This is a genomic window from Rhodopseudomonas palustris (assembly GCF_013415845.1).
Lineage (GTDB): Bacteria > Pseudomonadota > Alphaproteobacteria > Rhizobiales > Xanthobacteraceae > Rhodopseudomonas > Rhodopseudomonas palustris_F.
Map to the genome: position 1 here is coordinate 2,958,773 of NZ_CP058907.1, position 112,667 is coordinate 3,071,439.

At 62.5% G+C, this 112,667-nt stretch carries 110 protein-coding genes, 1 tRNA gene and 3 pseudogenes (2 of these 114 running past the window's edge); 66 read left to right on the forward strand and 48 right to left on the reverse strand.

Annotated elements, in window-relative coordinates; translation table 11 throughout:
• Positions 1-692, forward strand: partial view of an Nramp family divalent metal transporter gene (locus HZF03_RS13465; protein ID WP_011158256.1) — the 3' portion only. Its footprint begins 682 nt before the window's first position; the window shows 692 of its 1,374 coding nt (coding positions 683-1,374); the start codon falls outside the window, past its left edge; the stop codon is at positions 690-692.
• A gap of 59 nt (positions 693-751) precedes the next feature.
• Here HZF03_RS13465 and HZF03_RS13470 read toward each other — a convergent pair whose 3' ends face one another.
• A complete protein-coding gene (locus HZF03_RS13470) occupies positions 752-1,573 on the reverse strand; it encodes an AraC family transcriptional regulator (protein ID WP_119017716.1) in 822 nt (273 codons plus the stop codon).
• A gap of 106 nt (positions 1,574-1,679) precedes the next feature.
• Between HZF03_RS13470 and HZF03_RS13475 the strand changes: the two genes are divergently transcribed.
• The 3 genes from HZF03_RS13475 to HZF03_RS13485 are packed head-to-tail and all read left to right on the forward strand — an operon-like array spanning position 1,680 to position 4,877.
• Positions 1,680-3,773, forward strand: coding sequence for an FUSC family protein (locus tag HZF03_RS13475; protein WP_119017717.1), 2,094 nt, complete (start codon positions 1,680-1,682; stop codon positions 3,771-3,773).
• On the forward strand, positions 3,763-3,978 hold the full coding sequence (locus HZF03_RS13480) for a DUF1656 domain-containing protein (RefSeq protein ID WP_012496131.1): 216 nt from the start codon (positions 3,763-3,765) through the stop codon (positions 3,976-3,978). The genes HZF03_RS13475 and HZF03_RS13480 overlap by 11 nt, the downstream gene beginning before the upstream one ends.
• Entirely contained in the window at positions 3,975-4,877 is a 903-nt protein-coding gene (locus tag HZF03_RS13485; protein WP_119017718.1) for an efflux RND transporter periplasmic adaptor subunit, read from the forward strand. Before HZF03_RS13480 ends, HZF03_RS13485 begins: the two co-directional genes overlap by 4 nt.
• Before the next feature lie 92 nt (positions 4,878-4,969).
• Here the strand turns inward: HZF03_RS13485 and HZF03_RS13490 are convergent, their stop codons facing one another.
• From HZF03_RS13490 to hemB, 3 genes are all read right to left on the reverse strand, one after another.
• Positions 4,970-5,746: an arginyltransferase gene (locus HZF03_RS13490; RefSeq protein WP_012496133.1), complete on the reverse strand. Its 777-nt coding sequence runs from the start codon at positions 5,744-5,746 to the stop codon at positions 4,970-4,972.
• Between the two features lie 68 nt (positions 5,747-5,814).
• Complete coding sequence (locus tag HZF03_RS13495) at positions 5,815-6,342, reverse strand: RDD family protein (RefSeq protein WP_119017719.1); 528 nt, start codon at positions 6,340-6,342, stop codon at positions 5,815-5,817.
• A gap of 157 nt (positions 6,343-6,499) precedes the next feature.
• A complete protein-coding gene (gene hemB, locus HZF03_RS13500; RefSeq protein ID WP_011158263.1) occupies positions 6,500-7,552 on the reverse strand; it encodes a porphobilinogen synthase in 1,053 nt (350 codons plus the stop codon).
• A gap of 193 nt (positions 7,553-7,745) precedes the next feature.
• Here hemB and HZF03_RS13505 point away from each other — a divergent pair, with 193 nt between their 5' ends.
• The 7 genes from HZF03_RS13505 (at position 7,746) to HZF03_RS13535 (ending at position 12,436) form a co-directional block, all read left to right on the forward strand.
• Entirely contained in the window at positions 7,746-8,210 is a 465-nt protein-coding gene (locus HZF03_RS13505; protein WP_011158264.1) for a DUF6163 family protein, read from the forward strand.
• Between the two features lie 77 nt (positions 8,211-8,287).
• Positions 8,288-9,853 carry an AMP-binding protein gene (locus HZF03_RS13510; protein WP_119017720.1) on the forward strand — a complete coding sequence of 522 codons (1,566 nt, stop codon included), beginning with the start codon at positions 8,288-8,290 and terminating at the stop codon, positions 9,851-9,853.
• A gap of 352 nt (positions 9,854-10,205) precedes the next feature.
• Positions 10,206-10,724: a transcriptional regulator LdtR gene (ldtR, locus tag HZF03_RS13515; protein WP_012496137.1), complete on the forward strand. Its 519-nt coding sequence runs from the start codon at positions 10,206-10,208 to the stop codon at positions 10,722-10,724.
• 214 nt (positions 10,725-10,938) lie between these two features.
• A complete protein-coding gene (locus HZF03_RS13520; protein ID WP_011158267.1) occupies positions 10,939-11,166 on the forward strand; it encodes a hypothetical protein in 228 nt (75 codons plus the stop codon).
• Positions 11,167-11,182: 16 nt separating this feature from the next.
• Complete coding sequence (locus HZF03_RS13525; RefSeq protein ID WP_011158268.1) at positions 11,183-11,398, forward strand: hypothetical protein; 216 nt, start codon at positions 11,183-11,185, stop codon at positions 11,396-11,398.
• A gap of 14 nt (positions 11,399-11,412) precedes the next feature.
• Positions 11,413-11,979, forward strand: coding sequence for a DUF4142 domain-containing protein (locus tag HZF03_RS13530; RefSeq protein WP_012496138.1), 567 nt, complete (start codon positions 11,413-11,415; stop codon positions 11,977-11,979).
• Positions 11,980-12,034: 55 nt separating this feature from the next.
• Entirely contained in the window at positions 12,035-12,436 is a 402-nt protein-coding gene (locus tag HZF03_RS13535; protein ID WP_012496139.1) for a group III truncated hemoglobin, read from the forward strand.
• A 149-nt stretch (positions 12,437-12,585) separates the two neighbouring features.
• Here HZF03_RS13535 and yghU read toward each other — a convergent pair whose 3' ends face one another.
• Positions 12,586-13,458, reverse strand: a complete 873-nt coding sequence (gene yghU, locus HZF03_RS13540) for a glutathione-dependent disulfide-bond oxidoreductase (protein WP_119017721.1) — start codon at positions 13,456-13,458, stop codon at positions 12,586-12,588.
• Between the two features lie 266 nt (positions 13,459-13,724).
• Between yghU and HZF03_RS13545 the strand changes: the two genes are divergently transcribed.
• A complete protein-coding gene (locus tag HZF03_RS13545) occupies positions 13,725-13,931 on the forward strand; it encodes a hypothetical protein (protein WP_012496141.1) in 207 nt (68 codons plus the stop codon).
• A 40-nt stretch (positions 13,932-13,971) separates the two neighbouring features.
• Entirely contained in the window at positions 13,972-14,373 is a 402-nt protein-coding gene (locus tag HZF03_RS13550; protein WP_119017722.1) for a nucleotidyltransferase family protein, read from the forward strand.
• A gap of 16 nt (positions 14,374-14,389) precedes the next feature.
• Here the strand turns inward: HZF03_RS13550 and HZF03_RS13555 are convergent, their stop codons facing one another.
• The 5 genes from HZF03_RS13555 to HZF03_RS13575 all read right to left on the reverse strand — a co-directional run bounded on the left by HZF03_RS13555 (position 14,390) and on the right by HZF03_RS13575 (position 17,273).
• Positions 14,390-15,259 carry a DUF6602 domain-containing protein gene (locus HZF03_RS13555; RefSeq protein ID WP_165858098.1) on the reverse strand — a complete coding sequence of 290 codons (870 nt, stop codon included), beginning with the start codon at positions 15,257-15,259 and terminating at the stop codon, positions 14,390-14,392.
• A complete protein-coding gene (locus HZF03_RS13560; RefSeq protein ID WP_179906166.1) occupies positions 15,211-15,630 on the reverse strand; it encodes a cupin domain-containing protein in 420 nt (139 codons plus the stop codon). The genes HZF03_RS13555 and HZF03_RS13560 overlap by 49 nt, the downstream gene beginning before the upstream one ends.
• Before the next feature lie 239 nt (positions 15,631-15,869).
• On the reverse strand, positions 15,870-16,439 hold the full coding sequence (locus HZF03_RS13565; protein WP_119017724.1) for a hypothetical protein: 570 nt from the start codon (positions 16,437-16,439) through the stop codon (positions 15,870-15,872).
• A gap of 309 nt (positions 16,440-16,748) precedes the next feature.
• Positions 16,749-16,949 (reverse strand): type II toxin-antitoxin system RelE/ParE family toxin, encoded by a 201-nt coding sequence (locus tag HZF03_RS13570; RefSeq protein WP_119017725.1) that lies wholly within the window; start codon positions 16,947-16,949, stop codon positions 16,749-16,751.
• A 36-nt stretch (positions 16,950-16,985) separates the two neighbouring features.
• Positions 16,986-17,273: a hypothetical protein gene (locus HZF03_RS13575; protein WP_119017726.1), complete on the reverse strand. Its 288-nt coding sequence runs from the start codon at positions 17,271-17,273 to the stop codon at positions 16,986-16,988.
• Positions 17,274-17,620: 347 nt separating this feature from the next.
• On the opposite strand from HZF03_RS13575, the gene glyA reads away from it, so the two are divergent.
• The 9 genes from glyA (at position 17,621) to HZF03_RS13620 (ending at position 26,750) form a co-directional block, all read left to right on the forward strand.
• Positions 17,621-18,919 carry a serine hydroxymethyltransferase gene (gene glyA, locus HZF03_RS13580; RefSeq protein WP_011158275.1) on the forward strand — a complete coding sequence of 433 codons (1,299 nt, stop codon included), beginning with the start codon at positions 17,621-17,623 and terminating at the stop codon, positions 18,917-18,919.
• A gap of 102 nt (positions 18,920-19,021) precedes the next feature.
• Entirely contained in the window at positions 19,022-19,504 is a 483-nt protein-coding gene (nrdR, locus tag HZF03_RS13585) for a transcriptional regulator NrdR (protein ID WP_011158276.1), read from the forward strand.
• Positions 19,501-20,670, forward strand: a complete 1,170-nt coding sequence (gene ribD / locus HZF03_RS13590; RefSeq protein WP_119017727.1) for a bifunctional diaminohydroxyphosphoribosylaminopyrimidine deaminase/5-amino-6-(5-phosphoribosylamino)uracil reductase RibD — start codon at positions 19,501-19,503, stop codon at positions 20,668-20,670. Before nrdR ends, ribD begins: the two co-directional genes overlap by 4 nt.
• A 10-nt stretch (positions 20,671-20,680) precedes the next feature.
• On the forward strand, positions 20,681-21,289 hold the full coding sequence (locus HZF03_RS13595; RefSeq protein ID WP_012496147.1) for a riboflavin synthase: 609 nt from the start codon (positions 20,681-20,683) through the stop codon (positions 21,287-21,289).
• A gap of 130 nt (positions 21,290-21,419) precedes the next feature.
• On the forward strand, positions 21,420-21,911 hold the full coding sequence (gene ribH / locus HZF03_RS13600; protein ID WP_119017728.1) for a 6,7-dimethyl-8-ribityllumazine synthase: 492 nt from the start codon (positions 21,420-21,422) through the stop codon (positions 21,909-21,911).
• 5 nt (positions 21,912-21,916) lie between these two features.
• Complete coding sequence (nusB, locus tag HZF03_RS13605; protein ID WP_011158280.1) at positions 21,917-22,441, forward strand: transcription antitermination factor NusB; 525 nt, start codon at positions 21,917-21,919, stop codon at positions 22,439-22,441.
• A 202-nt stretch (positions 22,442-22,643) separates the two neighbouring features.
• A complete protein-coding gene (thiL, locus tag HZF03_RS13610; RefSeq protein WP_119017734.1) occupies positions 22,644-23,615 on the forward strand; it encodes a thiamine-phosphate kinase in 972 nt (323 codons plus the stop codon).
• Positions 23,616-23,845: 230 nt separating this feature from the next.
• On the forward strand, positions 23,846-25,966 hold the full coding sequence (locus HZF03_RS13615; protein ID WP_119017729.1) for a sodium-translocating pyrophosphatase: 2,121 nt from the start codon (positions 23,846-23,848) through the stop codon (positions 25,964-25,966).
• A gap of 79 nt (positions 25,967-26,045) precedes the next feature.
• On the forward strand, positions 26,046-26,750 hold the full coding sequence (locus HZF03_RS13620; protein WP_207804864.1) for an HNH endonuclease: 705 nt from the start codon (positions 26,046-26,048) through the stop codon (positions 26,748-26,750).
• A gap of 24 nt (positions 26,751-26,774) precedes the next feature.
• Here HZF03_RS13620 and HZF03_RS13625 read toward each other — a convergent pair whose 3' ends face one another.
• Positions 26,775-27,842, reverse strand: coding sequence for an IS481 family transposase (locus HZF03_RS13625; protein WP_179906168.1), 1,068 nt, complete (start codon positions 27,840-27,842; stop codon positions 26,775-26,777).
• Positions 27,843-28,015: 173 nt separating this feature from the next.
• Between HZF03_RS13625 and HZF03_RS13630 the strand changes: the two are divergent.
• The 4 genes and pseudogenes from HZF03_RS13630 to HZF03_RS13645 form a co-directional block, all read left to right on the forward strand.
• Positions 28,016-28,207, forward strand: a pseudogene (locus HZF03_RS13630) (sodium/proton-translocating pyrophosphatase); the annotation flags it as partial.
• A gap of 161 nt (positions 28,208-28,368) precedes the next feature.
• Positions 28,369-28,611 carry a DUF2171 domain-containing protein gene (locus tag HZF03_RS13635; RefSeq protein WP_119018684.1) on the forward strand — a complete coding sequence of 81 codons (243 nt, stop codon included), beginning with the start codon at positions 28,369-28,371 and terminating at the stop codon, positions 28,609-28,611.
• Between the two features lie 271 nt (positions 28,612-28,882).
• Positions 28,883-29,041 (forward strand): hypothetical protein, encoded by a 159-nt coding sequence (locus tag HZF03_RS13640; protein ID WP_165858132.1) that lies wholly within the window; start codon positions 28,883-28,885, stop codon positions 29,039-29,041.
• Between the two features lie 34 nt (positions 29,042-29,075).
• Positions 29,076-29,939, forward strand: coding sequence for an alpha/beta fold hydrolase (locus HZF03_RS13645; RefSeq protein ID WP_119018685.1), 864 nt, complete (start codon positions 29,076-29,078; stop codon positions 29,937-29,939).
• A 70-nt stretch (positions 29,940-30,009) separates the two neighbouring features.
• Here the strand turns inward: HZF03_RS13645 and HZF03_RS13650 are convergent, their stop codons facing one another.
• On the reverse strand, positions 30,010-30,495 hold the full coding sequence (locus HZF03_RS13650) for an outer membrane protein assembly factor BamE (RefSeq protein ID WP_012496156.1): 486 nt from the start codon (positions 30,493-30,495) through the stop codon (positions 30,010-30,012).
• A 108-nt stretch (positions 30,496-30,603) separates the two neighbouring features.
• On the opposite strand from HZF03_RS13650, the gene HZF03_RS13655 reads away from it, so the two are divergent.
• The 10 genes from HZF03_RS13655 to HZF03_RS13700 all read left to right on the forward strand — a co-directional run bounded on the left by HZF03_RS13655 (position 30,604) and on the right by HZF03_RS13700 (position 39,234).
• A complete protein-coding gene (locus HZF03_RS13655; RefSeq protein WP_011158289.1) occupies positions 30,604-31,140 on the forward strand; it encodes a ubiquinol-cytochrome C chaperone family protein in 537 nt (178 codons plus the stop codon).
• A 17-nt stretch (positions 31,141-31,157) separates the two neighbouring features.
• Positions 31,158-31,724 (forward strand): YceD family protein, encoded by a 567-nt coding sequence (locus HZF03_RS13660; protein ID WP_119018686.1) that lies wholly within the window; start codon positions 31,158-31,160, stop codon positions 31,722-31,724.
• A gap of 240 nt (positions 31,725-31,964) precedes the next feature.
• Positions 31,965-33,026 (forward strand): phosphate acyltransferase PlsX, encoded by a 1,062-nt coding sequence (gene plsX / locus HZF03_RS13665; RefSeq protein ID WP_011158291.1) that lies wholly within the window; start codon positions 31,965-31,967, stop codon positions 33,024-33,026.
• Entirely contained in the window at positions 33,023-34,000 is a 978-nt protein-coding gene (locus HZF03_RS13670) for a beta-ketoacyl-ACP synthase III (RefSeq protein WP_119018687.1), read from the forward strand. Before plsX ends, HZF03_RS13670 begins: the two co-directional genes overlap by 4 nt.
• A gap of 133 nt (positions 34,001-34,133) precedes the next feature.
• Entirely contained in the window at positions 34,134-34,490 is a 357-nt protein-coding gene (locus tag HZF03_RS13675; RefSeq protein ID WP_011158293.1) for an integration host factor subunit alpha, read from the forward strand.
• Between the two features lie 14 nt (positions 34,491-34,504).
• Positions 34,505-35,245 (forward strand): MerR family transcriptional regulator, encoded by a 741-nt coding sequence (locus tag HZF03_RS13680; protein WP_119018688.1) that lies wholly within the window; start codon positions 34,505-34,507, stop codon positions 35,243-35,245.
• 318 nt (positions 35,246-35,563) lie between these two features.
• A tRNA-Pro gene (locus tag HZF03_RS13685) sits at positions 35,564-35,641 on the forward strand.
• Between the two features lie 157 nt (positions 35,642-35,798).
• Positions 35,799-36,026 (forward strand): hypothetical protein, encoded by a 228-nt coding sequence (locus tag HZF03_RS13690; protein WP_011158295.1) that lies wholly within the window; start codon positions 35,799-35,801, stop codon positions 36,024-36,026.
• Positions 36,027-36,342: 316 nt separating this feature from the next.
• On the forward strand, positions 36,343-38,637 hold the full coding sequence (locus HZF03_RS13695) for a TonB-dependent receptor (protein ID WP_119018689.1): 2,295 nt from the start codon (positions 36,343-36,345) through the stop codon (positions 38,635-38,637).
• 159 nt (positions 38,638-38,796) lie between these two features.
• Complete coding sequence (locus tag HZF03_RS13700; RefSeq protein WP_011158297.1) at positions 38,797-39,234, forward strand: hypothetical protein; 438 nt, start codon at positions 38,797-38,799, stop codon at positions 39,232-39,234.
• A gap of 114 nt (positions 39,235-39,348) precedes the next feature.
• Here HZF03_RS13700 and HZF03_RS13705 read toward each other — a convergent pair whose 3' ends face one another.
• The gene (locus HZF03_RS13705; protein ID WP_012496220.1) at positions 39,349-39,666 is read right to left on the reverse strand and encodes a hypothetical protein; all 318 of its coding nucleotides are present in this window, start codon (positions 39,664-39,666) and stop codon (positions 39,349-39,351) included.
• 223 nt (positions 39,667-39,889) lie between these two features.
• Here HZF03_RS13705 and HZF03_RS13710 point away from each other — a divergent pair, with 223 nt between their 5' ends.
• Together HZF03_RS13710 and HZF03_RS13715 are read left to right on the forward strand one after the other, a co-directional pair.
• Entirely contained in the window at positions 39,890-40,858 is a 969-nt protein-coding gene (locus tag HZF03_RS13710; RefSeq protein ID WP_119018690.1) for an SDR family NAD(P)-dependent oxidoreductase, read from the forward strand.
• A 38-nt stretch (positions 40,859-40,896) separates the two neighbouring features.
• Positions 40,897-41,682 (forward strand): DUF169 domain-containing protein, encoded by a 786-nt coding sequence (locus HZF03_RS13715; protein WP_119018691.1) that lies wholly within the window; start codon positions 40,897-40,899, stop codon positions 41,680-41,682.
• A 158-nt stretch (positions 41,683-41,840) separates the two neighbouring features.
• Here HZF03_RS13715 and HZF03_RS13720 read toward each other — a convergent pair whose 3' ends face one another.
• A complete protein-coding gene (locus HZF03_RS13720) occupies positions 41,841-43,397 on the reverse strand; it encodes an undecaprenyl-phosphate glucose phosphotransferase (RefSeq protein ID WP_011158301.1) in 1,557 nt (518 codons plus the stop codon).
• 110 nt (positions 43,398-43,507) lie between these two features.
• Entirely contained in the window at positions 43,508-44,650 is a 1,143-nt protein-coding gene (locus HZF03_RS13725) for a glycosyltransferase family 4 protein (protein WP_119018763.1), read from the reverse strand.
• Positions 44,651-44,918: 268 nt separating this feature from the next.
• Between HZF03_RS13725 and HZF03_RS13730 the strand changes: the two genes are divergently transcribed.
• Complete coding sequence (locus tag HZF03_RS13730) at positions 44,919-47,273, forward strand: GumC family protein (RefSeq protein WP_119018692.1); 2,355 nt, start codon at positions 44,919-44,921, stop codon at positions 47,271-47,273.
• A 94-nt stretch (positions 47,274-47,367) separates the two neighbouring features.
• On the opposite strand, the gene HZF03_RS13735 is transcribed toward HZF03_RS13730, so the two are convergent.
• Complete coding sequence (locus tag HZF03_RS13735) at positions 47,368-48,561, reverse strand: GNAT family N-acetyltransferase (protein WP_119018693.1); 1,194 nt, start codon at positions 48,559-48,561, stop codon at positions 47,368-47,370.
• 130 nt (positions 48,562-48,691) lie between these two features.
• On the opposite strand from HZF03_RS13735, the gene HZF03_RS13740 reads away from it, so the two are divergent.
• The gene (locus tag HZF03_RS13740) at positions 48,692-49,744 is read left to right on the forward strand and encodes a polysaccharide deacetylase family protein (RefSeq protein WP_119018694.1); all 1,053 of its coding nucleotides are present in this window, start codon (positions 48,692-48,694) and stop codon (positions 49,742-49,744) included.
• 65 nt (positions 49,745-49,809) lie between these two features.
• Here HZF03_RS13740 and HZF03_RS13745 read toward each other — a convergent pair whose 3' ends face one another.
• Positions 49,810-50,292 (reverse strand): Dps family protein, encoded by a 483-nt coding sequence (locus tag HZF03_RS13745; RefSeq protein WP_011158306.1) that lies wholly within the window; start codon positions 50,290-50,292, stop codon positions 49,810-49,812.
• Positions 50,293-50,647: 355 nt separating this feature from the next.
• On the opposite strand from HZF03_RS13745, the gene HZF03_RS13750 reads away from it, so the two are divergent.
• A complete protein-coding gene (locus HZF03_RS13750) occupies positions 50,648-51,580 on the forward strand; it encodes a hypothetical protein (RefSeq protein WP_119018695.1) in 933 nt (310 codons plus the stop codon).
• Positions 51,581-51,666: 86 nt separating this feature from the next.
• Here HZF03_RS13750 and HZF03_RS13755 read toward each other — a convergent pair whose 3' ends face one another.
• Positions 51,667-51,879, reverse strand: coding sequence for a DUF2842 domain-containing protein (locus HZF03_RS13755; protein WP_011158308.1), 213 nt, complete (start codon positions 51,877-51,879; stop codon positions 51,667-51,669).
• Positions 51,880-51,975: 96 nt separating this feature from the next.
• Between HZF03_RS13755 and HZF03_RS13760 the strand changes: the two genes are divergently transcribed.
• Entirely contained in the window at positions 51,976-53,088 is a 1,113-nt protein-coding gene (locus HZF03_RS13760) for a COX15/CtaA family protein (RefSeq protein WP_119018696.1), read from the forward strand.
• A 13-nt stretch (positions 53,089-53,101) separates the two neighbouring features.
• Here the strand turns inward: HZF03_RS13760 and HZF03_RS13765 are convergent, their stop codons facing one another.
• Together HZF03_RS13765 and HZF03_RS13770 are read right to left on the reverse strand one after the other, a co-directional pair.
• Entirely contained in the window at positions 53,102-53,671 is a 570-nt protein-coding gene (locus HZF03_RS13765; RefSeq protein WP_234832245.1) for a TetR/AcrR family transcriptional regulator, read from the reverse strand.
• A 97-nt stretch (positions 53,672-53,768) separates the two neighbouring features.
• The gene (locus HZF03_RS13770) at positions 53,769-55,508 is read right to left on the reverse strand and encodes a thiamine pyrophosphate-binding protein (protein WP_119018698.1); all 1,740 of its coding nucleotides are present in this window, start codon (positions 55,506-55,508) and stop codon (positions 53,769-53,771) included.
• Positions 55,509-55,737: 229 nt separating this feature from the next.
• Here HZF03_RS13770 and HZF03_RS24485 point away from each other — a divergent pair, with 229 nt between their 5' ends.
• Positions 55,738-55,962: a hypothetical protein gene (locus HZF03_RS24485; RefSeq protein WP_179906170.1), complete on the forward strand. Its 225-nt coding sequence runs from the start codon at positions 55,738-55,740 to the stop codon at positions 55,960-55,962.
• A gap of 145 nt (positions 55,963-56,107) precedes the next feature.
• On the opposite strand, the gene HZF03_RS13780 is transcribed toward HZF03_RS24485, so the two are convergent.
• The 4 genes from HZF03_RS13780 to HZF03_RS13795 form a co-directional block, all read right to left on the reverse strand.
• Positions 56,108-56,680, reverse strand: a complete 573-nt coding sequence (locus tag HZF03_RS13780) for a TMEM175 family protein (protein ID WP_011158313.1) — start codon at positions 56,678-56,680, stop codon at positions 56,108-56,110.
• Positions 56,681-56,707: 27 nt separating this feature from the next.
• Positions 56,708-57,988, reverse strand: coding sequence for an O-acetylhomoserine aminocarboxypropyltransferase (locus HZF03_RS13785; RefSeq protein ID WP_119018699.1), 1,281 nt, complete (start codon positions 57,986-57,988; stop codon positions 56,708-56,710).
• A gap of 94 nt (positions 57,989-58,082) precedes the next feature.
• A complete protein-coding gene (locus HZF03_RS13790; protein WP_119018700.1) occupies positions 58,083-58,667 on the reverse strand; it encodes a CoA-binding protein in 585 nt (194 codons plus the stop codon).
• Between the two features lie 148 nt (positions 58,668-58,815).
• Positions 58,816-59,643 carry an enoyl-CoA hydratase gene (locus tag HZF03_RS13795; protein WP_119018701.1) on the reverse strand — a complete coding sequence of 276 codons (828 nt, stop codon included), beginning with the start codon at positions 59,641-59,643 and terminating at the stop codon, positions 58,816-58,818.
• A 90-nt stretch (positions 59,644-59,733) separates the two neighbouring features.
• Between HZF03_RS13795 and HZF03_RS13800 the strand changes: the two genes are divergently transcribed.
• The 5 genes from HZF03_RS13800 (at position 59,734) to HZF03_RS13820 (ending at position 63,157) form a co-directional block, all read left to right on the forward strand.
• Positions 59,734-60,162: a PaaI family thioesterase gene (locus HZF03_RS13800; protein WP_011158317.1), complete on the forward strand. Its 429-nt coding sequence runs from the start codon at positions 59,734-59,736 to the stop codon at positions 60,160-60,162.
• A 155-nt stretch (positions 60,163-60,317) separates the two neighbouring features.
• Complete coding sequence (gene rplM / locus HZF03_RS13805; protein ID WP_011158318.1) at positions 60,318-60,782, forward strand: 50S ribosomal protein L13; 465 nt, start codon at positions 60,318-60,320, stop codon at positions 60,780-60,782.
• Between the two features lies 1 nt (position 60,783).
• Positions 60,784-61,266, forward strand: a complete 483-nt coding sequence (rpsI, locus tag HZF03_RS13810; protein WP_011158319.1) for a 30S ribosomal protein S9 — start codon at positions 60,784-60,786, stop codon at positions 61,264-61,266.
• Positions 61,267-61,540: 274 nt separating this feature from the next.
• A complete protein-coding gene (locus tag HZF03_RS13815; RefSeq protein WP_011158320.1) occupies positions 61,541-62,776 on the forward strand; it encodes a GGDEF domain-containing protein in 1,236 nt (411 codons plus the stop codon).
• Positions 62,777-62,854: 78 nt separating this feature from the next.
• Positions 62,855-63,157, forward strand: coding sequence for an antibiotic biosynthesis monooxygenase family protein (locus tag HZF03_RS13820; protein WP_011158321.1), 303 nt, complete (start codon positions 62,855-62,857; stop codon positions 63,155-63,157).
• Here HZF03_RS13820 and HZF03_RS13825 read toward each other — a convergent pair.
• A complete protein-coding gene (locus HZF03_RS13825; RefSeq protein ID WP_119018702.1) occupies positions 63,141-64,292 on the reverse strand; it encodes an AI-2E family transporter in 1,152 nt (383 codons plus the stop codon). The genes HZF03_RS13820 and HZF03_RS13825 overlap by 17 nt on opposite strands.
• A gap of 261 nt (positions 64,293-64,553) precedes the next feature.
• On the opposite strand from HZF03_RS13825, the gene HZF03_RS13830 reads away from it, so the two are divergent.
• Positions 64,554-65,501, forward strand: coding sequence for a septal ring lytic transglycosylase RlpA family protein (locus HZF03_RS13830; RefSeq protein ID WP_119018703.1), 948 nt, complete (start codon positions 64,554-64,556; stop codon positions 65,499-65,501).
• 28 nt (positions 65,502-65,529) lie between these two features.
• Here HZF03_RS13830 and HZF03_RS13835 read toward each other — a convergent pair whose 3' ends face one another.
• On the reverse strand, positions 65,530-66,477 hold the full coding sequence (locus HZF03_RS13835) for an alpha/beta fold hydrolase (RefSeq protein WP_119018704.1): 948 nt from the start codon (positions 66,475-66,477) through the stop codon (positions 65,530-65,532).
• Between the two features lie 144 nt (positions 66,478-66,621).
• On the opposite strand from HZF03_RS13835, the gene HZF03_RS13840 reads away from it, so the two are divergent.
• From HZF03_RS13840 to HZF03_RS13865, 6 genes are all read left to right on the forward strand, one after another.
• Positions 66,622-67,863 (forward strand): D-alanyl-D-alanine carboxypeptidase family protein, encoded by a 1,242-nt coding sequence (locus tag HZF03_RS13840; protein WP_119018705.1) that lies wholly within the window; start codon positions 66,622-66,624, stop codon positions 67,861-67,863.
• Between the two features lie 2 nt (positions 67,864-67,865).
• Positions 67,866-68,558, forward strand: coding sequence for a dTMP kinase (gene tmk / locus HZF03_RS13845; RefSeq protein WP_012496241.1), 693 nt, complete (start codon positions 67,866-67,868; stop codon positions 68,556-68,558).
• A complete protein-coding gene (locus HZF03_RS13850) occupies positions 68,555-69,610 on the forward strand; it encodes a DNA polymerase III subunit delta' (RefSeq protein WP_119018706.1) in 1,056 nt (351 codons plus the stop codon). Before tmk ends, HZF03_RS13850 begins: the two co-directional genes overlap by 4 nt.
• Positions 69,611-69,690: 80 nt before the next feature.
• Positions 69,691-71,235: a methionine--tRNA ligase gene (gene metG, locus HZF03_RS13855; protein WP_119018707.1), complete on the forward strand. Its 1,545-nt coding sequence runs from the start codon at positions 69,691-69,693 to the stop codon at positions 71,233-71,235.
• Between the two features lie 3 nt (positions 71,236-71,238).
• Positions 71,239-72,027 carry a TatD family hydrolase gene (locus HZF03_RS13860; RefSeq protein ID WP_119018708.1) on the forward strand — a complete coding sequence of 263 codons (789 nt, stop codon included), beginning with the start codon at positions 71,239-71,241 and terminating at the stop codon, positions 72,025-72,027.
• 25 nt (positions 72,028-72,052) lie between these two features.
• Positions 72,053-72,853, forward strand: coding sequence for an MBL fold metallo-hydrolase (locus HZF03_RS13865; RefSeq protein WP_119018709.1), 801 nt, complete (start codon positions 72,053-72,055; stop codon positions 72,851-72,853).
• Between the two features lie 191 nt (positions 72,854-73,044).
• Here the strand turns inward: HZF03_RS13865 and HZF03_RS13870 are convergent, their stop codons facing one another.
• From HZF03_RS13870 to HZF03_RS13910, 9 genes are all read right to left on the reverse strand, one after another.
• Positions 73,045-74,694 carry an acyl-CoA synthetase gene (locus HZF03_RS13870; protein WP_119018710.1) on the reverse strand — a complete coding sequence of 550 codons (1,650 nt, stop codon included), beginning with the start codon at positions 74,692-74,694 and terminating at the stop codon, positions 73,045-73,047.
• Positions 74,695-74,748: 54 nt separating this feature from the next.
• Positions 74,749-76,632: a TRAP transporter large permease gene (locus HZF03_RS13875; RefSeq protein ID WP_119018711.1), complete on the reverse strand. Its 1,884-nt coding sequence runs from the start codon at positions 76,630-76,632 to the stop codon at positions 74,749-74,751.
• A 12-nt stretch (positions 76,633-76,644) separates the two neighbouring features.
• A complete protein-coding gene (locus HZF03_RS13880) occupies positions 76,645-77,664 on the reverse strand; it encodes a TRAP transporter substrate-binding protein (RefSeq protein ID WP_011158333.1) in 1,020 nt (339 codons plus the stop codon).
• Positions 77,665-78,670: 1,006 nt separating this feature from the next.
• Positions 78,671-81,067: a tetratricopeptide repeat protein gene (locus HZF03_RS13885; protein ID WP_119018764.1), complete on the reverse strand. Its 2,397-nt coding sequence runs from the start codon at positions 81,065-81,067 to the stop codon at positions 78,671-78,673.
• Between the two features lie 238 nt (positions 81,068-81,305).
• The gene (locus HZF03_RS13890; protein WP_234832246.1) at positions 81,306-82,316 is read right to left on the reverse strand and encodes a SphA family protein; all 1,011 of its coding nucleotides are present in this window, start codon (positions 82,314-82,316) and stop codon (positions 81,306-81,308) included.
• 210 nt (positions 82,317-82,526) lie between these two features.
• Positions 82,527-84,968, reverse strand: a complete 2,442-nt coding sequence (locus tag HZF03_RS13895) for an arylsulfatase (RefSeq protein WP_179906172.1) — start codon at positions 84,966-84,968, stop codon at positions 82,527-82,529.
• A gap of 181 nt (positions 84,969-85,149) precedes the next feature.
• Positions 85,150-86,646 carry a DUF1254 domain-containing protein gene (locus tag HZF03_RS13900; RefSeq protein ID WP_119018714.1) on the reverse strand — a complete coding sequence of 499 codons (1,497 nt, stop codon included), beginning with the start codon at positions 86,644-86,646 and terminating at the stop codon, positions 85,150-85,152.
• Between the two features lie 97 nt (positions 86,647-86,743).
• On the reverse strand, positions 86,744-87,001 hold the full coding sequence (locus HZF03_RS13905; protein WP_119018715.1) for a hypothetical protein: 258 nt from the start codon (positions 86,999-87,001) through the stop codon (positions 86,744-86,746).
• 369 nt (positions 87,002-87,370) lie between these two features.
• On the reverse strand, positions 87,371-88,162 hold the full coding sequence (locus HZF03_RS13910) for a DUF2092 domain-containing protein (RefSeq protein ID WP_234832247.1): 792 nt from the start codon (positions 88,160-88,162) through the stop codon (positions 87,371-87,373).
• A 202-nt stretch (positions 88,163-88,364) separates the two neighbouring features.
• On the opposite strand from HZF03_RS13910, the gene HZF03_RS13915 reads away from it, so the two are divergent.
• Complete coding sequence (locus HZF03_RS13915; RefSeq protein ID WP_165858133.1) at positions 88,365-89,324, forward strand: helix-turn-helix domain-containing protein; 960 nt, start codon at positions 88,365-88,367, stop codon at positions 89,322-89,324.
• 140 nt (positions 89,325-89,464) lie between these two features.
• Here HZF03_RS13915 and HZF03_RS13920 read toward each other — a convergent pair whose 3' ends face one another.
• Positions 89,465-90,160: a VIT1/CCC1 transporter family protein gene (locus HZF03_RS13920; RefSeq protein ID WP_119018719.1), complete on the reverse strand. Its 696-nt coding sequence runs from the start codon at positions 90,158-90,160 to the stop codon at positions 89,465-89,467.
• Positions 90,161-90,293: 133 nt separating this feature from the next.
• The gene (locus tag HZF03_RS13925; RefSeq protein WP_119018720.1) at positions 90,294-90,884 is read right to left on the reverse strand and encodes a cytochrome b; all 591 of its coding nucleotides are present in this window, start codon (positions 90,882-90,884) and stop codon (positions 90,294-90,296) included.
• Between the two features lie 221 nt (positions 90,885-91,105).
• Here HZF03_RS13925 and HZF03_RS13930 point away from each other — a divergent pair, with 221 nt between their 5' ends.
• A complete protein-coding gene (locus HZF03_RS13930) occupies positions 91,106-92,329 on the forward strand; it encodes an MgtC/SapB family protein (protein ID WP_276510785.1) in 1,224 nt (407 codons plus the stop codon).
• 32 nt (positions 92,330-92,361) lie between these two features.
• On the opposite strand, the gene HZF03_RS13935 is transcribed toward HZF03_RS13930, so the two are convergent.
• The 7 genes and pseudogenes from HZF03_RS13935 to HZF03_RS13965 form a co-directional block, all read right to left on the reverse strand.
• Positions 92,362-93,594 (reverse strand): APC family permease, encoded by a 1,233-nt coding sequence (locus tag HZF03_RS13935; protein ID WP_119018722.1) that lies wholly within the window; start codon positions 93,592-93,594, stop codon positions 92,362-92,364.
• Between the two features lie 99 nt (positions 93,595-93,693).
• Positions 93,694-94,971, reverse strand: a complete 1,278-nt coding sequence (locus tag HZF03_RS13940) for a ferredoxin reductase family protein (protein ID WP_234832248.1) — start codon at positions 94,969-94,971, stop codon at positions 93,694-93,696.
• 152 nt (positions 94,972-95,123) lie between these two features.
• Entirely contained in the window at positions 95,124-95,546 is a 423-nt protein-coding gene (locus tag HZF03_RS13945; RefSeq protein WP_234832257.1) for a Spy/CpxP family protein refolding chaperone, read from the reverse strand.
• Positions 95,547-95,619: 73 nt separating this feature from the next.
• Positions 95,620-95,777: pseudogene (locus HZF03_RS13950) on the reverse strand (DUF3309 family protein); the annotation flags it as partial.
• Positions 95,778-96,131: 354 nt separating this feature from the next.
• Entirely contained in the window at positions 96,132-96,506 is a 375-nt protein-coding gene (locus HZF03_RS13955) for a response regulator (RefSeq protein ID WP_119018724.1), read from the reverse strand.
• Positions 96,507-96,564: 58 nt separating this feature from the next.
• Positions 96,565-97,599, reverse strand: a pseudogene (locus tag HZF03_RS13960) (sensor histidine kinase).
• Positions 97,600-97,891: 292 nt separating this feature from the next.
• Positions 97,892-98,608, reverse strand: a complete 717-nt coding sequence (locus tag HZF03_RS13965) for a hypothetical protein (RefSeq protein ID WP_165858130.1) — start codon at positions 98,606-98,608, stop codon at positions 97,892-97,894.
• Here HZF03_RS13965 and HZF03_RS13970 point away from each other — a divergent pair.
• Positions 98,569-99,207 (forward strand): transposase, encoded by a 639-nt coding sequence (locus HZF03_RS13970; protein ID WP_119018726.1) that lies wholly within the window; start codon positions 98,569-98,571, stop codon positions 99,205-99,207. The genes HZF03_RS13965 and HZF03_RS13970 overlap by 40 nt on opposite strands.
• On the opposite strand, the gene HZF03_RS13975 is transcribed toward HZF03_RS13970, so the two are convergent.
• The gene (locus HZF03_RS13975) at positions 99,204-99,584 is read right to left on the reverse strand and encodes a hypothetical protein (RefSeq protein ID WP_165858131.1); all 381 of its coding nucleotides are present in this window, start codon (positions 99,582-99,584) and stop codon (positions 99,204-99,206) included. The two genes, HZF03_RS13970 and HZF03_RS13975, sit on opposite strands and share 4 nt — an antisense overlap.
• Here HZF03_RS13975 and HZF03_RS13980 point away from each other — a divergent pair.
• From HZF03_RS13980 to HZF03_RS14010, 7 genes are all read left to right on the forward strand, one after another.
• Positions 99,504-100,112 (forward strand): FtsH/Yme1/Tma family ATP-dependent metallopeptidase, encoded by a 609-nt coding sequence (locus HZF03_RS13980; protein WP_119018727.1) that lies wholly within the window; start codon positions 99,504-99,506, stop codon positions 100,110-100,112. The genes HZF03_RS13975 and HZF03_RS13980 overlap by 81 nt on opposite strands.
• 772 nt (positions 100,113-100,884) lie before the next feature.
• Positions 100,885-101,538: a hypothetical protein gene (locus HZF03_RS13985; protein ID WP_133303240.1), complete on the forward strand. Its 654-nt coding sequence runs from the start codon at positions 100,885-100,887 to the stop codon at positions 101,536-101,538.
• Positions 101,539-101,564: 26 nt separating this feature from the next.
• Positions 101,565-103,757: a DDE-type integrase/transposase/recombinase gene (locus tag HZF03_RS13990; protein ID WP_165858134.1), complete on the forward strand. Its 2,193-nt coding sequence runs from the start codon at positions 101,565-101,567 to the stop codon at positions 103,755-103,757.
• A gap of 15 nt (positions 103,758-103,772) precedes the next feature.
• Positions 103,773-104,870 carry a TniB family NTP-binding protein gene (locus tag HZF03_RS13995; RefSeq protein ID WP_133303241.1) on the forward strand — a complete coding sequence of 366 codons (1,098 nt, stop codon included), beginning with the start codon at positions 103,773-103,775 and terminating at the stop codon, positions 104,868-104,870.
• On the forward strand, positions 104,867-105,901 hold the full coding sequence (locus tag HZF03_RS14000; protein WP_119018733.1) for a TniQ family protein: 1,035 nt from the start codon (positions 104,867-104,869) through the stop codon (positions 105,899-105,901). Before HZF03_RS13995 ends, HZF03_RS14000 begins: the two co-directional genes overlap by 4 nt.
• Positions 105,882-106,775 (forward strand): TniQ family protein, encoded by an 894-nt coding sequence (locus HZF03_RS14005; protein ID WP_234832250.1) that lies wholly within the window; start codon positions 105,882-105,884, stop codon positions 106,773-106,775. Before HZF03_RS14000 ends, HZF03_RS14005 begins: the two co-directional genes overlap by 20 nt.
• A gap of 432 nt (positions 106,776-107,207) precedes the next feature.
• Positions 107,208-108,182, forward strand: coding sequence for a hypothetical protein (locus HZF03_RS14010; protein WP_133303242.1), 975 nt, complete (start codon positions 107,208-107,210; stop codon positions 108,180-108,182).
• Positions 108,183-108,254: 72 nt separating this feature from the next.
• Here the strand turns inward: HZF03_RS14010 and HZF03_RS14015 are convergent, their stop codons facing one another.
• The 3 genes from HZF03_RS14015 to HZF03_RS14025 form a co-directional block, all read right to left on the reverse strand.
• On the reverse strand, positions 108,255-109,154 hold the full coding sequence (locus tag HZF03_RS14015) for a hypothetical protein (RefSeq protein WP_133303243.1): 900 nt from the start codon (positions 109,152-109,154) through the stop codon (positions 108,255-108,257).
• A 36-nt stretch (positions 109,155-109,190) separates the two neighbouring features.
• Positions 109,191-109,547 carry a hypothetical protein gene (locus HZF03_RS14020; RefSeq protein ID WP_133303244.1) on the reverse strand — a complete coding sequence of 119 codons (357 nt, stop codon included), beginning with the start codon at positions 109,545-109,547 and terminating at the stop codon, positions 109,191-109,193.
• Between the two features lie 172 nt (positions 109,548-109,719).
• Complete coding sequence (locus HZF03_RS14025; protein WP_119018736.1) at positions 109,720-111,363, reverse strand: PIN domain-containing protein; 1,644 nt, start codon at positions 111,361-111,363, stop codon at positions 109,720-109,722.
• A 922-nt stretch (positions 111,364-112,285) separates the two neighbouring features.
• On the opposite strand from HZF03_RS14025, the gene HZF03_RS14030 reads away from it, so the two are divergent.
• Positions 112,286-112,667 carry the 5' portion of a VIT1/CCC1 transporter family protein gene (locus HZF03_RS14030; RefSeq protein WP_119018737.1) on the forward strand. 314 nt of this gene lie beyond the right edge of the window, so 382 of the gene's 696 nt are visible here — the first part of the coding sequence; its start codon is at positions 112,286-112,288; the stop codon falls past the right edge of the window.

The following is a 112,667-nucleotide window of genomic DNA, read 5'->3' on the forward strand; positions in this document are numbered from 1 at the left end:
CCGGCATGTTGTATCTGGCGCTCGGTATCCTCGGCGCCACGGTGATGCCGCACAATCTCTACCTGCATTCCGGCCTGGTGCAGACGCGTGGCTTCGGCCACAGCCCAGCCGAGAAGCACGAAGCGATCAAACTGGCGACCTTCGACTCGACGATCGCACTCACCTTCGCGCTGACCATCAACGCGTCGATCCTGATCCTCGCCGCGGCGACCTTCCACCATGCCGGCAAGACCGATATTGCCGAACTCGACCAGGCGCATGCCTTCCTGGCGCCGCTGCTCGGCTCGACGCTGGCGCCGACGCTGTTCGGCATCGCTCTGCTGGCCTGCGGCCTGAACTCGACCATCACCGCCACGCTCGCCGGCCAGATCGTGATGGAAGGCTTCATCCAGATCAGGATCAAACCGTGGCTGCGGCGGATGGTGACGCGGCTGATCGCGATCGTCCCGGCGGTCGCAGTCACGATCATCGCCGGCGAAAAGGGCACCGGGCAGCTCCTGATCCTCAGTCAGGTGGTGCTCAGCCTGCAGCTACCGTTCGCCGTGGTGCCTCTGGTGGTGTTCACCGCCAGCCGCGCGAAGATGGGCGAGTTCGTTGCGCCGCGCTGGCTCACCGCCATCGCATCGCTGATCGCTGCGATCATCGTCGCGCTGAATATCAAACTGGTGTTCGACTACGCGACCGGCGGGTAGTGCACAGACGCGGAAAACCCGAGCGCCGGGTCTGCCTGTCGAACAAAACCAACGCCTGCTCAAACACGCTTCTGCTCATCCGATCCCGCTTTCGTGGGGGCGTGACGCTGCGCGAAGTACTGAGCGGGAGTGCTTCCAAGCGCCTTCTTGAACATGGTGATGAAGGCGTTGACCGACTCGTAGCCAAGTCCGGCCGCAACATTCTGCACCGCTTCGCCGCTGGCGAGTTCCCGGAGGGCAACCACGAGGTGGAGTTGCTGTCGCCAGCGTCCGAACGTCAGACCCGTCTCGCGGATCAGCAGCCGCGCCAATGATCTTTCACTCATCGCGACTTGCTTTGCCCAATCGCTCAAGGTCCTGCGGTCGGATGGCTCGGCTGTCAGGGCGTCGGCGATCGCCCGGATCTTGGGATGGCTGGAAATTGGCAGGTTGAACCGCTCTCGCGGCATGTCAGCGAGTTCGTCCAGCAGCACCCGCGCAATTCGGGCCGCATGGCTGTCTGCGAGATAATCCGCACGCTCCTCTGCTAGACGCTCGACCATTTCTCGTATCAGCGGAGAAATCGCCAGCGTGCAACTGGAGCCGGGCAGGTTCGCCGCCTCCGGCTCGACGAACAGGTAGTTGAGCTGGGCATTGGCAGTGGCACGCGCGCTGTGAGGCACGCCGCCAGGAATCCATACCCCGCAGTTGGGCGGCACAATCCAGATCTCATTGCCGGCCGTGCAGGTGACGGCTCCGTGCAGGGCGAGGATCAGCTGCCCCTTCCGATGCACGTGCAACGGCACCTCAGACTCATGGTCCGAGAAATGCAGCCTGTGGGCGACGGCCGGCAGATGCGTCAGGTCGGGGTCAAAAACGGAAACGACAGATTGCACGGGCATGCGAATGGCCGTTTTCAGGGATTTCTTGTCGTAATACCGAATTTATTCGCTTCTGCAAATTGGTCACAACTGGCGTCATGAACAACATGCCGTCTGGACGCCCCCTGTGACTCGGACCTGCCCAGCAGCGCGCCAGGCGCTGACGAACTTCCTCCGTTACCCCGCCAGGAAGGAAGATGCCGATGCGATCCTGTTTTCGGCAAAGAGTTTCGCCGCGGCGATGCTCGCCTATTACGTTTCACTGCGGATCGGATTGCCCAAGCCGTTTTGGGCCATCGTGACGGTCTATATCGTCTCCCAGCCATCGGCGGGAGCCTCACTCAGTCGCGGCGTGTATCGCTTCGCCGGGACGTTCGTGGGCGCAATAGCGACCGTCGCGATCGTTCCGAATTTCGTCAACGATCCGATCGTGTGCTGCATGATCCTCGCCGGCTGGATCGGCCGTTGCCTGTTTCTATCGCTGCTTGATCGCACGCCGCGAGCTTATGCGTTTGTACTTGCAGGCTACACGACGAGCCTGATCGGCTTTCCGAGCGTGCTTGAACCCGGCGCGGTCTTCGACACCGCATCCTTGCGCGTCCAGGAGATCTGCATCGGCATTCTCTGTGCAGTTCTGATCCATCGATATGTTTGGCCGAAGCCGATGACGGGCCTGTTCAACGGCAAGCTATCGGCGATGCTGCAGGACGCTCGCCGGCTTGCGAGTGTCGCGCTGACAGGATCGTCAAAAGAGAACTGCCAACGGCGCGAACAGCTTGCCGTCGACCTTCTCATGCTGAAGGGGCTGGCGACACATCTTCCATACGATTCCGCATCTGCAAGGCCCCGCCGCGAGACACTGCAGCTCATCCATGACCGGCTCGCTCGGCTTCTTCCACTCACGGCCGAAATCGAGGAGCGAGTACGTTCTCTCAACATCGAGCGCGTCGCTACGGTCGACGAACTGACCGCATTGATCGCTGATGTGGGAAGCTGGATCGCAGTCGATCAGCCGGATGATCAGCATGCGGAAGCTGGTCGGCTGATCGGGCGTGCCCGATCGATTCAGAAACGTTTGGGCCCGAATGCAACGATGGTTGCCGACAGGGTAGGTGCCAACCTGGCCGGCCATCTGGCGGAAATGATTGGCCTGCTGAACGACTGCGACAAACTCGGCCAGAGCATGACCGCCAGCGGGCGCGTACGAAAAGCAGCGGCGCTTCACGGACCCGAGCTTGCAAAGGGGTACGTCTATCACCGTGATCCATGGATGGCGGCGCGCGCAGCGCTCGGTGCGATGGTCAGCATCCTCGGCGGCTGCGCCTTCTGGATATGGTCGGCGTGGCCCGACGGCGGAACGGCGGTCTCCATTCTCGGCGTCTGCTGCACCTTGTTCGGAAACGTCGACACACCTGTGCCGTTTGTCGTGAAATATATCGTCGGCTCGATCTTCGGCGTGCTGATCAGCCTCGTCTACAGCTTCGTCATCCTTCCCCATGTGACGAACTTCGCGGTGCTCGTTGCGGTCCTTGCACCGGCATTCCTATTTGCCGGTTCTCTCCAAGCGCGAGCGCCGACGGCCTTCATGGCGATGGGCATCACTCTGACAATTCCAATCCTTTCGGGGCTGGGCACCAGCTACACTGGCGATTTCGCGGCCTCCCTTAATATGGCGATCGCACTCTTTGTGGCCGTTGGGTTCGCCGCGGTCAGCATGTCGATATTCCAGACCGTACCGGTCGACGTTTCGATCAATCGGCTGCTTCACCTCAGTCGGCGTGACGTCGGCCGCCGTGCTCTGGGCGGCGCTCCGAACGAGGCACGTTGGACAAGTCTGATGATTGACCGAACGGCGCTGCTGCTGCCGAGGCTGAGAGCGGCAAGGAAGGCTTATGCAGACGTGGTCGACGATACGCTCCGCCTTCTTCGTATCGGCCACGTCGCGGGTCAGCTTCGCAAGATGGTCCCGCAGGTCAAGGGCGAGGCCCGCGCTGCAATAGAAGGTCTTCTTACCGAGATTGGCGCGCACTTCCGTGGCAGGAGACCTACAACGCCAGCCGTCCTCATCGATTTCGATCAGCGCATTGAGCGGCTGACGGCGATGATGGAGTACTACTCACCGAAAAGCCGGTTGCGGATATTCGATCTGCTGATCGACCTGCGCTTCGCCCTCGGCGCGAGTGGAGCAGCAGAGAAGGGAGCTCTACCTCATGATCGCTGATCTGAATATCGGAGGCGTCTTAATCCCCGGCCTCGTCGTGGTTGCGTTCATCGGGTTGATCATCACGATCGCGACGATGCGCGTCTGCACCGAGATCGGCGTCTCCCGCCTGTTCGCCTATCGGCCGCTCGCCGAAATCGCCATTTTTGTCATCGTTTGCGGACTGCTCATGCAGTACCTGCCTGTGATCGGACTGTCATTGTGAAACCGCTTCTATCGTTGCTCGGCCACTATGCTCTGACTCTCTGCGTCTTCGTTGCTTCCGGATTCGTCGCCCTGCAGGCTTGGAGCCATTACGAGCGAACGCCCTGGACTCGCGACGGCAGGGTGAGTGTGGATGTGGTCCAGATCGCGCCGGAGGTCTCCGGAACGATCCGCACCGTGCCGATCGCCGATAATCAGTATGTGAAACGTGGCGACGTTCTTTACGAGATCGACCCGGAGCGGCTTCGGCTCGCCGTGGCGCTGGCGGAGGCTGACGTCGAGGCGAAATATCAGGATATGCTGGTACGGCAAGCCACTGCTCAGCGGAAGCAGCAACTCAAACTGAATGACGTGGTCTCACAGGAAGCGCTCCAGCAATCGAGCGGGGCAGCGGCGATGGCCTCTGCGGCCTATCAGGCGGCGCTGGCGACGCGCGATCTGGCCAAACTCAATCTTGCGCGTTCCGTCATTCGCTCCCCAGTCGACGGGTATGTCACCAATTTGAAGCTACGGCCCGGCGACTATGCGACCGCCGGCGTGACAAATGTCGCTATCCTGGACGGGGCGAGTTTCTGGATCACCGGCTATTTCGAAGAGACGAAACTGCAGCAAATCCGTGTAGGAGCTCCGGCGCGGGTCAAGCTGATGGGCTTCGATCAGCCGGCGGCTGGCCATGTCGAGAGCATCGGTCGGGGCATCGAGAACAGCAACGAAACACCTGGTCGTTTCGGGCTGCCGAATGTGGCGGCGACGTTCTCCTGGGTGCGTCTTGCCCAGCGCATACCGGTCCGCATTCATCTCGATCGGGTGCCTTCCGGCGTCGAGCTGGCCGCGGGCATGACAGCAACGGTCGAGATCATTCCCCCGGAGGTCGACGCGAATGCGGGGCGGAGGTCGTGATGCGGGCGGCCGTTTCTGCCGTCCCGTTTGCTCGCCTTGGTGCACCAGAAACCGACTGATGTAGCGGACGCCAGCGTGTCGGGAGGCCTCAGCTAATCCTGCGGCTCGGGCTGCATTTCGCCGGAGGCATCGATGCGCAGCCAGCCGCTTGGCGCCAGCCGTTGCTGCGGCAGGTAGCGGCCTTTGTAGTCCATCTTCTTCGAGCCTTCGATCCAGTAGCCGAGATAGACGTAAGGCAGGCCGAGTCGCCGCGCCCGGGCAATGTGATCGAGGATCATGAAGGTGCCGAGCGAACGGTGCTGTTCGTTCGGCTCGTAGAATGAATACACCATCGACAGACCGTCGCCGAGCACGTCGGTCAACGCCGCCGCGATCAGCTCGCCGCCGCGGCCGGTGATGCCGGTGTCGGGGGTGCGCTTGCGGTACTCGATCATCCGGGTCTGGACGTGGCTGTCCTCGACCATCATCGCGTAGTCGAGCACCGTCATGTCGGCCATGCCACCGTGGCGATGGCGCTGGTCAAGATAGGCGCGGAACACCGAATACTGCTCGGAGGTCGGTACCGGATTGCGCTGCTCGCCGACGATGTCGGCATTGCGGGCCAGCAGCTTGCGCTGGTTGCGCGACGGCTTGAACTCGTTGGCGATCACCCGCACCGATACGCAGGCCCGGCACTGGTCGCAGGCCGGGCGGTAGGCGATCGACTGGCTGCGGCGGAAGCCGCCGTGGGTGAGAAGGTCGTTGAGCTCGCCGGCCTTGTTGCCGACGAGGTGGGTGAACACCTTGCGCTCGTGCCGGCCCGGCAGATACGGGCACGGCGAGGGAGCCGTCAGATAGAACTGCGGGGTGTCGCGCGAGTGCTGGGTCACGTCGGGTCGTCGGCCTCCAACGTGACCAGCATCGCCTTACGTCCGCCTCCGGTCAATCGCTTTCGCCCTTAGTAGGATCGCGCCGGCTGAGAGGCGGGCACGGTGCTGTTGATAATCACAGTTCCGAGCACGATGTCGTGGAGCAGCCGGCGGCGGGCGTTAAACAGCCCGACCAGCAGCACCAGCGGCGTCAGCATCGACAGCGACAGCCAGAACAGGAAGGCATGCGTTGCGCCCAGCACGAAGTAGCCGGGTTCGCCGGTCCAGGTCGTGAGTTCGAGGCCCATGGTGCGCATGCCGATCGTCGCCGAGTGCGGGCCGCCGAGCGAGGCGCCGTAATACACCAGCGCCCAGATCACCGACAGCGGCGACACCAGCCAGAACAGCGTCCAGCCGATGCCGAGCGTCACCAGGCCGAACATTGCGATGAACACGGTGACCATCAGCACCGGGACGGTGAGCACGACCAGGTCGATCAGGAACGCGAAGACGCGCTTGGTCAGCACGCCCTGAAACAGTTCCGGATTGAGCCAGGGATCGAACGCCGCCTCGCGCACCTCGCCGCCGCGCCAGCCACTCCCGCCATAGTCAGCCATCAGCCTGCTCTCCGTTGTCCGCCCGAACCGGAACGATCCGGTTCGACATGGCGACGGCAGCGGCGCCTTGCAAGGCTGGCACGACATTACAAACCCTCCATTGATCCGCCGGAGACCGGCGAATCGATGGAGGGTTGAAAGAAGCGAGGAGGGAGATTTAGCCCTGCTGCCGCAGCTTTTCGGCCGCCGCCGGGGCGAAGTAGGTCAGCACGCCGTTGGCGCCGGCGCGCTTGAAGGCGAGCAGGCTCTCCATCATCGCCCGGTCGCCGTCCAGCCAGCCATTGTTGGCTGCCGCGGCGATCATCGCGTACTCGCCCGACACCTGATAGGCGAAGGTCGGCACGCCGAAGGTCTCCTTCACGCGGCGGACGATGTCGAGATACGGCATGCCCGGCTTGACCATGACCATGTCGGCGCCCTCGGCGAGATCGAGCTCGACCTCGCGGATCGCCTCGTCGGTGTTGGCCGGATCCATCTGGTAGGTGCGCTTGTCGCCGGTGAGCGCCTTGGCCGAGCCGATCGCATCGCGGAACGGGCCATAGAAGGCGGACGCATACTTGGCCGCATAGGCCATGATCTGAACGTCGAGGTAGCCGGCGGCATCGAGCGCTTCGCGGATCGCGCCGATGCGGCCATCCATCATGTCCGACGGTGCGATCACGTCGCAGCCGGCCTGCGCCTGCACCAGCGACTGCTGCACCAGCACCGCGACGGTCTCGTCGTTGAGGATGCGGCCATCCTCGATCAGGCCGTCATGGCCGTGGCTGGTGTAGGGGTCGAGCGCGACGTCGCACAGCACGCCGATCTGCGGGAATTCCTTCTTGATCGCGCGGACGGTCTTGCAGATCAGGTTTTCGGGGTTGGCGGCTTCGGTGCCGTGCTCGTCGCGCAGCGACGGCTCGGTGAACGGGAACAGCGCGATGCACGGGATGTCGAGCTTGGCGGCGCGTTCGGCGTCGCGAACGATCTGGTCGACGCTGAGTCGTTCGACGCCCGGCATCGAGGCGACCTGAACCCGCTGGTTGGTGCCGTCGACCACGAACATCGGCCAGATCAGGTCGTCGGTGGTGAGGACATTCTCGCGCACCAGACGGCGAGCCCACTCAGTCTTGCGGTTGCGGCGCGGACGGATGGTGAGATCGAGCGGCGGAGCGGCGGGCCGGGTCGAGGGGTCACGAATCTCGATGGGACGGCCGAATTTGATCGCCATGGTGCCAACTCTCCCTGCAGGCTCTGCTGTGTTCATGGAAAGTAGCATTTTGGCACCCCCGCGTCACCGCACTGTTGATTTGGCGCAATCAGAGTGTTCCGCGGCGATCACAGCCGATTGATTTTGCTGGCCCGGCGGGCCAAGACTCGGGCCAGACCGCACCGCACCACCACCGATCCGGTAACCGAGCCGCATGTCCGAACTTCCACCACGCGAACAACCGCCGAGAGACCAGGCGATTTCGGTCGCGGCGATCTCGCCGGAGCGGCCCGACAATCATGAGAACGACTGGACGCGGCGCCTGGTGCTGTTCCTGCGGGTGATGGCGGTGCTGTCGGTCGCCAAGGGCCTCTACCATTGGGCGCAGATCACCGGCTTCGTCGGCGGCGAAGACGACGCGTTCGAAGTCCAGACTATGGCCTGGCAGACCGCCACGATCTATTTCGCGGTGATCGAGCTGGTCGCCGCCGTCGGGCTGTGGCTCGCGACGCCATGGGGCGCCGTGGTGTGGCTGACGACCGTGGTGTCGATGGCGGTGATCGAACTGATGTTCCCGGCCATCTATGGCGGCAGCCTGCTGGTGGTGCTCGGCGAAGCGCTACTGCTCGCCGCCTATCTGGCGCTCGCCTGGATGGCGGCGCGCGAACGGCCGCCATAGCGGCAGCTCTTGCGAGCGCTGCCGCATCACGCAAGGCGGCGCCGTATCAACAACAACCAAAACATAAGGGGGAAACCATGGACCAGCTTCATTCCGGCGGCACCGGCGGCAGCCTGATCGTCAATGCGATCGCGCGTTACGGCGATCGTCCGGCGATCGCCGATGGCAGCATCCGCTGGAGCTATCGCGAACTCGGCGAGGCGATCGGCCGCTTCATCACACTGTTTCGCGACTGCGGCCTCGCCAAGGGCAGCGCGCTGTCGATCCTGTCGTCGAACCGCGCCGAATCCTGGGCCGCGATCTGCGCCGCCACCGTGATGGGGATGCGCTATACGCCGCTGCATCCGATGGCGGCCGAAGACGACCACGCCTTCATCATCGAGGATGCCGAGATCGACGCGCTGATCGTCGAAGGCGGCAAGTTCGCCGCGCGCGGCGAAGCGATCCGCGCCCGCGTGCCCGGCCTGAAACATCTGTTGTCGTTCGGGGCGGTGAACGGCGCCCGCGATCTGCTCGAAGGCTTCGCGGCGGTGCAGCCGGCGCCGCTGGTCGACGACAGCACGACCTCCGACATCGCGTGGCTGGCTTACACCGGCGGCACCACGGGCCGCTCCAAGGGCGTGATGATCCCGCATCGCGCGCTGACCACGATGGCGGTGATCCTGTATTCGGACTGGGACTGGCCCGCCGACATCCGCTATCTCGCCGCGACGCCGATCAGCCACGCCGCCGGCGTCACCGTCTATCCGGTGATGATGCGCGGCGGCTTCACGCGGCTGGTGCAGGGCTTCGAGGTCGAGTCGTATTGCCGCGTCATCGCCGAGGACAAGATCACCGCGGTGTTCCTGGTGCCGACGCTGATCTACGCGCTGATCGATGCTGCGGAGGTGAGGGCGCGTCACGATCTGTCGTCGCTCGACATGATCGTGTACGGCGCCGCGCCGATGTCGCCGGATCGCCTGCGCGAAGGCATCAAGATCTTCGGCAACGTGTTCGTGCAGCTCTACGGCCAGACCGAAGCGCCGCAATGCATCACCACGATGCGCAAGGTCGATCATGACGACACCAAGCCCGGCCGTCTCGGTTCGTGCGGTCGGCCGAGCCCGCTGCTCGACGTCAAACTGTTCGACTCCGAGATGCGTGAAGTCGGCACCGGCGAGCCGGGCGAGATCTGCGTGCGCGGCACGCTGGTGATGGACGGCTATTGGAAGCGGCCTGAAGCGACGGCGGAGGCGTTCCGCGGCGGTTGGCTGCACACCGGCGACGTCGCCGTGAAAGACGCCGACGGCTATCTCTATATCGTCGACCGCACCAAGGACATGATCATCTCCGGCGGATTCAACATCTATCCGCGCGAGGTCGAGGATGCGTTGATGGCGCACCATGCGGTTGCGTCCGCTGCGGTGATCGGCGTGCCCGACGACAAATGGGGCGAGGCGGTGAAGGCGTTCGTGGTGCTGAAGCCCGGCGCCAACAACGACGCCGCCGAACTGCAGGCGCATGTCAAAGACAAACGCGGCGCGCCGTGGTCACCGAAGTCGATCGACTTCGTCGAGGCGATTCCGGTCACCGGCCTCGGCAAGATCGATCGCAAGGTGCTGCGTGCCCCATATTGGGAAGGCCGCAACCGCGGCGTCGCGTAAACGAGCTCGCGGCATTTTACGAAACGCGGTCCGGATAGGGTTGTGAAGACCTTAACCGGATCGCGGACGGTCCGGCGGATCCGTTACGCAGATCTTTCAAATTCGAACGAAGCTGTCTTCAAATGCGACAAGGCGATCCGGAAAACCCTTGAATCGCCGTCGATCCGTGAATCAAACGTTGCAAAAAGCCCTTGATTTGCAGGCTTAATGCACGGTTCACTGTCTTAAATTCATGATCTCTTTATCGTCTTATTTAAGCTGATGTTCAAAGCGGCCCCTTAAGGTGGACCTATCAGACGAGACAGAAGTTTCGTCGAATAAGTCGATCAAAAAAGACGACAGGGGAAGTGTCATGATCAAAGCAGTCGCCACGGCGGCGGAAACCTCCGCACCCGCAGTAGCAGCCAACACGCCGGTCCAGCCGCTCTATCTCGAGGCGCTCACCTTGGTAGAGCGACTGCACCGCCGGTTGCTCGACGTCATCAAGGACGAGTTCGACCGTCGCGGTCGCGCCGATATCAACTCGGTTCAGGCGCTGCTGCTGTACAACATCGGTGACAAGGAACTGACCGCGGGCGAACTACGCACGCGCGGTTACTACCTTGGCTCCAACGTTTCCTACAATCTGAAGAAGCTGGTCGAGCTCGGTTTCCTCGATCATCAGCGGTCGCGTGTCGATCGCCGCTCGGTGCGGATCCGTCTGACCCCGCAGGGCCAGGAAGTCCGCCACATCGTCGACGCGCTGTATCAGAAGCACGTCAAGACGGTGGAGCAGGTCGGCGGCATCTCCAGCGAGGAGTTCGCCACGCTCAACAAGTCGCTGCACCGCCTCGAGCGGTTCTGGACCGACCAGATCCTGTATCGGCTGTAAGCCGTCCAAACATACGCGCCAACGTCGGCCGGCGATCCGCCGAGCCGCTGCTCATCAAGAAGCAGGCCCGCGCGCTGTCAGTCTCCAGACCTGTCGTCCTTCGGCCTCCCCACAAGGGAGGCCGATTTGTTTTGCGCCGCCAAATTTCCCCGGAACCAAAGGGAACCTTCGCCGCCGCCCGTACTTATCCCTGCGCCAGCCGTTGGAGAGGACGATGCTGATCGAGCGAGGGCTTCGGGTGATGAACGTCGATACGATCGGAAAGGCCTACGATATCGCGGCGAACTATCTGCGCCGCACCGGCTCGATTCCCGACACCACAGCGACCCACGACGCGCTGCTGGAGTCGATCGTGCGGATGTTCCAGCGCGGCGAGACCCATCCGATCCGGCTCGCCAACAAGGCCATCTCCATTTTCGAGTCCGCGAAGATCGCGGCCTGACAGCAAAGGGGACGATATGCAACGCGCCATCGACCGCGTGATCCAGACCTATGGGCTGCTGACCAACCAGGAAGCGGCGGAGAACGCCAAAGCCAAAGTCGAGACCTACATTCGCACGCTGTTCGAAGCCGGCGAGACCGACGACAACCGCCTGACGGTGTGCGGTCTGGTCTATCTGCGCGAGCTTGACGGCAGCAATGATCCGGTGAAAGCTGGCTACACGGGGATGTAGCACGGCGGTGAACCATGATGATGCGGCTGATCGCAGGACTGGTTGCGATCCTTCCCGCCATCGTCATCGTTACCGGCGTGATCGCGGGACAGGAAACGCCCCGCAAGCACGCTCTGATTGAAGGCCTTGGGATCAAGCAGGTGTTCGGCTGGCCGCCGAACGCCGCCGACGTGCTGCGCTATCTGCACCAGTTCAACATGTTTCAGGCCCAGGCCGCGGCTCTGGCGGATTCACGCGGGGACGACGCGCTGCGGCAATTCGCGATCACGCAGGCGCGCCAGGCGCGCGAGCGCGACCAGCAGGTGTTCCGCCTCAACACCTTCACGCTGCTGTCGATCGACTTCCCGGACCACCCCAACGTGATCCTCAGCAACGAGCTGGCGGGCCTGCGCGGCGCGGTCGGCGAGCGGTTCATGACCGACTTCCATGCCAAGCAGATCAAGGAATTCCGCCGCATGATTGCGCTGATGCGGCGGTTTATGCTGCATCCGGACAACGACCTGATCCGCCGCTTCGCGATCGAGCAGCTGCCGCTCTTGGAACGCGATCTGGCGGTTCTGGAAGGGCAGGCGACGAGCTGACGACCGCCAGGGGCGCCGCCTTGAGCCGGGCCCCCGGGTGGCCTACATCGTTGCCATGAGCCTTGCCCATTCGGACATTCTGAACGACGACCAGATCGCCCAGCTGGTGCGGACCTTCTATGGCCGCGCCCGGGAAGACGAGGTGATCGGGCCGATTTTCGCCTCCGCCGTGCACGATTGGGATCACCACATCGCCCAGATCACCGATTTCTGGTCGTCGATGCTGCTGAAGACCGGGCGATATGGCGGCCGGCCGATGCGGCCGCATCTGATGCTCAACCTGGCGCCGGAGCATTTCGACCGCTGGCTGAAGCTGTTCGAAGCGACCGCGACCGAGCTGTTCACCCCGGAGGTGGCAGCCGAGTTCATCATCCGCGCCCGCCGCATCGCCGACAGCTTCGAGATGGGCATCGCGACCACCCAGGGCAAAGTCGCGACTCCCAGGCATAGCGTGTAGTTCGGCGCGGCCTTCCAGGCCGTCATTCCGGGGCGCTCACGTCAGTGAGCGAACCCGGCATCTGGAGCTTGGGGAAACGCAGTGCGCGATGACCTCGGGATTCCGGGTTCGCGCTGCGCGCGCCCCGGAATGACGAGGTGCGGGAGAGATTACTTCGCCTCGAGCTTGTCCTGCGTCTTGGTCTCGAAGTCGCCGGCGTCGTGGCGTTCGTGGAGCTGGGTGGAGAGGTCGCCGCTGATGCGGTTGACGATGCGGCCGCGCTTCACCGCGGGACGGGCCCCAATCGCCTTGGTCCAGCGCTGCACGTTCTTGTAGCTGGCCACATCCAGGAAGGTGGCGCTGTCGCCATACAACACGCCGTTGGCGAGCCCGCCGTACCACGGCCACACCGCGATGTCGGCGATCGAGTATTCGGCGCCGGCCAGATACTCGGTCTCGGCCAGCCGGTGGTCGAGCACGTCCATCTGCCGCTTCACCTCCATGGCGAAGCGGTTGATCGGGTATTCCCACTTCTCCGGCGCATAGGCATAGAAATGGCCGAAGCCGCCGCCGAGATACGGGGCCGAGCCCATCTGCCAGAACAGCCAGTTCAGGCACTCGGTGCGGCCGGCCGGATCCTTCGGGATGAATTCGCCGAACTTCTCGGCGAGGTAGAGCAGGATCGAGCCGGATTCGAACACGCGCTGCGGCGGGTTCACCGAACGATCGAGCAGCGCCGGGATCTTCGAATTCGGATTGACCTGCACGAAGCCCGACGAGAACTGGTCGCCGTCGCCGATCTTGATCAGCCAGGCGTCGTATTCGGCGCCGGTGTGGCCGCGCGCCAGCAGTTCTTCGAGCAGGATCGTCACCTTCTGGCCGTTCGGCGTCGCCAGCGAATACAGCTGCAGCGGATGCTTGCCGACCGGCAGCTCCTTGTCATGGGTGGGGCCGGCAATCGGGCGGTTGATCGACGCGAATTTGCCGCCGTTCTCCTTGTCCCAGGTCCAGACTTTGGGCGGCGTGTAGGGGGCGTCGGTCATCGATGGGCTCCGGATTGAGTTCGGATTGTGGTTGGGGAACAGCAGAGATTGGCGAGCCGCGCGCGCATTGCAAGGGGCATCGCGGCAGCTTGGTCATGCCCTGCAGGCGGTTGCAGCGTCCGCAGGGCGGCGGACGAGCGCTGAGGCGAGGGCGGTTATGCAGCGCCGCTGTCAACCGATTTTCGCCGGGTGCTGCGGATTTGATGCGGCCGCCGTCATCGCGCTGCGCTACAACGCGGGCGACGACACAACGAACGATGGACGACATGGACAAGAAGGCGATGCGCGAAGAGGCCGAACGGCTGATGCGCGAGGCGATGGCGAACCGCAACGTCACAGTGAAGCAGGGCGACACCGTGATCAACACCACCTGCGGCAAATGCGGCGCGCCGAACAAGGTCAAGGCGCCGAAGGGCGTCACCCGCGTGGCCTACGTCTGCAAGGAATGCGGGGCGAAGCAGGAGACGCTGTGAGTCCAGCGGTAGCCCGGATGAGCACCACGACATCCGGGATATGCCGGCGATCCAGTCGCCGAGCTCAGGTCGCAAATTCACCCCGGCGTTGCGACCCCGATCTGTTACCGTAAGTTATGGTGAGAGAGCGATCGAACTCGCAAGACCTTCCGAAGCCATCGCGGAGCACTGCGGTCGGCTGGGCGAGATCCTGAGCGAGTTCGTCAAGACCAATCCGCGCCTGTTCGGCTCGGTCGCCTGCGGCGAAGGTATTCGCCGGAGCGATCTCGACATTCTGGTCGATGCCGCCCCGACGACCTCGCTCTACGACCTCGCCCGTACCGAGCAGGCGCTCGAAGCGCTGCTCAGTTGCCGCGTCGAGATCGTCACCGCCAGCCTGCTCACTCCGGACCTTGCCGCCCGCATCCAGACCAATCTTGTGCCGTCGCACTGTGATCTATAGCGACACTCTTGAAGATCTATTGATCCGCTTTTGCGTAAGCGACTAACCCGAGTTCTGGTGAATCCGCGAAGGTGCGTTTCCGAAAGGAGACAAATCCCGGGCGCTGCTTCCCTGAACCGCGAGTTTCGTCATAATATACGGAGAGCAAGCTCTGAAGTAAGCGTTGAAGTGCGATGTGTGGCTCTTGACGACAATCGACGGCCACGTATTTGGCGCTGTTATCGCGGCCATGTTCGATTCGATTTTTGAAGATGCACGTCCGAGCCAGTACCGATGCCTCGTTGAGCATTGCATCAAAAGATTGCCCCGAGTGCGTTCTATGTATTGCCTCGAAGATCCGCCGGTTGAGCGTGTCGTCGTTGTCATCGTCAGATGAGAATGCGAATAGTCCGGTGTAAGGACCACGTCGCTTTCTTTGAAAACAAAGATCTGCGACCTGCTTCAAAGTCCCTATCTCGCCTTCGATGTCCTTTCTATAGAGTGTCTTTTTCACCGAAACGAGTCCAATCACTCCCTCCGGGGGGACGATGCAGAACTCTTCGAACTGCTCAAAAATTGGATAGGCATCAAAGTCATATACTATAATATCGATCTGACGACTGTGGCGATCATGATGCTCAGTTACTCGCTCAAGATTCTGTATGCCTGTCTTAGTGGCAGGGCACAACACAAAGCCTGAGACTGCGCGGAGATTCCTGGGTAGGTGCTTGTTGAGAAAAGACCGCAGCAGACTTTCTATGTATCGGCCTTCCTCGCCGGGGTGCGCAGCGCCTCTTGCGGACGGGCGGGGCAACAAAGTTTCGATAATTCGGTAGCGTTCGAGAAGGGTGCTCGCCTCTATTTGAAAGAAGTTGCGAACTCGCAATCCCTTTTGTGAGTCCTCCATAGTTCTACGCTCCGCAGAAAATGAGGCCTGCCATCGTTTGAAATGATGTCGCGGTTCCAATTTGTTGCCAAGCTATTTCGTTTCAAAGGTTCTGATTTGTTCTTAGTCATCACCACTCCCTGCGGCGCCGTGAAGGTGTCGTCCACGACATTACCGGCGTTGCGAACTTCGGCGGGCTCAAAGATCGTCACTTCGACTTCGTCGTCGACCGCGGTGCAGTGCTCGATGCCGCGCGGGACCACGGTGTAGTCGCCAGGCCCATATCGACGACGTGGTCGCCAAACTCGACACGGAAGCGGCTTCCAGACCAGAAACATCTCGTCGCAATCCTCGTGCAGGTGCCACGGAAACACGCCCTGGATCTTCACCACTTCAGCTCCTAGCCGTTGAGGCAGGCGATCACCTTCGGACGCCAGTGCTCTGAGAATGACGAGAACTTCGTGGCGATCGTGCCTTGCTGAATCACTCGGCGGCTCCTTGTTGCTGAGGGATCGATGGCGTCAGCTCTAGCATCGCGCCGGACGCGATTTTCACTTGCTCCGGCCAGTTGTGGCTCAACAAAGCGGGAGGAGAACTAGCGATCAAGCCCGCATAGATTCGTGGATCTGGGCTACGCTGGTGCGGTCGCGCCCGCAGTCTCACTGCGGCGCTTCAGGCCGGCGAGGATGCGGCGGCGGATCAGGCCGCTGAACGGGCGGACGGCGTACCAATACGGCAGCAGCTTCAGGCGAGCGCTACGATCGGGGCAGAAGGCGCGGGTCTCGGTCGTCAGGCGAATGCGGCCGTCGCTTTGCGCATCGGTCGCGAAGTTGAGCGCGAGCTTGACGTAGCCGGCGCGCTGAAACGCGGCGAAAGCAGCGCCGTCAGGAATGCGGGCGAGGCCGAAGTCGGGACGCCAGAATTGGCCGACCAGTCCGAACACCACTTCGCGGTCGTCGTGCTCCAGCAGGGTGAAGTCGTCGATGCCGAAAACCTTGGGCGAGACTTGCCCGCCGCCGCCGAACACGCGCGCGGCGCGCATCGGCAGTTCGCGCAAGGTGATCATCAGGCGGAAGAACGGATCATCTTCCGGCCGGAAGCCGAGAATTGCGGCCAGCACCTTGTCGCCCGGCGCGTCGACCAGGACGGCGTGACGCTCGTTGAAGCTGAACGCCGGCACGTATTTGTCGATCAGCGCCATTGAACGGCTCGGGGTCTTTTTGCGGTCAGCATGGGCGATCTCCGATCCGAGCGGCGAGGGGATGGCGCGGGTGCGTCCTGGTCTGGACACATCGCCGTTGATCGTAGCCGGTTGCGCTCCTGTCGAGATCCCGTCAAACGCTAAGTTCGGCGATCAGCTTTGCCGAGTGGCAGGCTTTCGACTCGCGGCCCCCACCCCCGACCCCTCCCTGCAAGGGGGAGGGGAGTTGGACAGGTCATGCCGGTTTGTTTGTCAGTAAGCCGAGCCAGCGATGCCACGATCAACTCTGCGTCACGCTAACGCCACGGCTCACGTCCGCGCCTCGCGACCGTGCCAAACCCGCAGGACGTAACAGGCCGATCCGAACGGAACGACTCTTTGACGAATACTGTCGTCGCCGGTCGGACGATCGAGATTCGGAAAGTCTTCGAGGCGCTGAAGGGCAGCAAAGAGCGTGGAGATAGCGCGCTCGGCAGCGTCAGGGCTGTTCACCTCAAGAAAGTCACGCACGCGCTAAATCGTCGACGGCTTCCGGTGCGAACCGGATCATCCCACCAGTCGCGCCGATGGTCGTGGCAACTCTCTATCGGTGCCCCAGCTTTCGACCCAGGCCCGGACTTCGGCAATCGGCACCGCTTCACCGGTTTCCCGAAACCGGTCGAGACGCCGACGATCTTCAGCAACATCGGGAATTTCGATCTCGCCCACTGAGTCGAGCAGCGCGAGTGCTTTGGCGAGCACCGCTGCTTCGTCTTGACCACGCTCGGCCGCAAGCGCCCTCAAGCGCTCGTCGGTCGCCAAGTCGAGATCGAAGGTGCGGCGGATCAGGTTCATGGCGAAAAGCTAAGTCCGATGGGTGGCGCTGTCGAGGGCAGGGCGGGCCTGACCTGACATGAGACCTGGCTGGTCGACGGCCACGGCCCCCTCCGCAAAGGGAAAAGGGAGCTGGCAGAACCGCCGGTCGGCACAAAACCAGGAGTTTCGAGGCAGTTTGACTCCCCCTTCTGCAACTCTGTCGCAGCCACCATATCTGGGCGGGGCTGAGGCCGGATGCCGCAATGCATGGTTCAGATCCTTGGCCGGCGGGGGCGGATGTGCTATGGCCCAGCCGCCGCTTCCGAACCGCTATCCCGTAACCGCTCGCACCCGATGAACCGGCTGCGACGGTGGAGACTTTTCCCATGAGCACAGCCAATCCCGCGTCCGCGCCCGACAGCTTCTTCTCCGCCTCGCTGGAGCAGGCCGATCCCGAGATCGCCGCTGCGATCCGCGGCGAACTCGGCCGCCAGCGCCACGAGGTCGAGCTGATCGCCTCCGAGAACATCGTCAGCCGCGCGGTGCTGGAAGCGCAGGGCTCGGTGATGACCAACAAGTATGCGGAAGGCTATCCGGGCAACCGCTATTACGGCGGCTGCGAATTCGTCGACGTTGCTGAGAATCTGGCGATCGACCGCGCCAAGAAGCTGTTCGGCGCCAATTTCGCCAACGTCCAGCCGAACTCCGGCAGCCAGATGAACCAGGCGGTGTTCCTGGCGCTGCTGCAGCCCGGCGATACCTTCATGGGCCTCGATCTCGCTGCCGGCGGCCATCTCACCCACGGCGCCCCCGTCAACATGAGCGGCAAGTGGTTCAAGCCGGTGCACTATACGGTGCGCCGCGAAGACCAGATGATCGATATGGATGCGGTCGCCAAGCTCGCCGAGGAAGCCAAGCCGAAGCTGATCATCGCCGGCGGCTCGGCCTATCCGCGCGCCTGGGACTTCAAGCGCTTCCGCGAGATCGCCGACAGCGTCGGGGCTTATTTCATGGTCGACATGGCGCACTTCGCCGGCCTCGTGGCGGGCGGCGTCCATGCTTCGCCGGTGCCCCATGCCCACGTCACCACGACGACGACTCACAAGTCGCTGCGTGGCCCGCGCGGCGGCCTGATCCTCACCAACGATGAAGCGCTGGCCAAGAAGTTCAATTCGGCGATCTTCCCCGGCCTGCAGGGTGGCCCGCTGATGCACGTGATCGCCGCCAAGGCAGTGGCGTTCAAGGAAGCGCTGCAGCCCGACTTCAAGGTTTACACGAAGAACGTCGTCGAAAACGCCAAGGCGCTTGCGGAAACGCTGCGCTCGGCCGGCTTCGATCTGGTTTCGGGCGGCACCGACAACCATCTGATGCTGGTCGACCTGCGGCCGAAGGGGCTGAAGGGTAACGTCTCGGAGAAGGCGCTGGTCCGCGCCGGCATCACCTGCAACAAGAACGGTATCCCGTTCGACCCGGAGAAGCCGTTCGTGACTTCGGGCCTGCGCCTCGGCACCCCGGCGGCGACGACCCGCGGTTTCGGCGTTGCCGAGTTCCAGCAGGTTGGTCACTTGATCGCCGAAGTGCTGAACGCGATTGCACAATCGTCCGACGGCGCGGCGCCGCTGGTGGAAGCTTCGGTGAAGCAGCGGGTGAAGGAATTGACCGACCGCTTCCCGATTTATCAGTAACGATCAACGGCCCGTCATGCCCGGGCTTGACCCGGGCATCCATCTTCTTCGCAAGATGATGGATTGCCGGGTCAAGCCCGGCAATGACGTAGGGAACGAGCGATGCGCTGCCCGAACTGCAACAGCCTCGATACCCAGGTGAAGGATAGCCGGCCGACCGAGGATTCCTCGGTGATCCGGCGTCGGCGGGTGTGCATCGCCTGCAATTTCCGCTTCACCACCTTCGAGCGGGTGCAGCTCCGCGAGCTGATCGTGATCAAGCGCAACGGCCGCCGGGTGCCGTTCGATCGCGACAAGCTGATGCGCTCGGTGCAGATCAGTTTGCGCAAACGCCCGGTCGATCCGGAGCGGGTCGAGCAAATGGTGTCGGCGATCGTGCGCGAGCTGGAAAGCGGCGGCGAGGCCGAGATCTCGTCGGAGACGATCGGCGAGAGCGTGATGGATCATCTGCGCAAACTCGACGACGTCGCCTATGTCCGCTTCGCCTCGGTGTATCGTAACTTCCGCGAGGCCAAGGATTTCGAGGCCGTGCTCGGCGAACTCTCCCACGAAGACGAGGCGAGGGCGGCGCTGGTCCGCAAATGATCTTCCGCATCCTGGAGGAGCAGATCGGCCAGAAGCTCGCCGCCGAAAAGGCGGCCAAAGCCGGCGATTCCGCCGATCGCCGCTACATGCAATTGGCGCTGGCGCTCGGCCGGCGCGGGCAGGGGCGCACCGCGCCCAATCCCGCGGTCGGCGCGGTGCTGGTCAAGGACGGCGTGATCGTCGGCCGCGGCTGGACCCAGGATGGCGGCCGGCCGCATGCCGAGGTCGAAGCGCTGCGCCGTGCCGGCGATGCCGCCCGCGGCGCCACGCTATACGTCACGCTGGAGCCGTGCTCGCATCACGGCCGCACGCCGCCTTGCGCTGATGCGGTGATTGCCGCTGGAATCGCGCGGGTGGTGTCGGCGGTCGAAGACCCCAATCCGCTGGTCGCAGGCCAGGGCCACGCGCGGCTGCGCGCCGCCGGCATCGCGGTCGAGATCGGCGTCTGCGCCGAGGAGGCCGCGCGCGACCATGCCGGCCACATCCGCCGCATCCGCGACCGCCGCCCGCAGGTGACGCTGAAGCTTGCGGTGTCCGCTGACGGTAAGATCGCCGTCGCCGGCCGCAAGCCGGTCGCGATCACCGGCGAGGCCGCCAACGCCCGCACCCACCTGCTGCGCGCCCGCTCCGATGCGGTGCTGGTCGGGATCGGCACCGTGCTGTCCGATGATCCGGAGCTGACCTGCCGGCTCCCCGGGATGGCGGCTCAGTCGCCGATCCGGGTGGTGCTCGATCGGAGTTTGCGCATTCCCGCCGCCAGCAAACTGCTGCATTCGGCGCGCACCTCGCCGCTGTGGCTGATGGCCTCCGAGATCGCCGAAGCCGCCACGGCTGCTCGGCTCGGTGCGGCCGGCGCCGAAGTAATTCATGTCGCCGACTGCGCGGACACGCCGGGTCTCGATCTGCCGGCGGTGCTGCACGCGCTGGCCGACAAGGGTGTGACACGCCTGTTGGTCGAAGGCGGCGCCCGTGTTGCTGCCTCGCTGGTCGCCGGCGAACTTGCTGACGAGATCTGGCTGTGGCGCAGCGACAACGCGATCGGTGCCGATGGCATCGACGCGCTGCACGACCTGCCGCTGACGGCAATGACCGAATCACCGCACTGGCGCGTCCGCACTACCGAGCGCGTCGGCGCGGATACGCTCACCATTTACGACCCGAACTAAAAGGCACTCCATGTTCACCGGCATCGTCACCGACATCGGCGAGATCGAGACCGTCAAGCCGGTCGCGCAGGGCCAATTGCACCGGCTGCGGATCCGCTGCGCCTACGACCAGACGACCATCGCCGACGGCGCTTCGATTGCCTCGAACGGCATCTGCATGACAGTGGTCGGCTCCGGCACCGCAGGCGGCAAGACCTGGTACGAGGTCGATGCCGGCGCCGAGACACTGGCCAAGACCACGGCGAAAGCCTGGACCGCCGGCACCCGGCTCAACCTCGAGCGCGCGCTGAAGATCGGCGACGAGCTCGGCGGCCACATCGTCACCGGCCATGTCGACGGCATCGCCAAGGTGGTGGCGCGCGAGGAACTGCCCGACATGGCGCGGTTCACGCTGGAGACCAGCCGCGAGCTGGCGCGGTTCATCGCGCCGAAGGGCTCGGTGACGCTCGACGGCACCTCGCTGACGGTGAACACCGTCGAGGACACCAAATTCTCGGTGCTGATCATCCCGCACACGCTGTCGGCGACCATTTTGGGCGGCTGGCAGGTCGGCAGCGAGGTCAATATCGAGGTCGACCTGATGGCGCGCTATGCGGCGCGCCTCAGCGAGATGAAATAGCAACGCTCCCGTCATGCGCGGGCTTGACCCGCGCATCCATCCTCTTAACAAGAACGCGTCCGTCTATTCGCGAAGCAAGATGGATTGCCGGGTCGAGCCCGGCAATGACGGCAAACACCGGGACCTAAGAATGGCAGACGCGCGGCGCGCACCCCTGAAAGACCAGACCGACGTTTCGGGCGCGCGCGTCCTGATCGTCGAGGCGCGGTTCTATGACGACATCCAGGACGCGCTGTTGGAAGGCGCCGTCGCCGAGCTGAAGACCGCCGGCGCCACTCACGACGTCCTGACCGTGCCGGGCGCGCTGGAGATCCCGGCCGCGGTCGCGATTGCGATCGATTCCGCTGAAGCCGCCGGCAAGCCGTATGACGCGGCGATCGCGCTCGGGTGCGTGGTGCGCGGTGAAACCATCCATTTCGAGATCGTGTCGATGGAATCCGCGCGCGCCTTGATGGACCTCAGCGTCGCGCGAAAGTTTCCGCTCGGCAACGGCATCATCACGGTCAACACCGACGAGCAGGCCTGGGCGCGAGCGAAGCCCGGCGACCTCAACAAGGGCGGCGACGCCGCGCGCGCCGCATTGGCGATGCTGCGGATCAAACGCCGGCTGGCGAAGGCGTGATGCCGATGGCCGAGATCAACAAACCCGCGTTCAAAAAACCCGATCTTAAAAAGATGACGCCGAAAGGCGAGCGCAAGGCTAACCGGCGCGGCGCGGCGCGGCTCGCCGCTGTGCAGGCGCTGTACCAGATGGACATCGGTGGCGCCGGGATCAACGAAACCTTCGCCGAGTTCGAGAGCTTCTGGATCGGCAACGAGGTCGAGGGCGAGCAGTATCTGCCGGCCGAAGCCGCGTTCTTCCGCGATATCGTCGCCGGCGTGGTGCGCGAGCAGAAGCAGATCGATCCGTTGATCGACGATCTGCTCGCCCGCGGCTGGCCGCTGGCGCGGATCGACGCCATCCTGCGTGCGGTGATGCGGGCAGGGGCCTATGAGCTCGAACACCGCAAGGACATCCCGGCGCGCGTCGTCGTCTCCGAATATGTCGACGTCGCCCACGCCTTCGTCGAAAAGGACGAGACCGGCATGGTCAACGCCGTGCTCGACCAGATCGCGCGGCGGTTCCGCGAGGATGAGTTTACGCGTAGCTAGGCCAACCTCCACGGCCTAACCTCTCCCCGCGAGCGGGGAGAGGTCGACCGGCGCAGCCGGGCGGGTGAGGGGGCGCCTCCCAGGAGCCGATCCTTCGTGCCCGCATCGCCCCTCACCCCAACCCTCTCGCCGCAAGAGCGGGGCGAGGGAGCGCACGGGGCCGTGTTGATAGCTCGCCTGACCAAACGCATGGATGCCGCGCATGCCCTCCGGTGAAGACGATCTGATCGCGCGGTATTTCAAGCCTCTGGCGACCGATCCGGGCGCGCGGGGGCTGGTGGATGACGCTGCCGTCTTGGCGGCCACGGGCAGCGACCTGGTGCTGACCACCGACGCGATCGTCGAGGGCGTGCATTATCTTCCCGACGACCCGCCGGCGGCGATCGCCCGCAAGGCACTCCGGGTCAATCTCTCCGATCTGGCCGCCAAGGGCGCCGAGCCGGCCGGCTTTCTGCTGACGCTGGCGCTGCGCCAGGCCGATGAGGGCTTTTTGGCCCCGTTCGCCGCCGCGCTCGGCGAAGACGCCGTGGCGTTTCGCTGCCCGCTGCTCGGCGGCGATACGGTGTCGACTCCAGGCCCGATGATGATCTCGGTGACTGCACTCGGCCGGGTGCCCCCGGGCCGGATGGTGGCGCGCGACGCGCTGCGGCCCGGCGACGCGATCGTCGTCACCGGCACCATCGGCGATGCCGCGCTCGGGCTCGACCTGCTGCTGGGCCGGGCGACGGCGGCGACCGAGGCTGGCCGAGCGTTCCTGATCGATCGCTACCGGGTGCCGCAGCCGCGCTCGGCGCTGGCGCAAGCGGTGCGCGACTTTGCCGGCGCGGCGATGGACATCTCCGACGGGCTCGCCGGCGATCTCGCCAAGATGTGCGCCGCCTCCGGCGTCACGGCGACTCTCGACGCTACCGCAGTGCCGTTGTCGGATGCTGCACGTGCGATCGCGGGAACCGATGAGTCGAAGCTGGCGCGATTACTCAGCGGCGGCGATGACTACGAACTGCTTTGCGGCGTTGCACAAAGCAAATTGGATCAGTTCCTTGCTGCGGCGCAGCGGAGCCATGTGCAGGTGACAGTCATCGGCGTTGCCGAAGAGGGAACCAGATCGCCGCGTTGGCTCGGCACCAGCGGTGCTGAAATCCCGCTGCAGACGCTGTCTTTCAGTCACTTCTGACGCTTAGTCACTGGTATTCCGGCGCGAGAGAGGTCGCTGGAATAGACCGAAGGTAAGCGGAAAAGCCCAGCTTAGTCCCTTCGCAGCGATTGCGGAGCACCCGTGATTTTGGCAAGGTCCGCCGCGATTTGAGGCTGCCCCGCAAAAGAGGGCACGCCGTCTTGTTGCGCGCCCGCGTCGCTCCCGCAGCGCGGGCACGGGGGTGAAACTCGGGACTGAGGCAATCAGGTATGACAGCTCTATGGGTGATCGTGCTCTGCGGAGCGCTATCGATCGTATACGCCATCTGGGCGACCTCGTCGGTGCTCGCTGCCGACCAGGGCAACGCGCGGATGCAGGAAATCGCGGGCGCGGTGCGTGAAGGCGCGCAGGCCTATCTGAAGCGCCAGTACATGACCATCGCCATCGTCGGCGTGGTGATCTTCGCGCTGCTCGCTTACTTCCTCGGCATCCTCGTGGCGATCGGCTTCGCGATCGGCGCGATCCTGTCGGGCGCGGCGGGCTTCATCGGCATGAACGTGTCGGTGCGTGCCAACGTCCGCACCGCACAGGCAGCCACCACCTCGCTCGCCGGCGGCCTCGAGCTCGCCTTCAAGGCCGGCGCGATCACCGGCCTCCTGGTCGCCGGTCTCGCGCTGCTCGGCGTCACCCTCTACTTCATCTACCTGATCCACTTCGCTGGGCTGCAGGCCAACAGCCGCACCGTGGTCGATGCGCTGGTCGCGCTCGGGTTCGGCGCCTCGCTGATCTCGATCTTCGCCCGTCTCGGCGGCGGCATCTTCACCAAGGGTGCGGACGTCGGCGGCGACCTCGTCGGCAAGGTCGAAGCCGGCATTCCGGAAGACGATCCGCGCAACCCGGCAACGATCGCCGACAACGTCGGTGACAACGTCGGCGACTGCGCCGGCATGGCCGCCGACCTGTTCGAGACCTATGCGGTGACCGCGGTCGCCACCATGGTGCTCGCGGCGATCTTCTTCGGTTCGGCCACGCCCGACCAGCTGCAGAGCGTGATGACGCTGCCGCTCGCCATTGGCGGCATCTGCATCCTGACCTCGATCGCCGGCACCTTCTTCGTCAAACTCGGCGCCTCGCAGTCGATCATGGGCGCCCTGTACAAGGGCCTGATCGCCACCGGCGTGCTGTCGCTGATCGGCGTCGGCGTCGTCATCCACCAGTTGATCGGCTTCGGCCCGCTGCCCGGCGTGTCCTACACCGGTCTGGCGCTGTTCGAATGCGGCATCGTCGGCCTCGCGGTCACCGGCCTGATCATCTGGATCACCGAATACTACACCGGCACCGACTTCCGCCCGGTGAAGTCGATCGCCCAGGCCTCGGTCACCGGCCACGGCACCAACGTGATCCAGGGCCTCGCCATCTCGATGGAAGCGACCGCGCTGCCCGCGATCGTGATCATCGCCGGCATCCTGATCACCTACAGCCTTGCCGGCCTGTTCGGCATCGCGATCGCCACCACCACCATGCTGGCGCTGGCCGGCATGATCGTCGCGCTCGACGCCTTCGGCCCGGTCACCGACAACGCCGGCGGCATCGCCGAAATGGCCGGCCTGCCGAAGGAAGTGCGCAAGTCGACCGACGCGCTCGACGCCGTCGGCAACACCACCAAGGCGGTCACCAAGGGCTACGCGATCGGCTCCGCCGGTCTCGGTGCGCTGGTGCTGTTCGCAGCCTACAATGAAGACCTCAAGTTCTTCATTGCGCAGAAGTCGCCGTACTTCGTCGGCGTCGCCCCGGACTTCTCGCTGAACAACCCCTACGTCGTGGTCGGCCTCTTGTTCGGCGGCCTGCTGCCGTACCTGTTCGGCGCGATGGGCATGACCGCGGTCGGCCGCGCCGCCGGCGCGATCGTCGAGGAAGTGCGTCGCCAGTTCCGCGAAAAGCCCGGCATCATGAAGGGCACCGACAAGCCGGACTACGGCAAGGCCGTCGACCTTTTGACCAAGGCGGCGATCAAGGAAATGATCATCCCGTCGCTGCTGCCGGTGCTGTCGCCGATCTTCGTCTACTTCGCGATCTACGCGATCGCGGGCGGCGGCGCGGCCGGCAAGTCGGCGGCGTTCTCGGCGGTCGGCGCGATGCTGCTCGGCGTGATCGTCACCGGCCTGTTCGTCGCGATCTCGATGACCTCGGGCGGCGGTGCCTGGGACAACGCCAAGAAGTACATCGAGGACGGCCACCACGGCGGCAAGGGCTCCGACGCCCATAAGGCCGCGGTGACCGGCGACACCGTCGGCGATCCCTACAAGGACACCGCGGGCCCCGCCGTGAACCCGATGATCAAGATCACCAACATCGTGGCGCTCTTGCTGCTGGCGATCCTGGCGCACTGAGGCTTCGGGCGATCGTTGAATGCAAAACCCCGCGGTGCGAGCCGCGGGGTTTTTTTCATTTAGTTTTGGAGGATTTTTGATGGCGAAGTACGGAAATGCCCGTCGAGTCGTGGATTTTGTGGGGCGAAGCATCCCCGTTCGAGGAAATGGTTTATTCGCCGACCTGCTTGTGCATCGTGTGCTGTCGTTGCTGAAGAAACTAGACGAAGTTCAGCACAACAATCCCCTCGTTACGCTGTCGTTCGGGACAGGCGGAGGGGTTTGGGTACTTCACGAGGGGCAGCGAATATTTTTGATATGGCCAACAAAATCGGGATTTGTTCGAGTTATACTTAAATATGAAAATCGTCGGAACATTAAAGATCTGATTTCAAATTTGAAGAAAGGCGCTAAACTCGGTGCAATCGAAGTATCCGATGATATTGGCCTTCATCATTGGCGAACTTGGCGCGTTCAACCGCAAGCATTTAGTGTCCTAGAGTCGTTTGTTGAAAGATTGCCAAAACCTGCCAAGGTGAACATCGACGATGCTTCGCATCCACGTTATTTTCCGGGGAACTTGCGTGAAGAAGCGCTCACGAGATTTGAACGCGAAGGCTCAATGTGTCCCGGCGTCGACGGCAAGATGAAGCGTCACAAAGTCACAACAGAGCGAATTGAATTCGATCACATCGTGCCTTATTCGAGGCGAGGAGCGAGTTCTGTTTCTAACATCCAAGTGCTTTGTAGTGCCTGTAATAACCTGAAGCGAGACAAAGCGTGTACAGAGAGGGTAATCGGCTGACAGTGCCGCGGTGAGCGGGCGGCGTCAGGCGGCTACTTTGGTGGCTTGTTTTCCGGCTTTCTTTCCCTCCTTCCTTTGCTGTGACGTGGGCAGCCCTTCGACGAAGGCGGTGGCCGGTGTGCGGCCGTTCATGCCGCGGCCCTGGTGCGGCCGGCGCTGATTGTAGCCGACCAGGTAGTCGTCGAGAACGGTCTGCATCTCGTCGATGGTTTCGAACCAGGTGCGGCGACCCTCGACCCGGAAGTGCTCGTCGAGCAGGGTGCGGTGCAGCCGCTCGACGATGCCGTTGGACTGCGGCCGCTTCACCCGTGTGGTGCGGTGGTCGATGTCCTCGAGCTGCAGGAACAGCTCGTAGGGATGCTGGTCGGGCCGGCCGCAGAACTCCCGGCCGTTGTCGGACAGCACGGTCTCGATTTTGGCGTCGTGCGCCTCGAAGGTCGGCAGCACGTCGTTGTTCATCAAATGCACGGCGGTGACCGGCAGCTTGCTGGAGTAGAGCCGGGCGAAGGCGTAGCGGCTATGGCAGTCGATCGCGGTCTGCAGATAGACCTTGCCGACACCCTTGAGCGTGCCGACGAAGAAAGTGTCGACGGCGACGAGGCTGCCGGTGTGCGGGGCCTCGATGTGGCGCTCCCGGAACTCGGGCGAGAACCGTTCGAGCAGCCTTGTCTGTTCGTCCGAGAGCTCGATGGTGCGCTCGGCGGTGGTCTTCTCCAGCCGCAGCAGCCGCTCGTGCTTGGTCAGCAGGCCATGGCGCTGCCACACCCCGCGGATGCCGCCGGCGGAGACCTGCAGGCCTTTCAGCCGCAGCTCCTGCTCGACACGCACCGCGCCGTGGCACGGGTGCACCAGGGCGTGGTCGAGCACGGCTGCCTCGATCTCGGCCGAGACGCGGTTGGGATGCGGCCCCCTGGCGCCGGGCAGCCGGTCGATCAGGCCTTCGGCGCCGAAGGTCTGGAAGTTGCGGCGGATCTCGTAGAACTGCTGCCGGGAATAACCCATCACCTTGCAGGCGCGGCTGACGTTCTGAAGATCCGTGGCCAGCTCCAGCAACGAGAGCTTGCGCCGTGCTATCTTGTCCTTGGAGGTCATGATCGTTTGTCCTTGAGGTTCGATTGGTCGTTTGGCGACACCATCAAACCCGCTCGGACGCGGCGTGACCACCGGAACCGGGCGCTCGGACTCTTGCGGTCCGCGCCCGGTTCTTTCGGGGCCAAACTGTCAGGTGATTACGATCTCAGGACACAAAGCGTACTAGAGATCGAGCCTGGGACAGCGCCGACAGGTACATTGAGCACGGCCATTTCGGCGGCAAGGGCTCCGACGCCCATAAGGCCGCGGTGACCGGCGACACCGTCGGCGATCCCTACAAGGACACCGCGGGTCCGGCCGTGAACCCGATGATCAAGATCACCAACATCGTCGCGCTGCTGCTGCTGGCGATCCTGGCGCACTAAGCGTCAGACCGGTTGGTCGAACACAAAGCCCCGCGGCGTAAGCCGCGGGGCTTTTGCTTTGAGGCCCTCGATCGCAGAGCGCTCTGGACTCGCCGGTCTTTCGATTGAACCTATCGGAACCCGCCGCGTTATCTGTTCCCATCTTTCGGAAGGATCACGACATGAGCGGTGTGAGCGGTATCAAGGAACATATGGAAGTCATCGGGGCCGACGGCACCCATGTCGGCACCGTCGATCGGGTCGACGGCAACCGCATCAAGCTGACCAAGAAGGACAGCGGCGAAGGCCATCACAGGGGGCATCATCATTTCATCGACAGCGGCCTGGTCGCCGAGATCGAGGGCGACAAGGTGAGGCTGTCGGCCAATGCCGATGTTGCCGTGACCATGGAAGAAGAGAAATAAGTAGCTACGGTCTTCGCATTGACCGCCAAAAAGCCCGCGGCAGGCCGCGGGCTTTTTGCAGCAAGCAAAGACCTCGTGGTGAGGAGCATAGCGCGCGATCTGTCTCGAACTATGAAGCTAGGGGCGCGGCGCCTGCGCCTGTGGCCATCTTTCGAGACGGTCCGCTGCGCCGGGCCTCTCAGGGGATGGTAGGTATATTCTGGGTGCTGCTTTTTCCTTCAGCGTGATAGGTGACGAGACACGTCCCAACGCGCTCCAAAGGAATAATCCCATGTCGCTGTCATCCGCCAAGAACTACGCGCTGCGCGCGGCCAAGTCGCAGGATCAGAAAGAAGCGATCGAACTGCTGTCGAAGGCGATCCTGGAGCTGGCGAGTTCGATCGAGACGACCGACGCCAAGATCAAGAAGATCAACAAAGACAAATCCTAGTGTAGGATCGGCCATCGCAGGGCTGGGACTGAGGATGGCGATCGAGACGGCAACGCTGGAAGCCAACGGCCTGACGTTCGCGGTCGACACCGCCGGGCAGGGCGACACCGTTGCGCTCTTGCTGCACGGATTTCCCGAGGCGCGGCAGTCCTGGCACCGCCAGATCCCGTTCCTGGCAGAGCTCGGCTGGCGGGTGGCGGCGCCGGATCTGCGCGGCTACGGCGGCACGTCGCGTCCGAAAGGCAAAGCCGCGTACTCGATCGAGCATCTGACCGACGACGTCGCGGCGCTGTTCGCCGCGCTCGGCGGCAAACGGCGCATCCTGATCGGCCACGATTGGGGCGGCGTGATCGCCTGGCAGACGGCGCTACGCGGCAAGGTGCATCTCGATGGGCTGATCATCCTGAACGCACCGCATCCGGATGCGTTTGCGCGCGAACTGGCCCGCGGTTGGGCGCAGCGCCGACGCTCCTGGTACGTCGCGTTCTTCCAATTGCCGTGGCTTCCGGAATGGCTGCTGACCCGCAAGGACGGCGCGCCGCTGGTGAAGATGTTCAAGAGCCACAGCCACAAGATCCCGGCCGAGCAGCTCGAAATCTATCGCCGCAACATTCTACAGCCGGGTGCGGCGACGGCGATGCTGAATTACTATCGGGCCAACTTCTCCGGTCTTGCCGGCGGCGCCGGCAGCAATCCGGTGATCACCGTGCCGACGCTGATGATCTGGGGCAAGAACGATCTCGCGCTCGACATCGCGCTGACCGAAGGCAACGAGCAGTTCGTCGAGGACTTCACCCTGCACAAGCTGCCGCGCGCGTCCCATTGGGTGCAGCAGGACGCGCCCGATGAAGTGAACGCGACGATTGCGGAGTGGGCGAAGAGGAAGGGGCTGGCGTAACCGGCTCCAGTGTCTCTGATGGGTTTTGCCTTCGGCTCAACCCATCAGATCATCACGCGGCAGCCTCGCCTTAGCGGAAGCTGATCAGCCGGAACAGCGGCGCCAGATAGCTCATCTCCTGGCCGGAGGTCGGCGTGGTGCGGCTGATGAAGTCGAAGATCTTGCCGTCCTGCAGGCCGTAATTGGCAATGCGGCGGACCTGGCGGTTCTTGTCGAAATAGATCGCGATCACCCGCTGGTCGATCACCTTCTGCGGCATGAACGCGACCGCACGCTCGGTGCGCTGGGAGATGTAGTAGAACACCTCGCCGTCCAGCGTCGCCACCGTCGACGGCGTGCCCATCACCAGCAGCACCTGATCCTGGCTGGCGCCGATCGGAATCTGCTCCAGCGCACCATTGGGCAGAATGTAGCCCTTCTGGAATTGCTCTGACGTGCAGCCACCCATGCCGGCGCCGACCAGCGTCAGCGCCACGGCCAGGCCGAAGCTGCGCGGCAGCGAAAAACGGCTTCGCAGCGCGTTGGCGCGCCCGCGTCGGTCGATCGAAATACTCATCCGGGAGTTGGCCTCATCCCCTTGCATCGCGCAGGGCGTTGACGTACCGGGCAGGAACTCGGAAAGCAATCCCGAAAGGCCCGCACGGGCCCGGACCTGGAACCCGCAATGATTTGGCCGTTCAATCTGCTCCGTCCGCCCCGGACGCCGCCGCGCGGCACCATTGAAGCGATCTATGGCACGATCGTGGCACAGTCGCGCCTGCCGGCCTTTTACCAGGAATTCGGCGTCGCCGACACCGTCAACGGCCGATTCGAGATGCTGGTGGTCCATCTGTGGCTGGTGCTGCGGCGGATTCGCAGCATCCAGGACGCATCGACCTTCGCCCAGGCGCTGTTCGACTATTTCTGCAGCGACCTCGACGCCAATTTGCGCGAGCTCGGCGTCGGCGACCTGTCGGTGCCGAAGCGGATGCAGGCGTTCGGCGAAGCGTTCTACGGCCGCTCGGCGGCCTATGATCTGGCGCTGACGGAAGGCCGCGAGGACCTCGAGCTGGCGCTGAACCGGAACGTTCTCGACGGCGCCGACATTGAGAACGCGCGCAAGCTGGCGGTCTATGTCGGGCAGGTGATCGCGGCGCTCGACGCGGTGCCGCCGGCCAAGCTGCGCAGCGGCGAGCTGCCGTTTCCGCAGCCGACCGCCTAGACGAAGGACTTTGGACGATGGCGAGCGAGAACAATCCGTGGAGCGTGCCGGTCGTGGTGATGCAGATTCCGGAGACCGGGCTGCACCGCGACATCACGGCGAGCACTGCGGAGTGCGAGGCGATCAGCGCGCTCGGCGACCTGCGCGGCGTATCCGAGGCGACCGCGTCGTTTGATCTGAAGCCGTTCTCGGACGGCCGCGTCCATCTCACCGGCCGTGTCCGCGCCAAGGTGACGCAGACCTGTGTGGTGACGCTCGATCCGGTCGACAATGTCATAGACGAGCAGGTCGATCTCACCTTCCTGCCGCCGGAGCAGATTCGCGAGCTCGCCGATTCGGTCGACGATGATGGCGAGCCCGATCCCAGCGATCCGCCGGAGGCGATCGAGCGCGGCATCATCGATATCGGCCGCGTCGCGACCGATGCGCTGTATCTCGGGCTCGACCCTTATCCGCGCAAACCCGACGCGGTGTTCGAGCCGATGGTCGATCGCGCCGACCCCGATATGAACCCGTTCGCGGCGTTGAAAGCGCTGCAACAGCCGGCGGACTCCGCACGCTCGCGGAAGCCGAAGAAAGGCTGAGCGGACAGCGTCCGCCCAACCGCCGCGGACGCGGCCTGGTCGCAGCCGAAAATCATGCGCACACGCTACGAAATGCGACTTAAATCTGCCCGATCAAGATGTTGTATCGGGGCGGAGAATGGCTATTGTCCGGCCAAATCGGTGTGCAGCGCTGCACGCTTTTCACCGCCCCGACGGGGCTTTTTTTGAGTCCACGGCCAAGCGCACAAGGTCGCAGGCGATCAGGCTTCCGGAACGCCCATGCCTCAAAAAGTTCGAATCGCGCTCGACGCAATGGGGGGCGATTTCGGCCCCTCCGTCGTGATACCCGGCGCGGCGATCTCACTCGGCCGGCATCCGGACGTTGAATTCCTGCTCTACGGCGATGCCAAGCTGATCGAGAAAGAGCTGGCCGCGCATCCGGCGCTGCGCAAGGCGTCGCGTGTCGTTCACACCGACGTCGCGGTGGCGATGCACGACAAGCCGAGCGTGGCGCTGCGCCGCGGTCGCTACAAATCGTCGATGTGGCAGGCGATCGACGCGGTGAAGAAGACTGAGGCTGATGTCACGGTCTCGGCCGGCAATACCGGCGCGCTGATGGCGATGGCGCGCTTCTGCCTGCGCACGCTGCCCGGCATCGACCGCCCGGCGATCGCCGCCACCTGGCCGACGATGCGCGGCGATTCGGTGGTGCTCGATCTCGGCGCCTCGATCGGCGGCGACGCACAGCACCTCAAGGCGCTCGCGATCATGGGCGCGGCGATGGCGAGCGTGCTGTTCGACCTGGAGCGGCCGACCGTCGGCCTGCTCAACATCGGCGTGGAGGAGATCAAAGGCGGCGAGGAGATTCGCGAGGCGGCCGAGTTGCTGCGCGCGATGAATTCGCAGCGCTTCGATTTCATAGGCTTCGTCGAGGGCGACGGCATCGGCAAGGGCGCCGCCGACGTCATCGTGTCGGAAGGCTTCGCCGGCAATATCGCGCTGAAGGCCGCGGAGGGCACCGCCCGCCAGCTCGCCGAATATCTGCGCGCTGCGATGTCCCGGACCTGGCGGTCGAAGATCGGCTATCTGTTCGCGCGCGACGCCTTCAAGGCGCTCAAGGACAAGATGGACCCCAACAAGTCCAATGGCGGGGTTTTCCTCGGGCTTAACGGAATCGTGGTCAAGAGCCACGGCGGAACCAATGCCGAGGGCTTTGCCTACGCCGTCGATGTTGGCTATGACATGGTCCGCTACGATCTCCTGACCAAGATCAATCAAACGCTCAATCGTGATGCCGGCGCGTTGGTCGCGACGCCGAGCGCTCAGGAGGTTGTCTCGTGACGGTGATTCGTTCGGTCGTACTGGGCTGCGGCGCTTATCTGCCGGAGCGGGTCCTCACCAACGAAGAACTGGCCCGGACGGTCGACACCTCGGACGAATGGATCGTCCAGCGCACCGGAATCCGCGAACGTCACATCGCCGCCGACGGCGAATTCACCTCGCATCTGGCCACCAAGGCCGCACAGGCGGCGCTCGACAATGCGGGCCTGACTGCCGATCAGATCGACCTGATCGTGCTGGCGACCTCGACCCCCGACCACACCTTTCCGGCGACCGCAGTGCAGGTTCAGGCCGCGCTCGGCATGACCCACGGCGTCGCCTTCGACCTGCAGGCGGTGTGCTCCGGCTTCGTGTTCGCGGTCGCCACTGCGGACAATTACCTGCGCGCGGGCTCGGCCAAGCGGGCGCTGGTGATCGGCGCCGAGACCTTCTCCCGCATCCTCGACTGGAATGATCGCGGCACCTGCGTGCTGTTCGGCGACGGTGCCGGCGCGATCGTGCTCGAGGCGCAGGAAGGCTGGAGCACGTCCGCCGACCGCGGCGTGCTGACCACGCATCTGCGCTCGGACGGTCGTCACAAACACAAGCTGTATGTCGACGGCGGCCCGTCGAGCACCCAGACCGTCGGCCATCTGCGGATGGAAGGGCGCGAGGTGTTCAAGCACGCGGTCGGCATGATCACCGGGGTGATCGTCGACGCTTTCAACGCCTCCGGCACCAGCGCCGACAATGTCGACTGGTTCGTGCCGCATCAGGCCAACAAGCGGATCATCGACGCCTCGGCGCAGAAGCTGCACATCGCGCCCGAGAAGGTGGTGATGACGGTCGACCGCCACGGCAATACCTCCGCGGCCTCGATTCCGCTGGCGTTGTGCACTGCGGTCGCTGACGGCCGCATCCAAAAGGGCCACCTGGTTCTGCTCGAAGCGATGGGCGGTGGCTTCACCTGGGGCGCCGCGCTGCTCCGCTGGTAGTTGTGCGCGTAAAATTTTAGCAGCATTTCCATGGCGTTCGGTGCTAGTTTTGAGACGCGGCGGAGTTGACCGCCGGTAGTTAACCTCTTAATTTCAGCGCGGATTTTTATTTCGCCGTGAGGTGGGGCAGGCGATGGCCGGACGAACAGTCACACGTGTCGATCTATGCGAGGCGGTCTACCAGAAGGTTGGGCTGTCGCGCACCGAGTCGTCGGCATTCGTCGAACTGGTGCTGAAAGAGATCACCGACTGCCTGGAGCGGGGCGAGACGGTGAAGCTGTCGTCGTTCGGCTCGTTCCTGGTGCGGCAGAAGGGGCAGCGCATCGGGCGCAACCCGAAGACCGGCACCGAGGTGCCGATCTCGCCGCGGCGGGTGATGGTGTTCAAGCCGTCGGCGATCTTAAAGCAGCGCATCAACGCCAATGGCGCGATGCCGATGTCGACAGAAGAATCTGACGAAAACACCGCGCAATCCGCCTCCGGCGGCTGACGGGGAGCTGGCCTTTGGACAAGGCACCCGACGCATTCCGCACCATCAGCGAGGTCGCTGCCGAGCTCGACATTCCTCAGCACGTGCTGCGCTTCTGGGAGACACGCTTCACCCAGATCAAGCCGATGAAGCGGTCCGGCGGGCGGCGCTACTACCGGCCGGATGACGTCGACCTTCTCAAGGGAATCCGCCGGCTGCTGTACGGCGAGGGCTACACCATCCGCGGTGTGCAGCGAATCCTGAAAGAGCACGGCATCAAATCGGTGCAGCGGCTGGCCGACGCCGAGGTCCACGCCAGCTTCGGCGCAGTCGAGGCGGCAATCACCCGTAGCGTCACCGAGGAAGAAGAGTTCGAGCCGGTCCCCGGCGGCATCGACGCCGATGACGACGACTACGATGGCGAGGACGAAGGGCTCGATCTGCACGCAGCGATGGCAGAGCCGGAGCATCGCGGCGCGCCGGCTGCCGCGCCCCGACGCAACATCACGGCCGAGCCGCGCCACGCTCCGCATTTCGACGATCACGAGGACGACGGTCACGACGACGACTTCGCCGTCGAGCCGGCTCCTGTCATCGCAGCTCCCGGCCGCGCCCCGCGGTTCGATCTGCCGCCGCTGGAGTTCCCAGCCGCCAAGGCGCCGCCAGTCGATCTCGGACCGCTTCGCGCCGTGCTGACCGACCTGATCGCCTGCCGCGAATTGCTCGACGCCGCGATCAAGGATGGCCGAGGGCAGGCGGAAAGTCCTGAGCAATAGTCTCAAGAACCGCCTTTAAGCGTAGGCAAAGGTGGTGTTTTCGCCGTAACCGGGCGAGTCCCGGCCATCCACGATCGGACTTCTCGGCGAACACCGGAGCCATTTCGTTTTCAGCCCAGACGCGGCTTCCCGAGACATGTCATGGCATCAGGCTGTGAGACTGCTGGCGGCCAACGCGGCCGGCGGTGCCTGGGCCGTGGACGGGATCGGTTCGACAGGGCCCACCCCCGCATTCTAGGCCAAACACGCCCCGAATTGATCCTCCGCAGCTTGCGCGAACGCGCGATCGCCGCTACAGCATCAGGGCCGAAACGGCATCGGAGCGTGGCGCAGCCCGGTTAGCGCACTAGTCTGGGAGACTAGGGGTCGAAGGTTCAAATCCTTTCGCTCCGACCATTCATCGGCCTTCGGTATTTTGTTCATGACAGGCGCGCGAGTTCGCTGCGCGTTTTTTTTTGCTGCATCAGACCCAGACATCGAATTTCGGCAAGTCCCGGTCGCGGCTGCCAGATCAAACTGTCCTTATCGAGACGAGCTTTAGAGGGCGCACGACATGTCGTCGTTCTGGCAATCGGTCAAGAATGCCTTCATCCCTTGGCGGCTGTTGGAGCGGGACGGCGACGACGGCGGCGCCGGCATGCGCACGATCGAGTTCGGGCAGACCATGATCGATGGGACGGCTGGTGATGGCATCACCGACGTCGCAGCCGCGGTCCATCACCACACCCACGACGTGCAGCCCACTCAGCCGTCGCCGGGCAAGAGCGCTGCGACCAGCTAGTTCGGCGCAATCGCTGGACGACGCAGCAAGTAGTGCTCGACCCGAAGTAACAGTTCTCAGAATTGATCAAAAGACAGGCCTTCACGACAGTTTGTCGCATCGTGCACTTGCGTCGGCGCCTTCGTTTGCAAGCGCTTTTCCCAGCTAATTGCTGGCAGCCGTTGAAGAACAGTCCCACAACTAATCACTGGCCGATTGCCTCCGTTCGTCCACGTCGCGCGACGAAATGGAGGTATTCTAGGCTGCAGCCTCGTGTCCGGACGGACATGCTCGATTACAGCGGCGATGGCGTTGGGCCTCCCAGCAACATCGGGGCATGGGCATGTTTCAAACAACAACAAAAGCGACAGCGCGAACTCTCCTGCTGTGCACGGTCGGCGCGGTCGCGCTGACGATTCAATTTCCGCAAGGCGCACAAGCACAATCCAATCTGCCTGCCGTCACTGTCGATGCGCCGCGCGCCGAACGGGCGCGGACCGCGCGTCCGGTCGCCAGCACGCGCGCAGGCACGACCCGACGTGTCGCGGCACGCCGTGATGCACGGCCGCCTGCGCCGGTGGCGCCGGTGCCTTATGTGACGCCGTCGACCGGCACGCTCGGCGCGCTGCCGGCGAGCTATGCGGGCGGCCAGGTCGCCAATGGCGGGCAGGTCGGATTCCTCGGCAATCGCAGCATTCTCGATACGCCGTTCAGCCAGACCAGCTACACATCGAAGCTGATGCAGGATCAGCAGGCACGCACCATTCGCGACGTTGTCGCCAACGATCCGTCGGTCCGGGCGGTGACGTCGGCCGGCGGCGGACAGGACGGCTATTTCATTCGCGGCTTCTACTACGACGTCGGCGATCTGGCGCTCAACGGCATGTACGGCATGGCGCCGTTCTGGAGCGTCGGCGCCAATTTCATCGAACGGGTCGAGATCCTGAAAGGCCCGACCGCACTGCTCACCGGCATCTCGCCGCTCGGCGCGGTCGGCGGCAGCATCAATCTCGTCACCAAGAAGGCGCCGGATTACGACATCACCCAGCTCACCGCCACCTACGCGTCGCGCTCGCAATTCGGCCTGCAGGCCGATGTGGCGCGGCGCTATGGCGAGCACAAGGAGTGGGGCGTCCGCTTCAACGGCAGCTACAGCGACGGCAAGACGCCGTTCGACCGGCAGAGCAGCGAATTCGGCAACGCCGTGCTGGGCCTGGATTATCGCGGCGAGAACGTCCGGGTCTCGGCTGATGTCGGTTATCAGGCCAACAATCTGAATCCGCCGATCCGGTTCTTCAGTTTCCAGTCGAGCGTTGTGCCGCTGCCGCCCGCGCCCGCGGCCAACTCCAACGCGATTCCCGACTGGGCCTACTGGAAGCCGAAGGACACCTTCGCCACGGTGAAGGCCGAGGTCGACGTTACGCCCGGGCTGACGGTGTACGGCGCGGCTGGCTATCATCAGGCCAAGATCGATTTCAAGTTCCTGTCGCCGACCATCATCAACCAGGCGGGCGACTATGGCTCGCGCCCGTTCGCCGGCGAGCAGACCTTCACGGCCAAAACCGGCGAGGTCGGGTTGCGCGGCGAAACCGATACCGGGCCGATCAACCACAAATTCGTTGTGAACTACGGCGTGTTCGATCGGCCGAACGAGAACTCCTATCTGGCCTCGCCAGGCCTCGTCGGCTCGAACGTCTACAATTACAAGGCCATCCCGGAGCCGCTGTTTTCGATTCCGAGCAGCAGCTCGGTCAGCCTGAAGCAGTGGAGCGTCGGTGCCGCGGATACGATGTCGATTCTGAACGGCGGCGTGCAGGCCGTCGTCGGTGTCCGTCGCCAGCACGTCAGCAACAGCTCGACCGATCTGCTCACCGGCGTCACCACCGGGCAGGACGGCGCAGCCTGGAGCCCGGCCTATGCGCTGCTGATCCGGCCGCTATCGAATGTCACGCTGTACGCCAACTACATCGAAGGACTGCAGCCGGGCACGACCGTGGGTATCGGCTATGACAATGTCGGCCAGGTGTTTCCGCCGTTCCAGACCAAGCAGGTCGAGACCGGCGTGAAGGTCGATTTCGGCAAGATCAGCGTCACCGGCAGCCTGTTCGAGATCAAGCAGCCGAGCGCGATCGCGTCGAGTGCGAACGGCGTGTTGACGCTGTCGGCCAACGGGGAGCAGCGCAACCGTGGCGCCGAGCTCAACGTGTTCGGTGAACTGGCGCCGGGCCTGCGGCTGCTCGGCGGCGCCACGTTCATGGACGGGGTGCTGGAAAAGACCGACAGAGGTCTCAACGACGGCAATCGCGCGCCCGGCGTGGCACGGGTCAACGTCAATCTCGGCGCAGAGGTCGACGTGCCTGGCATCAATGGCTTCACCCTGACGGGCCGTGTGGTCCACACCGGCTGGACCTACGCCAACGCTGCCAACACCCAGGTGCTGCCGGCGTGGACACGGTTCGATCTTGGGGCGCGCTACACCTTCCTGTCGCCATGGAACGGCAAGCCGATCGTAGTGCGGGCTGCGATCGAGAACGTGGAGAACGTTGCCTACTACGCGTCGTCCTATAGCGGCAGTGCGATCGGTCTCGGCGCGCCGCGCACCTATCTGCTGTCGACGACGTTCAACTTCTGACCGGCGGTGCCGTCCCGTGTTGCTTCGGCTGCGCGGGACGGCAGCGGCTCGCCGCGACGATCTGACCGCGACTGCCTCTGGTTACCGGCTGCCCGCATCCTTCCGCGCTTCATTGAAATGTCATAACCTCGTTGCATCGCGACAAGCGAGGATTCGACGATGCGACTGCGTGTGCGGAAGGCCGCCCATTTTCTCGAACGGACCGGGCTGGCGCTGGCCGGCGCGGCGTGCGGCACGTTCGTCGGCGCTCATGTCGGCACCAGCTTCGCAGCGCTGACCACGATCGGCTTCCTGCTTGGCATGATCGCGCTCGGCGCGATCGGGTTCTATCTCGGCATCGACATTCCGCCGCTGCCGTTCCAAGGCGCCGACGAGGACAGCAACGCCAGCGGCAAGATCGACGCGGCCGAGTTTCTCAGCGCGTTCGGGACGTTTCTGGCGACGCTCGCGGCGTTTGCCTCGGTCAGTGCCGTAGTGCTGCGGCTCAACCTGCATTCGGTCTGGAGCTGGCTGATCCTGATCGGCTGGCTCGCCGGCGTGACAATGCAGATCACCGCCGGGACCATCGCCCGGCTTCGCCGCGCCCACGCTCACTAAGTCTCTCGTCTTCCCACACAAACGAAAACCGCCCCGAAGGGCGGTTTTCCAGCATCGTGGCGAGCTCTGCTTGGCCTGGCCCGCCGCGCGGCGCGGGCAGGCTCCGCAGCGGGATTACTTGCGTCCGAGAAATCCGGCGACCGGCTCCGGCAGCGGGATCTTGGCGACGAGCTGCGGGGCGAACACCACCGCGGCGATCGCCAGCGCGATCAACACCGGCAACAGTTCGAACGACGACACCTCGGCCACGATCCAGATCGCCACGATCAACGCGGCGAGCTCGGCGGCGAAATACATCAGCACCGTGGTGAAGCCGGGCTTCGGCGACTTGGTCAGCGCCGGCGCCGTGAAGGCGACGAACACCGAAAACACCAGAAGCGCGACCAGCAGCAGGAACAGAAACGCCGCGGTCTGAAGGGTGGCGGCCAGCATGATCGGGACTCCATAAGGATCGACTGAATCTGCCTGCAAGACTAGGGCAATTCGCCGAATCGCAAAAGCGTGGCGCTGTCCGGGACGCGCCTGACGACGAATGCAGGCCGGCTGCAATGCACTGCGACGGACTCGCGCAAGCTGTGGCCTGCAGCTAAGCTCGCTCATGCAGCTCCGGCTCGAACCGGGGCGCATCAAGAACCGGGGAAGGAACGACGCGACCATGAAGGATTTCGCCGGCAGGATTGCCGTGATCACCGGCGGCGGCGCGGGAATGGGCCGCGAACTCGCCCGCCAGCTCGTCGCCGAAGGCTGCCACGTCGCGATCTGCGATGTTTCTCAAGCCGCCATGGATGAAACGCGGCGGCTGTGCGAGGCCGACGGCCTGCCGCAGGGCGTGCGGATCACCACCCACGTCGTCGACGTCTCCGACGAAGCCCAGATGCAGCGGTTTCGCGACGAGGTCACCGCGCAGCATGCCACCGGCTGCATCCATCTGTTGTTCAACAACGCCGGCATCGGCGGCGGCGGCAGCATGATCGCCAATTCCCGCGAACAGTGGGAGCGCACCTTCGGCATCTGCTGGGGCGGCGTGTATCTCGGCACCCGCATTTTCCTGCCGATGCTGATCGCGGCCGACCATGGCCACATCGTCAACACCTCCAGCGTCAACGGCTTCTGGGCCTCGCTTGGACCCACGGTGCCGCACACCGCCTACAGCGCGGCGAAGTTTGCCGTGAAAGGATTTTCTGAAGCACTGATCGGCGATCTCCGGCTGAATGCGCCGCATGTGCGCTGCTCGGTGGTGATGCCGGGCCACATCGGCACGTCGATCCTGACCAATTCCCGGCGGATCCAGCTGGGCGACGGCTCCGACGAACTCAGCGCCGAGGAAGTCGCCGGCATGCGCCAACGGCTGTCGGCGGCCGGAATCGATCTGTCGCAGATGTCGGACGACGACCTCCGCGCAATGGCGAAGGAGCGAGCGCGAAGCTTTCAGGAAGATGCGCCGACCAGCGCCGCCGCGGCGGCCCGCAGCATCCTCGACGGCGTGCGCCGCGGTGACTGGCGGATCCTGGTCGGCGACGATGCTCATGCGCTCGACGCCCGCGTTCGCGCGATGCCGGAGCGCGCCTACGAGGTCGAGTTCTATCAGAGCTTCGCGGCCGAAGTCGGCTGGCGGCTCGGCTGACCGCGACCAAAAGCAACAACAACCAAAGGGAGCCCGCCATGGATGCCGCCGCCGCGCCGGAGCGCATTGATCTCGCCGGACTGGTCGCCGATCTCAACGCGCTGTTGCGGCTGAAGACCACGGTGATCGGGATGAAGCTGTTCCGAACCGTCGCCGAGATGGAAGCGGTGCCGAAGATCCGCCGGCCGAATGCGATCCACACCACCGACCAGATCGTGTCGATGGCCTCGCGGCTCGGCTGGACCGTCGGCATCACCGCCGCCGATCTGGTCGGCGAACAGTGCCGCGCCGTGATCGGCCTTGCGCCGCAGGACGAGCAATGGCTCACCGGCCGTTCCTATGTCGGCGTGTGGCACGCAACGCCGGAAGACGCCACTGCGCGTCAGCACGCGCTCGACGTGGTTCCGTTCGGCCATCACCAGGCGATGGCGGTGTCGCCGCTGGCGAGCGGCCGGCTCGATCCGCCGGATATCTGCCTCGTCTATGCGACGCCCGGGCAGATGATCATCCTGATCAACGGTCTGCAGTATGCCGGCTACAAGAAATTCGAATGGAGCGTGGTCGGCGAGACCGCGTGTGCCGATTCCTGGGGCAGGGCGCTGAAGATCGGCGAGCCGAGCCTGTCGCTGCCGTGCTTCGCGGAGCGCCGCTATGGCGGCGTGCCGGACGAAGAGATGCTAATGGCGCTCAGCCCCGCGCATCTCGCCAAGGCGATCGACGGCATGAAGCAGCTCGCCAAGAACGGCCTGCGCTACCCGATCGCACCGTACGGCATCCAGGCCGACGTCCGGGCCGGGATGGGCGTTTCGTACGCGAACAAGTAATTCTCGTGGTCCCGTCATTCCGGGGCGCGAGCGAAAGCTCGCGAACCCGGAATCTCGATGTGGTGAGGCACGGCGTTTCCACAATCGCGGGATTCCGGGTTCGCCGCTGCGCGGCGCCCCGGAATGACGGTGCGGGGGGAGTGCTTAAAACGAACGCCTCAGTACGCGTTCTCGCCCTTGAGCAGCGCCCACGGAGTTCTCAGCAGGATGTAGAGGTCGAACAGCACCGACCAGTTCTCGATGTAGTACAGGTCGAACTCGACGCGCTTCTGGATCTTCTCTTCGTTGTCGATCTCTCCGCGCCAGCCGTTGATCTGGGCCCAGCCGGTGATACCCGGCTTGACGCGGTGGCGGGCGAAGTAGCCATCGACGGCTTCGTCGAACAGCTGGCTCTGCAGCTTGCCTTGCACCGCATGCGGGCGCGGGCCGACCAGCGACAGATTGCCCTTGAACACCACGTTGAACAGTTGCGGCAGCTCGTCGAGGCTGGTGCGGCGGATGAAGCGGCCGACCCGGGTGACGCGCGGGTCGTTGCGGGTGACGACCTTTGACGCCGTGGGATCGGCCTGGTCGTGATACATCGAGCGAAACTTGAGCACGTCGATGCGCTCGTTGTTGAAACCGAACCGCTTCTGCCGGAACAGCACCGGACCCGGGCTGTCGAGCTTGATCGCCAGCGCCACCAGCGCCATCACCGGCGCGGCGAGCAGCAGGATGAAACCGCCGACGACGCGGTCGAACACCTGCTTGATCACCTGATCCCAATCGGTGATCGGCGCTTCGAACACGTCGAGCGTCGGCACCTTGCCGACATAGGAATAGGCGCGCGGCCGGAACCGCAGCTTGTTGGTGTGCGCCGACAGCCGGATGTCGACCGGCAGCACCCACAGCTTCTTCAGCATGTCGAGGATGCGGGTCTCGGCCGAGATCGGCAGCGCGAACAGGACGAGATCGACGCGGGTGCGACGGGCGAATTCGGGAATGTCATCGACTTTGCCCAGCTTGGGCACGCCCGCGCAAGTGGACTGCGAGCGGGCGTCGTTGCGGTCGTCGAACACGCCGAGGATACGGATGTCGGAGGCGTCGGCGTGCTCGGCCTTCAGCGCTTCGATCAGCTTGGCGCCATTAGCGTCGGCACCGACGATCACGGTGCGGCGATCGAGCCGGCCCTGCGACGCCCAGCGCCGCACCAGCGCGCGCACCGACAATCGCTCGATGATCAGCAAGGCGAGGCCGGCGAAAAAGAACGAACCCAGCCATAGCCGCGACACCTCGCCGCCGAGCTTGGCGAAGAACGATGCGCCGATGAACAGCAGGAACACGATCGACCACGTCGATATGATCCGGGTCATCTGTTTCAAGGTGCCGCGGAACAGTTGCACCTCGTAAAGATCGGCAGCCTGGAACGCGACGACCGCAGTCGCCGTGGTGCCGAGGATTGCCGCGATGTACTCCCAGGCAAAACCGTCGCGGCGGACCACCAGCGCGAAATACAGCGCGATGCCGACGGCGGCGATCACCAGGAAATCGGCGAGGCGGACGGAGCCGGCGATCACGATCGGCGAAAACGCCGGCGGCACCTTCTGATTGGCGACGGCGAGGGCGGCCGGCGACAACCGCTTGCGGCGTTCCACCCGCGGCGCACCGTCGCCGCTGGCGACCACGGCTTCCGTCGCAGCAGCACTGATCATCGAACGTGCGCTGATCGGCTCCATCTGTTCATGTCCGTCTGTTGCGCCGGCACGACTTTGTCGTCCGGCGAACTCCCCCAGTCCGGGCCTTAACGGAAAAGTTGCAAGAAACGGTTAGCGGCGACCGCCGACGTTCAGCGCTGCTGCGCCAAGGCCTCGCGGTAGCCGGCAAGCACGCCTTCGACCATCGCCTTTTGCGAGAAGTGCAGAAAGATCCGCTCGCGCAGCTGCCTGGCCCGGTCGCGGGCGGCGTTCAGGTCGTCGAGCGCGGCGGCGATCGCCTTGGCCATCGCGGCGGGATCGCTGGGGGCGAACAACGCATCGCGATGATCCGGGCCGAAGATCTCCGGGATGCCGCCGACATTGGCGGCGACCATCGGCACACCGGCAGCGGCGGCTTCGATCACCACATAGGGCATGGAATCGCCGCGCGACGGCACCACCAGCAGGCGGCCTTGCGCAAAACCATGGCGGGCTTTGACGTGGCCGATGAAGCGCACCGCGCCGCCGAGATCGAGCCGCGCGACCTGCGCTTTCAACGCGGCGGTCTCTTCGCCGTCCCCCCCGAGCGTCAGCGTCACCGAACGGCCCTCGGCCCGCAGCCGCGCGATCGCGTCGACCAGCAGGTCGGCGCCCTTGATATGGCGGAACTCGCCGACATAGCAGACGTCGCTGGCTTCAGAGGCCAGCGAAACCGGATCGAATTCCCCGGCGGTGACGCCGTTGAACACGCAGCGGACTAGGCCCCCGGGCTTACCGATCATACGCTCATAGGTTGAGCGCGCGAACTCACTCTCGAACAGGAACAGTTCGGTTCTGTTCATCGAGAGCCGCTCGAGCCGGCTGTAGAGCTGCCCTTTGAACGTCGTGGTCGGGTAGTGCAGCGAGCCGCCATGCGGCGTGTAGACCCGGATCGATCCGGTCGGCCGCGGTACGACGCGCATGAAGATGCCGGCCTTGGCGCCGTGGCCGTGCAGCACGTCCGGCGTCAGCGTCGCGATCAAACGGACGAAGCGGCCCCAGACGAACAGATCGGTGATGCTTGGCTCGCGCCGGATCGGCAGGCGATAGACGCCGAGCTTCATCTTCGGGGCGATCTCGTCGAGCGCCGCTACGGCGCGGTCGCCGCCGGTGAGGCTGTCAGTGATCAGCGCGACGTGATGGCCCCGGTCGGCCTGACCGTTGGCGAGATCGAGGATGTGGCGGATGATGCCGCCGACCGGAGCGCGCACCGCATGAACGATCCGCAGCGGCTGATCCTGCGTGGCTGGAGTCATCGGATCGCCAGTGCGCACGGCACGCTGCGCCAACCGCCGCGACAGCGCGCAGCGGGACAGAAGCCAGTCAAAATGGCGGCGCGGGGCATGGATTGATCCGGAAAAGTCGATTCCGATTAACGACTTTCGTGGTTAACAAAACGTATTCGCGCAGGTGCGGGTACCATGAATTGGTTGCTCGCTTACGTCGAGATTAACCGCGCGGCAACCTTAATGGTTTGTAGTCGAGGCCGAACTGACGGTTGGTCGCGTCACGTAGGAGTAGGCAATGCGGATCGCGTTCTGGCGCCGGAACACCGACGATACGGCAAAGGCATCAGCCCCATCACGCGAATCCTCAACCGCTTCAACTTCAGCGGTCGCAGTTAAATCCGTCGCGGCTCCCGCACAGAAGCCCGCGATTCGTCAGGCAATCTTCAAGCGCACTCCGACGCGCACCGTTCCGATCGAAAAGCCGGCACCGCTGCCGCCGGACGGCGATATCGACGTGCGGCTGATCGGGCAGGCACTCGCCCGCAAGAAGCATTTGATCATCGCGCCGACCCTGCTCGCGCTCGTCGTCTCGCTGGCGATCGTCAATTTGATTACGCCGCGCTACAAGTCCGAAGCCCGCATCCTGATCGATGGCCGCGAAAACACCTTCCTGCGCCCGAGCGGTGACCGGGACGATCAGCGCAGCGGCCCCGATCCTGAGGCGGTGACCAGCCAGGTTCAACTCCTGCTGTCGCGCCAGCTCGCCCTTGAGGTCATCAAGAAGAACAAGCTCGCCGAACGGCCGGAATTCGATCCGGTGCTGAAAGGTATCAATCCGATCAAGTCGTTGTTGGCGCTGATCGGTATCGGCCGCGATCCGTTTGCGATGACGCCGGAAGAGCGCGTGCTCAACGCTTACTACGAGCGCCTGACCGCATACGCGGTCGACAAGTCGCGCGTGATGGTGATCGAATTCCAGTCCGAAGACCCTGAGCTTGCAGCCCGCGTCTCCAATTCGATCGCGGACGGCTATCTGGTGCTGCTGCAGAACGCGCGTCAGGCACAGGCCAAGTCGGCCGGGCAGTGGCTGTCCGGAGAAATCGAGTCGCTGCGCAAGAAGGTTTCGGAGGCCGAAGACAAGGTTGAGGATTTCCGCTCCAAGTCGAGCCTGTTCATCGGCAACAACAACACCACGCTGTCGAACCAGCAGCTCGGCGACATTAACGCCCAGCTCGCCAACGCTCGCGCTCTGAAGTCCGATGCCGAAGCTAAGGCGCGGCTGATCAAGGAGATGCTGAAGAGTGGCGGCCCGATCGAAGCTTCTGAAGTGCTCAACTCCGAACTGATCCGTCGGCTGTCGGAGCAGCGGGTGACGCTCCGCGCGCAACTCGCCGAGCAGAGCTCGACGCTGCTCGGCGGTCATCCGCGGATCAAGGAATTGAAGGCGCAGCTGTCCGATCTCGATCAGCAGCTCCGCGACGAGGCGGTGAAGCTGTCGCGCTCGTTCGAGAACGATGCACGGATCGCCAGCAGCCGGGTGGAGAACCTGTCGGCCAGCCTCGATCAGTTGAAGAAACAAGCTTCGGCCACCAACGGCCAGGACGTGCAGCTCCGTGCCCTGGAGCGCGAGGCCAAGGCGCAGCGCGACCTGCTGGAATCCTATCTGGCGAAGTATCGTGAAGCGACGACGCGCGAGACGATCGACCAATCGCCGTCGGACGGCCGCATCATCTCACGTGCGATCGTCTCCAACACGCCGGACTATCCGAAAAAGCTGCCGATCGTGCTGATCGCCACGCTGGCGACGCTGCTGCTGACCTCGGGCAGCATTGCAACCGGCGAATTGCTGCGGATGACGCAGCCGCGCGGCCGCGAGGTCGCTACGCCTGCAATCGTCGAACCCGACCTGGTGCCCGTTGCGGCTGCTGCTCCCGTGGTGCAGCCGGCACCGGCGGCTCCGCCGACCTTTGCGGCGCAGCCCGCGCCAGCGCCGATCGTCGAGCCGGCTCCGATCGAGATTGCACCGGTTGCTGCGCCTGCCGCAGCTCCGGTGGGCGAAATCGAAGCGCTGGCACACCGTCTGCGCACGGCCGGTGAGGGCGGGCGGAAACTCACCGTGCTGGGGACGGGGGACACCGACTCGGTCACGACCACGGCGCTGGTGCTGGCTCGCCGGCTCGCCCAGGATACCAAGGTGGTGCTGATCGACCTGTCGGAATCCTCCGCGATGCTGAAGGCCGCGTCGATCGATCCGTCGGCTCCCGGCCTTGCTGAACTGATGCTGGGTGAGGCGGCGTTCGGCCAGATCATCACCCGGGACCGCTCGTCGTCGCTGCAATTGGTCAGCGCCGGCAAGCCCGGCTTCGACCGGATGCTGCTGCATTCGCCGCGGCTGTCGCTGGCGATCGACGCGCTGATGCGGGTGTATGACCACGTGCTGCTCGACGCCGGCACTGCATCCGACCTGCCGGCAGAGTTGCTGACATCACAGGCTCAGGCTGCTGTCGTGCCGGCGCCGACGATGACCAGCGAAGCGCGTGCCAAGATGGCCGAGCAACTCGTCGCGGTCGGCTTCTCCGAGGTGACGATGCTACGCGCTGCCGAACCGATCGATCCGATCGTTCCGGGACAACGCTCCGCAGCGGCGTAGGTTCGAAGAACACATCAAACAGAAACGCCCGGGCTGGCCCCGGGCGTTGTCCGTTGGGTAATCGGAGGTCACTCCGATCTCAGTCACTCCGATCTCAGCGTGGCAGCATGCCGCGCAGGCGTTGCACCGCCTGCATCATCGCCGGACTCTGCTTGACCGCGCGTTTGCCACGGCCGATCGCCGACATCGCGGCCGCCGCGATCTGTCCGCGCGGGGTCAGCGGAACGAAGCTGTCGAAGATCGGCTCGAGATCCTTGCAGAATATCTTCTTGTAGTCGTCCGAGCCGATGCCGAGGTCGATCCAGCGATAGCCGAGGCCGGCGTAGTGATCGATGATATGGCGCATCAGGATCAGGCCGGGGCTGTAGCGCGCCGCGTCCGACAGCGTGTAGGTGTTGAACATCATCGAATAGCGGCTGCCGTCGGCGACGCCGGCATACATCGCGATCATCTCGTCGTCGCATTCCAGCGCGTGGATTTCGATCGCGTGGCCGCCGCCGCTCAGCTCCGTGGAGCAGGCCTGGCGGATGAAATCGGCGACGCCGGGTTCGGCGAATACGTTTGGCAGATTCTGCGCCGCCATCCGCACCGGCTTGATCCGGAAGAACGCTTCGAGCAGACGGTCGACATCCGCTTGGGTGCGAGCCTGGCCGTAGCGATAGCCGGATAGCTCCTGCAGCTTGCGTTCCTTGCCCTTGAGCCGGCGGCGCATCGAGTTGCTGATCAGGTCGTTCAGCGCCGCGCCCGGCGGCAACACCAGCACCGGGCAATCGTTGACCGAGGGCTGATGGGGAAGGCGGGCCAACGGATTGGCAAGATCGTTCCAGCGTGCCGGCTGCTGTTCGAATGCGAGCAGATCGGCTCCGCCGATGTTCCGCAATCGCATGATCAACTCGGCGATGTCGGCGTCGCCCGCGTTCGCAGCGAAATCACGCCGCCATAACGGCATGTTGAAGGTCGCGTGTTTGCCGCCGAGGAACCCCGCCACGCGAACGCCGAATTTACGTTCGAGACCCAGCGGCAACAGCAATAACGGCCGACGCTCGACGTCGCGCGCAACCACAATGAACGGCTGTCGCCCCTCGGCGCGGCCGACATGGCGCTGCCAGGCACTGAGGAAATCGAACCGCTGATAGGGCGAAGAATGCTGGCCGGTCTGCTCGAGCGCGCGCCAGACCGGTTCGGCGGCGTCGATGTCGGTGATGATCTCGACGTGGGCGATCCGGCTCTGCGCGGCCGCCATGCGATCGGCGGTCCGGGCCTCGATCAGCTCGGCCATCATCGTCATCCGGCGATCCAATGAGAACAAATAAGGCGCGAGTGGCGCAACGTTGCGGACCTTTACAAACAAATCTCAACAAAGCGTAATGATGACCCGCGAAACCGCTGCCGGTCCCGGCGCCGCAAAGGACTGAACCTTGTCGACGAACGGCTGGTGGACGGCGGCACGGCTGCAGCTTGCTTATGCGAGTGGCGCCGCGCGCATTTCGGAATGGAAAGGCGGCGGCTGCGGGGTCATTCTGCGGTTCGATCGGGTGCGGCCGGCGCGCCGCGACCGGTTTCAGCCGCTTCGGTCTCGCGAAATTACACCGCAGCTTCTCGATGGCCTGCTGCGCGCGCTGAAGCGCTGGAATTGTTCGGTCATCTCAGCCGCCGAAGTCTGCGCCCGGATCGCGCGAGGCGGCTCACCGGGGCGGTTCGTCTGCCTGACTTTCGACGGCGGCTCGCGGGACATCACCACCTTCGCTTATCCGATCCTGGCGCGACACGGCGTGCCATTCGCGGTGTATCTGCCGACGGCGTTTCCCGACGGCATCGGCGAAGCGTGGTGGCTGGCACTGGAGCAGGTGATCGCGCGCACCGAGCGGATCGCGCTGCTGATCGACCACAACGAACGCCGGTTCGACACGGCCACGCCCGCCGACAAGACACAAGTGTTCCACTTCCTCGTGAGCTGGCTGCGCACGATGCCGCCCGCGGCACTTACGGCAGCTATTCAGGATCTGTGCAAGCGCTATGCGGTCGATCTCGCCGTGGTGACACGCGAGGCAGTGATGGACTGGGACGAGATCGGCCGGCTCGCTGCCGATCCCAAAGTGACGATCGGAAGTGCCACGGTGAACTACCCGGTGTTGGCCAATCTGCCGGACACGGCGGCGCGGAAGGAGATCGCGATGGGGCGGGCAGTGCTGCAAGCCGCGCTCGGCCGCGACGCCGCGCAATTCGCGTTTCCGTTCGGCGAAAGTGGCAGCTTCGGTCCGCAGCATGTCGCGATGGCCAAGGAGGCGGGCTTCGCCGGGGCGATGACGTCGATCCCTGGCGTGATCGGGGCCGGCCCGACCGATCCGCTGGCGCTGCCCCGGATCGCCTGGGACGGCCGGCAGCGCTCGCTGCGAGACCTGAGAGTGATCCTGTCCGGCCTGATGCCGGGCGCGGCGCGGGGCATGGGGCGGAGCACTGGCCCGAGATAGCGGGACTCGCAAGAGCGGCCCGAAGACGGAGTCTCCGGGCCGCGCGTATCAGCAAACTCTGGCGATCAGTCTTCCAGCAGGCTGCGCAGCATCCAGGCGGTCTTCTCATGGACGTCGAGGCGCTGCGTCAACAGGTCGGCCGTCGGCTGGTCGTTGGCGTCCTCGACCAGCGGGAACAGCTCGCGCGCGGTGCGGGCAGTGGCTTCCTGCGCAGTCACCAGATGCCGCACCATCTCCATTGCCTTGGGCTGGCCTTCGACTTCGGCGATCGAGGCGAGCTTGACGAACTCCTTGTAGGTGCCGGGCGCCGGGAAGCCGAGCGCGCGGATCCGTTCCGCGATCTGGTCGAGCGCGGTCCACTGCTCGGTGTATTGCGTCATGAACATCGCATGCAGGGTGTTGAACATCGGCCCGGTGACGTTCCAATGGAAATTGTGCGTCATCAGATACAGCGTGTAGGAATCAGCGAGCAGCCGGGACAGGCCGTCGGCGATCTTCTCACGCTTGTCTTCGGGGATACCGATGTTGATCTTGGCAGGCTTGGTCATGTCCGGTCCTTTGCAGCGTGCCGGCACGGATGCCGGCGGTCGTAGATGAGTACCGCTTCGGCAACATCGCACCTGTCGCGCAAGCAAAGGCGCTGATAGTCAATCGATATGGCGTCCGTTGCGGATCGGCGCCATCCTGCCGCGGTACGCAACTACTAATCATTGTCATCGATCAATTTTCAGACGCTTCGCATTTACAGGGCCTGTAAACAAAAGGCTTTGACCGAGAGGCATTCGCAATTGCAATTGGTGGACCGATGGAATTCATCGGGGGCGACTAATGATTGCGCGTATTTCGAGGGGGCGAGGCCGTTGCGGCCGAATTTGCGGATTTGACGGGTCACTGGCGGCAGCGATGGCGATGCTGATGACCGCGGCGCTGGTGGCACCGGCGGCGGCCGCGGAGGAGCTGCCGGGTTGGCTGTCCTATCAAGCCGAACCATCCGCAAGCGCGACGGCGCGGGCGCTGGAGCAGGGGCCTGCCACCAAGACGGACCACGACGATGTCGATACCGAGCACATCTTCGGCTTCAGCATGGGTTCGGACATCGGGAAGAAGGGCGAGATCGAACTCGAGATCGAGAATGTCGGCCGGTTCGGACGGCGGTTCGGGTCCTATACGGGCGTCGGCGTGCTGTCGCAGTTCAAGTTCACGCTCACGGACAATTTTCGCGTCGCTCCCGGCGTCAGCTTCGCCTCGACCCAGATCAGCGGCGTGCCCGGCATGATCGACAATCGGCGCAACGCAATCGCCGGCGCGTCGATGGAGTTCCGCTACAAAGTGCTCGATCGCGACGAGATGCCGTTCGGGCTGACGCTGCATGCGGCGCCGGGTTGGAACCGGGTCGACGAACTCACCGGCTTCGACGCGCAGATCTACGGCACCGAATTCGCCGCGCTGATGGACAAGGAGCTGATCCACGGCAAGCTGTTCGCAGCATTCAACCTCTGGTACTCAGGCGGTGCCTCGCGCGATCTCGCCAATGCCTGGTCGCACGATTCCGAATTCGCCGTGCAGGGCGCGCTGTCCTACAAGCTCAATCCGACGCTGATCCTCGGCGTCGAGGCGCGCTATGTGCGGGCCTATGAAGGCCTCGGGCTAGACCGGTTCTCCGGTGGCGCGGTGTATGTCGGCCCGACGTTCTCGGCGCATCTGACCGAAAAGATCGGCCTGTCGGGCACCTGGAGCACGCAGGTCGCTGGCCAGGCCTGCAACGATCCGCGCCACCTCGATCTCGATGATTTCGAGCGTCATCAGGCGATGCTGAGGTTCAACTACCTGTTCTAAGCGTTACACTCGTCGTCGCCGAAACAACAAACGCCGCCACCGTAATCCCGGTGGCGGCGTTCCTGTTTTAGATTGCAGCAGGTCGCTTATTCGGTCGGATCGGGACGAGACATCCAGGTGACCAGCGGCATCGCCGGCAACACCCAGCCGAGGCCGGCAACCACGTAGTACACCGCCTGCAGCCATTTCGATTCAGCGATCACCGGCGCCTGCGCGAACGCCATCGCGGTCAGCGACCACACGATCGCCAGCAGCAGCAGGCCGACGGTTCCAATCAATTTGCGGGTTCGAATATTCATGCCCAGCTCACACGCCGTTGATGCGTTCTCGCAACGCCTTGCGTGTAAGAACGGCCGGACTATAGAGTGCGGAAAAATCCGTTCAAGGGATGCTTTATGACCATCGCCGCGGCGCCGCCATCGTCCCGATTTCGCGGCGTACGGATCTGGCTGACCCTGGTGGCGGCCCTGATCGCCGTGATGGTCCTGGTCGGCGGCGCGACCCGGCTGACCGAATCCGGGCTGTCGATCGTCGAATGGAAGCCGGTCACCGGCACGCTGCCGCCGCTCACCGAGACGCAGTGGCACGCGGCATTCGACGGCTACAAGCAGATCCCGCAATATCGCGAACTGAACGCCGGCATGACGCTCGATCAGTTCAAGACGATCTTCTGGTGGGAATGGAGCCACCGGCTACTCGGCCGGGTGATCGGTATCGTCTATCTGCTGCCGTTTCTCTGGTTCCTGTGGCGCGGCGCGATCGGACCAGAGTGGAAGCGGGCGCTGTGGATCATCTTCGCGCTCGGCGCACTACAGGGCGCGGTCGGCTGGTGGATGGTGGCGTCCGGCCTGTCGCAGCGGACCGAAGTGTCACAGGTGCGGCTCGCCACCCATCTGTCGCTGGCGCTGATCATCTACGCCGCGATCGTCTGGACGCTGCGCCGAATGGCCGACCGGGCCCGCGTCGCTGCGCCGGCGCGACTGAGGGTGACCGCGCTGGCGCTGCTGGGGCTGACCTTCGTGCAGCTCTATGCGGGTGCGCTGGTGGCGGGCCTGCGCGCCGGGCGGCTGTACAACACCTGGCCCATGATCGACGGCGCGCTGATCCCGGACGCGGCGCGGCTGTGGTTCGAGAGCCCGTGGTGGAAGAACCTGTTCGACAATCATCTCACCGTGCAGTTCGATCACCGTATGCTGGCCTATGCGCTGTGGACGCTGGCGGCGCTGCACATGATCGACGCGCTGCGGACGCGGGCAGGGGCGGCGGCACGCAGCGCGGTGCTGCTGTTCCTGGCGCTGACCGCTCAGGCTACGCTCGGCATCTTCACCGTGCTGTACGCCGCGCCGATCGACCTTGCCCTGGCGCATCAGGCGATGGCGCTGGTGGTGCTGACGCTGGCCGTGCTGCAGGCTGAACGGCTGACCGCGATGCGCGAAGATCGAACCGCGCTCGATCGCGGCGCTGCCGGGCGACTGGCGGTCCCGTCTGAGCCATTCCCGTCGGCATAGTGGCTGCGGCCGACTACGGCTTGGCAGTCCCGTTCGTTCGCGCACCGGTTCGACGTGATGATGCGAATTCAGCAGCAATCCGGCTGCGAGCCGTTTTGGTGACGACGCCGAGTAGCAGCAGGCGCGTCGCCAAATGCATCTCCTGGGCGAAGCGCTTCCTGCTCCAGTTCACGGCCAACCAAGCCTCCGTGGTTGAGGCCATCGCGCGCAGCAGCACCTCGGTGAAGGCTTCGTCGTCGACGACGCGGTCGATTTCGCCGGCATCCACTGCGGCGCGCACCATCGCGCACCACAATTGCTGCCCTTCGGCCAGCATCATCCCGCGGAGTTCGGCGGCGTGCTCGCCCTGCATCGCAGCGTAGAGACCGCGATAGAACGCCGGTTCTGCGCAATAGTGCTTCACCACCAGATCGATCGCCGCCTCGAGCTGCGCGAGCGGCGATCCCGGAGGCCGAGTGCCGAGGCGGGTTTCGAACGCGGCGAACTCGTCGCGGACGACGAGCCGCAACAAGTCGGCCTTTGTCCCGACCAGATTGTAGGGCGTCGCTGGGCTCACTCCCGCACGCTTGGCAAGCTGAATCATCGAAAATCCGGCACCGCCGGATTCGCGGATCAAGGCGTGCGCGGCTGTCACCAGCCCGCGCCGCCGGGATTCCAGAGTGCTCGTCGATAGCGTCATCTCAGGCCGTATCTGCGGGGATGTTCTCGTAGTAGGGGATCAACACGTCGTTGCTGCCTTCCTGAACCTGACCGAGCATCGCCACCGTGACCGGATGCACAACGTCGGCATCCGTCATCACTTCAACAAAGGCCGGGCCGCCGCTGGCGAAGGCGCGCTCCAGTGCCGGCGCGAGGTCGGCAAACCGGGTTACACGCTCGGCGTGACAGCCGAAGGCCTGGGCGATGTTGGCAAACTGCGTTCCGCCCAGCTTCGAGATCACATGATAGTTGCTGCCGAACATGATTTGCTGTCCGTGGATCGACATTCCCCAGACTTCATTGTTGAGGACCACGGTGACGATCGGCAAGCGGTGCCGAACCATGGTGTCGAGTTCCTGCAGGTGGAATCCAAGTGCGCCGTCACCGGTCAGGTGGATCACCCGGCGCTCCGGAGCGGCGAGTTGGGCGCCGATCGCGAACCCCGGTCCGATCCCCAGGCAGCCGAGATAGCCGTGACCGAGCAGCGCTCCCGGCCGGTCGACGACCGCTGCCGCAGCGCCCCACGACGCCGCTTCCCCGCCATCGAACACATAGGCAGCCTCAGGCCCAGCCGCGTCAGCCACGGCGCGGGCCGCATGATACGGATGAATGCCTCGTGACGTTTCGCGCTCGGGGAACATCGTCGCGAACAGCCCGGTTGCCGAGACTGCCTGCGCCCGCCAAGCCTCCATCTCCTCAAATTGGCCGTCCTTCAGAGAAGCGTCGAGCGCGCGCGTCGCTTCGGTGCAATCCGCCAGGATGGCCAGATCGACGTCGCGGATCCGGCCCATCTCGGCCGCATCGCCGTGGATCTGCACCAGGGTTGCGCCATGCGGCACCAGTGCGCCCGAACGTCCGCCGAGCAGCAGGCCGAGTTTGCCGCCGAGCAGGATAACGAGATCCGGCCGATCGAACCCCAGCATCGGCAACAAGGCGAGGTTGCCCGCAGCCCCGCCATTGCAGCGGTGGCCCGGCGGCAGGATGCCGGCCGCCAGTGACTTGGTGAAGACCGGCAGTGGCACCCTGGCACACAGTGCTCGCAGCGCCTCCGCCGTTTCATGATTGGCTGCGCCATTGCCGGCGATCAACACAGGGCGTTTGGCCGCCTGCAGCACTTCAACTAATCGCGCGACCTCAGCCGGGGCAGGCGCGGGGCGCGGATTGACGCCGACGCCGGCCGGAGGAGTGGCGCGCGCAGCAGCGACGCTCATGTGCAGCACGTCAATTGGCACCTCGAGCAGCACGGCGCCACGCGGCAGCGTCATCGCCTTGCGGATGGCCATCGCCGTCAGATCGGCGATCCGCTCCGTGCTGGGGATCGAGAACGCCCATTTCACCGCCGGCCGAGCCATCGCAACCTGATCGATCCCGCCCTGGAGCGGATTGGTTTCCACCTCACGCAGCGGCGGGGCGCCGACGATGAACAGCACCGGTGAGCCATCGAGCTGCGCATTGGTCATCGCCGACAGCACGTTGGTGAACCCTGGCCCGGCGGTGACGATGCACACACCGAGCTTGCCGGTCGCACGCGCATACGCATCGGCAGCGTGGCCGGCTGACGACTCATGACGGAAATCGATCAGTGCAATCTCTTCCTCGATGCACCCCTTGAGTAGCGCTTCGAGATGTCCGCCGTGCAGCGCAAACGCCTGGCTTACACCGGCGGCCTTCAGCGTCTTTGCCAGCAATTGTCCGCCGACCAGGCGATCTTGTTCTGCCATCTCATTCCTCCCTGTTGCAGCGTCTGCCGCGCCGTTATTATAGCGCACTATAATTATAAGCATCGAACGGGGAGGACAAGGGGATGAATGAGCGCACGCGCTTTGGTGGCAAAGTCGCGGTGATCACAGGTGGAGCATCCGGCATCGGCGCGGCGACCGCACAGTCCTTCACGCCGAAGGCGCGAGCCTGGTTATCGGCGATCTCGACGCAGCGACGGGCGATTCTTTGGTGGCTGAACTCGGGGCCGAGCGCACACGGTTCATCGTCACCGACGTGTCCGATTTCGCATCGGTGACAGCGCTGATCGACGGTGCGGTAGAAAGCGATACGATCGATCCGTCGCAGGCGATCAACAAACAGCTCTCGTTGCGCTTTGTGTTCGGCTACGGCCCCGGTGAATTCGCGGCCACGCTGCACGCGATTGCCGAGGACACTGCGACGTCGGCCCACTGATCTCCGGGACTGTCGGGCCAGCTCACGGGAGGCCCGGCGTGTTGCCGTTCCTACAACGAAGGCCTTCATACCAAGATTGCGGGCGCCCTTCGGCAGCTGTTCGACGAACTTGCAGTCGCCTTGGCTGGCTCACCGGCCCTGGCAGCTAACGCCGCTTCTCGATCCACGCACTGATCGCGGGCGACAGGAACGCCAGCGGCCAGATGAATTTCGGCCAGTGCGGTTGGATCAGACATCCCAGCAACGCAGCGCCCATCACCACGAGGGCGAAAGCCGGCGTGATCAAGGTCAGCCAGTCGCGCCGCCGCGCCACCGCGATCGTCCACAGCACCGTGTTGAACAGCGAAATCATAAACAGATTGAAGCTGTACAGCGTGGTGACGTTGGGGGAGTCGTAGTTGTTGCCGTAAAGGCCGCAGGTCACCGGGAGCACGATGATCGACAGCAGAAAGAACAGGTTAACCAGCACTTCGATGCGGCCGGCATCGGTCGCATAAGTCAGCCTGCGCTGGTGGCTGTACCAGAACATTCCGGCGACGATGAAGCTGAGCAGCAACGTCGACAGAAAGGCGCCGTAGAGGTGCCAGATTTCACGCCACTGCGGATCGGCGCTGGCGAATTTCTCACGCGGCGCCTGATAGGCGAGCAGCGTCATCGCTACACCGAAGATGGTGTTGCTGAGCTGCTCGAGCCGCCGCGTTTCGAAATGGCCGGTCATCGCCGATCCTCCAGCGGCCTCGCGGCGTCAGCCGCCGAGTGCCTGATCGAGGTCGGCGATCAGGTCGTCCTTGTCCTCGATGCCGATCGACACCCGCACCATGTTGGGCGCGGCGCCGGCGGCGGTCTTCTGGGCGTCGTCAAGCTGGCTGTGGGTGGTCGAGGCCGGGTGGATGATCAGCGAGCGGGTGTCGCCGACATTGGCCAAATGCGAGAACAGCTTCAGATTGGCGACCAGATCGATGCCGGCCTGATAGCCGCCCTTGAGGCTGAAGGTGAACACCGCGCCGGCGCCCTTCGGCGCATATTTGCGGGCGAGGGCGGCGTATTTGCTCGACGCGAGGCCGGAGTAGTTGACCTCGTCTACCGCCTTGTGGGTAGAGAGGAATTCGGAAATCGCCTTGGCGTTCTCGCAGTGCTTCTGCATCCGCAGCGGCAGCGTCTCGATGCCGGTCAGCAGCATGAAGGCGTTGAACGGCGACAGCGCGGGCCCGAGATCGCGCAGGCCGAGCACGCGGCAGGCGATCGCGAACGAGAAGTTGCCGAACGTCTCCTGGATCTTCAGGCCGTGATATTCGGGACGCGGCTCGCTCAGCATCGGATATTTGCCGTCCTTCGACCAGTCGAAGGTGCCGGCATCGACGATGATACCACCGAGCGAGTTGCCGTGGCCGCCGAGGAACTTGGTGAGCGAATGCACCACGATGTCCGCGCCATGGTCGATCGGGCGGATCAGGTAGGGCGTCGCCAACGTGTTGTCGACGATCAGCGGCACGCCCGCATTGCGCGCGACTTCCGCCACCGCCTCGATGTCGGTGATGCTGCCGCCCGGATTGGCGATCGACTCGATGAAGATCGCCTTGGTCTTCGGCGACACCGCCCGCTGGAAGCTGGCGAGGTCGTCGGTGTCGGCCCACACCACGTTCCAGCCGAAGCTCTTGAAGGCGTGGGTGAACTGATTGATCGAGCCGCCGTACAGTTTGCGCGCGGCGATGAACTCGTCGCCGGGCTGCATCAGTTGCTGCAGCGCGACGAGCTGGGCGGCGTGGCCCGAGGCGGTGGCGAGCGCCGCGGTGCCGCCTTCCAGCGCGGCGACGCGCTCTTCGAGCACCGACGTCGTCGGGTTGGTAATGCGGGTGTAGATGTTGCCAAACGCCTGCAGGCCGAACAGCGAGGCGGCATGGTCGGCGTCGTTGAAGACAAATGATGTGGTCTGATAGATCGGCGTCGCGCGCGCACCGGTGGTGGGATCGGGCTGGGCGCCGGCATGGACCGCGAGCGTCGCGAATCCTGGGTTGCGTTCGGTCATGATCGATCCCTCCGTACTGTGGCTGATGGTTTAGGCTATCTGATCGGAACCCCGGACCAGGTCAAGCGTAGGCGGGGCAGGCGTGCTGCGGCGTTCAGACCGCTTCATTGCGGCTTTTGACGGCGCGGTCGGACGCCGCGGTATCGGCGCCTGCGACGCTCTGACGATCGAGCGACAGCCGCATCCCTTTGACCGGGATCGGCGCACGCTTGGCGCTGAGGGTGCGCGAGTTCACCCCCATCCAGGAAATCTCTGACGACAGCCGGCCGTATTCGATCTTCGGGCAGCGATCCATCACCACCTTGAGGCCGGCGGCTTCGGCCTTCGCGGCGGCTTCATCGTTGCGCACCCCGATCTGCATCCATATTACTTTCGGCAGCGGCGACAGCGACAACACCTCGTCGACCACCGGCATCACATGCGCGGAGCCGCGGAACACGTCGACCATGTCGATCGGCCGGTCGATGTCCTTGAGTGACGCCACGAACGGCTTGCCGAGCAGGCTCTTGCCGACCTGACCGGGATTGATCGGAATGACGTCGTAGCCGCGCTCACTAAGATACTTGAACACGAAGTAGCTCGGCCGCACATTGAGCGGCGACGCCCCGACCATCGCAATCGTCTTCACACCATTCAGGATCGCGCGGATGTAGTTGTCGGAGTAGCTGTCGTGGTTCATCTGACAAGTCCGTCATTACGAGGAGCACTCGGATCGCCACTTCGCGGCGTCCGAGCACAGGCTCCGCGACGAAGCAATCCAGCTTCCGGTGCTTGGCCCTGGATTGCTTCGCTTCGCTCGCAATGACGGGGCATGTCGACGCCGCGGATCAACGATCCTTCCATTCCGGCTGGCGCTTTTCCAGGAAGGCGCAAATGCCTTCTTCGGCATCGGCGGCCATCATGTTCTCGGCCATCACCTGCGAGGCGTAGTGATAGGCGTCGGCGAGGTTGAGCTCGGCCTGGCGATAGAACGCTTCCTTGCCGATCTTGATGGTATGGGCCGACTTGCCGGCGATCTGTTCGGCCATCGCGACCGCCGCGGCGCGCTCGGTGCCGTGCGGCACCACACGGTTGATCAGGCCGATCTGACGGGCCTCTTCGGCGCCGACCGGCTCGCCGGTCAGCAGCATGTGCATCGCATTCTTGCGTGGCACGTTGCGCGACAGCGCCACCATCGGGGTGGAGCAGAACAGTCCGATATCGACGCCGGGCGTCGCGAAGGTCGCCTGCTCGGATGCGATCGCGAGGTCGCAGCTCGCGACCAGCTGACAGCCCGCCGCGGTGGCGACGCCCTGCACCGCCGCGATCACCGGCTTGGGCAGCTTGACGATCGCCTGCATCATCGCGCTGCAGGCGGTCATGATCCGGGTGAAGCTGGCACGGCCGCGATCGGCGTCGTTGCGATGCGCGGTCAGCTCTTTGAGGTCATGGCCGGCGCAGAACGCCGGGCCGTTGGCGGCGATCACCACGACACGCACGCCATCGTCGCGCGCGATCAGATCCAGCGCCGCGTGCAGATCGTCGATCATTTCCAGCGACAGGCTGTTGCGCGCGGCCGGTCGGTTCAACGTCAGCACTGCAACACCGCCATCGACGGTCTCACGCAGCAGAATCGGTGAAGGCTGGGTCGCTGCGAAAGCGGGCAACACGGTCATGGCGACGTCCGGGAACAAAATGAAGCGCTGGGAACGAGCGTCACCTTATTGTAACAAGCCGAACGAAGCGAGAGCAGGGGCGGGAACGACATGACACATGCGAGGATGGGCGTAGGCGAACTCGAAGAATTTCTGCAGCGCGAGTTCCCGCAGGCGTTCAGCCACGGTGACATTTCGATCGAGACCGCCGATGGTCGCACATCTTTATTACGGCAGCGCTACAGCGACCGGATGCTGCGCCCGGGCGGCACCGTTTCGGGCCCGACCCTGATGGCGCTGGCGGATTTCGCAATGTACGTCGTGTTGCTGTCGGCGATCGGACCGGTCGCGCTCGCCGTCACCACCAATCTCAACATCAACTTCTTGCGGAAGGGCCAGCCCGGCCAGGACGTGGTCGCGGTCGCCAAGCTTTTGAAGCTCGGCCGGCGGCTGGCGGTCGGGGAGGTGACGCTGCTGTCCGGCACCTCGCCGGATCCGATCGCTCATGTGACCTCGACCTATTCCATTCCAGTCGCTTGATGTTTTAACAGGTATTATTGCACCTTATTTGTAACCCGCTGGTGCAGCAGGCGAAATTCGGGCCGGGAGGGATTGACGCGAAAGCGGTGCTTCTCTACAAGCGCCCGCAGTCCGGTGCTTCGCGCACCGAATTCCCCCTGTCATGGATCATTCTCATGAAGACGTTTTCGGCCAAGCCCGCCGAAGTCACGAAGAAGTGGGTCATTATTGACGCCACTGGTCTCGTGGTCGGCCGGCTCGCCACGCTGGTCGCGATGCGGCTGCGCGGCAAGCACCTCCCGACCTACACCCCGCACGTCGACTGCGGCGACAATGTCATCATCATCAACGCCTCGAAGGTGGTGCTGACCGGTCGCAAGCGCGACAACAAGGTTTACTACCATCACACCGGCTTCATCGGCGGCATCAAGGAGCGCTCTGCGAAGGCGATCCTCGAAGGTCGTTTCCCGGAGCGCGTGGTCGAGAAGGCGATCGAGCGCATGATCCCGCGCGGTCCGCTCGGCCGTGTGCAGATGGGCAACCTGCGCGTCTATCCCGGCGCCGAACACCCGCACGAAGCCCAGCAGCCCGAGAAGCTCGACATCGGTGCGATGAATCGCAAGAACATGAGGGCCGCATAAGATGTCCGAGACCATGCAGTCTCTCGACCAGCTCGCCGCGCTGAAGACCACCGTCACTGGTGCGGACGCGCCGACCTACACCAAGAAGGTCGACAAGTTCGGTCGCGCCTACGCCACCGGCAAGCGCAAGGACGCGGTCGCCCGCGTCTGGATCAAGCCGGGCGCCGGCAAGATCACCGTCAACAGCCGTGAGGTCGAAACCTATTTCGCCCGTCCGGTGCTGCGCATGATGATCCAGCAGCCGCTGGTCGCCGCGGCCCGTGCCGGCCAGTACGACGTGATCTGCACCGTCGCCGGCGGCGGTCTGTCCGGCCAGGCAGGTGCAGTTCGTCACGGCATCTCCAAGGCGCTCACCAATTTCGAGCCGGAGCTGCGCAGCGTACTGAAGAAGGGTGGCTTCCTGACCCGCGACAGCCGCGTCGTCGAGCGTAAGAAGTACGGCAAGGCCAAGGCCCGCCGCTCCTTCCAGTTCTCGAAGCGCTAATCTTTCCGGTTACCCGGTCGACAAAAGGGCGCCCCGCGGGGCGCCCTTTTTTTGTTGCGCGGAGGGAGGCAGACGGCGGCCGATCCAGAGTTGCCAGCGGTTCTCGCGTTGAAAGCAAATTGTCCGCAATTTCCAGCGAGTTATCGAACAAATCGGAGCTGTTGGACAAACGCGATTTCAATTCGCCTGAAGTCAAATCGGCCGCATGAGGGGATCAGTGCCGCGCCAGCGGTGTTGAAATGCCATCACCGGAAGCCACCACCGAGTACCTACCATGTCGCTCGACATTTCGACGTTGTTTCTAGTTGCGACTCTGATCTGTGCGCTGCTCGGTGTGATGCTGCACTATTTCGGCCGCCAGGAGAAAATGCCGGCATTGAACTGGTGGGGGAACGCCTACCTGCTCGGTGCCATCACGGTGGCGCTGTGGACGATCCTCAGTCCGATCTTCGGCGAAGCGATCACGCTGGCGATGGCCAGCATCGGTTTCATCGCCTGCGGCATGATGTGGAACGCGGCACGCGTCTTCCACGGCCTGAAGCCGAACTGGCCCGGCCTGTTCCTGGGCGCGCTCGCCTGGCTCGCCGCCGTCGCCAGCCTGCCGCCCGAGCAGGAAGCGCTACGGATGACGATCGGCGCCGCGATCGTCGCCGCCTACGCGGGCCTGACCGCCAGCCAGCTCGCCGCCGAGCGACGCAAGTCGATGCATCGCCGCTGGCCGACTATCGTGGTGCCGCTGCTGCACGGCGCCGCCTTGATGCTGCCGATCGTGCTCGCCGATCTGTGGCCGTCCCCGCATTCCGGCTTCGCCGGCAACGTCTGGGTGGTGCTGTTTGCGGTCGAACTGGTGCTGTACGCGATCGGCACTGTGTTCGTGATCTTCATGCTGGTGTCCGAACGCTCGGTCAGCCTGCACAAGACGGCCGCATCTCTGGACCCGCTGACCGGCATGCTCAACCGCCGCGGCTTCTCCGAAGCGTGCGCGCGGATGATCGAACGCGAAGCCATGGCCGGCCGGCCGGTGTCGGCACTGATCTTCGACATCGACCACTTCAAATCGATCAACGACCGGTTCGGTCATCCGGCCGGCGACGAAGTGCTGAAGCTGTTTGCCGCCATCGTTACCAATTCGCTACGGATCTCGGATCTGTCGGGCCGGATCGGGGGTGAGGAGTTCGCCGCGCTGCTGCCGTGCCCGATCGACGAGGCGGTGACCGCCGCCGACCGGGTGCGCGAGGCGTTCCAGAACTGCGGCATCGAGGTCGACGACGCGCCGGTGGCGACCACGGTATCGATCGGCGTCGCCGGTGGGCCGGCCGCTGTCGAACTCGAGGTGCTGCTCGCCGCGGCCGACACCGCGCTATATCAAGCCAAACGGGGAGGCCGGAACCGCGTTGTTGCAACCGTGGAACAGCCGGTTTCGCTCGAGGAAAGCCGGCGCAAGGCGGCACAGACGCGCGAGCATCAGGTCGTCGCGCGAGGCAGCGAGGTTGGGCAGGCGGTGGCCTGAGCCACCGCTTTCGGCCGCTTCAATTGCGCCGCCCGGTGCGATAAGACGCTCGTCCCATCACGGACGAGGCGCACGCGCATGATCACCGAAATCGCACAGATCGACGTCAAACCCGGCAGCGAGGCGGACTTCGAAGCCGCGGTCGCCAAGGCGCGCGAGGCGTTCGGCCGCTCAAAAGGGTTCTGCGGCTTCGAGCTGCACAAGTCGATCGAAAAGCCCCAGCGCTACCGCCTGATGGTGAAGTGGCAGACCCTGGAGAACCACACCGTCGACTTCCGCGGCTCGGAGAACTTCACCGAGTGGCGCGGCCTCGTCGGCGGCTTCTTCGCCGCGCCGCCGGATGTCGAGCACACCGAGACGGTGCTTACGTCTCAGGCGTAATCGCGAGCGGCGCGGTGCCGGCGGGCGAGATCAGCTCGGCCGGCTCCTCGCCGCGCAGATGGTCGAGCACGACCCGGCCGATCGCCATCAACGGCAGCGCCAGCGCCAGCCCCCACAGCCCGAACACGATGCCGAGCAGGATCTGCATCGCGAACAGCGTTGCGGGCGGGATGTCGATCGCCTGACGCTGGATCAGCGGCGTCAAGATGTAGCTTTCGAGCGCGTGGACGCCGAGGAACAGCACGAAGGCGCTGACCACGGCGATCCAGCCGGAGCCGATCGCGGCGAGCACGATGATCAGCCCGCCAAGAATCGCTCCCACGGTCGGGATGAAGGCGAGCAGGCCGGCCTGGATGCCGAGGATGAATGCTCCAGGAATTCCGATCAACGACAGACCGGTCGCGGTCACGGCGAACACCGCCATCATGGTGATCAGCTGCGCCAACAGCCAGCGCTTCAGCATCTCGCCGGTGTCGGTGACGATGACGTCGGCTTGCGCCCGGTAGCGCCGCGGCACCATCCGCACCAATCCGTCGCGGTACACCGATGGCTGCGCCGCGAAGGCGAGGCCGAGAAACATCACGATGAAGAAGTTGCCGACGGCGCCGATGGTGCCGAGGATCAGCTTCAGCGTCTGGCTGACGATCGCACCGCCCCCGGAAGCGATCTCGCCGGCGCTCGGCAGGTTGCGCGGCTGAACGGGCGTTGTCGTTTCGGGATGCGCTGCGCTCGGGGTGGGATTGAGCTCGAGGAAACCGGTGTCGACGCCGTTGCGCTCGAGCAACGCCTTCACATTGACGATCTGCGTCTTGATCGTTCCGGACAGTGCCTTGGCCTGCTGGCTGATGGTGTTTCCGCCGAGGAACGCCACGCCGATCGTCAGGCTGGTGAGAACCAGACAGATCAGCGCCAACCGCAGGCCATGCGGCCCACCGACCAGCTTGCCGGTGAGCTCGGTCAGCGCATTGAGGAAGACACCGAACAATACGCCGGCGAAGATCAGGAACAGCGTGCCGGCGAACTGCCACGCGGCATAGAGCAGCGCAGCGAACGACACGGTTGCAATGCCCCCCAGGGCGATCGCCCAGGCGAGATCGGTGCGGGACGGGGCGCGATCGGGAAGGGTGGCGGTCACTGGCGGTCCTTTCACTCTCGCGCGCAGTGTTCCGCGAATCGGCGCGCGGGGGCAAGCGTGCGGTGAAGCGCGCTGCGCGACCGGACCGGCTGACGTTCCGAAAAACCCTTAACCATCAATCCATCAAGTTTGACCGGTCCCATTTTCGCCTTGTTCGCTGTGCGATATGGTCCCGTGCGATGCCGGAGTGGGCGTGCATCGGTCGCAGCTGGGGAAGCGCCGAGTTGGGCGGTTGGCTGCGGGAATGGTATTCGGGGACTCATGGGGATTCGCGAGCGAGATTCCAAAGGCCGTGCCGCGCGTGTCGTGCTCGCTGCGGGTGCCTGCCTTGTCCTTGCCAATTGCGCCCAGAACGGCCAATTCAGCCGGATAGATCCGAAATACGGCGTGTCATCAAGCCCGCGCGTGGTCGCCTTCGGCGAGCCCGTGCCGAAGGGCGGCGGTACCTATCGCGTCGGCAAGCCTTACGTCGTTGCCGGCCGCACTTACGTTCCTGAAGACAATCCGCATTACCGCGCCGAGGGCTTGGCGTCCTGGTACGGCGATGACTTCCATGGCCGGCTGACGGCCAACGGCGAAGTGTTCGACATGGCGTCGCTGTCGGCGGCGCATCCGACCCTGCCGATCCCGAGCTACGCCCGGGTGACCAATATGGCCAACGGCCGGTCGCTCATCGTGCGCATCAACGACCGCGGCCCGTATCACGGCAACCGACTCATCGACGTTTCGAACAAAGCCGCCGAACTACTTGAATTCAAACACAGAGGCACCGCGAAGGTGCGGGTGGAATATGTCGGCCGGGCGCCGCTCGAAGGCTCCGACGACCGGCAGTTGATCGCAACGCTGCGGCAGGGCGAACCGGCGCCGGCTCCGACCGGGGTTCGCATCGCGTCGGCCAAGCCGTTCGTGCCGGACTTCGGCAGCGCGGGCGCCAGCAGTGGCGGCGGACGCATCCGCGGTGACATTCCGCTGCCGGAAGGGCGTCCGTACTCGCTCGGCAACACCTCGATGGACGTCGCCTCCGTCGGCGCCACCACAGAAGTCTCGGCGTCGCGCAGTACCCGCTCGAACCGGCAGGCGCTGGCACCGAACCCGCGTGCGGTATCTTACAACGTCGGCTCCGAAGAGGCCGATGCAGAGCCGGCCAGTGCGTCGGTCCGGCGCAACGACGAGATCGGCAACCTGCTGTCGGCACGCGGCCTTTATTGAGCGGCTCGATCCAGCCGCTCCAACCGCCTCAGTAGTTCTCCTTCAGAAATTCGATCAGCGCCGCATTCACTTCGGCAGGCTTCTCCTGCTGGATCCAGTGTCCGGCACCATCGATGATCAGCTTCTGCTTGAGGTTGGGCAGCACCCGGTTGATCGCGGCCAGATGCTTGCCGCTCATTTTGTCCGAAATCACCGGATCGTTGCTGCCGGCAATGAACGCCGCTGGCTGGTGAATGGGCGCGCCTTGCCACGGCGACGTCAGCTCCCAGTTACGGTCGATATTCCGGTACCAGTTGAGGCCGCCGCGAAAACCACTCTGTTTGTATTGTTCGATGAAGAAAGCCAGCTCTGCCTCGGTCAGCCAGGGCGGCAACGGAAGCGATGCCGCCGAGCGGCCGATGAAGCCGCGGCCCTCCGGAACGAACAGCGAGCGCCCCGGGTCGGCGAAGCCGCCGCACAGCATGCCGCGCATCGTACTGGCGACGTCGCGCTCGAACTCGGTCTCGGCGACGCCAGGCTTCTGGAAATACTGCCAATAGAAGTTGGTGATGCCCGCGGCGCGCAGCTGATCCAGCGGCGGGCCTTTACCGCGCCATGGCGGCGGCACGCTGAGCCCCGCCACGGCGGCGAACAGATCTGGCCTGAACTGGGCCGCGTGCCAGGCGACCGGCGCGCCCCAATCATGGCCGATGATCGCGGCACGGGTCTCGCCGAGCTCGGCCACCAACGCCACCATGTCGCCGACCAGATCGAAGATGCTGTAGGCTTCGACCGCCTGCGGCGCCGAGGAGCGGCCGAAACCGCGCATGTCCGGCGCCACCACATGATAGCCGGCGTCCGCCAGCGCGCCGATCTGATGCCGCCACGAATATGACAGTTCCGGCCAGCCGTGACACAAGACCACGAGCGGACCTTCGCCCTGTTCGCGCAGGAACAATTCGATGCCATTGGCCGTGATCGTGCGTGTGGAAGCCATGGTGTATCCGCCCTGTTTGTTGCTTGAGTTTGTCTGGAAGCGAGCTTGCGCTCACGGTAGGATCGATCGTCCGTCACCACAATCGAAAACGGCCGCGCCGGTTGCACGGCCGGCGGTCGTAACGCTGCCCTGGAAATCCCGTCGATGTCCGTCCTGACTTCGCTGCTTTCTCCGCGCTCGTCCCTATGGCGCGGCCTGTTGGCGGGCCTGATCGCAGTCGCGGTCGGGGCAGGGCCGGTGACCGCTGCCAATCAGAGCGTGCAGGGCGCCAAGAAGGACGATTCCGGTTTCGAGGCCCAGGCGCCGAGCGCGATCCTGGTCGATGCCGAGAGCGGCAGCGTGCTGTTCGAGAAGAACGCCGACGAACTGCGCGCGCCGTCGAGCATGATGAAGCTGATGACGGTCGAGACGGTGTTTCATCTGCTCAAGACCGGCGAATTGCAGCTCACCCAGGAATACCGGGTGAGCGAGAACGCGTGGCGCAACGGCGGCGCGCCGGCCGGCGGCTCGACCATGTTCGCCGAGATCCACAGCATCATCTCGGTCGACAATCTGCTGCACGGCGCCGTCATCCAGAGCGGCAACGATTCCTGCATGGTGCTGGCCGAGGGGATCGCCGGCAGCGAAGCGGCGTTCGTCGAGCAGATGACCAAGCGGGCGCGCGAGATCGGGCTGACGCAGTCGACCTTCGCCAATTCCACGGGGCTGCCGAACCCCGACAATAAGATGAGCGTGCGCGAACTGGCGAAGCTCGCCCGGCACATCATCCTGACCTACCCCGAATACTACCCGCTGTTCGGCGAGAAGGAATTCACCTGGAACAAGATTCGCCAGACCAATCGCAATCCGCTGCTGAATGCGATGCCGGGCGCCGATGGTTTCAAGACCGGCTACACCAAGGAGGGCGGCTACGGCATGGTCGGCTCGGCGGTGCAGAACGGGATGCGGCTAATCGTAGTGGTGAACGGTCTCGATGACGCCGACGACCGCGCCAGCGAAGCCAAGAAGTTGCTGGAATGGGGCTTCCGCAATTTCGAGTCGCGGTCGCTGTTCGCCAATGATGCCACGATCGGCTACGCCCGGGTGTTCGGCGGTGAGAAGCGCTACGTGCCGCTGACGCCGGCCGAGCCGGTTCGGGTGATGGTACGCAAGAACGGCAGCGACAAGCTGATCGCGCGGATCGTGTATCAGGGACCGGTGCCGGCACCGGTCGAATCGGGTCAGCGGGTCGGGATGGTCCGGGTGTGGCGAGGCCCCAACCTCGCGGTTGAGGTGCCGCTGAAGGCGGCCGAGGCCGATCCGGTCGGCTCGACGATGCGGCGGGCGCTTGATGGAGCCAGCGAGCTGACGATCGGCCTGGTGCGGGCCGGCATGGCAAAGCTCTGACCATGGTTCAAAAGAAGCCGATAAATCGTTCATTGCGCGGGCGCTTCATCACCTTCGAAGGCGGTGAGGGCGCCGGTAAGTCGACCCAGATCAGGCTGCTGGCGAAGCGACTGGAGAAGGCGCGACTGCGCACGCTGGTGACCCGCGAACCGGGCGGCTCGCCGGGCGCCGAGGCGATCCGCAGCGCGCTGCTGGCCGGCATCGGCAAGCTGATCGGCGGTGCCGATGCCGAAGCGCTGCTGTTCGCCGCCGCCCGCGACGACCATGTCCGCACCCTGATTGAGCCGGCGCTGGCACGCGGCGAATGGGTTCTGTGCGACCGCTTCTACGATTCGACCCGGGCGTATCAGGGCAAGCTCGGGGCCGTCAGTCTGGATCTGCTCAACGCGCTGCAGCAGGTGACGATCGGCGACATGAAGCCGGACCTCACCGTGATCCTCGATATTCCGGTCGAGATCGGGCTGGCGCGCGCCGCGGTACGCCGCGGCAGCGAAACACCGGACAGGTTCGAGTCCGAGGCGATCGACTTCCACCGCGGACTGCGCGAGGTGTTTCGCCAGATCGCCGCGCAGGAGCCGGAGCGCTGCGCGCTGATCGACGCCAATGCCGAGCCGGAGGAGGTCGCCGACCGCATCTGGCAGGCGGTGCGACTGCGGCTGCTGGAGCCAGCTCGTGCCGGGGCGAAATCGGCATGAGCACGCGCAAGGCGAGCTCGAAGGCGGCGGCGCCGGAAAGCACTATCCGGCATCCGCGCGAGACCACGGAGCTGTACGGCCACCACGCCGCCGAGCAGGCATTGCTCGACGCCTATCGCGGCGGCCGGATTGCCCATGCCTGGCTGATCGGCGGTGCACAGGGGATCGGCAAGGCGACGCTGGCGTACCGTATGGCGCGGTTCGTGCTGACGCATCGCGAGCCGCAATCGGACGCGGTGCAGAGCGCAGCCTCGCTGGCGATCGACCCCGATCATCCGGTGGCGCGGCATATCGCGGCCGAGGCGCATGGCGGCCTGCTGACGCTGGAGCGCTCGGTCAACGACAAGGGCGTGCTGCGCAACGTCATCACCGTCGATGAATCGCGCGAGACGATTTCGTTCTTCGGCGCCACTGCGGCGATCGACGGCTGGCGGGTGTGCATCGTCGACACGGTCGATGACCTCAACGCCAACTCGGCCAACGCGCTGCTCAAGGTGATCGAGGAGCCGCCGCAGCGCTCGCTGTTCCTTTTGCTGTCGAATGCACCGGCACGGGTGCTGCCGACCATTCAATCGCGCTGCCGCAAGCTGATGCTGCGGCCGCTCGCGACCGCCGATGTCATCGCGGCCGCGGCGGATGCGGCCGGTCTCGAGCGCGATGATCCGCAGCTTGGCGAAGCGGCCGCCGCGTCCGAAGGCAGCGTCGCCCGCGCGCTGATGCTGATGGGCGGCGGCGCATTGACGCTGCAGCAGACCACGACCGCGTTGCTCGACAGCCTGCCCAATGTCGATCCACGCGCCCTGCATGCGCTCGGCGATGCGATCGGCGGCACCGACCGCGCGACCTTGGCTGCGTTCGTCGATGGTGTCGACCGCTGGGTCGCGGCGCGGCTGCGCACGCCGGACCCGAACGCGGAACTGCCGCGCCTTGCACGGCTGGCGGAGGTATGGGAAAAGATCGGCCGCGCCGCACGCGACACCGAAGCCTATAATCTCGAGCGCAAGCCGCTGGTATTTTCGGTGTTCGGGCTTCTCGCGGAGGCGGTGCGCTGACGCCGACCCGGCGACCGATCGCCCGGCATGGTCAGCGCCGCCGCGCTCAACCGATCCAGATTTGAAAGGCGTCCGCGCAGATGGCGCAGCGAAATTCATTCTACATCACCACCGCGATCGCGTATCCCAACGGCGCACCGCATATCGGCCACGCCTATGAGGCGATTGCGACCGACGCGCTGGCGCGGTTCCAGCGGCTCGACGGCAAGGACGTGTTCTTCCTGACCGGCACCGACGAGCACGGCCTGAAGATGATTCAGACCGCGCAGAAGGAAGGGCTGACGCCGCAGGCGCTCGCCACCCGCAATGCCGGTCGCTTCCGCGAGATGGACGACCGGCTCGGCGTCTCCTACGACCGCTTCATCCGCACCTCCGAGGAGCAGCATCACCGCTCGGTCCAGGAAGTCTGGAAGCGGATGCAGGACAAGGGCGACATCTACCTCGACAGCTATTCCGGCTGGTACTCGGTCCGCGACGAAGCCTACTACGCTGAAGACGAAACTGTCGTCGGCGACGACAAGGTACGCCGCGGCCCGCAGGGTACGCCGGTCGAATGGGTCGAAGAGAAGAGCTACTTCTTCAAGCTGTCCGCCTATCAGGACAAGCTGCTCAAGCTGTACGAGGACCAACCCGACTTCATCGGCCCGGACTCGCGCCGCAACGAGGTGATCAGCTTCGTCAAGAGCGGGCTGAAGGATCTGTCTGTGTCGCGCACCACCTTCGACTGGGGCGTCAAGGTGCCGGGCGATCCGGAGCACGTGATGTATGTCTGGGTCGACGCGCTGACCAACTACATCAGCGGCGTTGGCTTCCCCGACGAGAACGACAAGAACTGGCACTACTGGCCGGCGGACGTGCATGTCATCGGCAAGGACATCATCCGCTTCCACGCGGTGTACTGGCCCGCGTTCCTGATGTCGGCGGGCATCCCGGTGCAGAAGCGCGTTTACGCCCACGGCTTTCTGTTCAACAAGGGCGAGAAGATGTCGAAATCGGTCGGCAACATCGTCGACCCGTTCAATCTCGCCGACCAATACGGCGTCGATCAGGTGCGCTACTTCTTCCTGCGCGAGGTGCCGTTCGGCTCCGACGGCAGCTACAATCACGAAGCGATCGTCAACCGTATCAATGCCGACCTCGCCAACGATCTTGGCAATCTGGCGCAGCGGTCGCTGACCATGGTGGCCAAGCAGTGCGAGGGCAAAGTGCCGGAGCATGGCGCGTTCAGCGAGACCGATAGCGCGATCCTCGCAATGGCCGACGGCATGATCGCGCAGGCGCGGAACGCGATGGCAACGCAGCAGATCCATCAGGCGCTGAACGCGGTGTGGGCGGTGGTGGCGGAAGCCAACCGTTACTTCGCCGGCGAAGCACCGTGGGCACTCGCCAAGACCGATCCGGCGCGGCAGAAGACGGTGCTCTACGTCACCGCCGAAGTGCTGCGGCAGATCGCAATCCTGGCCCAGCCGGCGATCCCGACGGCGGCGGCGAAACTGCTCGACATTCTCGGCATCGCCGAGGGGCAGCGCGACTTCGCGGCGCTAGCGACCCGGATCGTGCCGGGCACGCCGCTGCCGGCGCCAGCCCCGATCTTCCCGCGCTACGTCGAACCGGCGACCGCGTAAGCCATGCTGGTCGACAGTCACTGCCATCTCGACTTCCCCGACTTTGCCGACGACCTCGCCGGCATCGTCGCCCGGGCCGAGGCGAGTGGGGTCGGGCGGATGGTGACGATCTCGACGCGGGTTCGGAAGCTGCCGGACCTCGTGGCGATCGCCGAACGGTTTCCCAACGTGTACTGCTCGGTCGGCACCCATCCGCATCACGCCGACGAGGAAGACGGCATCACGACGGACGAGCTTGTGAAGCTCGCCCAGCACCCGAAGGTGGTGGCGTTCGGCGAGGCCGGGCTCGATTACTTCTACGAGATGGGCTCGCGGCCGGCGCAGGAGCGCGGCTTCCGCGCCCACATCGCTGCCGCGCGCGAAACCGGGCTGCCGCTTGTGATCCACACCCGCGAGGCGGACGAGGATTGCGGCAAGATCCTCGAAGACGAGATGGGGAAGGGAGCCTTTCGCGCGGTGCTGCATTGCTACACCGGCGGCCGCGACCTCGCGATGCAGGCCATCGATCTCGGACTGATGATCTCCTTCACCGGCATTCTCACCTTCAAGAAATCGCAGGCCTTGCGCGATCTCGCCGCCGAGCTGCCAGCCGACCGCGTCCTGGTCGAGACCGACTCGCCGTATCTGGCGCCCGGCAAATATCGCGGCAAGCGCAACGAGCCGTCTTACGTTGTCGAAACCGCCAAGGTGCTGGCTGAGGTCCGGGGCGTGTCGCTCGACGAGATCGCCCGCCAGACGACCGAGAACTTCTTCCGCCTGTTCGGCAAGGTGCCGGCGCCCGCCGCCGCATGACGCCTTTGACAACCGGGGTCGCCGCATGACGCTGACGCTCACCATCCTCGGCTCGGGTTCCTCCGCCGGCGTGCCGCGCCCGGCACTCGGCTGGGGTGCCGCTGATCCGTCCAATCCGAAGAACCGGCGCCGTCGCTGCTCGCTGCTGGCCGAGCGCGTCACGCCGGACGGCATCACCCGGGTGCTGATCGACACCTCGCCGGATTTGCGCGAGCAACTGATCAGCGCCGACGTCGATCATCTCGATGCGGTGTTCCTCACCCACGAGCACGCCGACCAGACCCATGGCATCGACGATCTGCGCTCGGTGGTGATGGCGATGAAGCGACGCATCCCGGTCTATCTCAACAAGTCGACCGGCGAACACGTCCTGTACCGCTTCGCCTACTGTTTCGAACAGGCGCCCGGCAGCTCGTATCCGGCAATCCTGGAGTCGCGTAGCATCGAGGCCGGCGAAAGCAAGACCATCGCCGGCGCCGGTGGCGACATGACGCTGACCGCGTTCCTGCTACAGCACGGCGACATCCCGGCGCTCGGCTATCGCATCGCCGGCGCGGCCTATACGCCCGACGTCCACGACATTCCGGAAGCGAGCTTCGCCGCGCTCGAAGGCCTCGACCTCTGGATCATCGACGGCCTGCGCTACAAGCATCACGCCAGCCACTTCAACATCGAAACCGCGCTGAAATGGATCAACCGCTTCAAACCGAAGCGCGCTGTGATCACCAACATGCACGCCGATATCGACTACGAGACGCTACGCAAGGAACTGCCAGAAGGCGTGGTGCCGGGGTTCGACGGGATGCGCCTGGAGATCGCGGGTTGACGGCTGCGGCGCGAATAGCCGACAGCCTCTCGTTCGTCATACACTGTCCCTCGTCCTTCATTCCGGGGCGCGCCGCTAGGCGCGAACCCGGAATCTGAAACGCGCACGGCTTCGACGGCCCTTACTATTAGCATCACTAATAACCTCGAGATTCCGGGTTCGCGCTTCGCGCGCCCCGGAATGACGAAAACCTACTCCAAAATCGCCTTCGCCGACTTCACCTGGTCGCGCAGCATGAATTTCTGGATCTTGCCGGTCGACGTCTTCGGGATCGCCGAGAACACAATGCTCTTCGGGGTCTTGAAGCCGGGGAGGTGTTCGCGGCAGTAGGCGATGATCTCGGCTTCGGTGGCGCTGGCGCCGTCTTTCAGCTCGACGAAGGCGCAGGGGACTTCGCCCCATTTCGGATCAGGCTTGGCGACCACGGCGGCGAACAGGATCGCCGGGTGCTTGTACAGCACGTCTTCGACCTCGACCGACGAGACGTTCTCGCCGCCCGAGATGATGATGTCCTTGGAGCGGTCCTTGATGATGACGTAGCCGTCGGCGTCGAGGACGCCGAGATCGCCGGTGTGAAACCAGCCGCCGGCGAGCGCTTCCTTGGTGGCCTTCTCGTTCTTTAGATAGCCCTTCATCACGATATTGCCGCGGAACATCACCTCGCCGATGGTCTCGCCGTCGCGCGGCACTTCCTGCATCGTCTCAGGATTGAGCACGGTGACGGCTTCCTGCATCGGGTAGGGGACGCCCTGGCGACGCTTCAGCTTGGCGCGCTCGGCGACCGGCAGCTCGTCCCAACCGGGCTGCTCGGCGCAGACCGAGGCGGGGCCGTACACTTCGGTCAGGCCGTACACATGCGTCAGCTTGATACCGATGGTCTCGGCGCCGGCCAGCACCGCCATCGGCGGCGCGGCGCCGGCGATCAGGCCGACCACGGGCTTCGTCGGAACGCCCTTCGGCGCTTCAGGTGCATTGATCAGTGCGTTGTAGACGATCGGTGCGCCGCACATATGAGTGACGCCGTGCTTCGGGATCAGTTCGAAGATCTTGGCCGGATCGACTTTGCGCAAGCAGACGTTGATGCCGGCCGCGGCCGCGAGCGTCCACGGGAAGCACCAACCGTTGCAGTGGAACATCGGCAGCGTCCACAGATACACCGGATGCTGGCCGAGATTGCCGGCGAGAATGTTGCTGACGGCGTTGAGATACGCGCCGCGGTGATGCGTAACGACGCCCTTCGGATTACCGGTGGTGCCGGAGGTGTAGCCGAGCGAAATCGCATCCCACTCGTCCTCGGGGCGATGGCCGGCGAAGGTCGGATCGCCGGACGCGACGGCGTATTCGTATTCGAGTTCGCCGATACGGTGGCTGCCGGGATACATCTTGTCGTCGACGTCGATCACCAGCGGCTTCGGCTTGGTCATCAGCTTCAGCGCCTCGGCGACGACGCTGGAGAACTCCGGATCGACCAGGATGATCTTGGCGCCACCGTGATCGAGCTGGAACGCGATCGCAGCAGCATCGAGCCGAATGTTGAGCGCGTTCAGCACAGCGCCGGCCATCGGCACCGCGAAATGCACTTCGACCATCGCCGGCACGTTGGGCAGCATCACCGCGACGGTGTCGCCGCGGCCGATGCCGCTACGCGTGAGCCAGGAGGCGAAGCGCCGGCAGCGTGCGCGGGTCTCTTTCCAGGTGTAGTGCCGCCCCTCGTACACCACGGAGGTCATCTCCGGATAAACGTTGGCGGTGCGCTCCAGGAAGCTCAACGGCGACAGCGGCACGAAGTTGGCCGGGGTCTTGTCCAGACCGATGCTGTAGTGACCTTGCGGGGTGCTCATGACGATCTGCCTCTCACTTCACGACGGCGCCGCTGAAATCTCCCCGCAGCGCCTCTACAAGAATCCAATCGAGATCCACGGGATCGCCGCGACCACGATCAAGCCGATCAGCAGCGCCAGCATGTATCCCCAGATCGGGCGCATGCCTTCGGCGGGATCGACCCGGCCAATCGCGCAGGCTGCATAATAGCCGACGCCGAACGGCGGCGCGAACAATCCGATGCCCATCGCCAGGATCACCACCATGGCGTAGTGCACCTCGTGGATGCCGACGGCGCGGGCGATCGGAAACAACAGCGGCCCGAACAGCACGATCGCCGGAATACCCTCCAGCACGCTGCCGAGTATGACGAAGGCGACGATCGACACCGCAAGGAAGGTGGCGGAGCCGCCGGGCAGGCCGGTCATCGCCGCCGCCAGCGCCCGCGAGAAGCCGGACTGCGTCAGGCCCCAGGCCATGCCGGTCGCGGTGCCGATGATCAACAGGATCGCACCCGACAGCGCCGCGGTCTCGACCAGCATCGGCCGCAGCCGGCGCAAGTCGAACTTGCGGTACACCAGGATGCCGACCACCACGGCATAGACGATGCCGATGGTCGAAACTTCGGTGGCGGTGGCGACGCCTTCGACCACGGCGGCGCGGATCACGAACGGCAGCGCCAGTGCGGGCAGGGCGACGATGAACGCCTTGCCGATCTCGCTGCCGCGCGCGCGTTTGACGTGGCTGAGATCCTCGCCGCGATAGCGCCACCACACCAGGGCGCTCAGCATGATCGCCAGCACCACGCCCGGCAGCAGGCCGCCGGTGAACAGCGCCGAGATCGACACGCCGGTGACCGAGCCGATGGTGATCAGCACCAGGCTCGGCGGAATGGTTTCGGTCTGGGCGCCGGTGGCGGAGAGCAGGGCGACCAGATCGCCTGGCTTGGCGCCGCGCTCCTTCATCTCCGGAAACAGCACCGGCGCGACGGCGGCCATGTCGGCGGCCTTCGAGCCAGAGATGCCCGACACCAGATACATCGCGCCGACCAGCACGTAGTGCAGGCCGCCGCGGACGTGGCCGAGCAGGCTGGCGAGAAACGCCACCATCGCCCGCGCCATCCCGGTCATCTCGATCAACAGGCCGAGGAAGACGAACAGCGGCACCGACAGCAGGATGAGGTGGCTCATGCCCTCGTCCATCCGGCCGACCAGGATCAAGAGCGGCGTCGTCGTCGTCAGCGCCAGATAACCGTAGATCGCGAGGCCAAATCCGAACGCGATTGGCACGCCGGCGAACACGCAACAAGCCACCACGCCGACGAAGAAGATCACCAGATTGAGGTTGCCGAGCGGCTTGAACAGCGGCTGCGCCAGCCAGAACGCGCCAATCAGCAGCGCGACCGTCAGCGCAGCGCCAACGACCAGCTTGAGATCGCCGAACCGGATCAGCCGCAGAGCTGCGAACAGCGCCATCAGCGCGATGCCGACCGGCAGCGCCGCAGCGCGCCAGCTGTTGGCGAGCGACAGCGCCGGCGTGGTGATGTAGCTTTCCTCGTAGGCGTATTCGTAGGCCGGCGCTGCGATCAGCACCAGGAACGCCAGCGCCGCACAAATGCCGACCAGATCGAGCCAGGCACGCAGGCGCGGGGAGGCCCCCGCCACCATCGCGGTCATCCGCATGTGCTCGCCGCGCCGGAACGCGACCGCCGCGCCGAACATCGCCAGCCACAGAAACAGGATCGACGCCAGTTCGTCGGACCAGATCAGCGGGCTGTGGAAGACGTAGCGAGATACCACGCCGGCGAACAGCACGACAATCTCGACGACCACCAGGATCGCCGCCGGAATCTCGACCATCAGGCCGAGCGCAGCCTCCAGCGCGCCGATCAGCGTTTTACGCTGCGGCGCGTGGAGCCGTTCACCGGCAGTGAGCTGGGAAGCGTCGGCGCTCGCCATGTCGGCCAGCCGTTACGCCAGCTTGCCGACTGACTTCTCGAGCAGCGACCACGCCTGATCGCCGTATTTGCCTTTCCACTCAGCGTAGAAGCCGGCGCTGCGCAGCTTGTCGCGGAACGGCATCACCGGCGGCTGATTGAAGATCAGCCCCTTGGCAGTCAGCTCTTCCTTGACGGTGGCGTTGAGCTTGGCGGTGTCTTCGCGTTCCTTCACCGCAGCCGCGTTGATGTGCTTGGCGACGATCGTGCGCACGTCCGGCGGCAGCTTTTCCCAGGCGCGACGGTTGGCCAGGAACCAGAAGCCGTCCCACATGTGGTTCGTCAGCGAGCAGTACTTCTGGACTTCGTACAGCTTGGCGGCCGAGATCAGCACCAGCGGGTTCTCTTGGCCTTCGACCACCTTGGTCTGCAGCGCCGAATAGACTTCGCTGAAATTGATCGAGGCGGGGGCCGCATCGAACGCCTTGAACATCGAGGTCCACAGCGGCGACACCGGCACGCGAATCTTGAAGCCCTTGAAGTCGTCCGGGCCGTTGATCGGCTTGGTCGACGACGTGGTCTGGCGGAAGCCGTTGTCCCAGATCTTGTCCATCACCATCAGGCCGGCCTTCTGGATCTCGCCGCGGACATAGCCGCCGAGCTCGCCGTCCATGGCCTTCCAGACCGTCTCATAGTCCGGGAATGCGAAGCCGATGCCGTTGATCGAAGCTGCCGGCACCAGGGTCGACAGGATCAGGCCCGACAGTGTGAAGAACTCGACGCCGCCGGCGCGAATCTGGCTCAGCATGTCGGTGTCGGAGCCGAGCTGGTTGTTCGGGAAAACGTCGATCTGGACCTTGCCGTCGGTCTCGGCCTTGATCGCCGCCGACATCTCGCGGGCGCGAACGTTGAGCGGATGGGTGTCGGGCAGGTTGTTGGCGTATTTGTACTTGAACTCGGCCTCAGCGGCGCGCGCCACCCAAGGCGCACCAATGCCGCCGATCGCGGCGGCCGCCGCCGATGCCTTCAACAAGCTCCTGCGTGAAAAACTCATCTCGCTTCCTCCTGCCCGCGTGGTCTTTTTGTGAGAACGCACCCGAAATGTCGACGCGCCCTTGGTCATCATTTCGGCTGGTCCGGTCAAGCGATTTTGAGCCCGCCGGTGGATGGCGAGCGATCGGTCGGACTTAAGGTCACGGCTGGACGGTGGCGACTTTGGACGGCCTTTGGGCCGGTCCGGCCGGGGTTGGTCCGTGACGATCCGTCGGCGTTTGGTCCGCCGGACGGCCGGCGGCGAACAGCCCTGGGAAGCATCGGCTTGGGGCCAGCAGAGGCTTTGCCGGAGCCGCCGCGATGTGGCGGCCTTTGGGGCGAGCCTGGCCGCATCTGCGCAGCGCCTACAAAGATCGCGTGGCCCAGGCAATCATCGAGCGATATCCAGGCTCTCAGAGATTGCACGCACTTCGCAGGTTTGACTTTCTGTATGCCACATAAGCCTATGGTCAAACTGCTGTATCTATATATTCCATAATATACCTTATGCGAATCATGGATGGGGTCAAGCAGACTGGCGGGCGTGCTCGGTGTTGCGCACCCCATAAGACTGCACTTCACCCCAAATGAACGTCGCGACGCATCCCATAAGACCGTCGTGCTTTTGAGATTGAGACTACCGTTTGCCTCGATTTGCGTGCCCAAGATCAGCCCGAAGCTGGTTGGCGGCGTGTCTGCAGCCACCCGCCGAGCACAAGGCTTGGATCGGACGTCCTGCAGGCATCGGCGGTGCCCAGGTCAGGCTGTGAATGACGGCATCCTGTTCGTAAGCTCGACCCCAGACTGTTTTGGCTGGATCGACCTAAGACGCTACCGCGACGCGCCGTTGCAATCTCTTGGTAAAAATGGGTTGGTTTGGGTTGGGGCAAACCACCCCCAGCCCACCAAGCCTCCGTGAGAACACCCCGAGGGCCGCTCCGGGATGCTCAGAACCCCAGCTGGAATTTTGCCCCGTTCGGTTGGGCAAGCGGTCGCACTCCGGGCTTCGCCATGCGTCCAGACGCCAACTATCGCGACGTCGGTCTCGTTGATTGCTGTCGAATTTCTTGAACCAGGCGACCGAGTCCCGCGTCGTCCGGAAAGTCGGCTGCCAGGCGTTCAGCGTATGTAATCGCCGTACCGATATCCCCAGCGGCGCGGCTGTAGGCGACCAATGCCATCAGCGTGTCACGGTCATGCGGATGTCGAGCGGCGCTTTGTTTCAGGATGGCAACCGCATCTGCGACACGGCCGACCGCTTGCAGAGCGACGGCATAGACATAAGCAAAACGCGTCCGATCGGGGGCCAGCTCGGCGGCCTGGTGAAGCTCACTGATCGCTTCGTCGTGCCGCTTCAGCCGCACCAGGGTCAGCCCCAGACCATGGTGCAGCCCGGCATCCTGAGGCGAGACAGTGAGTGCCTCGCGCAACACCGTTTCGCCGTCGATCTCACGGCCGGATTGCCGGTACAGGTCGGCCAGATTGACCGCCGCCGGAGCATAGTGGGGGCTGAGGCGCAGCGCCGCCTTGTATTCGATCTCGGCTGCGGCCGCCTGCCCGCGTGCCAGCAGGAAACGTCCCAACGCTGATCGCGCCTCCGGCCGATCCGCATTGAGACGCTGCGCGGCGACAAACTCCTCGGCGGCCAGATCGAACCGCTGCCGATCGGCAATCGGCTGCTGGTCGGTCGGAACGGCCGCAAGTAGCGACGCAGCGCGAATACGCACGCCACGAACTGGATCCGACAGCAGCGGCGCGGCCGTCGCCCATCGCTGCCCTGCCGGTACGCCCTCCAGCAGATCGAGCGCCCCGATCCGCACCATCGGATCGGAGCTTGCCAAACCAGCTTTCGCAAGCTCGAGGGCCTCCGGCGATGGGTGCGAACCGAGTTCTGCTAACGCGGTGGCACGGACGATATCGGGCGTCGCCGGATCGGCGGCGACCGCAGCGAGCAGGCGGGATGCGTCGGCCCCCTCGCCCCAGGTGGCGGCGAACGCTGGTGCAAAGGTCTGGAAGCCCTTGCGGTTCGGTCCGTGCCAAGCCTCGATCGCGTCGGCGGCCCATCGTGGTGACCGGTCGGAATGGCAATCGTTGCAGGCGTTCGGCGTATCGAGCTGCGCCGAGACGTCCGGCCGCGGGATACGGAAGCCGTGGTCATGCCGCTGGTCGACGCCCATGTAGGTCCGAACCGGCATGTGGCACGTAATGCAAGGAGGAGGCGGCTCTACGGCGGCGTGCCGATGGTGCGTGGCACTCGAGAATTGTTCTGCGGCGTGACACTGCAGGCAGACATTGTCTCCGTCGTGACGCAGCTTTCCGCTGTGCGGATCGTGACAGTCACTGCAGGTCACGCCGGCAGCGAACATCTTGCTCTGTTTGAACGATCCGTAGTTGTAGACCTCGTCACGCATCTGGCCGTCGGCGTGATAGAGGCCGCGGCTCAGAGGCGAGACAGCATGCGTGTCGGACAGCCGTCGGCCCGGCACCCATCCCTCGGACAATTGCCCTCGCCTTGCGTGGCAAAGCCCGCAGGATTCGACCTCGGTACGAAGCGTCGCGGGCGCCGAACTTCGTGTCGGATTTCCCGTCTTCGGATCAATCCTCCAGGTGATGTTGTTGCGCTCGGCGTAGCGCACCAGCAAGCCCATCGTGGCGTCATCTGATATTCCGATCGGCCACCAGCTTTGCTGCGCATGGGCCCAACCGACATGACGCGATCCCTGGCCGTGGCAGGCTTCACACCCCACGCTGATCTCGGCCCATGACGTCTTGAAGCGATCGGACGCCGCCTCGTAGTTCTTCCGAACGCCGGTCGAATGGCATTCGGCGCACATGAAATTCCAGTTCTGGTTCAGCCTGGTCCAGTGCAGCGCGTCGTCGTGCCCGATCCGTTCGTCCGGGTAGAGATGAAACCAGCGCTGCCCTCCCTTATCCTTCGGCCGTGTATCCCAGGCAATCGACAGCGCCTGCAGGCGCCCGTCTGGAAATTCGATGAGGTACTGTTGAAGCGGATAAATCCCGAACGTGTACTTCGCTTCGAATGTCGCCAGCTTTCCGTCCGGTCCTTCGGCCTCCACCATGAACTTGCCGTTCTGCCGGAAGAACCGCGACCGAACGCCAAAATGGTCGAAATGCTGATCATTGAAGTCGCCGAGCACGGAGCTCTCGGTTGCGTGCTGCATCGCGGCTTTGTGCTGCGACTTGTTCCACAGCCGGGCCTCGGTCTGGTGACAGCCCACGCAGGTGTCACTGCCGACGAAGGAGGCTGAAGACGTTTGCGTTGGCTTCGACGGCTCTCCGGGGCTCTCCAGTACATGGAATACGAAACCCGCACCGAATAGCACGACCAGCGTGGCGACGGCCACGACCCAAGGCTTCCACCTCGAGAATTCGACGGGTCGACCAGAACCAACAGCTTCAGACATCGGCGGCGAAGAGCGATCCGCGGCCCCTTTCGAATTATTTGCCTTGCCACCGGTCTTCCGCCGCTTGCGCGCCAATCGTCAAATCCTCGAACCAACACTAGGGCGACACACTGCCTCGGCGAGCGAGGGCCGGATCGGTTCATTCCGGGTTGGAAATTCGATCATCGGCTCTTGCAGATTCCCCCACCCCGAGGTTCACCGCCCTACTCCACGGCTGCAGCCGATCTCACTCTCAATTTTACTTCGTTATCAGATGTCTGGATGGCGTTACGGTGCTCTCCGGCGGCGCCGCTGAAACTGCGAACGTCAGCCAGCTGTTCCAGCCCGATGGCCGATTCGCCGCAGCGAACTCGCCGTAGCCTTTGAGATTCAAATATCCGTGCAGGTCACCCATCGGGAAAATATATCCAATCTGCGGACCGACTCCGACAACACGTGATCGGAAGCCGCCGAGGACCGGCAGTCCGCCGCTATCGTCGGAGACTTGCTGATACGCGTATCCAACAAGGCCGACGAAGACCTGCTTGGACAGAAATTTCGATGCACCCCAGTCGAAGTGGAAATCGATGCCGCTCTGATAATGCGTGTCCGGATTCTTGAAATTGTATGTGAATCCGGCAACGCCGGAGAATTCGTAACCCGATGCAGGGTTGAGATAGGTGTATCCGGCACCGCCGTCGATCGCACCGTGACCAACCCCGAGATTAGCAAGACGGCCCGGATTGTAAGCGCCGACCGGAATATCGCCCGTCACGTACACCATCCAGTTATGAACTCCGTTGTGCCACTTCAGCGACATGATCGGGTAGAGATCGCCGACGGAGGTCAGCGAGTCCGAGATGCTTCCCGTGCGCGTCTGCCAAAACTGGCCAAATCCGGTCGTCAGCGTCCCATCAAGCCCGACGCTGTTGCGGCCGAATATCCCGGTCACGCCGATCGCCAATTGTCCGCCCAGCACCGGTGTCGCGAACGTGTAGGTCGGCGAGAGGATCGTCATATCACCCTGCGCATTCAGGTTTGCGCTCAGGCTGACGCTGGCCGTCGGGGAGAATCTGCCAATCTGGAATTGTTTTGCAGCCGCCACGGCCCCCGACGCATTGACCTGGGTGTGATAGTAAATTGCCCCTATCGACCAGCCCGGGGTCTGTGGAACAGCGGCGAGACTGCCGAACAATCCTGGAAGCCAGAACGAAACACCGACCTCATCGGCGCGTGCGATCTGGGTGGGCACCGCGAGAAAGGCGCCCACCGCGCCGACGCTTAAGCAACGTCGCCAAGATCGAAATCCACAATGAAGTCTATTGCGCCGCATCGCTTTGCCCCAACCAAATCAGTCGTCCCACGCCACCTGACCGCCAACTGGGTCAGCACGCACCTGCCCAAGAACTCCCCAGACGCATCGCTCGCCCTCCCCCGGTCGGGTACCTGCAGTGCGCGGTTCAGTTGCAAGTCCAGTTCATCAGTCTGACAGGCCTTTCTTCATCGCTGCAGCCTTCTTGGCCTCCGCGGCGTCTTCGGCATCGGCCTTCTTCAAGTCCTTGAGTTCGATCGTTACGGCGCCGATCTTGCCCGTGAACTTGAACGGCACCTTGTAGGCTTCGGTGACCGGGGTGCCTTCATCGGCGCCGACATCGGCGCCTTCGTCGGCGGAGTAGCCGCAGCATTGGGTGCGGTCGATCCGGCCCGTCGCGACGCTCTTGCCGTTGACAAACAGCGTGCCCACACCGCCTTTGCCGACTCCGTCGCCGTCATAGGCGAACTCGTAGCTGATCTTGGACTTTCCGACAGGCAAGGACTGCTTTGCTGCAATCGTGAACCGCTGCAGACCGAGGAAGTTGTAGGTGTAGGTCGGCTTGCCGTCCTTCAGATACAGGCTCCAACCTCCAAACCGCCCCGCCTGCGCGAGGATCACCCCGCTGGCACCGCCCTTCGGAATGTCGACGTCGGCCGTGATGGTGTGTGACCTATTCTTCGTATTGATGAAGACGTTCTCGGACATTCCGGTCATGCCCTCGTGCACAGTCAGCGACGTGCGACCGGCCATCAGGTCGGGCCGACCAACCATCGCCGGATTCAATCGCTCCAAAGTCCGGTCGTCGAGCGGCAAGACTGAGTATTTGACGGCTTCCGAGAGGAACAGCTCCTGAAGCTGTTTCAGCTTCTCCGGATTTTTTGCGGCCAGATCGTTGGACAGGCTGAAGTCCGATCGCGTGTCGTAAAGCTCCCAGATATCCTGTTCGAGCGGCCTGCGGTTCCTGGTTTCCCATGCCGCCCGGTGAATGGTGCCGGCCAGCCAGCCGTCGTTATAGATCGCCCGGTTGCCGAAGATTTCGAAATACTGCGTCGTATGCGTGCTCGGCGCATTCGCGGCGGCAAAACTGTAAGCCATGCTCACGCCCTCGATCGGGGTCTGTGGCGTTCCGTTCACGCTTGTTGGTTCAGGAAGCTTTGCCACCTCGAGGATCGTCGGCACGATATCGATGACATGGTGCCATTGCGAGCGCACCTCTCCTTTGGCCGCAATCCCTTTGGGCCAATGCACCACCATGCCGTTGCGAGTGCCGCCATAGCTCGAAGCAACCTGCTTCGTCCACGTGAAAGGGGTATCGCCTGCGATCGCCCAGCCTGCCGCATAGTGGCTATAGGTCATCGGGCCGCCGAGTTTGTCATAGTGCTTGAGGATGTCCTGAACACTCTCCTGAACGCCGTTGAAGTAAGTCATCTCGTTGAACAGCCCGTTCATGCCGCCTTCGGCACTGGCACCATTGTCGCCGACGATGTAGAACACCAGCGTGTTGTCGAGCTGCCCGGTCGCCTTGATGGCATCGACCAGACGGCCGATCTCGGTGTCGGCATATTCCCCGAAGCCGGCGAACACCTCCATCTGTCGTGCGAACAATTTCTTCTCGTCGGGGCTAAGGGATGCCCAGTCCTTGATGGCCTCGGGCTTGGGAGCAAGCTTCGTGTCCGGCGGGACAACGCCGAGCTTGATCTGGCGGGCGAGCGTCTCCTCCCGAAGCTTGTCCCAGCCCTGGTCGAACTTGCCCTTGTACTTGTCGATCCAGGTCTTCGGCACATGGTGCGGCGCATGAGTTGCACCTGGCGCGAAGTAGATGAAGAACGGCTTATCCGGCGTCAGCGATTTCTGGTATTGCATCCAGTCGATCGCCTTGTTGGTCATGTCTGTCATGAAATTATAGGTCGGGTCCTTCGACGGCTCGACCTGGGTCATCCCGTCATAGATCAGCGGCGCCCATTGGTTGGTCTCGCCGCCCATGAAACCGTAAAACTTGTCGAAGCCCTGGCGTGTCGGCCATCGGTCGGTCGGGCCCGATGGACTGACTTCCCAAGCCGCCGTTTCGTGATTTTTGCCGAAATGGGCGGTGCTGTAGCCGTTCAGCCTCAGCATTTCCGCGACGGTGGCGACGCTGTTGGGACGCTGCCCGGTTTGTCCGGGGAACGTGGTCGCCGTTTCCGCGATCGAGCCGAAATTGTTCATGTGATGGTTGCGACCGCTCAGCAGCGCTGCCCGGGTCGGCGAACAAAGCGCCGTCGTGTGAAACTGATTGTAGCGCAATCCGTTGTTGGCGAGTTGCTCGACGGTCGGCATGGCGATCGAACCGCCGAACGCGCTCGATTGCCCAAAGCCCATGTCGTCGATCAGGATGATCAGCACGTTGGGAGCTTTGGCGGGTGCTTTGATCTCGAAGCGTGGCGGCGGTGTTGCATTCCGCGCATCGAGCACTGTGCTGTGAGGGTACGTTGGCTCGGGTATCGGCAGCACGCTGCGGTCGGTCGGAAACACCGTGCCGGGCGAGCCCGCAGTCTGGGCACTTGCAGGCATCGCCAGAAGGGCCACGAACGATAGTGTCGCAATCGCAGGAGCTAATAGACGCTTCATGGTAACGACCTCGGTACGGAACGAACAGGATACAGGCCGATATTAACCTGTCTGGGCCATCTTTCGGCGCAACGCATGTATCGAGACTACAGAGTTTGGAACCCTGGTGGCGCAGAGGGCATGATCCAGATCAAGAACCAGCCTGGTCGATCGCAGCCACACGCTTCACCCGAACTCGGTACTACAACTCTTCGATCTCGCCCGGGCGCCATGTCTTGTCGAACCACGGCTGCAGCGGACCATAGAGGCGAAACAGAGTGTTCCAGCCTTTGCCGGGCACCGTCTGGATCCAATTGGACTCCTTGCCGGCCGGCGCCTTGGGTCCGAAATAGACATCGACCGAGCCGTCCGGGTTGGTTGCAAGTTTCGGGTCCTGACTGGTCGCCGCCGGCCAACGCTGGTCGGTTTGCAGCATCGATCGCGTCTGGTTGTCGTAGACGATCACCGACCAGAATTGCTTGACCGGAATGTTGGGAGGCAAATGGAGTCTGTAAGTCTTCCCGCCGTCGAGTGGTCGGCTCTTGCTGTCGACGAACGCCCCCATGTATTGCGAGCCTTCGCCGACCGTCTTCGAGTCCATCGCCGGGGTCACGCCGGTCGCGTAAAAGAAGAACGCCGAATATGCATCAAGGATGCGGGCACCGTTCTCCTCGAATTTGTAGCCGCCGAAGAACCCGGTGCGCCAGGCACTGTTGGGATAATAGTAGCTCTCCTTGATCCGGAGCCGACTGTTGATCGTCCGCGCCGTCGCGTCACCGACAAGCGCCGCCTCCGTCAGAATCGCCTTCATCCGCGCATCAGGCGCAAATGGCTTGCCCTTTTGAATGCCGACCGACGCGTACAGGCCGAGCGTGACCGGATCGACGGATTCCGTCGGCTCTTCCTGCACGACCTGGTCCAGATATTCCCAAAACGTGTAATCGGCCGGCGCCAGCGTGCTGAACGCCTTGCCGGACACGTGCACGAAGTTGAGTTTCGGCGGATTGGCGGCGTCCTTCAGGCGATAGATTCGCGTGTGCTTCTCGACCAGATCGACGCCCGGCTTCGGGTCGCCGTCCACGAGAAACGAGCGCCATGGGACCCACACGCTGAATGTCGCAGGCCTCACGATGAAGTAGCCTTCGGGAGGGTCGCCCTTGTAGCCGGGCGGCAGAAGCAGATACTTGCCACCCTGCCCCTTGTCAGGGCCGACAAATCCCAAGTCCGTCACATAATTGTACCACATATCGTCGATTGCGCCGAGCACCTTGGGCGGTACCTCGAGGACCAGCGGTCCGTCGCGCAGATCAAGCCAGAACCAGGTGTAGGGCGTATTGTTGTTGGGTGTCAGGAACAGCGACTTCGAATCCATCCGGTCCTGGAAGATCGGCACCGTGAGATTGATCGGTCCTATTCCGGCAATCCCCTTGCGATTGGCCAGTTGGCTCACCGGTGCCAGGGCCAGAAGGTAGGCTTGAACGGCGCGCTGGAAATCCAGGTTGTCGTACAGCTTCTCGACCGTGGCATCGTCGGGAAAGCCATCGAAGAACTTCAACGTCCCGAGTCGCGTATCCACTTTGTCGGGAATAGCGATGCCCGAAGGGATGGGCGTTTGCATCTTGTACTGCTGCGCATCCACCGATTGCGATGCGCTCGCAATCAGCAGGATCGTTGCGAGGTATAGCCGAGTGGACTTCATGACATTTCGCCTATTCATGGTGGTCGCGGGGACGATGGTCGACGGGCACAATCGAACGACGCGCCCGAATTGAGGACTGATCGCAGCGCATTGCCCGTCAGCGACGACCGACGCGGTTGACGGGACCACCACGATTGGCGGGCGTTCCGGGACGTACGCCGACCCCGGCCGCGCCGACCCCGGGCGTCACGACGGCCCGCGCCGCAGGCCTTGGACGCAGCACTACTCCTGGCCTGACCACACAGCCCGCCGGATAGCCGACATATTGGCAATACACAGCGGCAGCGGCCGGCTCGGTCGCCACGGCCGCAAAGCCGACGACCAGCAACGACGATAGCGTGAGCGAACGTTTCATGCCGATTTCCTCGTCTGCAGGTGGTGGACCCTCGCCTTCGAAGACGACAGCCGACCCTGGTTTCTCAGAACCACGTCTGTCAGCGACAAACGGTTACGATACGCCCGTAGACGTCGACCGCCTGGGTACAGACGGGGGAGACCACCACCGACCCACCATAGACTGCCGCAGTCCCCACCACGGCCCGACGGGTCGTACGCCGCGCAACTCCAGCATAACTCATGGGAGTCAGCGGTCGGCCGATCCTCGCCTCGGCGGACGAGAGCAGCGAAGACGACGACTGCAGTGGAGACGTGCCATTCCACATCATCGCTGCGGTGCAGACACCCAATGACAGAGAGATGTGAAACAGGATCTTTGAAGTCCGGATCATTTCTCTGCTCCCGCCTTGATGCTGCCCTGCGGCACCTCGTCGATATCCGCCAGATCACCGATTGCAATCTTCTTGGCGGATGGATCGGGCTTGAACGTGAACGCGTCGGCAGTCACGTCTGATTTCCACTCCTTGATGCGCAGCGTATATTGCGGCGCCTCACCCACACCCTTGCTGGTGATCACATATTTCCGTGGAATCGGCCGCGCGCCGGATTCGATCCAGATTTGCCAGTCGGTTTCAGTGTTGCGGAATGCCAGATGATCGCATTCGACGCCGTCGATGACACCTTTGCCGATCACGCTGGCTTCGATGACATCGGCCATCAGGCTTTCGAAGACATTGGCAACCAGGAGATCGGCGCCGGGAGCCGCTACGCGGTGCTTTTCGCGGAGGCCATCAATCAATTCATCGATCGTACCGTTCGCCTCGATTTGGGCGTAGTCGTTGAAATCCTTGTTGTTCACGGTCGCCGTCTTGCCGTCGAACACCAGCTCGACATCCCGGTATCCGCCCGTTCGGGTCGCGCGAAGCTTGTCGGGACGGCTCAGCTGCACCTGACCAGAGCTGGTAAACTGGATTTTTTGCAGCTTCGATGTGATCACTTCGACATCTGAGTCGAATTTGATCGCGAGGGTCTTCTGGCTGCCGACATAGTCCGACATCGCCTTGAGCAGCGTTGCAGCGTCGACAGGTTGAGCGCTCGCTGATCCGGCGAACGCAACGCTCCCGACCAATGATGCACCGATTAAGATGCAAGCTCGTCGCAATAAATGGCGTGGCGTCATCATCGTATTCCCCCACCCGATACGTCAGTACTAGTGACTAATATCGCCGCCTGCCGCGACTAATCGACGACGACCGGCTGCAACAGTAGGGCGAAACAGACGCTCGAACTATCCGTTTTCTGCAAAAGACGACCTGACTCTCCATTTTGGAGATGATAAAGCCATGATGCCGCAGTGCCATCGTCGACCGGAGAGATTCTCCATGTTGCGCGACCTGCCTGTTCCGTTCGCTCGCATCGATAACACGTTCGACGATGTGGATGCCATGGCCGCGAGCCCGATCGCATGGAATCAGCACTACGAGCAAATTGGCCGAGGTCGCTTCCAAGGCCGGTTGACGCAGTTCGTCTTCGACCAGTTCCAGTTCGCTCGCGTTTCATATTCATTAGGTGTGCTTCAGCGCGGCTGCGCGCCTGACGACGCATGGGCTTTCGGGTTGCCTCTCTCTGCTCAAGGCTCATTGCATGTTCGCCGGAGGCCGGTTGCTCAGGGAGAGTTGATTGCTGCGACATCTCAGGATGATGTCGGTTTCGCGACCACGGGATCCGCCGATATCATCGTTGCGGTGCTGCCAGCACAAGCGATTGAGCACTGGATGCATGTGCGTCGTGGCGCTGACGACTTCAACGTCCACCTACCGTCGCCGCGCTGGCACGTACCGACCGAGGAATTGAGCCGTCGTACGCATGCGCTATCGGCTCTGCTCGAGGAACTCGCCACCCACGCCGAGATGGAGCTGCGCGGCGCAGCGCCGCAGCTTCAGGAACGCATCTTTCAGATCATACTCGGCATGATCCCGTCGGCCGAAATCATCGAGCCGTTGCACAACCGCGCTCGCATTGCGCGACAACTGCTCGCAATTTTGAATGAGAGACTGGACGATCCACCAACGATCACCGACCTCTGCGTAGCAGTCAGTGCGAAAGAGCGCACACTCCATCTGAGCTGTATGGAAGCGTTTGGCTGGTCACCGATGGCACTGATGACGGATTTGAGACTCAACGCCACTCGCCGTGCCCTGCTGCGGCCTGACGGAGCCACGAGCGTGACCAGCGTTGCGGAAAGATACTCCTTTACCCATCTGGGACGGTTTTCGAATATCTACAGACGCAAATTCGGAGAACTGCCATCCGTCACTCTTTTGAGAGCGCGAGCCTGTTGATTGCATTGCTATTTGCAATCTCAGAAGCGGATTGAATCAAACAATTACATCTTCCGTTCCCCTGACTGAGCACTACCGCCGGGTGTGGTTGCCATCGTCGCCAAACCACAGCACCGCAGATACAGAGTACGTCACAGCGACTAGATCGCATGCCCTACAAGCGCGCCGATACCGGCGCTGGCAGCCATCGCGATGGCACCCCAAAAAGTGACTCGTAGCGTTGGCTTCACAATGCCTGCGCCGCCAATGCGTGCGCTGACGGCACCTAGCAACGCCAGGCAAAATAGAGAACCGCCAGACACGATGAGGGCCGTTGAACCCGAAGGTGCAAGCAGCACGATGCCGATCGGCAAAGCTGCGCCGACCGAAAACGTTAGAGCCGACGTCAATGCCGCCTGCACCGGCCGGGCGACGACATGGGGCGATAGCCCCAATTCATCTCTTGCATGCGCAGCAAATGCGTCCTTCGCCGTCAATTGCTCGGCAACTTTTCGCGCCAAGGCGAACTCGACGCCGCGATCAACGTAGATTTGTGTCAACTCGTCTAACTCAGACTCGGGTGTTTCAGCGAGCTCCTTGCGCTCTCGGGCCAGATCAGCCTGTTCGGTATCGGCCTGAGAGCTTACGGACACATATTCCCCGGCGGCCATGGACATGGCTCCGGCGACAAGCCCGGCGACTCCTGCCACCAGGACTTCGCTAGAGGCGGTAGCGGCTGCGGCAACACCGACAACCAGACTGGCAGTCGAAATAATTCCGTCATTTGCACCCAGCACTGCGGCGCGAAGCCAGCCGATCCGTTCGATGAGATGAGATTCACGGTGGATCGGATGCATAATCGACTCTTCCTAAGGACTAAGATTGCTCGAGATTGACGTCGCACCGTTCCCAATCATAGTCCTCGAAAGTACCCCGTTCCGGTGCGCTGTGATAGGCCTTATGCGACGACAATCATCTTCCGGTCTGGGATCATCGTCGCTTCGCATCGGTCTTGGCACGGAACGGAAACATCCGATATAGCACCGACTCTCGGAACATAAATCGATGTAGTAGAGCCGCAGCGGTGTGAACTCCGACCAAGCATAACAATACAATGGCCAGAGCCTCGTGAACCTCCTCGAGCGAATGTGCGAATGCGCGATTCGTCGATACCAGTGGCGGCAGGGTAAACAAACCGAACACTTCGATCGCGCGCCCCTTTGCCGCCATCATCAGCAAGCCTGTTATCGGTATTGCAAAGAGCACGAGGTACAGTCCCACGTGCACCACCTTGGCGCCGAGGCGCAGCAGTTGAGGTCCAGGCGCCGACTGTAGCGGCGGTACCGCCAAGCGCCAAGTCAGCCGGATTGTGGTCAACGCGAATAATATCACGCCGATCGAAGCATGCAGATTGAGGAGCTGTACCTTCTCTGGGCCGCGTGGCATTTCCTCCATGACGAGACCGGCCACGAAGGCAATCACGACGATTAGCAGCGTCAGCCAATGGATCGATTGCGTGCAAAGATCGTAGCGGTCTTCAGTCGGTGGCGAAGCGATCTCGACCGCGTTCGTGTAAGTCATTGGGTGCACACCTCGGTTGAAGGTGCTTCATGATCACACGGCGGCCCTGACCAGTCGCTGACACACCCTCTCTCAGGAACTTATCCTGACCTTTCTTGCCATTCATTCGCAAGCTGTTTCGAGAGGTGTCGCTTCTCGTCTTGCTTCGATGCCGATAGTCTGCTCGCTATCGCAACCAATTTGCTGGGAGAGCTTCCATCATCGATCCCATTGTTCTCAACCTGGCTGTTGCCCTCGGAGTCGGTCTGCTGATCGGGACGGAGCGGGAGCGTCGCAAAGGCGTTGGTCCGTTACGCTCGCCAGCTGGAATTCGGACGTTCGCAGTTGCCTCGATTGTTGGTGCGATAAGCTTCATCGTCGGCGGCGTCACGCTGTTTGCCATTGTGACCGCTGGTGTCGTGCTTTTGGTTACGGCCGCCTACTGGCGTGTGCACGAGGACGATCCTGGACTGACAACGGAATTGGCCTTGATTGCAACCGTCCTGCTTGGCGGGCTGTCGATGCAGAAGCCAGAAGTTGCCGGCGGCATTGCTGTGGTACTGACCATATTGCTGACAGTGAAATCATGGCTTCATCGATTCGTTCGGACCTTGCTCACCGAAGACGAACTTGAGGATGCCTTGATCTTTGCAGCGGCTTCGCTTGTCATCCTGCCGCTTGTGCCAGACCGTGCGATGGGACCTTATGGGGCGCTCAATCCGCACGCCATCTGGATCATCGTCGTCCTCATCATGGCGATCAGCGCCGGAGGCTACCTCGCAGTCCGTCTCCTCGGGGCGCGTTTCGGATTGCCGATCGCAGGGCTGGCATCCGGCTTTATCTCGAGCACGGCCACGATTGGTGCCATGGGAGCGCTGGCCGCCAAGTCCAGAGAGGCTCTCCCGGCCGCGGTTGCAGGCGCGGTGTTATCGACAATAGCGACGATTGTTCAGATGACGGTCGTTCTGGCCGCGACCAGCATTGCCACGCTGCAATCCCTTGCCGTCCCGCTACTCTGCGCAGGCCTCGCCGCCACTGCCTACGGCAGCACATTCACGATCCTGGCATTGCGGCAACGGGTGGCCGGAGCTCCTCAACAAGGCCGCGCATTCAGCATCTCGACTGCATTGGTGTTCGCCTCCATGCTGGCTTGCATCCTGGTCGCCTCCGCAGCACTTCAGGATATTTTCGGCGAAAAAGGCACCTTCATCGCAGCAGCTCTCGCCGGCTTTGCGGATACGCATTCCGCCGCAATTTCAATTGCCACGTTGGTGTCGTCGGGAAGAATCACGCCGGATGGTGCGATCCTTCCGATTTTGGCGGGACTTACGACCAACACGGTGAGCAAGATGATATTCGCGGCTATCAGCGGCGGATCGGCATTCGCTATTCGGGTGATCCCGGGACTGATCGTCGTCGCCCTTGCGGCATGGGCAGGCACACTCCTCGGCGTTAACCTGATCTAAGGCGCCCGGCAGCTCTGGCGAGAGTTTCGTGGTCACATAATAACGTCGATGACGAGAAGCAGAAGGCTGGATAGCAAGCCTGCGAACGGCACCCACCGCGGACAGATGAACGCACCTTCCGGCGGATTGTCATGTCTGTGCTTGATCCAGATGAGCGCGAGATTGACGATCGCAAAGATCATCAATGTGAAGCGCGCAGTCAACGCGGCCAGTCCCGCGAGCGGAACCGCTAGCGCGAGCGCAAGAATGGCGAAAATGCCGATCGCCGTCGCAAGTAACGGCGTATGCGTCAGCGGATTCAGCCACGTCAGGACCTTCGGCAAATTGCCTTGATCCGCCAAGCCGTAGATCACCCGGGCGATCATGATCATATGCACGATGATGCCGTTGAGAGTTGCCACAATAGCGATGGCTCCCATCGTCACCAGTGGCAAACCGGTCAGCCGCTCGAACACGAGTGCCAGCGGTGCCGACGATTCCGCCAGTTCCTTCGGAGGCACCGCGGTTACCGCAATCCATACGACCAGCGCGTAGATCAGCGCTGTCAGGCCGAGCGTCAGAAACAGCGCGCGTGGCAGGGTCCGGTTCGGGTCCTTCATCTCTTCCGCAACATTGACGAGATGCTCGAAGCCGATAAAGGAAAACACCGCGATAAGTGCGGTTCCGCCAAGGCCTATCCATGCGCTCGCGTCGGCGGCGGACGGCCAGATTTCCGGCAATCGGGTGACGACGGTTGTCCCCTGCCCGAAGCCAGCGATGATGATCAGCACCAGCCCGCCGATCTCGATCAGTGTCATGATTCCGGCAAAGCTGACAGACTGTACCGTGGCGAGACACGCCACTACACCCATGATCAACACCACCCCAGTGATGATCCATGGCGCCTGAAACGGTAAGAACACCGCAACGTAACCAGCGCTGCCGACGCTGATCGTGGCGGCAGAAATCGTCGCCGTGGCGACCACGAGAAGCCCGACAAGAAGGCTGAGCCATTCAGATCCGAAAGCAGCTTTGACATAGGCCGCCTCACTGGCGCTGACGGGCATCCGTGTTCCCAATTCGGCGAACGATGCTGCACTGAAGCCCATTACAACCGCGGCACCCATGAACGCCAGCGGGGCATGCATGCCGCTACGCCCAGCGGCAATCCCAACCAAAACGTAGATTCCGGCACCAATGGTGACGCCAAGTCCGTACAAAACCGCATGCGTTAACGTCAGGGAACGGACCAATCGCGCCTGCGACTCCGCAATTTTCAGGGACATGCCAAGGTCTTTCTCGCCACCAATCAGAAGGCAACATCGCAACACTAAAGGACACTCGCTGGCTCAGGATTGGATCGGCTGCCGACGAGCAGCTGAAATTCAGCGCATGTCGAACAATTCCTGATGGAAACGCGATGTCGGCAGTCCTTGCGCGACCATTGCGAGACGCATCGAATCTCCAAAGCCGCTTGGGCCGCAGAACCAGACATCCGCTCGCTTCCATTCGGGCACCATGGCGGCGAGCGTCTCAATTGTAAGGCGGTCATTTTTCGATCCATCGACCAAATGGAAGGCTACTCCGGTTTGTTGAGCCAGTTGCCGGATCGGAGCCATGAAGCCGTTATCTGGCGTACTGGTCGCATAGAACAGATCGATTGGACCGGTCCGGCTGAATCGGAGGAGTTGCTTCAGCCGAGCGATGAAGGGTGTGATGCCGACTCCGCCACCGATCCAGATCTGACGGTCGCCGTCGCCCTGAAAATTGAACCTACCATAAGGACCTTCAACCACCACGCCCTGCCCGACATGCAGGCTGCCCGCCAGCGTCCGCGTGTAGTCGCCTAGGCCTTTGATCGAAAATTTCAGCAGCCCGTCGTCGAGCCACGCGGACGTAATGGTGAAGGGATGCGCTGCCTCGGCATCGTCGAAATCCACGAAAGCAAACTGTCCGGCCTCATGTCCACGCCAGGCCGTCTCCAGCCTGACGCCTACGTCCAGCACCTGATTTTCATCGTAGAGCGAAAGTGTCGCAATCTGCCCCGCGGCCTTTCGTGAATAGCCAATCCGTCGAAACAGCGAGATCAGCGCGGCAGTCGTTCCGGTGAGCAATAAAAATGCAAGCACTGGACCGAGCGGTTTGGTCCAGTAACTTCGGTCGATCAGGATGAAAGCGTGAAACACCAGAACCAGATAGACGGCGGGCATCAGCCGATGCGTCATGTAGAAGTACTTGTAAGGAAACCGTTTCCACAGCGCGATCGCCGCTAGTGCGAGCAGAGCATAAAGTGCCCATTCGCCGATTTCAGCGGCCGGATGCTTGAGATCACGAAACAGGTTGAAGCCGGTTTCAAGCTCCTGCGCATGCGCTGGCTTCGGCGGGATCGCGAACAGGCCGATTTCGCTGATCAACGACGGTCCCTTTCGCAGCACCCAATGCATGATCGCGCATCCCAGCACTGAAATGCCGAGCCATTTGTGCAGGCGATAGAATTTGTCGAGACCACCCAGCGGCGTTTCGAACCAAACCGGCCGGGCTGTCAGAATGACGCCGATCGACATCAGGCCGAGCGCCAGCACGCCGCTGCCGTAAACAAGCGTGGTGCGCGTCGCCCAGAACCCCTGGTCGAAAGCACCGGGCGGAAGGCTGAGAAGCCACAAGCCTTAGCAGCCCGCCGACTGCCACTGCAAACGCGGTCGTCAATCGTTTAAACTGCATCGTTCGCCCTCGATCGGGTTGGTGGAAAGGACGAATAGCGGGCCGCCAGAAAGGAAGCCCACTATTGCGAAGTCGCTAGTGAGAAGTCCTGCTCTCAATCGGAGCGGCGATCACGCGACCGATGAAACAACGCTTCTCCGAACCTCTGCTTCTGCTGATCGTTGAGGGATGCATAGAGAGGCTGGGACGCATCGGCGAGCTTCTTCAGATCGTTGCCACGCTCGATCCAGTCGTCGCCATCCTTGCGCATTTGCTCGATCAGATCGGCGCTGCCCGCCTGGTTTGCGCGTGCAATCCGCCAGGATTGTCGGTGCTCGTCGTGCTTCTTCCAGACGTTGACCAGTTCGGCCTGGACACCCGACCAATTCTTGTCCTGCTCCGGCGTGAGCCTCAGGTCCGCCTTGAGCTGGGCGGCACGGGCCGCCGCCCGATCGGTGAGCTGGCTCGCGGTCAATTCCACACGGTCGGATCGATCCCGCGCCATTGCGGGCCCAATTGCCGCCGACCCGATCAACACAGCAGCGGTCGCCAGGGATGTGATGGTTCTTCGCATGGTGCAGTCCTCTTTTGGAGTTCAGTTCGTGCGTTCTTATTTTTCCGAGCAACAGCAAGATCATCAGAATGACGACCACAAGGCCGAGACCGCCGCCGAGTATTCAGTGCCGTAGAAGGGCCCGCCCCCTTCGCCGCTGAATCCCCCCAGCAGCGCGATGGCGAAGATGATGAGAATGATTAATCCGAGTGACATGACAGACTCCTGTCAGGCATCATTCCGACAAAAGTCGGCAAGCCGGAAAGCGAGCTATCGATCAGTATTTCGGGAGTGACACGACGCGGCTCGCACGCCGTGCTCGTCGAGACTTAGTCATCGATGGTGTTGAGGATTGACCGCTCAGCAAGCAAGACCGTCACTTGCGACAATTTGCTTGGAACTCGATAGTTCCATTCTGGAACAACGAAATCACCGGGGGCGGACTTGTTGCGAGAAGGTCTCAAAACCAAGCCGCAATTGGCGAGCTCTGCACCAAGTTACGCGAGGCGCTATCCGTCATGACACCAACTTTATCGCTTATTCGAGCGGAAGCACTTCACCGTGGGCCGCTCAAATGTCGCCCGATATCAGCAACGCTATCGCGTCCGTAATCGAGCGTTCGTCATAAGGCTTGGAAAAGAACCGGCTCCCGGTCGGCAGGCTGCTCTTTTCGAGAATGGCCTCGCCGGAGGCGACGATCAGTTTAACAGGTGGCCATCGATCGTGGATGTAGTGCGACAGTTTGATGCCGTCCATCGTCCCCGGCATCCGCACATCGGTAAATACGATATCAACGTCATTTCGCGCTTCAAGGATACGGATCGCCCCCTCCGCATCGTTCGCCTCCAGAGCTTCGTACCCGGCTGACAGCACGAGATCTACAGCTCCCATCCGAATGATCGTGCTGTCTTCGACTATCAAGACAACTGCCTTGCCATTGTTCATAAGGGACTCGGTTTGCTAAGCGGTGCATTAAGTGCGGAGATTCGACGGCGCATAGCTGCTAAGTCTGCGAAACGACGTCTTGGCTATCGGAATTCTCCCGATGGCTGATTGTGACGATCGTGCCGGGATTTGCGTCAACCGACGTAACCGTCCCCATCAGGTTCTTGGCGAGAGCCTCAACAATGCCGGTACCCAGGCCTGCCTTTGGCGTATCCCCGCCGAAAGGCATGCCGACGCCGTTATCTGAGACCGAAAGAGTCCAGTCGTTGCCGGACGAGTGATAGTCGATTACGATTTGACCTGTAGGTTGATCCGGAAATGCGCGCTTGAGGGCATTGATCACCAGTTCGGTGACGATAAGGCCGAGACTAACGGATACGCCCGCGCTCACCGTGGTTTCGTCGGCTCTCACCAGAATGGAGAGGCGGTCCGGATCATCGATCATGGACGCCCCCAGGCTCTGGGAGAGTTGCGAAAAGTTGGTCCGGAGTTCGACGGTTTCTCCACTGGCGGTGGAGAGCAGCGATTGACATGACCCGATTGTGGGCATTGCGCAGATGACCACGCGCTTCTTCGGACTGACCCAGACGCGCGCTCTGCATCAGCACGCTGGCAATGATCTGAAGGCTGTTCGCAACCTGGTGCTGCACTTCTTGCAGCAGGATTGCTTTCTCGCGAATGAGATCGTCTTTAAGCCGAGCCGCGGCTCGCTCGTCGGTCACATCGGTAACCGCCATCAGCAGCCGGACGTGATCCTTGTCTCCGTCATCAATCGTTCGAGCGTTGATGACAGGTTCCGAGCTTGCCGATGCGGCCTCTGAAGGTCGATTTCATAGGCTTCGATCTGAGCGCTTCCCGACGCTGTCGCCTTCAGCAGAGAAGCGAGCTTGGGCATCGCCCACTCACCGTGTCCAATTTCGCTGAGACATTTGCCGGTCACCGTCGCAGGATCGATCTCGAATGCCCGGCAGAACGACGCGCTTGCTGCGATGACTCGCTGCTCCTCCGAGAGGAACAGCAGCGGTTCGTGCGATGACACCACAACGGCAAGTGTGCTCGCTGCCTCGAAATGTTCGGTCGGGGTCGTAAGAATGTTTGGCCCTCAGGGGCCGGAGACTCGCGATGCGAATCATAGCTCGGCGAGAGCGCCGCCTTTCTCACTTGAAGGTTGACGCCCTATAGTACCCTATCATATGGGATGCAGAACAGCATCACGCTATGTAGCGACCTTAGGATCTTGGGCCTCTGGCGTCCGGTCCATGCGCGCAATCAGAATTCATTCCGATTCTCATTTGCGGATAACTCCGCCTGGATAGGCTTGAGCGGCTATGGTTCACGCGCCGCCTACGCCGCCGATACCCCGCGCTCCCGCGGCCTTTGCCATTTCAGGAGACGACACCAATCATCTGATTTTTGGCCACTCCCAGTACGGCCTTCTGTTGCCCCGCTTTCATGGCCTCCAAGGCAGTCCTTCCGCCGAGTTCGGCGTGTTCAGTCTTCAGAAACCGATAGACCGACCAAGGCTGCTTTCCGAGAATTTCGAATAGTTCGGATAAACCAGGCAATGGCATCCCAGACTCAGTGACTTGCCAACTCGGATATCTCACACCGCGAGTCGCCCCTTGTAGCCCGAGTATCTCTCCCCGCCCTCGCCTGACGTTTACTGTCTCGTGCGAAGCCCCAATGAGAGACCCGAAGGCGCCAGCGGTTAACATGTCCTCGCCTTTTAGAATTTCGGCGATCTTGATCGTTCCTCGCTCTCGGGCGGATTTCAGCGAAGTTTCCAGCGACGAGACATTTGGTGGAGCAATGGTGACGGGAGTTCCGATCGCTTTCGCGCTGCCATCTGGCAACACCTCCACAGTGAAGCGAACAGGTTGCCCGACCTTTTTGGCTTTCTTCGCTCCAGCTGAGTACCATTTAAAAAACTCGAGGCTCACACGCTTCTCGATCGATCTCGGGTTCGTTTTCGCCGAGGTCTTCGGCTTCTTTCCAAGCGCGACAACCCGGACGGCCTCTTTTCCCCGCCCCGAATTCACGAGCTTCTTGCTGCGCTTCTTTGATGCGCCCGCCCCTCGATTTCGCTTCCTCGTCTGTGCCACGGCGAGCCTCCGCCGGACAGCATGACGTCAAACGTCAACATTGTCCAATTCATCAAGTCCATCAGGTTGTTCGCCTACAGAGTCTGCCAGTCCGGGAGGACCGACGCAAGATTCAGTCGCCGAAGCGCCTGGTCGTCATGGCTGTCCGGGAACGTCGCCTGACTGGGCAGACGTTGACCCGAGTGACGCCGAGCGAGAATGCCGACTGTGCATGGGACATGGTCCGGGCGCACGTCAGCCGCAAGGCTCACGTCTATGTTGACGAGCACCTGGCCTATGACGAAATCTGCGGCCTTAATTCGCTCACCCGGGTAAACCATTCGGAGGCCTACCAGCATGGCTTTGGCGTGTCGACTAACATCATCGAGAGCTTCTTCTCTCGTGTCCGGCGTTCGTATCGCGGGATTCATCATCGGTTCTCGATGAAGTACCTCGACTGGTACGCCGCCGAACTAGCTTGGCGTGAAGATCGCCGGCGTGTTGGCAATGGAGGACACGTTCTCGATATGCTGAAGCGCACCTTGGCCCATCCGACGTCGCGCAATCTCTGCGGGTACTGGCAAGGAAACAAGCCGGACGATCTTGTGTGGACGAGTTAGGCAGCAACTCTCCAGAGAAATGCTCGGCCGTCCCCTTTAATCTGTTCAACCCGATTACGCTTCGCGAGTCCCGACAAGGAGATCGCGACTCTGTTGGCGAGCTCAGGCAATCGCGGGTCATCCTCTGGAATGACCTTCTGCAGAGCTACGCGGATCGCGCATTCATGAGAGGAAATTCGCGTTTGCGCCAGACGTAGGGTGTTGAGGATTCGGGCGGAAAGGTTTTCGTTGGCGAACAATCCGCCGAGGCACTGCCCGCCCTTCCTACCACGTTGAGCGGCAGCCTTCCGAGGCGAATGTCCCGGCTCGTAAATCTGAATAACTTTATCGACGGCCGCAATCTGCCTGTCGAGGCCTGCGTCCACGAAGCTGGTCATGCGATCGTTGGCCACTGCCTAGCAAACGAGGCTGGAAGTCGATTGCTCCAATGTCAGGTGTTCCGGGAAGTGGGAATGGATGGCTCAGGCGGCAGAACGATCATGCGGCAGATCCCGGGGCGAAACCTCGGAAAGGCAGCTTACACGGCTCAAATTACAATCCTCCTTGCTGGCATCGCAGCTGAGGAGATCGTCTTCGGCGATCATGCCGATGGTGCTGGCGGCTCCGACGATTCCGATCTCCGACAAGCAACACTCATCGCGGCGACGATGGAGGTGTCGCTCGGTCTCGGCAGCAGTCTGATTTACCTCTGCTCCAGACGACCGGATGGCGTTCTGGCGCGGCTACGAGCCGACCCGATGCTGCGACAGCTTGTCGAGCAGACATTGGATGAGTGCTTTCAGCGAGCAAGAAGCATTATCGCAGAACGCGCAGCCGCCTTCGAACGACTTGTCCAAATTCTGTTGGTATCAAGCCACCTTCCAGCGGAGATCATCGAACGCGAAATCAATGCACCTCGAGGATAAGAACATTCTCCTCAAACCGTGAATTGCCCAGTAACTCTACGGAAATCAGTTTTTGAACTCCGATCATGCGGATCTAGATCGATGAATTCAGCACTGCTAAGTGGGCTGCGTTCTTGCTCTTCAAAGGACTCAATCCTTGAAGGGTCGTCTTTGTCCTACTTTAGAAGACTAACCGATGGCTGTTCTGTCGGTCACAACCGAAGGAGAAAGTTGATGCAAGCAATCGTCCGCGCATCCTCCTCCTTCACTATGTCCACCCCCCTCCTCATAGCCTCAGCGATATAGCCGTCGAACCACGGCTGAAATCGTTGACGATCGCTGGCTCCCTCAGCGGTCGAGAAAATACTCGACGCACATTGCGGCGAGGTGAGGAGTTGCGTGTCATGAACTACAACGAGCAATTTCAACATCCGTACGATCCGTCTGATCCCAATCGCTCTTCCGCCGGCGGCCGCCGCAACGCGTCGGATCTTCACGTGAGTGACGTCTCCAGGGGCTTGCACATAACGGGCTAACCAACCGGCGCAAGCGATCTGGGAACGAAGATGACGTCGAACGTGAGGATGAAAGCCGAAATGTCGTCGGCAATCATCCAGCTGAAGAAGCTCCCCGTCTCGAAGTTCGGCGCCGGCCGCCCGCATCGCCCGATGAAGAACTCGAATGGGATCTGCCGTGCGCAGAAGATCCCGATGATGACCCCGAGGGGACTCCGCCGTCCGAAGAGGACGATCTTGAGCCAAGCCTGGCTAAAGCAAAGAAGCGTGGTCGCCGTGTGGGCACCCGGCCGGGCGCAATTCGCAGCGGGCAGGAAGACCACTATGTCGGAGAGACACCGATGATGTGTTTAGAGAACAAGCTCGTCGGGGCGCGCTCCTTGCTCGCTCTCGATTTCCTGACGGTGATCGATGCCTTCACGCGCAATGTCACCGACGTCATCGACGGACCTCCTCCTCTGTCCTTTGACGTGCGCGGCGAAGCGACGGTGCAGCGGATCGACTACGCGATCTTCCATCAGGATGGGCAGCGCGATCTTGTTCTGGTGAGAACCCTCTCCTGGCTGTCGTATCGCGTAAGAAAACTGAGTGTAACGCCCAGAGATTTCATTGATGCGATGTCGTCGGCAGCCCGCCGCATTGGTTTTGGATTCCGCTTCGTAGCCGAGAACGATATTCGGATTCAGCCGCGCCTTTCGAACGCAAGGATGCTTCGGCGACACCTCGTCGGATATGCCGAGAACGTCCAAAAGCTCTTGGCAATCGAAGCATTGGCGCAGCTTCCTGAGGAATCGTCGATCGCCGCCTTGCAGGAGCAAGTTGGCAGCCGCCTCGATGCATTCGCCCTCGCCCTCCAGCTCGACTGGCTCGGACACATCAGAGTGGATCGTCGCACCGCGTTCAGCCGTCACTCCACATTCGTGAAGACCTAATTCCACCTGCGTCAGGAGGAATGCAAATGAACCTTGCGCACGTTCCCGTTCAAATCCGTACCGGAGCCACTATCCGCATCGACACTCGCCGCTATCTCGTCGGTCCGCCTGGAGACCAGGTTCGTGTATTTACCGATAAGGAGTCCGGCACCGAGAAGGCTTTAGCAAACACTGCAATTCTTCACATGATGCGTTCGGGCCGGATCACGACCGACGCTGCCTTTCGTGCTCTCCCCCCGGTCGTCCAAGACAATCTGCAGGTGGACTGGGGCGCATTCTCCGATGTCGAACGGTTGTCGGCGGAACGAAAGTATCCCTTCGTCAAAGCTATCGATGACCTCCCCGCACCATTTCGAGACAAACGGAAGCATGTCTTGCCTGTCATCGAGCGCGTCCTCGGTGAAGCAACAGACGATTTGCGTCCGCACAGGGACGTCACCTTCCGTACCGCTCGGGAATGGTACCTGCGCTGGCTGGTAGCTGGGCGGGACATTCGCGCTCTGGTCGACAATCACCGAAAGAAGGGCAATCGGACACCTCGTCTGGAGGAATGGCACAAACAGGAGATCATGAAAGGCATCGATGAGGTCTATCGAAACGAAATCGCTGGTTCGAAAGCCGATGCCCGCGCAGCGGCCGCTCGCCACATTTTGCTTCGCGCGGACCGCGACGGCCTTGGTCTTCCGACGCTTGGCGCCAAGGAGGTGATCGGAAAGCATTTGGTCTCGCGAATGATCAACAAGATGGAAGTCTACGATCTGACCGTCGCGAGACATGGCAAAAGACAAGCGGACTTTCTGATGAAAGCGGTTCGAGCGGGACCTGCCTGCAGCATGCCGCTCGAAGAAGCGGAGGTTGATCACACGCCACTTGACCTAATTGTCGTAGACAAAAATGGCCTCGTCCTCGGTCGCCCGTGGCTCACGGTCATCATCGATCGTTGGTCACGAATGATCCTTGGCCTGTCACTCAGCTTCACGCCGCCTTCCTGGGTTAGCGTCATGGAAGCGCTCAGGGTGGCAGTCCAGCCCAAAGAAGGCCTGCTCGCGAAGGTCAGTGAAGCGGCTGGCCGAGATGTCACCTTCCGCTTTCCTTGGCCGTGCTACGGCCCGATGACGCGGCTATTCTGCGATAATGGCGCTGAGTTTCGCTCGACGTCCATGAGGCAGACCGAACGCGCGTTGAATATGCAGATCGTCGATCTGCCGAGAGCAGCGGGATGGCTCAAAGGGCGCGTCGAGCGCTGGTTTAGGACACACAACCAGGGCATCATTCACAAGCTGCCGGGCACGACCAAGTCGAACCCTCGAGACCGCGGAACCTACAAGTCCGAAAAGCACGCGGTCCTTACTCTCGAAGACGCAAATTGGATCATCGCGAAATGGATCGTGGATGTCTACCACACGACCAAACACTCCGAGATTGGGGAGCCCCCGCTGGACCGATGGACGAGAGGCATTATCGAGGTTGGAGAGCGCCCTGCTCCGCCTGAGGAACTCCTTGTTCCGCTGACCGGTCTCGTAATCGACCGCCACCTAAGATCTCCCGGTATTGAGTTCGAAGGCCTGCGATGGAATTCCAATGCCTTCTCGGGGCTCCGGAATAGGCTTGCCGGAAATAGCGCTGTGACTGTCCGGATCGACCCACTGGATTTAAGGACGGCGTACATTCTCGATCCTACCGCCTTGGACGCGAAAGCGAAATGGGTGGAAGGCTATCTTCAAGCAGATGAAGATGTCGCAAAGCTGACACTCTATCAATATCGGGTTCTGAAGAAGGCGCGTCAGAATGCAGACGACGAGTGCTTCGATCCGAAAAAGGCTTTAGCTCGGGCGAAATCGAGCCAAGAGATCATCGATCTCATCGACGAACGCAGCCCCCGCAAGAAATTGCCGAAAAAAGCGGTCCGCTTCCTGACCGATGGTCGCAATCCTTCCGAGCATCTCCGTGGCGAGCGCCTTTGTTCGGATGAAAGCGAACGGGAGTTGGGCTCCTACGATCCAGATAGCGCTCTGATGTCACCGCCACCCGACGAGCGGGGCCCCTACCGTGATCGTACTCCGGCCGTCGAAGCCCCACATGCGCAGGCGCCTCTCCCACCGGAGGTCGATCTTGACGCCTTCGCAGCCAGTGCAGACGCAGAATGCGAGCCGAAGCGCGATGTAACACCTGATCAATCACCGCCGATCTTAGTTGTGAAGCGGCGCTCTCTTGACTAATTGACGGAGTCACAAATGCAGTGGAGTACTCGCTCTGTAGAAGAGCGCCGAAAGCATATCGGCAGTTTTGTTGCCGTCACGCCGACGATGAAGCGAGCGACGGATGTTTTCCGTCGTTGTTACCGCGAGCACCACGAAGATCCACAGGCGAGCTGCTCGTTCGTTGTCGGCGAAACCGGTGTCGGGAAGACGACCGCTGCGAACGACTTCATGGAGGAAATCCGCGAAGAATATCGCGGCATGCTCAAAGACGGCATCGACGTCCAGACGATCGATCCTAAAACCTATCCGACGAACATGAGCGTGACATTTCAGGAGCCAGGCCGCGGTCTCGTTCGCCCGGTTCTTAAGATTATGGTCAGCAAGAAGACCACCTACAAACAATTGTTCGGTGAGACGTTAGCCGCGCTCGGCATGCCCACCAAGCGGGCCACCTTGGCGGAAATGAAGTCGATTCTTCGTCGACAGATCGAGGGGCAAGGCGTGCGAATGATTATTTTCGACGAATGCCAACACATCGTCGATAGCAGCCAAATTCGCGATCCGTACGAGGCCGCAGACTTTCTGAAGGAGCTGATGAAAGAGACCCGCGTCCAAATCTGCTGCGTCGGGCTTCACTATGCGACGGACTTCCTGATTGAGAATGGGCAGCTCGAGACCATGAAGAGCGAGGAACATCATATGAGACCCTTTCCGCTCGATTTAAGCGAAAGGGAGGAATTGTCCATGTTCTTGAGGTCACTGTCGGACGACTTGCCCTTTGATCGCAAGCCGCAGCTGTTCGCGCCTCCCCTGGCCCTTCGACTTCACCTCGCCTCCGACGGTTACGTGGGTTATATCACTAAGTACGTCTCATTGGCAGCGAAAGACGCGATCGACCAGAACCTCGATACAGTGACGATTGATCTTCTTGGTGACGCGTATGCTCGCAAGCATAATGTTCCTGACAAGGAGAACCCGTTCCGAGTGACGGGAGAGATCGACGAGGACGGCTTTCAGAAGATCAAAGCTGCCCGCAGAAAGATGCTTGAGGAAGAGGCTCGTAAGAGCCGGGCAGCTCGCCGGAAAAAGGAACGGGAAAAATCACTCAGAAAGGCAGCTGCGGCGGCATGAGAGTTGACTATTTCCCTCTATTGGTCTCCCCGGGTGAAGACGAACCAGCTCATGCGCTTCTCCGTCGCCTTGCGAGACGTAACGGCATCGATAATCGTGGTGTGATGACAGAGCTGACAGGCCTGTCCGCCTCGCGACTAAGACGGGGTGACGGTGTCGAGAAGCTCGCTCACCTCCTTAATTGCAATCCTGATGTCCTCTCGCACTCCACAGCGCAATCGATCGTCAAGGGAATCGTGTCGTTGCGGGGCGAACCATTACGTTTGGCTGACGACCTTCTCCAGAAGGAACGAAGAGTCTGCCCCGTTTGCATTTCTGAGGGAGCATATCAGCGGTTTTGGTTTGAGCTTTCGTTCGTGTCGACTTGCCCTAAGCACCGAGTTGCCCTTGTCGACGCCTGCTCGTGCGGCAAACCACTCTCTTGGGACGACGTAAATATCGAAAAGTGCTCCCATTGCGAAGATGGCAGCGTATATCGCTTGACGCCTTTGACCCCTCACGAAGACGTATTGATGATGAACCGATGGGCCTTGGGACGGCTCGGTGTCGGAAGAACGGTCTCGATTCCGATCTTGGACTCAATGCCGTTGTGGATCGCTCTAAACGTCGTGAGCCGCGTCGGCGTCGTTGCGATCAAGGGCTACACCTTCTGGCGCGGCGTAGATGGCTATGACACACCAGCTCACGAAATTCGAGCCGCAGGATTTCGTATTCTGCAATCAGGGCGGCTCGATCAGCTCCTCGACGAGGTCTACGGTCAATACCTAGCCGAAAAGACGAAGAACTACGCGGAGACCTATAGAACGATCTATGGCTTCTTCGGAGAGTGGTTCAAGGTTTGGTACAACAGCAAATATTTCGTTGAAGGCGCCCGCCCGTTCGCCGACATCGTCATCGCAAACGCTGCGCGTAAAAAGGTCGTTGACCTCGAAATGAAGAAGACAACCCGCCATGCCAAACGCACCTCTTCCGCTGTGGGTCGTTCCGGCCGAGGACGAGCCTCCGCACGGGATGTTGCTCCGGCTTGCTGAGCGAAATGGCATCAAGACCTACGCTCAACTCTCAGCGTTGACCGAGCTGACCATTCGCGATTTGCGAAACGGCATCGGAGTCAACCGCCTCGCCGCAATTTTGCACTGCGACCCTGATCGCCTCCTCGATTGTACGCCTCTTGTCTCAAGCGCCTCTTTCGCCATTCGAGGAGAGCGTTTCAGCGCAAAGCAGGCGGTGAAGCAGTCCGTGCGTCGCCTCTGTCCCGATTGTGTTCGGCAATCTGCTCACCATCGATTCTGGTTCGACCTCGAATTCGTCACCACTTGCCCTGCTCACGGTAGACCTCTCATTCGGACATGTTCTTGCGGACAGCCTCTTTCCTGGGCGGATGTGAGAATTTCGAAATGTCGGCGGTGCGACAACGGCGACGTCACCACAGTCCCGTGGACACCGGCCAACCCGGATATCATCGAGATGGATCGATGGATTCTGGGGCGGCTCGGTGTTGGCAAGGCAGCTCCGGCGTCATTCCTCGATGGTCTCGATTTGGGTGCGGCGCTCCATTTGATGCAGAACGTCGGCGTGCTCGACCTCGGAGGTTATCAAACCGCGTGGCCAGAACCAGCGGATTTCGGTGTGTCGATGGCCGAGGCGCGGTCGCGAGGCTTCAAGGTCCTTAAGCATGACCGACTGAGCGAAATTATGGACCGCGTTTGCGCGGAATTCGTAACCTCAAAGTCAGGTAGAGCGGCCACGATTAAAAATGCCTATGGATGGTTCGGCCAATGGCTTCTAGATCTTCAGCCTCAGGATGTGGCTGATCGAATCTGCGAGATGGCCCCCAACAACGCGCCGGGGCAAACGCGGTGGCCGCTATCCGGAAGAATGGCTGACTTCCGTCAGGCGAGCTAGGTCGGGGCTTCGACCATCGGACAGCCGACCTTATCCCGATGACAAGGCTATCTGTACAGGCGCTTGCTTCGAAAACGTCGGGTCAGGATGGAAACATCTCGTCGAACGCACCTCGAATGAAGAATGTGCATTGAGATTGACTGGTCAGTCTCCCCTTTGTGAGGCAAGTGCCGCCACGTACTGTTTGCGTGTGCTGCTTTCCCGCAACGTTTGAGTGGCCTCGCAGGATGGTCTATACGGCTTGTTTAGGGCTGAGGTAGTGTCTGATGACAACGAGAAACGTTGCGAGAATAGATGGAAGCCACTTCAGACGATAAGGTCCTGCCTGGGCACGGACGACTCGCTTGCAATCGTTGCTTTGGCTCGTCTCAGGTAAGTTGGGGCCAAACGATCCATGAGCCTGGCAACGGTTGGAGTATAGTCAACAACCCGATGTCATGGGGCAGCCGTTCACCTAGAATCCTCGTTCTTGGTTTTTCAAAAGGCGGGAACCAGAACGCTAAGATTCTTACCACACCTCACGACGAGGTCGCGTTCAAGGGCGGGCGCACTAACCTGTCAACCATTCTCGAAACACTCGGGGTGAAATCGAAATACTGGCCGATCGATGAACTCATCAGTTGCCAGAACGGAAATTTCGCATTCGGATCGCTTGTCCGCTGTTCGGTGAAAAAACGGAGCGGTGACAAATGGCTGATGTCCGGAAAGGACATTATGTCATCGTGCCTTCAGGACAACGAAATGGGCGACGTGATTGAGAATTGTGTCTCCCAGTATATTGGTCAACTACCAGCATCGGTTCGCCTAGTCGTGATGCTCGGCAATGATCTAAAGTACATTGCAGGGTGCTACGCGGCCATTCGAAAGGTGCGTCCTCATCTGAAGACGATCAACGCTGTCGCGTATGGCGATGACCAGGTGACCTTCATTCACACTGTTCACTTCAAGGCGCAGGGCTCTCTCGTTCCGAATTGGTCGACGGGCACTCCAGGCAACTCTAAGAAGCTGGAAACAGACCAGCCTCTCAAACGTGAACTCGCCAAGGAAGCTGTTTCCAAAGCGATTTGGCAGCCGGTCGTGTGGCAGAAGAATAACGGCATCCTCTATCACGCCACCAACAGGGAGAATCGGGAAAGCATCCAAACACACGGATTGCTCTTGAACCCAGAGGGCGGAGAAGGAACACCAAGCATCACCGGGGGCTTCTTTTTCTCTCGCAAGAAGCCCCCGGCTTCCGAGCATATCGATGTTTGGGAGGTGAATGCCGAAGGGTTGCAACTTCAACTGGACGATATCGACCTGCCGCTCGAATTGGACGACACTTGGTGGGTCCATTACGGCCAGCCCGTCATCGAACCTTGGCGCCTCACTCTGGTGTCCAGCCAACCGCTCGGAGAGCCGACATAGCACACTAGATCAATGCGACGATGAAACGCGTCAAGCGGTCTATTGCCTTAAAGTACGCCCGCACGTAACGAATCACACCCAATTCTCGAGCAGCGGGCAGAACTGCGCCTTCTGATGAACTTCTACCTGAATATTGTCGAATGCTACCTTGCCATCTGAACTTCGCCTCGATTCGCTAGAGGCAAACCATTGGCCAAATACTAAATAGTCCCGATCGAGATCGAGCTGCGAAAGCAGATGAGGCTGCGCGCAGATTCTCGGGACAACGTAAATGGCATTATGCTTAGCCTCCTCAGCATAACATTGAAGGTGGCCTTCCTTTCTGATTTTAGGTCGAACCAATAGCGCGACCGGATGCCAACTCTTGGTATATCTCGCAGATCTAAGGTATCGAACCAATCTTCCAGCGTTTCCTTCGCCAAAATATAGATGGCTCCAATCGATAGGCGAGGCCCTGTAAGTCACTTCGATCCGACGACGAACCACAGAATCGTCTTCGAGTAATTCCGCTATTCTTGCCAATCCTGCTGCGGTGCGGCAGTAAGGTGCGAGCATATCCCCAGACCACACCTGCGCGGTTCGCGCTCTATTACTCTCTAAATCGCCTCCGCGAGGGCTATGGGCAAATTCCTTGAAGCGATCGTGAATTATATTCAGTCTCAATCGATACTTGCCGTTTGCCAACAGACTCAGGGGTCGACGTGAAACATCGATGTCATTGCCGATCGCAGAGAGATAACGGAGTTGCGCTTCCAGCGTGTACTTGCAATCGTCGTTGTGATCATTCCCCTTAGCCAGGCGGAGATGATGAGCCACCTTTATCTTGCCGCCACCACGTGAATATGGCGAGACGTACGATATTGGCGCCCCGCAACCCTCGCACGATAGCGACTGGTTTGCCATCGCTTGCGAGATCGCAACTATCTCTCCCGATGCATTGCGAGCTCGATACATTTTTAGGCCTTTGGCCATGGCTGCCCTCCATGGCCTGTACCTATGCGACGACTTTCAAAATTTTGCTAAATTCACCGCGACCGAATATTCTTCAACAATTCTGCGTCGAAAGTGGATTCTTATCGTCGCCTTTTGCAACTGCTTCAATTTAGCGAAAAGACCACTTGCCTGGCGACCAAGATACGCTCGGGAGCACTCATCTTCCAACAAAAGTGTAACTGCCGTTTCATCGGCGAGCTTGCACAACTCCACCTGAAGAACTCGCGGAGGCGGCGGTTCAGCAATAAGCAGATCAAAACCGGCGCTGCCCGAGTCTGTGAAGCCCATGTAGCCTTTGAAGAAGATTGGCTGCTTATTCCAGCGCGAGGAGCGGCAACTTGTTTTCAGCGATTGACGATCAGCAATTTCCATTTCGAAACATCCTGACGACCTTGAAATATGATCGCCACGGACTTTGCATGACGCAAATTCAGGAGGAAGGACGGCGACAACGTCTCGTTGTCCTGGAAAGCGTTTGGTTTCAATCATCAAAGGGAGCTGGCGTTCGGAACGCGTGTCCGTACATCAGGCGATTTCGGGAGAATTAGTTTCCGCACTCGATCATCGCCATAGCCAAATCAAACACTTCAATGAACACGGTATTCCGCTCTACCACCACCTTCAGCTGCTGCGGCGTTGTGAGATTTTCGGCATGCACACTGCATTCTACGACGCCTCTGACGTCACCGTGTCCTTCGAAGAGCACTTCGAACTCGATAAAATGATCGCTCGTCTGGTGTCGCCACAAATCACAGGTTTGCGCACCGCTTCGAACTAGCTCTGACTTCGGCCAAGATGAATAGTAAAATTCTTCAGGATTGTGGGGCTCCCGTCGTAGGTATGGAGGAAGCGAGAACTGCGAGATAGGGGTGATCGTAGGCGCTACGATGTTGGCTAATGAAGCTCGCATAGCTGCATCAGCTGCGGTGATACCCAGCATTGAGTCTTGAAACCGCTTGAGCGCACCGACATCGACCGCGCCAGACGTCGCCAGCCTTTTGGCTGCATCCAATGCATGTTGATATTGTTTCGGAATATCAACGCCACGCAGTGAAGACAATGGTACGCGTCCCACTATTTCGAGATTTGAGGCGGGCAAAGGTTCGCATGTGACCGTTTCTCGAAACGCAGGTGGTTGAGGAGGAGATGGCAGCCGTGTCACAGGGCTTGGGGATGATCTGACAGTTGAGCCTTTATCCTCGTCTTCTACGTCGTCGTTCTTGCCTCCTCGCATCAACGCCAACGGCCCCGAAGTCGCGAATTCGACTCTGACCCGCGATGCGGGTCGTGATCCTTCGTTTGACATCGTCCACTGAAGGACAGCAGGCGGTGCGTCCTCGTCCCGTCCGAAGTGGAAGTTTGTCAGAATTTCTCGGCAGCTCTTTATCCACTCTGGATAGCGGACGTCGCGATAGGTGGCGATCTCTTCCTCTGTCGGAGCCGAGTATTCGACGGTTTTGGTCTCTCGGATTCCAACAGTAGTAACGCTCGGAGGGGGCGTAAAATCGGTACGGATGGGGTGTTTGAGGAGCAGCAACTCGATGAGTTGGGCAACTTCTTCTTCCTTTAAGGGCTTGGCGACCTTGCCGATGACCTTCACAAAGCGATTAGCATCAGCCGTCTCGCAGCGAATGGCAATTTTAGGTTCGAGGTCGCGATAGGCCTCCAGATCCTTTTTCAGCTCACGGATCTGCTTCGCTTCGGTCGTCTCCGCTGGGGGACGGCGCCAGCTCTGATCAATCATCAGAAACGGGATGCCCAAATCGAGTGCCATGCCCGCCGGACCGCCGTCATCTGTGAATAGTTTCACCTCGTATCCAGAGGCCTCTTTGTTCAATTCCGAGACAATCCCGATGAGCCTTTCGTCAGCCTTCGCGTAATCGAGATGATCTTTGTAGGCCGGATCTGGCAGGACACTCGTCATCCTGCGAAGAACAACGTGAGGTCCAGAAGTCCGGATTGAAGCGTCTTGGACGCCTTGCGTAAGCATGCTCCGGAAGCGTCCGAAAATGTCGAGCGCACGGTCGCGCGTGCGTCCACTGCCCTTCTTGTGCTTGTCGATCTCGTCCAAGACAGGCTTCGTCAGAAGCAGCACGATCGGGTCGAAGCCAAGTTCCTCCCACGGGAGCTGTTCGAGTGTTCTGAACTCGAAGAACAGATTGGTGTCGGGGACGAGATGCAGTTCCATGACCTACGCTGCGCAACCTGGGATAGACAGGTCAGCCTACACTCGATTGCAGGATTCGCACCGGGTCGAAAGCGTTTCAGCACCACAGGTGGTGTAGGCCGCTTCGGCAGCGGTAAAGTTGCTTCCGCGAAGGGTGTTTCGGTACCGCACTCCCGGCTAGGCAAAGCTCGAAAAACGCGACGCCTTTATGGGGTGAAAACGTCTGGCCACGACGGTCTTATGGGGTGCGCCGCGTTTTCTTATGGGGTGCGAGCTGGACTGAATTCATTGAAAAATTCGGATTTTTGGGTGGCCTTTATGTGGGGAGCAACACTCGGTTTGCCCAGTGCAAGGTCGGCATTCCCCCGCGACGATCATGGCGATGCACCAAGATGGACGCGCTTCTTGGCTCGCTGAGCTGCGGTCACCACGCTCAGCTCGGACAGCGCCGTGACAGCGGTCGGATATGCGAAGCATCGCGACTGACGTTGTCCGCCGCCGTGGGCGGTCATCCACCACGCGCAGCCGCGAGCACTCTGCGAAAGGTCGGCTCCAGATCGGCCAATGCAGCCCCTCTTCACGAGCCGGTTTCGAACGACGAGTTGGGTTTGGCGCGATGCAGCCATCACTCGTTCGGTGGCCGAGGGTTGCTGTCTCCGTCGTTGTGTCGTCGGTATTCTTCAGCCCCCGCTGGAAGCGATCCTGGCCGGTCGGCTGTCCGGATGCACAATGTCGGCGCCGCGACCGCGTCGTCGGCCGCGGTCGATGCGGCCAGCATGAGATCAGACATTGTCGGTTTCAATTCGGACGCGAGGAGACAGGAAGTAACATTGTTTGTTGCCGGCTCTCTGACAACGGCGCATTCATCCGTCCGAAGGCTGCACGCCGAAGATATCGCCACGAGACCGCGAAGTAATTCTGAATCTCGATCACAGGTCGGCCCATGCATCCGCTTCACCGCGAAAACCACCTCATCAATCGAATTGGCTGGTTGCGTGCCGCAGTCCTGGGCGCCAACGACGGGATCATTTCGACGGCCAGCTTGGTCGTCGGAGTTGCCGCGGCTGCGACCTCGTCCAAGGAGGTCCTGCTCGCCGGCGTCGCCGGCCTGGTTGCGGGTGCGATGTCCATGGCCGCAGGCGAATATGTCTCCGTCAGCTCACAATCAGATACCGAACAGGCGGATCTGGCACGCGAGCGCAAGGAGTTGGCCGACGCGCCGGACTCCGAGCTCGATGAGCTGACCAAGATCTACATCGACCGCGGCCTCGAACCGGCCTTGGCGCGGCAGGTGGCAGAACAGCTCTCCGCCAAAGACATCTTCG

Bases quoted from the DNA above. Each gene is read 5' to 3' on its own strand.
- HZF03_RS13635 (WP_119018684.1), top strand. From the start codon at position 28,369: ATGAGCGGTGTGAGCGGTATCAAGGAACATATGGAAGTCATCGGGGCC.
- HZF03_RS13840 (WP_119018705.1), top strand. From the start codon at position 66,622: ATGTCCGTCCTGACTTCGCTGCTTTCTCCGCGCTCGTCCCTATGGCGC.
- HZF03_RS13905 (WP_119018715.1), bottom strand. From the start codon at position 87,001: ATGAAACGTTCGCTCACGCTATCGTCGTTGCTGGTCGTCGGCTTTGCG.
- HZF03_RS13835 (WP_119018704.1), bottom strand. From the start codon at position 66,477: ATGGCTTCCACACGCACGATCACGGCCAATGGCATCGAATTGTTCCTG.
- HZF03_RS14005 (WP_234832250.1), top strand. From the start codon at position 105,882: ATGTTGCTCCGGCTTGCTGAGCGAAATGGCATCAAGACCTACGCTCAA.
- HZF03_RS13995 (WP_133303241.1), top strand. From the start codon at position 103,773: ATGCAGTGGAGTACTCGCTCTGTAGAAGAGCGCCGAAAGCATATCGGC.
- HZF03_RS13925 (WP_119018720.1), bottom strand. From the start codon at position 90,884: ATGACTTACACGAACGCGGTCGAGATCGCTTCGCCACCGACTGAAGAC.
- HZF03_RS13980 (WP_119018727.1), top strand. From the start codon at position 99,504: ATGTCCCGGCTCGTAAATCTGAATAACTTTATCGACGGCCGCAATCTG.
- HZF03_RS13900 (WP_119018714.1), bottom strand. From the start codon at position 86,646: ATGAAGTCCACTCGGCTATACCTCGCAACGATCCTGCTGATTGCGAGC.
- HZF03_RS13910 (WP_234832247.1), bottom strand. From the start codon at position 88,162: ATGACGCCACGCCATTTATTGCGACGAGCTTGCATCTTAATCGGTGCA.
- HZF03_RS13765 (WP_234832245.1), bottom strand. From the start codon at position 53,671: ATGATTCAGCTTGCCAAGCGTGCGGGAGTGAGCCCAGCGACGCCCTAC.
- HZF03_RS13870 (WP_119018710.1), bottom strand. From the start codon at position 74,694: ATGAGCACCCCGCAAGGTCACTACAGCATCGGTCTGGACAAGACCCCG.
- HZF03_RS13770 (WP_119018698.1), bottom strand. From the start codon at position 55,508: ATGGCAGAACAAGATCGCCTGGTCGGCGGACAATTGCTGGCAAAGACG.
- HZF03_RS13780 (WP_011158313.1), bottom strand. From the start codon at position 56,680: ATGACCGGCCATTTCGAAACGCGGCGGCTCGAGCAGCTCAGCAACACC.
- HZF03_RS13715 (WP_119018691.1), top strand. From the start codon at position 40,897: ATGGATGCCGCCGCCGCGCCGGAGCGCATTGATCTCGCCGGACTGGTC.
- HZF03_RS13955 (WP_119018724.1), bottom strand. From the start codon at position 96,506: ATGAACAATGGCAAGGCAGTTGTCTTGATAGTCGAAGACAGCACGATC.
- HZF03_RS13850 (WP_119018706.1), top strand. From the start codon at position 68,555: ATGAGCACGCGCAAGGCGAGCTCGAAGGCGGCGGCGCCGGAAAGCACT.
- HZF03_RS13700 (WP_011158297.1), top strand. From the start codon at position 38,797: ATGCGACTGCGTGTGCGGAAGGCCGCCCATTTTCTCGAACGGACCGGG.
- ldtR (WP_012496137.1), top strand. From the start codon at position 10,206: ATGATCAAAGCAGTCGCCACGGCGGCGGAAACCTCCGCACCCGCAGTA.
- HZF03_RS14000 (WP_119018733.1), top strand. From the start codon at position 104,867: ATGAGAGTTGACTATTTCCCTCTATTGGTCTCCCCGGGTGAAGACGAA.
- HZF03_RS13860 (WP_119018708.1), top strand. From the start codon at position 71,239: ATGCTGGTCGACAGTCACTGCCATCTCGACTTCCCCGACTTTGCCGAC.
- HZF03_RS13645 (WP_119018685.1), top strand. From the start codon at position 29,076: ATGGCGATCGAGACGGCAACGCTGGAAGCCAACGGCCTGACGTTCGCG.
- glyA (WP_011158275.1), top strand. From the start codon at position 17,621: ATGAGCACAGCCAATCCCGCGTCCGCGCCCGACAGCTTCTTCTCCGCC.
- HZF03_RS14015 (WP_133303243.1), bottom strand. From the start codon at position 109,154: ATGGCCAAAGGCCTAAAAATGTATCGAGCTCGCAATGCATCGGGAGAG.
- HZF03_RS13690 (WP_011158295.1), top strand. From the start codon at position 35,799: ATGTCGTCGTTCTGGCAATCGGTCAAGAATGCCTTCATCCCTTGGCGG.
- rplM (WP_011158318.1), top strand. From the start codon at position 60,318: ATGAAGACGTTTTCGGCCAAGCCCGCCGAAGTCACGAAGAAGTGGGTC.
- ribD (WP_119017727.1), top strand. From the start codon at position 19,501: ATGATCTTCCGCATCCTGGAGGAGCAGATCGGCCAGAAGCTCGCCGCC.
- tmk (WP_012496241.1), top strand. From the start codon at position 67,866: ATGGTTCAAAAGAAGCCGATAAATCGTTCATTGCGCGGGCGCTTCATC.
- HZF03_RS13510 (WP_119017720.1), top strand. From the start codon at position 8,288: ATGGACCAGCTTCATTCCGGCGGCACCGGCGGCAGCCTGATCGTCAAT.
- HZF03_RS13790 (WP_119018700.1), bottom strand. From the start codon at position 58,667: ATGAACCACGACAGCTACTCCGACAACTACATCCGCGCGATCCTGAAT.
- plsX (WP_011158291.1), top strand. From the start codon at position 31,965: ATGCCTCAAAAAGTTCGAATCGCGCTCGACGCAATGGGGGGCGATTTC.
- HZF03_RS13640 (WP_165858132.1), top strand. From the start codon at position 28,883: ATGTCGCTGTCATCCGCCAAGAACTACGCGCTGCGCGCGGCCAAGTCG.
- HZF03_RS13735 (WP_119018693.1), bottom strand. From the start codon at position 48,561: ATGACGATGATGGCCGAGCTGATCGAGGCCCGGACCGCCGATCGCATG.
- HZF03_RS13595 (WP_012496147.1), top strand. From the start codon at position 20,681: ATGTTCACCGGCATCGTCACCGACATCGGCGAGATCGAGACCGTCAAG.
- HZF03_RS14025 (WP_119018736.1), bottom strand. From the start codon at position 111,363: ATGGAACTGCATCTCGTCCCCGACACCAATCTGTTCTTCGAGTTCAGA.
- metG (WP_119018707.1), top strand. From the start codon at position 69,691: ATGGCGCAGCGAAATTCATTCTACATCACCACCGCGATCGCGTATCCC.
- HZF03_RS13875 (WP_119018711.1), bottom strand. From the start codon at position 76,632: ATGGCGAGCGCCGACGCTTCCCAGCTCACTGCCGGTGAACGGCTCCAC.
- HZF03_RS14010 (WP_133303242.1), top strand. From the start codon at position 107,208: ATGTCATGGGGCAGCCGTTCACCTAGAATCCTCGTTCTTGGTTTTTCA.
- HZF03_RS13470 (WP_119017716.1), bottom strand. From the start codon at position 1,573: ATGCCCGTGCAATCTGTCGTTTCCGTTTTTGACCCCGACCTGACGCAT.
- HZF03_RS13750 (WP_119018695.1), top strand. From the start codon at position 50,648: ATGGCGATGCTGATGACCGCGGCGCTGGTGGCACCGGCGGCGGCCGCG.
- HZF03_RS13575 (WP_119017726.1), bottom strand. From the start codon at position 17,273: ATGAACCTGATCCGCCGCACCTTCGATCTCGACTTGGCGACCGACGAG.
- HZF03_RS13620 (WP_207804864.1), top strand. From the start codon at position 26,046: ATGGCGAAGTACGGAAATGCCCGTCGAGTCGTGGATTTTGTGGGGCGA.
- HZF03_RS13550 (WP_119017722.1), top strand. From the start codon at position 13,972: ATGCCGGCGATCCAGTCGCCGAGCTCAGGTCGCAAATTCACCCCGGCG.
- HZF03_RS13990 (WP_165858134.1), top strand. From the start codon at position 101,565: ATGAACCTTGCGCACGTTCCCGTTCAAATCCGTACCGGAGCCACTATC.
- HZF03_RS13565 (WP_119017724.1), bottom strand. From the start codon at position 16,439: ATGGCGCTGATCGACAAATACGTGCCGGCGTTCAGCTTCAACGAGCGT.
- yghU (WP_119017721.1), bottom strand. From the start codon at position 13,458: ATGACCGACGCCCCCTACACGCCGCCCAAAGTCTGGACCTGGGACAAG.
- HZF03_RS13865 (WP_119018709.1), top strand. From the start codon at position 72,053: ATGACGCTGACGCTCACCATCCTCGGCTCGGGTTCCTCCGCCGGCGTG.
- HZF03_RS13745 (WP_011158306.1), bottom strand. From the start codon at position 50,292: ATGACCAAGCCTGCCAAGATCAACATCGGTATCCCCGAAGACAAGCGT.
- HZF03_RS13785 (WP_119018699.1), bottom strand. From the start codon at position 57,988: ATGACCGAACGCAACCCAGGATTCGCGACGCTCGCGGTCCATGCCGGC.
- HZF03_RS13695 (WP_119018689.1), top strand. From the start codon at position 36,343: ATGGGCATGTTTCAAACAACAACAAAAGCGACAGCGCGAACTCTCCTG.
- HZF03_RS13555 (WP_165858098.1), bottom strand. From the start codon at position 15,259: ATGGAGGACTCACAAAAGGGATTGCGAGTTCGCAACTTCTTTCAAATA.
- HZF03_RS13970 (WP_119018726.1), top strand. From the start codon at position 98,569: ATGCGCCCGCCCCTCGATTTCGCTTCCTCGTCTGTGCCACGGCGAGCC.
- HZF03_RS13725 (WP_119018763.1), bottom strand. From the start codon at position 44,650: ATGACTCCAGCCACGCAGGATCAGCCGCTGCGGATCGTTCATGCGGTG.
- HZF03_RS13615 (WP_119017729.1), top strand. From the start codon at position 23,846: ATGACAGCTCTATGGGTGATCGTGCTCTGCGGAGCGCTATCGATCGTA.
- HZF03_RS13625 (WP_179906168.1), bottom strand. From the start codon at position 27,842: ATGACCTCCAAGGACAAGATAGCACGGCGCAAGCTCTCGTTGCTGGAG.
- HZF03_RS13545 (WP_012496141.1), top strand. From the start codon at position 13,725: ATGGACAAGAAGGCGATGCGCGAAGAGGCCGAACGGCTGATGCGCGAG.
- nrdR (WP_011158276.1), top strand. From the start codon at position 19,022: ATGCGCTGCCCGAACTGCAACAGCCTCGATACCCAGGTGAAGGATAGC.
- HZF03_RS13830 (WP_119018703.1), top strand. From the start codon at position 64,554: ATGGGGATTCGCGAGCGAGATTCCAAAGGCCGTGCCGCGCGTGTCGTG.
- HZF03_RS13650 (WP_012496156.1), bottom strand. From the start codon at position 30,495: ATGAGTATTTCGATCGACCGACGCGGGCGCGCCAACGCGCTGCGAAGC.
- HZF03_RS13915 (WP_165858133.1), top strand. From the start codon at position 88,365: ATGTTGCGCGACCTGCCTGTTCCGTTCGCTCGCATCGATAACACGTTC.
- ribH (WP_119017728.1), top strand. From the start codon at position 21,420: ATGGCAGACGCGCGGCGCGCACCCCTGAAAGACCAGACCGACGTTTCG.
- HZF03_RS13530 (WP_012496138.1), top strand. From the start codon at position 11,413: ATGATGATGCGGCTGATCGCAGGACTGGTTGCGATCCTTCCCGCCATC.
- HZF03_RS14020 (WP_133303244.1), bottom strand. From the start codon at position 109,547: ATGGAAATTGCTGATCGTCAATCGCTGAAAACAAGTTGCCGCTCCTCG.
- HZF03_RS13820 (WP_011158321.1), top strand. From the start codon at position 62,855: ATGATCACCGAAATCGCACAGATCGACGTCAAACCCGGCAGCGAGGCG.
- thiL (WP_119017734.1), top strand. From the start codon at position 22,644: ATGCCCTCCGGTGAAGACGATCTGATCGCGCGGTATTTCAAGCCTCTG.
- HZF03_RS13520 (WP_011158267.1), top strand. From the start codon at position 10,939: ATGCTGATCGAGCGAGGGCTTCGGGTGATGAACGTCGATACGATCGGA.
- hemB (WP_011158263.1), bottom strand. From the start codon at position 7,552: ATGGCGATCAAATTCGGCCGTCCCATCGAGATTCGTGACCCCTCGACC.
- HZF03_RS13720 (WP_011158301.1), bottom strand. From the start codon at position 43,397: ATGGAGCCGATCAGCGCACGTTCGATGATCAGTGCTGCTGCGACGGAA.
- HZF03_RS13800 (WP_011158317.1), top strand. From the start codon at position 59,734: ATGACACATGCGAGGATGGGCGTAGGCGAACTCGAAGAATTTCTGCAG.
- HZF03_RS13920 (WP_119018719.1), bottom strand. From the start codon at position 90,160: ATGCATCCGATCCACCGTGAATCTCATCTCATCGAACGGATCGGCTGG.
- HZF03_RS13815 (WP_011158320.1), top strand. From the start codon at position 61,541: ATGTCGCTCGACATTTCGACGTTGTTTCTAGTTGCGACTCTGATCTGT.
- HZF03_RS13885 (WP_119018764.1), bottom strand. From the start codon at position 81,067: ATGTCTGAAGCTGTTGGTTCTGGTCGACCCGTCGAATTCTCGAGGTGG.
- HZF03_RS13755 (WP_011158308.1), bottom strand. From the start codon at position 51,879: ATGAATATTCGAACCCGCAAATTGATTGGAACCGTCGGCCTGCTGCTG.
- HZF03_RS13710 (WP_119018690.1), top strand. From the start codon at position 39,890: ATGAAGGATTTCGCCGGCAGGATTGCCGTGATCACCGGCGGCGGCGCG.
- HZF03_RS13935 (WP_119018722.1), bottom strand. From the start codon at position 93,594: ATGTCCCTGAAAATTGCGGAGTCGCAGGCGCGATTGGTCCGTTCCCTG.
- HZF03_RS13525 (WP_011158268.1), top strand. From the start codon at position 11,183: ATGCAACGCGCCATCGACCGCGTGATCCAGACCTATGGGCTGCTGACC.
- HZF03_RS13795 (WP_119018701.1), bottom strand. From the start codon at position 59,643: ATGACCGTGTTGCCCGCTTTCGCAGCGACCCAGCCTTCACCGATTCTG.
- HZF03_RS13975 (WP_165858131.1), bottom strand. From the start codon at position 99,584: ATGACCAGCTTCGTGGACGCAGGCCTCGACAGGCAGATTGCGGCCGTC.
- HZF03_RS13880 (WP_011158333.1), bottom strand. From the start codon at position 77,664: ATGAGTTTTTCACGCAGGAGCTTGTTGAAGGCATCGGCGGCGGCCGCC.
- HZF03_RS13760 (WP_119018696.1), top strand. From the start codon at position 51,976: ATGACCATCGCCGCGGCGCCGCCATCGTCCCGATTTCGCGGCGTACGG.
- HZF03_RS13655 (WP_011158289.1), top strand. From the start codon at position 30,604: ATGATTTGGCCGTTCAATCTGCTCCGTCCGCCCCGGACGCCGCCGCGC.
- HZF03_RS13895 (WP_179906172.1), bottom strand. From the start codon at position 84,968: ATGAAGCGTCTATTAGCTCCTGCGATTGCGACACTATCGTTCGTGGCC.
- nusB (WP_011158280.1), top strand. From the start codon at position 21,917: ATGGCCGAGATCAACAAACCCGCGTTCAAAAAACCCGATCTTAAAAAG.
- HZF03_RS13675 (WP_011158293.1), top strand. From the start codon at position 34,134: ATGGCCGGACGAACAGTCACACGTGTCGATCTATGCGAGGCGGTCTAC.
- HZF03_RS13495 (WP_119017719.1), bottom strand. From the start codon at position 6,342: ATGGCTGACTATGGCGGGAGTGGCTGGCGCGGCGGCGAGGTGCGCGAG.
- HZF03_RS13705 (WP_012496220.1), bottom strand. From the start codon at position 39,666: ATGCTGGCCGCCACCCTTCAGACCGCGGCGTTTCTGTTCCTGCTGCTG.
- HZF03_RS13535 (WP_012496139.1), top strand. From the start codon at position 12,035: ATGAGCCTTGCCCATTCGGACATTCTGAACGACGACCAGATCGCCCAG.
- HZF03_RS13730 (WP_119018692.1), top strand. From the start codon at position 44,919: ATGCGGATCGCGTTCTGGCGCCGGAACACCGACGATACGGCAAAGGCA.
- HZF03_RS13505 (WP_011158264.1), top strand. From the start codon at position 7,746: ATGTCCGAACTTCCACCACGCGAACAACCGCCGAGAGACCAGGCGATT.
- rpsI (WP_011158319.1), top strand. From the start codon at position 60,784: ATGTCCGAGACCATGCAGTCTCTCGACCAGCTCGCCGCGCTGAAGACC.
- HZF03_RS13660 (WP_119018686.1), top strand. From the start codon at position 31,158: ATGGCGAGCGAGAACAATCCGTGGAGCGTGCCGGTCGTGGTGATGCAG.
- HZF03_RS13480 (WP_012496131.1), top strand. From the start codon at position 3,763: ATGATCGCTGATCTGAATATCGGAGGCGTCTTAATCCCCGGCCTCGTC.